Origin of the sequence: Haliscomenobacter sp. (genome assembly GCF_965225875.1) — a bacterium.
In the GTDB taxonomy this organism is placed as follows: Bacteria; Bacteroidota; Bacteroidia; order Chitinophagales; family Saprospiraceae; genus Haliscomenobacter.
This window is the reverse complement of sequence record NZ_CBDDBS010000001.1, coordinates 576,714-692,056: the sequence shown is the minus strand read 5'-3', so window position 1 is coordinate 692,056 and position 115,343 is coordinate 576,714. Positions and strand designations below refer to the sequence as shown.

The 115,343-nt window shown below is 46.4% G+C and carries 89 protein-coding genes and 1 riboswitch (2 of these 90 cut by a window edge); of the genes, 53 read left to right on the top strand and 36 right to left on the bottom strand.

Annotated features, from left to right (window positions below):
• Positions 1 to 111: the start of a hypothetical protein gene (locus tag ACO08K_RS02705; RefSeq protein ID WP_421794852.1), read on the bottom strand. It extends 1,404 nt beyond the left edge of the window; only the first 111 of its 1,515 coding nucleotides appear in the window; its start codon is at positions 109 to 111; the stop codon falls past the left edge of the window.
• 519 nt (positions 112 to 630) lie between these two features.
• Positions 631 to 1,530, bottom strand: a complete 900-nt coding sequence (locus ACO08K_RS02700) for a DMT family transporter (RefSeq protein ID WP_421794851.1) — start codon at positions 1,528 to 1,530, stop codon at positions 631 to 633.
• A gap of 117 nt (positions 1,531 to 1,647) precedes the next feature.
• Here ACO08K_RS02700 and ACO08K_RS02695 point away from each other — a divergent pair, with 117 nt between their 5' ends.
• The 5 genes from ACO08K_RS02695 to ACO08K_RS02675 all read left to right on the top strand — a co-directional run bounded on the left by ACO08K_RS02695 (position 1,648) and on the right by ACO08K_RS02675 (position 9,761).
• Positions 1,648 to 2,115 (top strand): redoxin domain-containing protein, encoded by a 468-nt coding sequence (locus tag ACO08K_RS02695; RefSeq protein WP_421794850.1) that lies wholly within the window; start codon positions 1,648 to 1,650, stop codon positions 2,113 to 2,115.
• Positions 2,116 to 2,197: 82 nt separating this feature from the next.
• Positions 2,198 to 2,500 (top strand): ATP-dependent Clp protease adaptor ClpS, encoded by a 303-nt coding sequence (locus tag ACO08K_RS02690; RefSeq protein WP_320031138.1) that lies wholly within the window; start codon positions 2,198 to 2,200, stop codon positions 2,498 to 2,500.
• Positions 2,501 to 2,675: 175 nt separating this feature from the next.
• Positions 2,676 to 3,458, top strand: a complete 783-nt coding sequence (locus ACO08K_RS02685) for an alpha/beta fold hydrolase (protein WP_421794849.1) — start codon at positions 2,676 to 2,678, stop codon at positions 3,456 to 3,458.
• 170 nt (positions 3,459 to 3,628) lie between these two features.
• A complete protein-coding gene (locus tag ACO08K_RS02680) occupies positions 3,629 to 6,280 on the top strand; it encodes a M1 family aminopeptidase (RefSeq protein WP_421794848.1) in 2,652 nt (883 codons plus the stop codon).
• A 133-nt stretch (positions 6,281 to 6,413) separates the two neighbouring features.
• The gene (locus tag ACO08K_RS02675) at positions 6,414 to 9,761 is read left to right on the top strand and encodes a DUF4175 domain-containing protein (protein ID WP_421794847.1); all 3,348 of its coding nucleotides are present in this window, start codon (positions 6,414 to 6,416) and stop codon (positions 9,759 to 9,761) included.
• A gap of 74 nt (positions 9,762 to 9,835) precedes the next feature.
• Here the strand turns inward: ACO08K_RS02675 and ACO08K_RS02670 are convergent, their stop codons facing one another.
• From ACO08K_RS02670 to ACO08K_RS02620, 11 genes are all read right to left on the bottom strand, one after another.
• On the bottom strand, positions 9,836 to 10,708 hold the full coding sequence (locus ACO08K_RS02670) for a helix-turn-helix domain-containing protein (protein ID WP_421794846.1): 873 nt from the start codon (positions 10,706 to 10,708) through the stop codon (positions 9,836 to 9,838).
• Positions 10,709 to 10,723: 15 nt separating this feature from the next.
• On the bottom strand, positions 10,724 to 11,365 hold the full coding sequence (locus ACO08K_RS02665) for a pyridoxamine 5'-phosphate oxidase family protein (protein ID WP_421794845.1): 642 nt from the start codon (positions 11,363 to 11,365) through the stop codon (positions 10,724 to 10,726).
• 70 nt (positions 11,366 to 11,435) lie between these two features.
• Positions 11,436 to 11,987, bottom strand: coding sequence for a carboxymuconolactone decarboxylase family protein (locus ACO08K_RS02660; protein ID WP_421794844.1), 552 nt, complete (start codon positions 11,985 to 11,987; stop codon positions 11,436 to 11,438).
• Positions 11,988 to 12,435: 448 nt separating this feature from the next.
• A complete protein-coding gene (locus ACO08K_RS02655; RefSeq protein WP_421794843.1) occupies positions 12,436 to 13,026 on the bottom strand; it encodes a YceI family protein in 591 nt (196 codons plus the stop codon).
• A gap of 112 nt (positions 13,027 to 13,138) precedes the next feature.
• Entirely contained in the window at positions 13,139 to 13,720 is a 582-nt protein-coding gene (locus tag ACO08K_RS02650; protein WP_421794842.1) for a Crp/Fnr family transcriptional regulator, read from the bottom strand.
• Positions 13,721 to 13,723: 3 nt separating this feature from the next.
• Entirely contained in the window at positions 13,724 to 14,656 is a 933-nt protein-coding gene (locus ACO08K_RS02645; protein ID WP_421794841.1) for a sugar phosphate isomerase/epimerase family protein, read from the bottom strand.
• 171 nt (positions 14,657 to 14,827) lie between these two features.
• On the bottom strand, positions 14,828 to 15,655 hold the full coding sequence (locus tag ACO08K_RS02640; protein ID WP_421794840.1) for a hypothetical protein: 828 nt from the start codon (positions 15,653 to 15,655) through the stop codon (positions 14,828 to 14,830).
• A 137-nt stretch (positions 15,656 to 15,792) separates the two neighbouring features.
• Positions 15,793 to 16,119 carry a DUF3817 domain-containing protein gene (locus ACO08K_RS02635; protein WP_421794839.1) on the bottom strand — a complete coding sequence of 109 codons (327 nt, stop codon included), beginning with the start codon at positions 16,117 to 16,119 and terminating at the stop codon, positions 15,793 to 15,795.
• A 12-nt stretch (positions 16,120 to 16,131) separates the two neighbouring features.
• Positions 16,132 to 16,587, bottom strand: coding sequence for a hypothetical protein (locus ACO08K_RS02630; RefSeq protein ID WP_421794838.1), 456 nt, complete (start codon positions 16,585 to 16,587; stop codon positions 16,132 to 16,134).
• Positions 16,588 to 16,652: 65 nt separating this feature from the next.
• Entirely contained in the window at positions 16,653 to 17,576 is a 924-nt protein-coding gene (locus ACO08K_RS02625) for a helix-turn-helix domain-containing protein (RefSeq protein ID WP_421794837.1), read from the bottom strand.
• 62 nt (positions 17,577 to 17,638) lie between these two features.
• The gene (locus tag ACO08K_RS02620; RefSeq protein ID WP_421794836.1) at positions 17,639 to 18,553 is read right to left on the bottom strand and encodes a sugar phosphate isomerase/epimerase family protein; all 915 of its coding nucleotides are present in this window, start codon (positions 18,551 to 18,553) and stop codon (positions 17,639 to 17,641) included.
• 201 nt (positions 18,554 to 18,754) lie between these two features.
• Between ACO08K_RS02620 and ACO08K_RS02615 the strand changes: the two genes are divergently transcribed.
• The 8 genes from ACO08K_RS02615 to ACO08K_RS02580 all read left to right on the top strand — a co-directional run bounded on the left by ACO08K_RS02615 (position 18,755) and on the right by ACO08K_RS02580 (position 27,854).
• The gene (locus tag ACO08K_RS02615; RefSeq protein ID WP_421794835.1) at positions 18,755 to 20,029 is read left to right on the top strand and encodes a M16 family metallopeptidase; all 1,275 of its coding nucleotides are present in this window, start codon (positions 18,755 to 18,757) and stop codon (positions 20,027 to 20,029) included.
• 187 nt (positions 20,030 to 20,216) lie between these two features.
• Positions 20,217 to 21,254, top strand: a complete 1,038-nt coding sequence (locus ACO08K_RS02610) for a rod shape-determining protein (RefSeq protein ID WP_421794834.1) — start codon at positions 20,217 to 20,219, stop codon at positions 21,252 to 21,254.
• Between the two features lie 85 nt (positions 21,255 to 21,339).
• Complete coding sequence (mreC, locus tag ACO08K_RS02605; RefSeq protein WP_421794833.1) at positions 21,340 to 22,191, top strand: rod shape-determining protein MreC; 852 nt, start codon at positions 21,340 to 21,342, stop codon at positions 22,189 to 22,191.
• Complete coding sequence (locus tag ACO08K_RS02600) at positions 22,181 to 22,702, top strand: hypothetical protein (protein WP_421794832.1); 522 nt, start codon at positions 22,181 to 22,183, stop codon at positions 22,700 to 22,702. Before mreC ends, ACO08K_RS02600 begins: the two co-directional genes overlap by 11 nt.
• A gap of 146 nt (positions 22,703 to 22,848) precedes the next feature.
• The gene (gene mrdA / locus ACO08K_RS02595) at positions 22,849 to 24,735 is read left to right on the top strand and encodes a penicillin-binding protein 2 (protein ID WP_421794831.1); all 1,887 of its coding nucleotides are present in this window, start codon (positions 22,849 to 22,851) and stop codon (positions 24,733 to 24,735) included.
• Positions 24,736 to 24,789: 54 nt separating this feature from the next.
• Positions 24,790 to 25,953, top strand: coding sequence for a CapA family protein (locus ACO08K_RS02590; RefSeq protein ID WP_421794830.1), 1,164 nt, complete (start codon positions 24,790 to 24,792; stop codon positions 25,951 to 25,953).
• A 6-nt stretch (positions 25,954 to 25,959) separates the two neighbouring features.
• Entirely contained in the window at positions 25,960 to 26,469 is a 510-nt protein-coding gene (gene folA / locus ACO08K_RS02585) for a type 3 dihydrofolate reductase (protein WP_421794829.1), read from the top strand.
• A gap of 116 nt (positions 26,470 to 26,585) precedes the next feature.
• Complete coding sequence (locus tag ACO08K_RS02580; protein ID WP_421794828.1) at positions 26,586 to 27,854, top strand: DUF2851 family protein; 1,269 nt, start codon at positions 26,586 to 26,588, stop codon at positions 27,852 to 27,854.
• Between the two features lie 146 nt (positions 27,855 to 28,000).
• Here ACO08K_RS02580 and ACO08K_RS02575 read toward each other — a convergent pair whose 3' ends face one another.
• Positions 28,001 to 29,629 carry an NADP-dependent glyceraldehyde-3-phosphate dehydrogenase gene (locus ACO08K_RS02575; protein ID WP_421794827.1) on the bottom strand — a complete coding sequence of 543 codons (1,629 nt, stop codon included), beginning with the start codon at positions 29,627 to 29,629 and terminating at the stop codon, positions 28,001 to 28,003.
• A 146-nt stretch (positions 29,630 to 29,775) separates the two neighbouring features.
• Complete coding sequence (locus ACO08K_RS02570) at positions 29,776 to 30,708, bottom strand: NAD-dependent epimerase/dehydratase family protein (protein ID WP_421794826.1); 933 nt, start codon at positions 30,706 to 30,708, stop codon at positions 29,776 to 29,778.
• A 167-nt stretch (positions 30,709 to 30,875) separates the two neighbouring features.
• Between ACO08K_RS02570 and ACO08K_RS02565 the strand changes: the two genes are divergently transcribed.
• Together ACO08K_RS02565 and ACO08K_RS02560 are read left to right on the top strand one after the other, a co-directional pair.
• Positions 30,876 to 31,451 carry an RNA polymerase sigma factor gene (locus ACO08K_RS02565; RefSeq protein WP_421794825.1) on the top strand — a complete coding sequence of 192 codons (576 nt, stop codon included), beginning with the start codon at positions 30,876 to 30,878 and terminating at the stop codon, positions 31,449 to 31,451.
• An 11-nt stretch (positions 31,452 to 31,462) separates the two neighbouring features.
• Positions 31,463 to 32,701, top strand: a complete 1,239-nt coding sequence (locus ACO08K_RS02560) for an energy transducer TonB (RefSeq protein ID WP_421794824.1) — start codon at positions 31,463 to 31,465, stop codon at positions 32,699 to 32,701.
• A gap of 86 nt (positions 32,702 to 32,787) precedes the next feature.
• Here ACO08K_RS02560 and ACO08K_RS02555 read toward each other — a convergent pair whose 3' ends face one another.
• The 3 genes from ACO08K_RS02555 to ACO08K_RS02545 form a co-directional block, all read right to left on the bottom strand.
• Positions 32,788 to 33,429, bottom strand: a complete 642-nt coding sequence (locus ACO08K_RS02555) for a peroxiredoxin (protein ID WP_421794823.1) — start codon at positions 33,427 to 33,429, stop codon at positions 32,788 to 32,790.
• A 261-nt stretch (positions 33,430 to 33,690) separates the two neighbouring features.
• Entirely contained in the window at positions 33,691 to 36,555 is a 2,865-nt protein-coding gene (locus ACO08K_RS02550; protein ID WP_421794822.1) for a TonB-dependent receptor, read from the bottom strand.
• A gap of 123 nt (positions 36,556 to 36,678) precedes the next feature.
• Positions 36,679 to 37,542, bottom strand: coding sequence for a sulfite exporter TauE/SafE family protein (locus ACO08K_RS02545; protein ID WP_421794821.1), 864 nt, complete (start codon positions 37,540 to 37,542; stop codon positions 36,679 to 36,681).
• Between the two features lie 428 nt (positions 37,543 to 37,970).
• Between ACO08K_RS02545 and ACO08K_RS02540 the strand changes: the two genes are divergently transcribed.
• Positions 37,971 to 38,987 carry a TolB family protein gene (locus tag ACO08K_RS02540; protein ID WP_421794820.1) on the top strand — a complete coding sequence of 339 codons (1,017 nt, stop codon included), beginning with the start codon at positions 37,971 to 37,973 and terminating at the stop codon, positions 38,985 to 38,987.
• A 94-nt stretch (positions 38,988 to 39,081) separates the two neighbouring features.
• Here the strand turns inward: ACO08K_RS02540 and ACO08K_RS02535 are convergent, their stop codons facing one another.
• The gene (locus tag ACO08K_RS02535; RefSeq protein WP_421794819.1) at positions 39,082 to 39,786 is read right to left on the bottom strand and encodes a phosphoadenosine phosphosulfate reductase family protein; all 705 of its coding nucleotides are present in this window, start codon (positions 39,784 to 39,786) and stop codon (positions 39,082 to 39,084) included.
• A gap of 190 nt (positions 39,787 to 39,976) precedes the next feature.
• On the opposite strand from ACO08K_RS02535, the gene ACO08K_RS02530 reads away from it, so the two are divergent.
• From ACO08K_RS02530 to ACO08K_RS02500, 7 genes are all read left to right on the top strand, one after another.
• Positions 39,977 to 40,348 carry a winged helix-turn-helix domain-containing protein gene (locus tag ACO08K_RS02530; protein ID WP_421794818.1) on the top strand — a complete coding sequence of 124 codons (372 nt, stop codon included), beginning with the start codon at positions 39,977 to 39,979 and terminating at the stop codon, positions 40,346 to 40,348.
• Positions 40,349 to 40,710: 362 nt separating this feature from the next.
• Positions 40,711 to 41,223, top strand: a complete 513-nt coding sequence (locus ACO08K_RS02525; protein ID WP_421794817.1) for a molybdopterin-binding protein — start codon at positions 40,711 to 40,713, stop codon at positions 41,221 to 41,223.
• 25 nt (positions 41,224 to 41,248) lie between these two features.
• Positions 41,249 to 42,001, top strand: a complete 753-nt coding sequence (gene modA / locus ACO08K_RS02520) for a molybdate ABC transporter substrate-binding protein (protein WP_421794816.1) — start codon at positions 41,249 to 41,251, stop codon at positions 41,999 to 42,001.
• Between the two features lie 163 nt (positions 42,002 to 42,164).
• Positions 42,165 to 43,691: a hypothetical protein gene (locus tag ACO08K_RS02515; RefSeq protein WP_421794815.1), complete on the top strand. Its 1,527-nt coding sequence runs from the start codon at positions 42,165 to 42,167 to the stop codon at positions 43,689 to 43,691.
• 768 nt (positions 43,692 to 44,459) lie between these two features.
• Entirely contained in the window at positions 44,460 to 48,749 is a 4,290-nt protein-coding gene (locus ACO08K_RS02510) for a cadherin domain-containing protein (RefSeq protein WP_421794814.1), read from the top strand.
• A gap of 77 nt (positions 48,750 to 48,826) precedes the next feature.
• On the top strand, positions 48,827 to 53,077 hold the full coding sequence (locus ACO08K_RS02505) for a cadherin domain-containing protein (RefSeq protein ID WP_421794813.1): 4,251 nt from the start codon (positions 48,827 to 48,829) through the stop codon (positions 53,075 to 53,077).
• 84 nt (positions 53,078 to 53,161) lie between these two features.
• Positions 53,162 to 58,264, top strand: coding sequence for a cohesin domain-containing protein (locus ACO08K_RS02500; protein WP_421794812.1), 5,103 nt, complete (start codon positions 53,162 to 53,164; stop codon positions 58,262 to 58,264).
• Between the two features lie 121 nt (positions 58,265 to 58,385).
• Here the strand turns inward: ACO08K_RS02500 and ACO08K_RS02495 are convergent, their stop codons facing one another.
• Positions 58,386 to 59,309 carry an Rpn family recombination-promoting nuclease/putative transposase gene (locus tag ACO08K_RS02495; protein WP_421794811.1) on the bottom strand — a complete coding sequence of 308 codons (924 nt, stop codon included), beginning with the start codon at positions 59,307 to 59,309 and terminating at the stop codon, positions 58,386 to 58,388.
• A 166-nt stretch (positions 59,310 to 59,475) separates the two neighbouring features.
• Positions 59,476 to 59,702: riboswitch (cobalamin riboswitch) on the top strand.
• Between the two features lie 108 nt (positions 59,703 to 59,810).
• Here ACO08K_RS02495 and ACO08K_RS02490 point away from each other — a divergent pair.
• Entirely contained in the window at positions 59,811 to 61,793 is a 1,983-nt protein-coding gene (locus tag ACO08K_RS02490) for a TonB-dependent receptor plug domain-containing protein (protein WP_421794810.1), read from the top strand.
• 83 nt (positions 61,794 to 61,876) lie between these two features.
• Here the strand turns inward: ACO08K_RS02490 and ACO08K_RS02485 are convergent, their stop codons facing one another.
• The 3 genes from ACO08K_RS02485 to ACO08K_RS02475 all read right to left on the bottom strand — a co-directional run bounded on the left by ACO08K_RS02485 (position 61,877) and on the right by ACO08K_RS02475 (position 65,806).
• The gene (locus tag ACO08K_RS02485; RefSeq protein ID WP_421794809.1) at positions 61,877 to 63,322 is read right to left on the bottom strand and encodes a hypothetical protein; all 1,446 of its coding nucleotides are present in this window, start codon (positions 63,320 to 63,322) and stop codon (positions 61,877 to 61,879) included.
• A 560-nt stretch (positions 63,323 to 63,882) separates the two neighbouring features.
• The gene (locus ACO08K_RS02480) at positions 63,883 to 65,283 is read right to left on the bottom strand and encodes a phosphatase PAP2 family protein (RefSeq protein ID WP_421794808.1); all 1,401 of its coding nucleotides are present in this window, start codon (positions 65,281 to 65,283) and stop codon (positions 63,883 to 63,885) included.
• Positions 65,284 to 65,320: 37 nt separating this feature from the next.
• Positions 65,321 to 65,806 carry a hypothetical protein gene (locus tag ACO08K_RS02475; protein WP_421794807.1) on the bottom strand — a complete coding sequence of 162 codons (486 nt, stop codon included), beginning with the start codon at positions 65,804 to 65,806 and terminating at the stop codon, positions 65,321 to 65,323.
• A gap of 785 nt (positions 65,807 to 66,591) precedes the next feature.
• Here ACO08K_RS02475 and rpe point away from each other — a divergent pair.
• The 7 genes from rpe (at position 66,592) to nifJ (ending at position 78,411) form a co-directional block, all read left to right on the top strand.
• Positions 66,592 to 67,266 carry a ribulose-phosphate 3-epimerase gene (gene rpe, locus ACO08K_RS02470; protein ID WP_421794806.1) on the top strand — a complete coding sequence of 225 codons (675 nt, stop codon included), beginning with the start codon at positions 66,592 to 66,594 and terminating at the stop codon, positions 67,264 to 67,266.
• A 58-nt stretch (positions 67,267 to 67,324) separates the two neighbouring features.
• Positions 67,325 to 69,862 (top strand): TonB-dependent receptor, encoded by a 2,538-nt coding sequence (locus ACO08K_RS02465; protein ID WP_421794805.1) that lies wholly within the window; start codon positions 67,325 to 67,327, stop codon positions 69,860 to 69,862.
• Positions 69,863 to 69,942: 80 nt separating this feature from the next.
• Positions 69,943 to 70,119, top strand: a complete 177-nt coding sequence (locus ACO08K_RS02460; protein WP_421794804.1) for a hypothetical protein — start codon at positions 69,943 to 69,945, stop codon at positions 70,117 to 70,119.
• 158 nt (positions 70,120 to 70,277) lie between these two features.
• Positions 70,278 to 71,939, top strand: a complete 1,662-nt coding sequence (locus tag ACO08K_RS02455) for a WG repeat-containing protein (RefSeq protein ID WP_421794803.1) — start codon at positions 70,278 to 70,280, stop codon at positions 71,937 to 71,939.
• A gap of 114 nt (positions 71,940 to 72,053) precedes the next feature.
• Positions 72,054 to 73,010 carry a metallophosphoesterase family protein gene (locus ACO08K_RS02450; RefSeq protein WP_421794802.1) on the top strand — a complete coding sequence of 319 codons (957 nt, stop codon included), beginning with the start codon at positions 72,054 to 72,056 and terminating at the stop codon, positions 73,008 to 73,010.
• Between the two features lie 178 nt (positions 73,011 to 73,188).
• The gene (locus tag ACO08K_RS02445) at positions 73,189 to 74,814 is read left to right on the top strand and encodes an NAD(P)-binding protein (protein ID WP_421794935.1); all 1,626 of its coding nucleotides are present in this window, start codon (positions 73,189 to 73,191) and stop codon (positions 74,812 to 74,814) included.
• Between the two features lie 27 nt (positions 74,815 to 74,841).
• Positions 74,842 to 78,411, top strand: coding sequence for a pyruvate:ferredoxin (flavodoxin) oxidoreductase (nifJ, locus tag ACO08K_RS02440; RefSeq protein WP_421794801.1), 3,570 nt, complete (start codon positions 74,842 to 74,844; stop codon positions 78,409 to 78,411).
• Between the two features lie 310 nt (positions 78,412 to 78,721).
• Here the strand turns inward: nifJ and ACO08K_RS02435 are convergent, their stop codons facing one another.
• The 3 genes from ACO08K_RS02435 to ACO08K_RS02425 all read right to left on the bottom strand — a co-directional run bounded on the left by ACO08K_RS02435 (position 78,722) and on the right by ACO08K_RS02425 (position 81,336).
• Positions 78,722 to 79,573 (bottom strand): hypothetical protein, encoded by an 852-nt coding sequence (locus ACO08K_RS02435; RefSeq protein WP_421794800.1) that lies wholly within the window; start codon positions 79,571 to 79,573, stop codon positions 78,722 to 78,724.
• A gap of 98 nt (positions 79,574 to 79,671) precedes the next feature.
• On the bottom strand, positions 79,672 to 80,922 hold the full coding sequence (locus tag ACO08K_RS02430) for a type II toxin-antitoxin system HipA family toxin (protein ID WP_421794799.1): 1,251 nt from the start codon (positions 80,920 to 80,922) through the stop codon (positions 79,672 to 79,674).
• A gap of 111 nt (positions 80,923 to 81,033) precedes the next feature.
• Positions 81,034 to 81,336 (bottom strand): helix-turn-helix domain-containing protein, encoded by a 303-nt coding sequence (locus ACO08K_RS02425; RefSeq protein ID WP_421794798.1) that lies wholly within the window; start codon positions 81,334 to 81,336, stop codon positions 81,034 to 81,036.
• 179 nt (positions 81,337 to 81,515) lie between these two features.
• On the opposite strand from ACO08K_RS02425, the gene ACO08K_RS02420 reads away from it, so the two are divergent.
• Positions 81,516 to 81,740, top strand: coding sequence for a hypothetical protein (locus ACO08K_RS02420; protein WP_421794797.1), 225 nt, complete (start codon positions 81,516 to 81,518; stop codon positions 81,738 to 81,740).
• Positions 81,741 to 81,787: 47 nt separating this feature from the next.
• Here ACO08K_RS02420 and ACO08K_RS02415 read toward each other — a convergent pair whose 3' ends face one another.
• Together ACO08K_RS02415 and ACO08K_RS02410 are read right to left on the bottom strand one after the other, a co-directional pair.
• Entirely contained in the window at positions 81,788 to 82,159 is a 372-nt protein-coding gene (locus ACO08K_RS02415) for a hypothetical protein (RefSeq protein ID WP_421794796.1), read from the bottom strand.
• A gap of 91 nt (positions 82,160 to 82,250) precedes the next feature.
• Positions 82,251 to 82,616, bottom strand: coding sequence for a winged helix-turn-helix transcriptional regulator (locus ACO08K_RS02410; protein WP_421794795.1), 366 nt, complete (start codon positions 82,614 to 82,616; stop codon positions 82,251 to 82,253).
• A 119-nt stretch (positions 82,617 to 82,735) separates the two neighbouring features.
• On the opposite strand from ACO08K_RS02410, the gene ACO08K_RS02405 reads away from it, so the two are divergent.
• The 4 genes from ACO08K_RS02405 to ACO08K_RS02390 all read left to right on the top strand — a co-directional run bounded on the left by ACO08K_RS02405 (position 82,736) and on the right by ACO08K_RS02390 (position 88,319).
• Positions 82,736 to 83,476, top strand: a complete 741-nt coding sequence (locus ACO08K_RS02405; protein ID WP_421794794.1) for an SDR family oxidoreductase — start codon at positions 82,736 to 82,738, stop codon at positions 83,474 to 83,476.
• Between the two features lie 338 nt (positions 83,477 to 83,814).
• Positions 83,815 to 84,339: a 30S ribosomal protein S16 gene (gene rpsP, locus ACO08K_RS02400; RefSeq protein WP_421794793.1), complete on the top strand. Its 525-nt coding sequence runs from the start codon at positions 83,815 to 83,817 to the stop codon at positions 84,337 to 84,339.
• A gap of 214 nt (positions 84,340 to 84,553) precedes the next feature.
• Entirely contained in the window at positions 84,554 to 85,942 is a 1,389-nt protein-coding gene (locus ACO08K_RS02395; protein ID WP_421794792.1) for a hypothetical protein, read from the top strand.
• 187 nt (positions 85,943 to 86,129) lie between these two features.
• The gene (locus ACO08K_RS02390) at positions 86,130 to 88,319 is read left to right on the top strand and encodes a bifunctional alpha,alpha-trehalose-phosphate synthase (UDP-forming)/trehalose-phosphatase (RefSeq protein ID WP_421794791.1); all 2,190 of its coding nucleotides are present in this window, start codon (positions 86,130 to 86,132) and stop codon (positions 88,317 to 88,319) included.
• 5 nt (positions 88,320 to 88,324) lie between these two features.
• Here the strand turns inward: ACO08K_RS02390 and ACO08K_RS02385 are convergent, their stop codons facing one another.
• The 3 genes from ACO08K_RS02385 to ACO08K_RS02375 form a co-directional block, all read right to left on the bottom strand.
• Positions 88,325 to 89,230, bottom strand: coding sequence for a DUF4249 domain-containing protein (locus tag ACO08K_RS02385; RefSeq protein WP_421794790.1), 906 nt, complete (start codon positions 89,228 to 89,230; stop codon positions 88,325 to 88,327).
• 4 nt (positions 89,231 to 89,234) lie between these two features.
• Positions 89,235 to 91,583, bottom strand: coding sequence for a TonB-dependent receptor (locus tag ACO08K_RS02380; RefSeq protein ID WP_421794789.1), 2,349 nt, complete (start codon positions 91,581 to 91,583; stop codon positions 89,235 to 89,237).
• A 100-nt stretch (positions 91,584 to 91,683) separates the two neighbouring features.
• A complete protein-coding gene (locus tag ACO08K_RS02375; RefSeq protein ID WP_421794788.1) occupies positions 91,684 to 92,619 on the bottom strand; it encodes a hypothetical protein in 936 nt (311 codons plus the stop codon).
• A 959-nt stretch (positions 92,620 to 93,578) separates the two neighbouring features.
• Between ACO08K_RS02375 and ACO08K_RS02370 the strand changes: the two genes are divergently transcribed.
• The 5 genes from ACO08K_RS02370 (at position 93,579) to ACO08K_RS02350 (ending at position 99,343) form a co-directional block, all read left to right on the top strand.
• Positions 93,579 to 93,872 (top strand): nucleotidyltransferase family protein, encoded by a 294-nt coding sequence (locus ACO08K_RS02370; RefSeq protein ID WP_421794787.1) that lies wholly within the window; start codon positions 93,579 to 93,581, stop codon positions 93,870 to 93,872.
• Positions 93,862 to 94,212, top strand: coding sequence for a DUF86 domain-containing protein (locus tag ACO08K_RS02365; protein ID WP_421794786.1), 351 nt, complete (start codon positions 93,862 to 93,864; stop codon positions 94,210 to 94,212). Before ACO08K_RS02370 ends, ACO08K_RS02365 begins: the two co-directional genes overlap by 11 nt.
• Before the next feature lie 115 nt (positions 94,213 to 94,327).
• Positions 94,328 to 94,687 carry a hypothetical protein gene (locus ACO08K_RS02360; RefSeq protein ID WP_421794785.1) on the top strand — a complete coding sequence of 120 codons (360 nt, stop codon included), beginning with the start codon at positions 94,328 to 94,330 and terminating at the stop codon, positions 94,685 to 94,687.
• Between the two features lie 183 nt (positions 94,688 to 94,870).
• Entirely contained in the window at positions 94,871 to 97,381 is a 2,511-nt protein-coding gene (locus tag ACO08K_RS02355; protein ID WP_421794784.1) for a PIG-L family deacetylase, read from the top strand.
• A 216-nt stretch (positions 97,382 to 97,597) separates the two neighbouring features.
• Positions 97,598 to 99,343 carry a sodium:solute symporter gene (locus ACO08K_RS02350; protein ID WP_421794783.1) on the top strand — a complete coding sequence of 582 codons (1,746 nt, stop codon included), beginning with the start codon at positions 97,598 to 97,600 and terminating at the stop codon, positions 99,341 to 99,343.
• A gap of 30 nt (positions 99,344 to 99,373) precedes the next feature.
• On the opposite strand, the gene ACO08K_RS02345 is transcribed toward ACO08K_RS02350, so the two are convergent.
• On the bottom strand, positions 99,374 to 99,733 hold the full coding sequence (locus ACO08K_RS02345; RefSeq protein ID WP_421794782.1) for a response regulator: 360 nt from the start codon (positions 99,731 to 99,733) through the stop codon (positions 99,374 to 99,376).
• Between the two features lie 292 nt (positions 99,734 to 100,025).
• Here ACO08K_RS02345 and ACO08K_RS02340 point away from each other — a divergent pair, with 292 nt between their 5' ends.
• The 3 genes from ACO08K_RS02340 (at position 100,026) to ACO08K_RS02330 (ending at position 101,289) form a co-directional block, all read left to right on the top strand.
• On the top strand, positions 100,026 to 100,445 hold the full coding sequence (locus ACO08K_RS02340) for a YtxH domain-containing protein (protein ID WP_421794781.1): 420 nt from the start codon (positions 100,026 to 100,028) through the stop codon (positions 100,443 to 100,445).
• Between the two features lie 93 nt (positions 100,446 to 100,538).
• Positions 100,539 to 100,916, top strand: a complete 378-nt coding sequence (locus ACO08K_RS02335) for a phage holin family protein (protein WP_421794780.1) — start codon at positions 100,539 to 100,541, stop codon at positions 100,914 to 100,916.
• Positions 100,900 to 101,289 carry a hypothetical protein gene (locus tag ACO08K_RS02330; RefSeq protein WP_421794779.1) on the top strand — a complete coding sequence of 130 codons (390 nt, stop codon included), beginning with the start codon at positions 100,900 to 100,902 and terminating at the stop codon, positions 101,287 to 101,289. Before ACO08K_RS02335 ends, ACO08K_RS02330 begins: the two co-directional genes overlap by 17 nt.
• On the opposite strand, the gene ACO08K_RS02325 is transcribed toward ACO08K_RS02330, so the two are convergent.
• Both ACO08K_RS02325 and ACO08K_RS02320 read right to left on the bottom strand, forming a co-directional pair.
• Positions 101,276 to 101,710: a response regulator gene (locus ACO08K_RS02325; protein ID WP_421794778.1), complete on the bottom strand. Its 435-nt coding sequence runs from the start codon at positions 101,708 to 101,710 to the stop codon at positions 101,276 to 101,278. The two genes, ACO08K_RS02330 and ACO08K_RS02325, sit on opposite strands and share 14 nt — an antisense overlap.
• 18 nt (positions 101,711 to 101,728) lie before the next feature.
• On the bottom strand, positions 101,729 to 103,132 hold the full coding sequence (locus tag ACO08K_RS02320; RefSeq protein WP_421794777.1) for a sensor histidine kinase: 1,404 nt from the start codon (positions 103,130 to 103,132) through the stop codon (positions 101,729 to 101,731).
• A gap of 262 nt (positions 103,133 to 103,394) precedes the next feature.
• On the opposite strand from ACO08K_RS02320, the gene rpoN reads away from it, so the two are divergent.
• From rpoN to ACO08K_RS02285, 7 genes are all read left to right on the top strand, one after another.
• Positions 103,395 to 104,849 (top strand): RNA polymerase factor sigma-54, encoded by a 1,455-nt coding sequence (gene rpoN / locus ACO08K_RS02315; RefSeq protein WP_421794776.1) that lies wholly within the window; start codon positions 103,395 to 103,397, stop codon positions 104,847 to 104,849.
• A 27-nt stretch (positions 104,850 to 104,876) separates the two neighbouring features.
• Positions 104,877 to 106,379, top strand: a complete 1,503-nt coding sequence (locus ACO08K_RS02310; protein ID WP_421794775.1) for a sigma-54-dependent transcriptional regulator — start codon at positions 104,877 to 104,879, stop codon at positions 106,377 to 106,379.
• 6 nt (positions 106,380 to 106,385) lie between these two features.
• Positions 106,386 to 107,540, top strand: a complete 1,155-nt coding sequence (locus tag ACO08K_RS02305) for a sensor histidine kinase (protein ID WP_421794774.1) — start codon at positions 106,386 to 106,388, stop codon at positions 107,538 to 107,540.
• 11 nt (positions 107,541 to 107,551) lie between these two features.
• Complete coding sequence (locus tag ACO08K_RS02300) at positions 107,552 to 108,613, top strand: ATP-binding protein (protein ID WP_421794773.1); 1,062 nt, start codon at positions 107,552 to 107,554, stop codon at positions 108,611 to 108,613.
• 144 nt (positions 108,614 to 108,757) lie between these two features.
• Positions 108,758 to 108,925 carry a DUF1328 domain-containing protein gene (locus tag ACO08K_RS02295; protein WP_421794772.1) on the top strand — a complete coding sequence of 56 codons (168 nt, stop codon included), beginning with the start codon at positions 108,758 to 108,760 and terminating at the stop codon, positions 108,923 to 108,925.
• Positions 108,926 to 109,000: 75 nt separating this feature from the next.
• Positions 109,001 to 109,447 (top strand): hypothetical protein, encoded by a 447-nt coding sequence (locus ACO08K_RS02290; RefSeq protein WP_421794771.1) that lies wholly within the window; start codon positions 109,001 to 109,003, stop codon positions 109,445 to 109,447.
• Positions 109,448 to 109,589: 142 nt separating this feature from the next.
• Positions 109,590 to 110,735, top strand: a complete 1,146-nt coding sequence (locus ACO08K_RS02285) for an AI-2E family transporter (RefSeq protein ID WP_421794770.1) — start codon at positions 109,590 to 109,592, stop codon at positions 110,733 to 110,735.
• Between the two features lie 141 nt (positions 110,736 to 110,876).
• Here ACO08K_RS02285 and ACO08K_RS02280 read toward each other — a convergent pair whose 3' ends face one another.
• Both ACO08K_RS02280 and ACO08K_RS02275 read right to left on the bottom strand, forming a co-directional pair.
• On the bottom strand, positions 110,877 to 111,545 hold the full coding sequence (locus ACO08K_RS02280) for a sterol desaturase family protein (protein WP_421794769.1): 669 nt from the start codon (positions 111,543 to 111,545) through the stop codon (positions 110,877 to 110,879).
• 152 nt (positions 111,546 to 111,697) lie between these two features.
• Positions 111,698 to 112,879, bottom strand: coding sequence for a PLP-dependent cysteine synthase family protein (locus ACO08K_RS02275; RefSeq protein ID WP_421794768.1), 1,182 nt, complete (start codon positions 112,877 to 112,879; stop codon positions 111,698 to 111,700).
• Positions 112,880 to 113,219: 340 nt separating this feature from the next.
• Between ACO08K_RS02275 and ACO08K_RS02270 the strand changes: the two genes are divergently transcribed.
• Entirely contained in the window at positions 113,220 to 113,648 is a 429-nt protein-coding gene (locus tag ACO08K_RS02270) for an NUDIX domain-containing protein (protein ID WP_421794767.1), read from the top strand.
• Positions 113,649 to 113,758: 110 nt separating this feature from the next.
• A protein-coding gene (locus tag ACO08K_RS02265; protein ID WP_421794766.1) for a VPS10 domain-containing protein crosses the window boundary here: on the top strand, positions 113,759 to 115,343 show its beginning. 1,589 nt of this gene lie beyond the right edge of the window; 1,585 of the gene's 3,174 nt are visible here — the first part of the coding sequence; it begins with the start codon at positions 113,759 to 113,761; its stop codon lies beyond the right edge, outside the window.

Sequence of the window (115,343 nt, the reverse complement as noted above, 5' to 3'; positions counted from 1 at the left end):
ATAAAGACTGTTGACCATTGAAACCCTGCCTTGCTCGGCTTGCCCAAGCAATTCAATGGATTTGAGTTTGTTGCGGCTGACCAGATCAACCAAATCCTGAATGATTTCCATAATACCCTCAATGTTGAACGAACGAAGAAATGCCTGTTTGCAAACAGGTTGAGTGCAAATGGAAATTGTTTGAAAGGTTGCAGTTGGAGATAGTAAGAAAGGCAAGCAAATAATGCTTCAAATATGCTGCCCTTTTTTGAAAGAAGCAAGACCTAGGGCAATAAAAAAAGCCCATCAAAGAAACTCAAACAGCTTCAAGGATGAGCCTGTACTTGCCTTACATAGAAACTATTATTTACACGACCTTTCCTAATTGATGGATTTTCAATAAAATAAGCCGCTGGTTAAAGCAGGGGAGAGGGCTTCTCTGATTTCCCTCCCCCGGTCTTGCTAATCACCCTTTGTTAACAATGATCCTCTTTTATCAAAAATCATAGGTCAAAGATAGCGGGACCAGGAGTGCCACACAGTACCAGAAAGGCCTTGTAAGTTCCCACGCAGAATTGCGCGGAAATTCAATCGGAAGGTTTGTAAGTTTTTGACAAACAATGTTTAATGAAAAAAGTCGAGCAAGAGAAATCAAGTTGTACTTTTGCTTTTCTCTAACTTGTTTAAAAACGGATAGGAGAAAACCACGGCCATAATCACCGCCGCGCCCCAATAAAAAGTAGAACTGACTTCTTTGTCTTCATTCAGCAAAAGCCAGGCAAGCACGATGGCGTAAACCGGCTCCAAGTTCATCGTCAGGTTGGAGGTAAAAGCGGTAAGATGTTTCAAGGCGTTCAAAGACAGGACGTAAGCAAAAGTTGTACACAATAGAGCCAATACCAACAAATAAGCCCAATCACTCCAGTGGGGAGGCAGCATGACAGGAAAACCCGCACTACTCGCTCCCGAGCCGATAATCACCAATCCCAAAAACAAACAGGCGCTGCTCAATTCTACAAAAGTGATGCTCATGGCATCGAGGTTTGCCACCTGGGATTTGTTCAAAATGGCAAATAGTGCCGCCAACAATGCCGCGATGACGCCCACCACGAGGCCATCCACCATCGAAAAATCGATGCCATTGACCACCAGCGCCATCCCAGGAATGATCAAGAAACCCAAGCCTAGTTCCAGGGTGTTGAATTTTTTCTTTAAAATCAAGGGCTCCAGAATAGCTGAAAACAGGGAAGTAGAGCCCATTGCCAGCACCCCAACCGAGGAATTGGACAATTTGATCGCGCCATAAAAAGCCAACCAATGCAAACCCACGATGGTCCCGATGCCGACCAAAACCAGCAATTGTCGCTTTGGGAGGGTTTTCAGCAGTTTGAACACATTGATCAATAACATCAAACTCAGAGATGTAATCAATACCCGCCACCATACCAGCACCAGGGCGCTCAATTGAATCATTTTACCCAAAATGGCGGTAAGACCAAAGAGCAAAACTGCCAAATGCAGTTGGAGATACGCTTTTTGTGCTGCTGTCATTGAACTATTCTCCTGGTTTGTTTATTTAGGTAGGCAAGATAAAATCATTTTTTACCAATAAGTGCTAGACCACATTGATTAATTGTAATCTGGCACTAACCATTAATTCAGATAATCATGTTAAAAGTTGGTGATCAGGCTCCAGCCTTTACGCTATTTTCTAGCGACAAAAAAGAAGTGAAGTTGGAAGACTTTCAAGGACAAAATGTCGTTCTGTTGTTTTTCCCTCTGGCGTTTACCAGTGTATGTACCACAGAATTGTGCAACATGCGTGACGACATTGCCTTTTATCAGGGGCTGAATGCCCAGATTCTGGGCCTTTCGGTGGATTCTTTATTCACTTTGGCAAAATTCAAAGAAGAACAACATTTGAATTTTCCACTGTTGTCTGATTTTAACAAAACGATTTCGACCGCTTATGGTGCCTTGTATCCTAAATTTGGTTTTGGGATGGAAGGTGTTTCCAAACGTGCCGCTTTTGTAATTGATGGCAATGGAACAATCCAGTACGCCGAAGTGTTGGAAAATGCGGGAGAAATGCCGAATTTTGCCAATGTAAAAGCAGCTCTGGCTGCCCTTAACTAATTGCTAGTGCCAACGGGTTGTTTTAACCAGATCAAATGAAGATAAAAACAACCCGTTGGCCCTTGTGTTTACTCAAAAAACAATGATCACCGCGTACAATCCTGAGGTAGAAGAATTAGAAGAAGTATTGGTAGAAGACGAGATCGATGAGCTATTGGGCCACCATTCGCGTCTGATTGTGTACAACGATGACCACAACACTTTCGAATGGGTCATCCAGTGTTTTGTAGAAGTATTGGAACATGCCCAGGATCAAGCCGAACAATTGGCCCTAATTATCCACTTTAAAGGAAAAGCAACCGTAAAAACAGCTCCCAAAAAAGAATTGAAGCCCAAAAAAGACGCTTTGATTGACCGAGGGCTTTCCGCAGTCATTGAAGATTAAATTTCTGAATCTATTTTTGAACAAACCATTCAAATCTTGAGGCAAGCGCGCTCCATCGTTTTGCCAAACAAATTTAAAAGCCTATTTTTGCGTTTAAGCAAAAAAAGCTTAGTTTAAACCCCTTGAACTAATGGTTTGCAGAAATTTTATTTTGTCACCTAGCGCATAAGTATAAATGGAATACCCTACCATTAAGGACGGTAAATACACATATATTGAAACCAAGGGCGGAGAAGAAACCCTCATTCTGCTGCATGGCCTCTTTGGCGCTTTGAGCAATTTTGAAGGGATTATTGCCGCCTTCGGCCAGTCTTACAATGTGGTGATCCCCATTCTACCCATGTTTGAACTGCCTATCCGGGAAGTATCCGTGATGGGGCTGGTAGATCACCTTGCCGATTTTATCAAAGACAAAGGCTACAACAAAGTGCACCTGTTGGGCAATTCTTTGGGTGGGCACATTGCGCTGTTGTACACATTAGGGCATCAGGAAAAAATCGCTTCCTTGATTTTGACGGGTAGTTCAGGTTTGTTTGAAAGCGCCATGGGCAATAGTTTCCCCAAACGTGGTGACTACGAATACATCAAGAAAAAAACCCAGGATACCTTCTACGATCCGACCATTGCCTCCAATGAACTGATCGACGAAGTATACAGCATCGTCAACGACCGCAACCGGGCCATTCGAGTCATTGCTACCTCTAAATCGGCAGTGCGGCACAATCTCGGTGATAAGTTACACAACATCAAAGTACCGACTCTGCTCATTTGGGGCCGCCAGGATCAGGTGACACCAGCCTTTGTAGGTGAGAAGTTTCACGAAATGATCCCCCATTCACGCCTGCACCTGATCGAATTTTGTGGTCACGCACCCATGATGGAGAAAAAAGAAGAATTCAATCGTCACTTGTCGGCATTCCTCCAGGAGGTGTCCGGCTTGGTAACGGTAAGCAAATAGACACCTGTTGAGGAGTTGAGGGGTTGAGAAGTTTAGGCTACCGCAGCGATTTAGACGCTACCGTTCTAAACTCCTCAACTTCTAAACTCCTCAACTGTTTTATCCCCCACAGCGGGTGATTTTGTTACAAACTATCATTCTTATTTTTCGCGGTAAAAATTGAACATAGCATGAAAAAAATCTTGTGGTTGTTGTGCATCACCTTGTTTGTGGGTGCGTGCTCAACCCAAAAACCTGTCACAACTAAAACCGAACCTGCCCAGGAATTGATTGCCGAGGTGGATCTGGATACCCTGGATATTGAGTCCAGTGTGGATGAAGGAGAAGGAGAAGGAGAAGGAGAAGAAGAAGTTGAAGTAGAAACAACTTTATCCCCCTATAGCCCTACTGCCAAGCGGGTAAATGATTTGCTGCACACCAAAATTGACGTGCGTTTTGATTGGGCTAAAGAAGAAGTATACGGCAAGGTAACCCTGCGCCTCAAACCCTTCTTTAATCCCACTTCAACCTTGACCCTGGACGCCAAGGGTATGGAGTTCAAAAAAGTGCAATTCGCTGGCAAAGACCAGCAGTTGAAATACACCTACGAAGACAATCAACAGATTGTAATCCAGTTGGGTCGTTCCTTCAACCGCAATGAAGAATACAGCATCTACATTGAATACACCGCCCGCCCCAAAGCCGACGGTGGTAGCGATGCCATCACTTCCAATCAAGGCTTGTTTTTCATCAACCCTCGCAACGAAGAATTGGGCAAACCCCAACAAATTTGGACCCAAGGCGAAACCGAATGGAATTCCCGTTGGTTTCCAACGATTGACCGCCCCAACGAGCGTTGCACCCAGGAGCTTTATGTTACCGTAGAGCAAAAGTTCAAAACCCTTTCCAACGGTATTTTGACTACCTCTACCAACAACGCCGACGGTACCCGTACCGATTACTGGAAAATGGATCTGCCTCATGCGCCCTACTTATTTATGCTGGCCGTAGGCGATTTTGCAGTGGTGAAAGACAAGTGGCGCAACATCGAAGTAGCCTACTACGTGGAGCCGGAATACGAAGCCGATGCCCGCGATATTTTTGCCCACACCCCGGAGATGTTGGAGTTTTTCTCGAACAAACTGGGTGTGAACTACCCCTGGCCCAAGTTTTCCCAAATCATTGTGCGCGACTACGTGTCGGGCGCAATGGAAAACACCACGGCGGTTGTTTTTGGTGACTTTATCCAAAAACACAAATGGGAACTCATCGACGATTCCAATGATAAAATCGTTGCCCACGAAATGTTCCACCACTGGTTTGGTGACTACGTGACCAGCGAAAGCTGGCCCAACCTGACCATGAATGAAGGTTTCGCCAACTACTCTGAATACCTCTGGTTCGAACACAAATACGGCTCCGATTATGCCGATCACCACCTGCTTACCGAGCAAGGCGGCTACCTCGGTTCTGCGGCGGGTGGCGTTCACCCCTTGATTCATTTTGGGGTTCGAGACAAAGACGACATGTTCGATGCGCACAGCTACAATAAAGGTGGTGCGACCTTGCACATGCTGCGCAGTTATTTGGGTGATGAGGTGTTTTTTACCGCACTGAAAAACTACCTGACCCAAAATGCCTTCAAAGCCGTAGAAGCACACAACCTGCGCCTGGCCATGGAGGAAGTGAGTGGCGAAGACCTCAACTGGTTTTTTAACCAATGGTATTTCGCCGCAGGCCATCCCAAATTGAACATCGAATACAGCTACGATGCAGCAGCTAAAGAAGCGGTAGTGCAAGTGAGCCAAACCCAGAGTGAAAAAGGCGTTCCGGGTGTATTTGTAATTCCTGTTGGGGTGGACGTATACGCCAATGGTCGCAGCACCCGCCACGACATTCGGGTAGACCAGCGGGAACAAACCTTCCGCTTCCCAGCCAGCAGTAAACCTGACCTAATCAATTTTGATGCAGACCGGGCACTTTTGGCGGAAATTGAAGACAATAAAACCGAGGAGGAACTGGTCTTTCAATTCAAAAACGCTCCCAAGTTCATGGACCGCAACGAGGCCATCGAACGCCTGATCGGCCTGGAAAGCGACCAGGTGGCTGGCCTTTTGAACACAGCATTGAACGATCGTTTTTACTACATTCGCTCCATTGCATTGGACAATTTGCCTGAGGAAATCAGCCCAGAGCTGATGACCAAATTGCGCGATCTGGCTCAGAATGACAAACACTCTGAGGTTCGCTCCAAGGCCTTGTCTGCATTGGCTGATACTGGCGATCCACAAACTTTGGCAGTAGCCAAAGCTGCCTTTGAAAAAGAACAGGCTCCTAGTGTACGCGCCAGCGCCTTGGGGATCATTTATCAGGAAAACGAAGAAGAAGGTTTGGCCTTGGCCGAAAAACTGGGTGAAACGGCGAAAGGCCCGCTCCTGGAAGCCATTGCTGGAATTTATACCGACAAAGGCGATGCCAAATACCTGCCATTTTTTGAAAAGCGTTTGAAAGATGTGGACGGCTTCACGGCTATTTCTTTCTTCGAAAGTTATCAGATTCTGGCTTCAGCTGGGGATCAGGCAACCATTGACAAAACCATCGAGACCTTGAAGAATTTTGGTACGAGCAGTGATCCATCACTGTGGCGCAAATTTGGTGCAGTTAAAGCCCTGAATGACTTGCGCAACGATTTTCGGGTCAAAGCGCGTAGCGCCTCGGGTACGGAGAAAACCACCTTATCGAGCACAGCTGATCGCATCACCAAAATAATCGAGGACATCAAAAGCAAAGAAACCAACGCTGAATTGAAATCTGTTTATGACCAATTGCCAGTGATTAAATAATTTTCAACCAGCTTTGAGATTTTTTTGTTGTCTATTAGGTAAGTTAGCCGTCAGGAACGTGTGGAAATTTGGTTTTCACACGTTCCTTTCGTTATATTGTAGCGTTAATTAGTTGACTTTAAGTGAGGGATTTATGGCAATGCAAGACAATTACCGACTGTTGATTGAAAAGCTCGATGCTTTCATTCGCAAATATTATGTCAACAAGCTGATCCGCGGCGCTTTGTACAGCGTTGGCACGATCCTGGGCTTGTTCCTGATCGCAGCAGTGTTGGAGTACTTTTATTACTTCGATACCACCGGGCGAAAAATCCTGTTTTATTCCTTTTTAGGCATCAGCGGCCTTGCCTTGGGCAATTGGGTCATTGATCCCCTCTTGCGCTATTTTCACCTGGGGCGGGTCATCAGCCACGAAAAAGCAGCCTCCATCATTGGGGAACATTTCACCAATGTCAAGGACAAACTGCTCAATATCCTCCAACTCAATCAACAAGCGAGTCAGGCAGATCACAAAGAGTTGATTCTGGCGAGTATCAATCAAAAATCGGAGGAAATCAAACCTGTTCCCTTCCAGGCTGCCATCAATCTGGCTCAAAACCGCAAGTACCTGCGTTATGCATTGCCCCCCCTCTTGGTGCTTTTGGTGTTGTTGTTTGCCGCTCCTTCAGTCATTCGCGATAGTACCCAACGTTTGATTCAAAATGGTAAAGAGTTTTTGCGCCCGGCCCCATTTGCATTCAAGCTGGATGAAAAAAAACTGACCGTAGTTCAATACGAAGACTACGATTTGGAAATCAAAGTAGATGGTGCAATCCTGCCCAATGACGTGTTCATTGTTGTTGACGACTATGAATACCGCATGAGCAAAACCAGTCCCAATGAGTTCAGCTACCGCTTCAATAAAGTGGAAAAAGATGTACGCTTTACCTTGCGGGGTGGAGGTGTTGATTCACGCAATTATTTGCTTGAGGTGATCAAAAAGCCGAACATCCGCGATTTCCAGGTCAAACTCAATTACCCGGATTACATCGGCCGTACGGATGAGGTATTGCAAAGCATCGGCGATCTGGTGCTGCCGGTAGGTACCCAGGTGCAGTGGATTTTCAACACAGAATCAACTGAGGCCATCAAAATGCGTTTTTCGCGCAGCAACAAGTCTCAATTGGCTACTCGCCAGGGTGATGACCTGTTTTTGTTTGGCAAAAAAGCGATGTTGGATGAGACTTACAAACTGATCGTTTCCAATGCGGCCCTGCCCAAAGGAGACTCAGTGACTTATTCCATGACCATCATCCCTGATCAATACCCCGAAATCCGGGCCCAAGCTTTTGAAGATAGCACCAATGCCAATGCCAAATATTTTGCAGGCGAAGCCAGCGACGACTACGGTTTGCGCGTGCTCACCTTCAACTACCGCATCCGCAAAGCCAAAAGTGACCCGGGCCAGCTGCAGTCCATCACCATCCAACGCCCCGAAGGCAAAAGCACCACTTTTGACTATTCCTTCGACGCCATGGAACTGGGCCTGAAACCTGGTGACGAACTGAGTTATTACTTTGAAATCAAAGACAACGACGCCGTCAATGGCAGCAAAGCTGCACGTACCGGCGTAATGGTGTTCTCCATGCCTACCTTGGAGGAAATGGAAAAACGCGCCGAGCAAAACGACGATAAAATCAAGGACAACCTGAAAGATGCTTTGGCCGAAGCCAAAAAATTGCAGGAGGAAATCCGTCGCTTGCAAGAAAAACTCTTGCAGGAAAAAGACATCAATTGGCAAACCCGCAAGCAATTAGAAAAACTGCTGGAGCGCCAAAAAGAACTGGAAAAACAAATCAAGGAAGCCCAAAAAGCTTTTGAGGAAAACAAGAAAAACCAGGATCAGCTAGGCGAAACGCCGGAAGAAACCAAGGAAAAGCAGGAAATGCTGGAACAACTCATGGAATCGCTGGAAGACCCAGAGATGAAAGAGCTCATGGAAAAAATCGAAAAACTCATGCAGGAAATGGAGAAAGACCAGGCCCTGGAAATGATGGAGGAGATGAAAGACCGCAATGAGCAGCGTGAGAATGAGTTGGAACGCATGGAAGAGCTGTTCAAACAACTGGAACTGGAACAGGAAATCAATAAGGCCGCCGACAAGCTGGACGAAATGGCCAAAAAACAGGAAGAACTGAGTGAAAAAACCGAGGATAAAAAAGAATCCAACGAACAACTCGAAAAACAGCAGGAAGAGCTGACGAAGGAGTTGGAAGACCTGGAGAAAAAAATGGAGGACATCGAGAAGAAAAACGAAGAACTCGAAAATCCTCAAAAAATGGATGACCCCAAAGAAGGGATGGAGGACATCAAAGAAGACATGAAGGACAGTGAAAAACAACTGGAGCAAAACCAGAACAGCAAGTCCTCCAAGTCACAAAAGAGCGCGGCCCAGAAGATGAAAAACAAGGCCAACAAAATGCGCTCCCAAATGCAGTCGAACCAAATGGAGCAAATGCAGGAGGACATGAAAATGTTGCGCCAATTGCTCGAAAACCTGGTAGGCTTGTCCTTTGACGAGGAAGACTTGATCAATGGCTTGAAAAAAACCGAGATCAATACGCCACGCTACGTTCAGCAGGTGCAGCGCCAATTCAAAATCAAGGACGACTTCCGCGTAGCCGAAGATACCCTCAATGCCCTGAGTAAAAGGGTGTACCAAATCGAGTCTTTCGTGACCGAAAAAGTAGGCGAAATCAAAACCAACATGCGCGAAAGCATCGAACTGCTGGAAGAGCGTGAAAAAGGAATGGCCGCCGATCGCCAGCAGCGCACCATGAAGGGCCTCAACGACCTGGCACTGATGCTCAGTGAGGTGCTCAACAACATGCAACAACAAATGTCGGGCATGATGTCGGGCAGCCAATCTTGCCCCAATCCAGGCAAACAAAATCAAGGACAAGGTAAGGAGGGCAATACTCCCAAGGATAAAATGTCGCCCGGGCAGCAAGGACTCAACAAGGAGATGCAAAATGCCCGTGAAAAAATGAACCAAAAAGATGGCGAGGGAGGCCCCAATGCCAAGGATTTTGCCCAAATGGCCGCCAAACAAGCAGCCATTCGCAAAGCCTTAGAGAAGCAACAGCGCAAATTGCAGCAGCAAGGCAAAGGCAGCAAAGAGCTCCAAGACATCCTGGATCAGATGGACAAAACCGAAACCGAACTGGTCAATAAAAAACTGAGCAACGAAACCCTCAAGCGCCAGCAAGACATCCTAACGCGCCTGCTCGAACACGAAAAAGCCGAGCGCGAACGCGAATTGGATGAAAAGCGCAAATCGGATTCCGCCCAGGATTATCAACGTAAATCACCACCTGCTCTTGAGGAATACCTGAAAAAACGTCGCTCGGAGGTAGAGACGTATAAAACAGTTTCTCCCGCATTGAAGCCTTATTACAAGTCTTTGGTGGAAGAGTATTTCAAGACCTTGAAAGGGGAGTAAGCCATCCTTTCTAAAAAAAGCGCATAAGCAGTTGACCTGATCTTATGCGCTTTTTTTTTGCCCTACAAGCTCCCTCAAACCGCAGCCGCAAAACCTACCGTATCCCGATAATACTGAGGCGAAATATCTGCCCGTTTTTTGAAGAACCGACTGAAATAAAACTCGTCGTCAAAGCCCAACTCGTAAGCAATTTCCTTGATGGATTTGGCGCTGAGGTAGAGCTCTCTTTTCGCCTCAATGACGATTCGGTCGCTGATTAAATCGGTCAAGGTCTTTTGAAAATGAGTTTTGGTGATCTTGCCCAAGGCTTTGGGGGTAATGTTGAGCATTTCCGCGTAATCACTTGCCGAATGTTTGGTCCGGTAATGGGCTTCAATGGCATCTTTTAACTTTTGGAGCACAAAAGGTTCTTTCAAATTGGACATAGCCTCTTTAACCTCAGGTTGTTGATTGATCTTTAAACGTACCGCGTTGATCAACACAATTTTCAGGTAAGCGATCAACAATTCATACTGAGCGAGTTCAGCCTTTTGGGTTTCAGCCACCATTTGTTCGATCAAGCCTTCAAAATGCACCACGTCCGATGCTTCCAAATCGAGGTAAGGAACTTGATAAATGTTGTTGAATAAAAGCCCATTGCAGGCAATCTCTTGATGGTGTTTGAAGATGCAGAAAAACTCGGGATGAAAATTGATGGCCCAACCGTGCAGGGCTCCTTCTGCTTGTAAACGGTATGGCTGATAAGGCGAAAAAGCCATTAAAGACGGTGCACATAGGTCATACTCCGTAAAATCAGCCGTCAAATGTGCCTGACCGGATTTAATCAGGATGATGCTGAAATAGCTGAGTCGTTGCAATTCCTCAAACGGGTTGGCATCTTCAAACGGGAATATTCGAAAGGCCAGGTTTCCCTTCTGGGGGTTGTGCAAGGTAAAGTGTGTGTGCATGTACATTATAAATTCTTACACTCCCTCCGGAGCAATAACTTGATTTTTTGGGGCAGCCCTCAATTTCAGTACTTCTTTTTCCAATGCCTCAAGATACGCTTGTTGGGGTGCAAATGCCGCCTGAATTTCACTCAGGGTATAGCGGGGCGTAATGTGTTGGGGACAATTCCAGTCGTATGCCTGGATCTCGAACAAGATCATTCGCTCGGGCCGGTGTGGATAGTCCGCAGGGTCCAGTTGCTGAAACAACGCGGGGTCATCTTTCAGTTCAACAATTCTGGCATCGGCATATAATTTTAACCTGGCCTGCCGTGGGTAGTCCACCATGATCATAGAAACCTGGGGATGGGTTTGCAGATTACCCACCGAGATGTATTGTTTGTTGCCTTCAAAATCGACTATGCCCAGCGTGTTGGCGTCCAGCACTTTGATAAACCCGGCGGGCCCTCCCCGGTGCTGGATGTATGGATAGCCATTCTCACCAATGCTGGACAGGTAAAAACTATCCCGTTCGGTGATGAACACAATTTCCTGCTCGGATAGTCCATCGGTGTGGCGGAACTGCTCCATGCGAGCATAAGTTTTCCGGCTACCGTGTATTTCTTGCAGCGCCTTTACCGCATCGGTAAAAGCCAGCTTTGCATAATTTTGTGCCATTATTTTAATTTTCGGTCTTTTTCGGCATTTGCTCCCTAACCAAACCATCAGTTAGGGAGCCTGGATTCGTTTACACTTCAACCGTCGCCAGAGTTGGTGCTGCGGGGAAATCAACCGGAATTTTAGTCAGGTTATGCAGATAATTCATCACAATTTTGTCGGCGATCACCATGATCAGGTCTACCAGAGATTCCTGGGTATAACCTGCTGCGAAAAAGGCATCCAACGGAGCTTCTTCACTCAAACGGCCTTTGTTTGCTGCGATCACTTTGGTCAATTGCGCCAGAGCATCCAGTTTGGGATTGAAGGAGGCATACCCACTGCGCAGTTCCAGCACTTGCTCGTCGGTAAAGCCATTCATTTTTCCAATTACCGTATGGGCAGCCAAACAATATTCACAGGTATTGACCTGGCTGACCACCAGATTAATGACTTCTTTTTCTTTTTTGCTTAAAGAGGTTTTGGCATTCTGGAGTTGCAAATAATTACCAAGGGAATTTCTGGAGTAGGCAATGGTAGCGTACAAATTGGGTACGAACCCAAGTGCTGCTTTTAATTGATCAAAAATCACCTGGTTGTTTTCACTGACTTGATCACGGGTTGGAACATTGAACTGTGTCATTTTTTTTCTTTGAGTGGTTAAAGATTAAAAATCAAAGGCTAAAGAGACTTGCCGCTTCGCCGCTGAATGATGACACAAAATTCAGGCTAAATGCCCGTGGAAGGAATGCAGGATTGACGCCAGAGCATGGACGATTTTCCCTGGGAGGGATTTGGGGGCTGGAGAAAAGATGGACATCAAGGGGCAGTTTGTGGATTGTAGCAGTTAGAATCACGGAGTGATTCAATCTTGAATAGCCGCGGTCGTCCGCAGTAAAATTCTAAGCGGAATGTTTCACAACCGCGGTAGTGGTTGAATTGCGCCTCAGTTTGTTCAACCGCTGCCGCGGTTGCGACACACCACAAAACGGCTAAATCCGCGGACGACCGCGGCTATTCAAGATTCAACCGCTGCCGCGGTTTGGGGTTTCAGAATTCGGGATGATTCATGTTAAGCATCTGCTGAGTTTCTACTGCCGGATCAATTCCACATTACAAGTTATCCTCACCATTTGGCCAATGGCCAGCCCACCAGCCTCCAGGGCTGTATTGTATTTTAAATCAAAAACATAACGATCCAAATCGCCCCACACTTTGAGCCCGGCACGCGTGCCGCCCCAGGGGTCTTTGACAATGCCCCCAAATTTGGCGTTCAACACAATTGGCTTGGTGATGCCATGCATGGTCAGATCGCCGTATACTTTGTATTCATTGCCTTTGACCTTGCCCAGTTTTTTCCCTTTGAACACCAGATTAGGGTATTTGCCTGCATCAAAAAAATCAGGACTTCGGAGGTGTTCATCCCGCTTGGCGTCTTGCGTGTTGATGCTTTTTACCTGGGCGCTGAAATCAAAAATGGCATCAGTGAAATCTGGCTTGTCGGCTTGGACATGAATGGTATAATCGTCAAATTTCCCCGTTGTTTCAGAGATGATCAAATGATCAACGGCAAACTGGATGGAAGAATGAGATTTGTCCAACTGCCAGGTGGTTTGTTGGGCTTTGGCCGCTGTGCCAACCAAAGATAAGGCCATCAGGCCAATTAACATTGCTTTTTTCATGGTTGTTTTGTTTAAAAAGCCTGCAAGGTTTTGGTATAAGTTTGTGCAGACCCTTTTGATGCCACAAAACAACGGGTAACGCAGTTGAAAAAAATTAAAGTAGTTTAAGGCTTTATTTCCGGGCCAATTTTCGGCGAATCATGCTCAAAAATTCGGGGGTAATTCCGAGGTAAGCCGCAATTTGACGTTGGGGAATGCGCTGCTCGAGGGTTGGAAATTTGTCAATGAAATGTAGATAACGCTGTTCGGCACTGAAAGATAAATTTTGATTGATGCGTTGTTGCTGGGCTACGAAGGCATTTTGGAGAATGATTCTGAAAAAACGTTCAAATTTTGGGATTTCAACGTAGAGCTTTTCAAGATTATGTTTGGAAATGACCAAAAGCTCAGTGTCCTCCAGTGCGTCGATAAAAAGGCTGGCTGGAGTTTGGGTCAAAAAACTGTACAAATCGCCCGTCCACCAATCTTCGATGGCGAACATCAAAATGTGTTCGAACCCGTTCTCATCAATGGTATAAGTTCTAAGGCAACCTTTGGTAATGAAATGTTCATATCGGCACAGTTCTCCGGGTTGGATCAAAAACCCTTTGCGCTTCAGGGACTTGAACTCCAGCAAAGACAAAAAATAATTGCACTCAGCCTCATTTAGGGAAATGTGTCGGCTGATGTTTTGGATGATCAACGCTTCTCGCATGACTTAACCCAAGATGGATTGAAACACGTCCCGAATTGCTGCCAAGTCTTTTACATGCGCCTTCACCGCATCCATGGTATGCGGCGACTTATCCTCCACACATTGCTCAATGACCAGATGTGGCTGCAATTTCAGCTTCTTCAACTCCCCCGCGAAGCGCCGATAATCAATGTCCCCATCGCCAAACGTTTCGGACCATACCCCATTAACCGACTGTCGGATGTGCAGTTCCACCACCCGTTTGCCATACAATTTCAACACATCGAACACCGCCAGTTGCGAGTTTTGAGAACCCCGGTACACCCAGTGTACATCAAAGCAGAAGGACATGTTCAGGGGTGAGGTATTCAGCAGCATGTGGTGGAATTCGCGGGCACCCGCTTTCATTTCCACATCGTGGGTATGGTAGGCGAGGGTGATGCCTTTTTGCCGTAAGGCTGCCCCCAGTTTGTCCAGGCTAGCCGCTTGCAATTTTAATTCTTCATCGGTTTTGACCTCATCTCCTCCCCAGCGTATAGGTGTAGGATTGGTCACCATTATTTTCGTGCCCAGTTTTTTGACCTCATCGGCAATGGCCAACACAGCGGAGATAGACTTGGCCGCTTCATCCGCCTTGTGCAAAACACTGTTGACATACACCGAGGGCATGGCGATTTGGTATTTTTTGAGCACCGGGCCGAGTTTAATTACCTCTTCGGGCGCATTAAAACTAGGCTCGTAAGCCTTCAGTCCGGTTTTGGCAAAATCGGCCAGGCAAGCATCCAGGTCTTCGCCCCAATTTTTATTGTCGCGGCCATAAAAAGTATACCAGTTGTAGGAATTGGCCGCAATGGGCGTGGGGTAGGGGGCAAATACCTCGGATTGGGTAGAACTCAATACCGTAGCAGCAGATGCTCCGGCAACCAGATTGAGAAATTGGCGGCGATTGGGTGTCATGGCAGAGTAATTATTTTGAACCACCCAAAGTATAAAAAAAAGGAGAGACCCAAAACATTGAATTACACTGATCATTGGAGGAAACGCAAAATTGTAGAGACGCACGGCTGTGCGTCTCACACTGCCCAAGAAGCAAGAGACGCACAGCCGTGCGTCTCTACCCGCCGAGCATTACAGTTTTATCGTAAACGTCTTTCCATTCAGGGTCAACACCGCGACATTGTCACAAGTCCCATTGCCGTAATCCACCTGAATGTCCTTGCCATTCAGCTTCAACAAGCCCAAGCCCTTGCTTACCCAGTAGCAGTTGTTGGCCTTCACCAGCGGTTGATCGATGTTCCAGGTAACCACCTCGTTGTTGGGGAAAAGTACGTCTATATTGCCCGTTACATCGTACACGTCATCACTCCAGTCCCACCAGGTCGCGTGGCCCCGGGTTTGGGTGAAATCGTGAACACCACTCCAGGTCCAGGTTTCGTTTTTGGCGTCGGTGATTTTCACCTTATCGGCTTTGATCTGGTAAACGCCGGCAGTGTTCGTACTGCTGTTGCTGAAGCTGAATTTGCCGTCCAGTTTTACCCCATCTTCGCTGTAATTCTCGTACTGCAAGGTCACCAGCGAGTTGGGTTGCCAAAGTTTACCCACCACCATTGTCACCTTGCCGCTTTTGGTTTTGCCATCTACGTCGGTGCAACCTGTGCCAAAGTCTATCACCACGGTTTTGGGGAAGGTCTTTAAATCGGCGGGAGTAACGGTAATCGTGCCACAGTCCGTACGGATTTCCGGCGTGTTGTTGATCAGGCCATCCACCTCAGCTGCACCCCGAGTGGCAATGCCAAATGAGGTGCCAATCAATTGTTGACTTTTGAGCGCACGGCTGGCCATTTCCACGCTCTCGTCTTCGCTCAGGTCTACATTTTCGTCTTTGGTACAAGCATTAAAAGTAAGGAGGAATAAGCCCATCAGGCCTAAAACGGAAAACCATGTTTGCTTAACCATTGGAAAGTTTTTTGAATTATGAATCGGTTTTTAAATAGGAGGACAAATGCAAAGACGATTTCCGTTGGCGATTGTTACTGGGATTTAATGCTTTAACGTTTTTTTAGGGCTTCTTTAACGTACCAAATCAAAAATAATCAACCCTCTTTTGGCGAATTCAATGGATCATCCGTGCGCAAATAATGTTTATCCGCATAAAAGTTTCCAAACGGAATCACCGAAATTAACAGCAGGATTCCAATCTTCCAGAACTTCCAGCGGTACTCGATGCTACACAGAATCACGAGCAGGATATACAGCACAAACAGCAGTCCGTGCAAAGAGCCGAAATTGCGAACTGCCTGTGGGTACTGCCAGATGTACTTCAGCGGCATGGCGACGAACAACAAAATCAAAAAGGACATGCCTTCGGCGAAAGCAATGACACGCAATCGCCCCAGTGGCGTTTTAAGTAAGGATAACATAGCGGGTGATTTTTAAAATGATCGAAACCAGGGACGTTGTGCCAAAGGCGAAAACGGCCAGGGAATTGCGACCAAAATAATGAATAAAGCGAGGACAAAATAATTGAATAAAATCCGAAACCTGCGGCGCTCGTCCACCTCACGCTTGGCCAAAGCCGCTCCAACTGTAAGAATCACTATGGCCGCGCTCATTAATCCAAAATGCACCAGTGCAAAAAACAGCCCATCACTCCAGCGCATGGACTTATTTTGCCAAAACGATTGAGCAGTAGGGCTGAAAAAGTACACTACAAACCCTACCACCAATTGTAAATGGCTAATGCCTGAAGCACTGGATGTTGCCATGCGGTGTAGGCGAGTGTACGGTTTTTTAAAAACTAAAGCTTCCCAGGCCAGGTAAATGACCAGGAGGATGCTCAATAAAACGAGGTAACGCAGAATCGAGTGGGTAAGGATCAGGTGATACATAGGCAATACTATTTAAGGCAAAAATCGGATTCTAATCAAGCAAACCATTAGTACAAACCCGGCATTTATTCAGCAAAATCAATCACCTTGCGGAAATCTGAAGGATTGTAGCCCGTTTTTTGACGAAAAAAACGGCCAAAATGAGTCAAATCGGCAAAACCCAATTGTTCGGCGATACTCCCCAAGGAGGCAGCAGTTTGCCGCAACAACATTTTAGCCTCTAACAGCCTTTGCTCGGCAATACATTCTGAACAGGTTTTCCCAAACACCCGCCGTACACATTTGTTGAGGTGATTGGGTGAAACATGGAAAAGCGCGGCATAGTCGGCTACCGATTTTTGAGGATCAAATTGTTCACTAAGCACCTTGTTGAAACGTTCGGCGAGTTGGGCTGCACTGCCCGCAGAGCTGCCTGCTTGGACATTGGGTTGTATATAAGGTTTGATGTCGTAAAAGAAGGTCAGCAACAGGTGAACGACCAGGTGTTCCCGATCGGGGTGATTGCTGCGGGAAAGATCAAGCATACGTTGAAGGGCATTGGTCCAATCCTCTATTTTTTCCAGGGGCATTGTCCACATGGCCGGGGCTTGGGCTTGCCAAAAAGGGAAAGGAGCCAGCGGTTGTTTTTGCTGCAATTTTTCAGCCAAAAAATGCGCACTGAAATTGACAAAAAAACCAGTAATGTCCCTACTCATCGACATGACCCGCGAAACCTGGTAAGCGGGCATGAACAGGATTTTGCCCCGATCAAGGTCATAAGTATCCATCCCTCGCATACGGGTAGTGGCACCTCCGGTGATAAAAATAAAATCATGATTGGTGGAACGAACCGCAGGCATGGGGAAAGGATGCTGGAGTGCAGACCAGGAGTTTTCCAGCGGAACGATGGTAAAACGGCTGAAGTCGATGGTGGAAAAAAAGGCACTTGCCTCCCCGAAACGATTTAAAAAAGCCTGATTGTCCAGTACCGGTATGAATGACTCCCTCATGCTGCAAAGCTAAGGGAGTCATTTGTTTATGTTGGTGTTGCTGCCGTAAAATCAATGTCATTTTACACCAGGGACCGCATTTTTTGCAGCCCGGTTTTTGCCACCAATAGGGGATCCTGCTTCCAATAATCCCGATTAAATAGCTCAAGTGAAATGATCTTGGTGCCTCCCATTTCTTTAAGCAATTGCACTATCTTTTCAGTTGGCGCATCACCGTCGCCGGGATAAATGCGGTCCGCGTCGGTTTGCTCTGAAACGGGTTTGTTGTTCACAAAATCATTAAAATGGAAAATCTCTACGGTTTCCCCTTTCAACAAATTCAGGCTATCAAAACCAGATCCGCCCCTGAACAAATGGTAAATATCGGGCAACAAGCGGGCATCAGGATCGTTGGCGGCTGCAGCTACAGCTAATGCCTGCCCCAGGTGAAACAAGGTACCCGACGCACCCCAAAATTCCAGTTGGGGCATTACTCCGGTTTTTCGACCCAAATCCAGGGCTTTTTTGTAACGTTCACCCGCTTTGAACAAATCCAGCGGAGGATCTTTTTTTACTCCGGAAGGTGGAGCAGCAATACGTTTGCAGCCCAATTGCGCCAGCAGGTTCATTTCCTCTTCCAGCTGTTTGAAACCCGCTGCGCGCTGTGCATCATCTTCCACCATCCATGGCGCAAAGGCAATCGCATCTTCCACGGTAATCCCAGCATCTTTTACTTTTTGAGCCAAGGCCGTCATGGTGCCACCTTCCTTGAGGTAGGCATTGAGGTCGGGAAGCCAAATCTCGATGGCATCGTAACCTGCCGCGGCAGCAATTTCAATGTACTTCACAATACCCAGTTTTTGGCCACTGATGGTACTGGTATTCAGGCAAAAGCGAAACTTGGTTTTTTTAGGCGCCACCCCTGCCAACAGGTCAACTGGAAGAATGGCCGCCGCACTGGCAGCCCCTAATGTTTTAAATATGTCACGTCTGTTCATAGCGAAAAAAATGGATTGATGAATGTTCTAGTTTATGAATCATAAAGCTAAGCTAGATTTTTTATATGGGCTTTATGAAATGCTATTAACCCAAGTGCGGTGTATTTTTTCTTTCTATGCAGCTTTTTCACCAAGCAGTTGTTTTACAAACCCTAAGCCCCTATATTTGCCCCCTATTTCAAAAATCACCGCAGCACACTTATGCCAAACCGTTCGAGAGCGCCCAAAATCAAAACCATCACCGACATTCCAATGCCGGAAGTTCAGGAGTTGCGCTTGGATAACGGAATCCCTGTTTATGTTGTGGCCATGGGCACCCAGGAAGTACTCAAGGTAGAGGTCATTTTTAAAGGTGGCCGCCCTTATGAGCACAAAAAACTGGCCTCACGCGCAACGAGTGCGCTCCTGCGTGAAGGGACCCAAAACTACAATTCGGCTGAGTTGGCCGAAAAACTGGACTATTTCGGGAGCAGTCTGGCTATTCCATACCATACCGATACGGCCAGCCTGACCTTGTTGTCTTTGAACAAACACTTCAATCAGGTATTGCCCTTGTTGGGTGAAGTGATCAAAACCCCCAGTTTCCCGGAGCAGGAGTTACAGGCCTTCATCCAACGCAGTGTACAACACCTGCAAGTAGACCTGAGCAAAAACGATGTAGTGGCTTACCGCCAAATCACCGAGATGTTTTTTGGTCCTGAACATCCTTATGGCTACAACAGCACCGCTGAAACCTATAACCAACTCACCCGGGAGGATTTGTTGCAGCACCACCGGAGCTTGTTCACCAAAGACAATTGTGTAATCATCATTAGTGGGAAAGTAACCCCCGAGGTGCTTGAGCAATTGAATGAACAATTGGGGCATGGGATTCCTGCTGGAGTCATTCCCGAGCCCAAACTGATCCTACAGGAAGCCCCACCACAACAAGTGTTGATTTCCAAGCCTGACAGCTTGCAATCGGCCATTCGGATTGGTTTCCGGACCTTCAATCGGCATCATCCCGACTTTTTTGACCTTTCCATCCTCAATGTGATTCTGGGGGGCTACTTTGGCTCCCGTTTGATGACCAATATCCGGGAAGAAAAAGGCTATACCTACAACATTTATTCCACCCTCGATGCCATGCAATTCGATGGTTGCTTTTACATTGGTACCGAGGTGGGTAATGAGTTTGTGGCTGATACACGCACCCAGATTTACCTGGAAATGGATCGCCTGCGGGAAGAACTTGTGGACGAAGACGAACTGGAAATGATGCGCAACTACATCCTGGGCAATTACTTGACCATGATTGATGGACCATTCAACGTAGCCGAGCTAGTGCGCCTGCTGGTTACTGAAAATTTGCCTTTTACAGAGCTGCAAGACTCGGTTGATCTTACCCTGGCCGTTACGCCTGAATCTATTCAAGCCATGGCGCAAAAGTATTTGATCCCCGAGAAAATGAGCGAAGTTATCGTGGGCAAAGCTTAAAAATTGGATTCAAACCATTTTTTAAGCCTTTGATCAAAAAAATTTGGTTAAGCAGGGCCGAACATGCTTAAATGTCGCTAAATTTTCTTTCTTTTGCGAGCATGAAACGCCAGCGGTCAACCAACAGTTTGATCAGATTAGAGCGCGTTTGACATAATTTACAAAAACTCTTAGGTAAGGAAAATTAATGAAGCTGTTCAGTTTTTTTAGACAAGAACTCGCCATTGACCTTGGCACTGCCAATACCCTGATCATGCAAAATGATCAGATTGTTGTGGACGAACCTTCAATCGTAGCCATCAATCGCAAAACCAACCAAACCATTGCGGTTGGTCGCCGTGCGATGCAAATGTTTGAAAAAACCCACGAGGAAATCAAAACTGTTCGCCCGCTGAAAGATGGTGTAATTGCCGATTTTCAGGCGGCTGAAAATATGATCGAGGGCTTCATCAACATGATTGATGGCCGTCGTCGCTTTTTTTCCCACATGAAAATGGTCATCTGTATTCCTTCTGGGATTACTGAAGTGGAAAAACGCGCTGTTTTTGATTCAGCCGATCACGTCGACTCCAAAGAAACCTACCTGATTCATGAGCCAATGGCTGCTGCGTTGGGGATTGGTTTGGATGTAGAAGAACCTGAAGGTAACATGATCATCGACATCGGTGGTGGTACTACCGAAATTGCAGTGATTGCCCTTTCCGGGATCGTGTGTGACCAATCCATCCGCATTGCGGGCGACGAATTCACCAACGACATTGTGAGCTACATGAAGCGCCAGCACAATATCCTGATTGGCGAGCGTACTGCTGAACAAATCAAGATCAGTGTGGGCTCAGCCTTGCATGAGCTTGATGAAGATCAGGCTCCCGAAGATTTTGCAGCTCATGGCCGGGATTTGATGACGGGTATTCCCAAACAAATCAAGGTTGGTTACCGCGAAATCGCCCATTCACTGGATAAATCCATCTCCAAAATTGAAGATGCGGTGCTTAAGGCCCTGGAATCTACTCCACCCGAGTTGGCCGCCGATATTTTCAGAAGGGGCTTGTACCTGACTGGTGGCGGTGCGCTGTTGCGGGGCTTAGACAAACGTATTTCCTTAAAAACCAAACTTCCCGTGCAGGTTGCCGATGATCCATTGCGTGCGGTGGTTCGGGGAACAGGCATAGCATTGAAAAATACTGATCGTTTCACCTTTTTGATCGATCGTAAGAGTGTGTGATTTATAGTGTATAAGGTCGGTTTGAATCATTAGAAATAGTGCTTCAAACCGACCTTATTCCTCACCCGCGAGTTCCAATCACCACATGAATACTTTCCTGCAACTACTCAATCGGGTCAATCACCGAATCTTGTTCCTGGTGCTGTTGGTCGTTTCGCTTTTTCTGATTGTTCAGAACAACGAGGCGCAGGGTAAAATTTTTTGGAATTCGGCAGGGAGAATAACCGGCTTCTTTGGAAGTGGTGCCAACGCCATTCGGAGTTATTTTAACCTGCGACGGGAAAACGAAAAACTGCAACACGAGATCAGTGTACTGCGTGGACAATTGGCTAAAGATCAATACAACAACCAGGTTAGTACAGATACCCTACAACGGGTGATTGACAGTACCCGCATTCAAGTTTACCGATACATCGAAGCGACAGTCGTCAACAACTCCGTGGATAGACCCAAAAACTACCTCACCCTGAATCGAGGCAGCAGACATGGGGTAAAACTAAACATGGGGGTGATTACCACTGACGGGGTATTGGGGGTAGTGCGCTACGTATCGGAGCATTATTGCGTGGTGATGTCCATTTTGCATACCGATTCGCGGGTAAGTGCCCAAATCCGTGGGGTAGACAAAGGTTTTTATGGTTCTCTGGTGTGGAATGGCAAAGACCCTCGTTTTATGCAACTCGTTGATATCCCCAAGCACAATAAAATAAGCTCCAAGGATGACGTGGTTGAAACCACTGGCTTTTCTACTTATTACCCTCCTGGGGTGGCAATCGGGAAAGTGTTTTACCACAGCATTCCTCCAGGGTCCAGCAACCACTTGATTCAGGTCAAACTGTACACCAATATGACCAACGTCCGCTACGCACAAATCGTAGTGAACGAACATGCCGATGAAATCAATCAACTAGAAGCACGCGCCAAAGATGAACAGTAGCTCGACATTGCGCATTTCGCTGAAATTCATCATTATTTGGATTCTCCAAATCGTTGTGCTGAAGCAGATACAGTTTTTGCCACTCGGGCCATACTATTACGAAGCATTCGTGTATCCTTTGTTTATTTTACTGCTCCCTTTTGGCATGCACATCAATATGCTGATGCTTGTCGCTTTTTTTTCGGGGCTTCTGATCGATGCTTCTTACAATACCCTGGGTGTACACACGATGAGTGCAGTCGTTTTGGCTTATTGGCGCCCCTCTATTTTGGAGTTGGTTCTACCCCGTGGAATGGACGAAACTTTGACTCCCTCCCTGGCCCGACTCAAATTTTGGCCATTTCTGCGCTATGTGGCCTATTCCTTATTGCTGTATTTGCCTTTTTATTATTCGATGGCGTTTTTCTCTCACGTATTTTTACTGTCTATTGTAGTTAAAAGCCTGCTTAGTTTTATTGTTTCCGTATTTTTTACACTAATTTTAGCAGGCATACTAAACGGCTTAGATTAATTCAATTTTCCCCAAGGGCGATAAAAAAATAAATGTTCATTTTGCTATAGGATTAGATAAGTAAACGGTTCAATTTAAGTGTCTTATCTAATCCTATAGCTTAAGAAAAATGAAAATTTATTTTTACCCCACTACCAAGATAGGCTATGGATATTGGCAGCAATCGTCAACAGGTTATTCAAGTTGTGTTTATCGTTGCAGCAGCGTTGCTATTGACGAGGGCATTTTTTTTACAAGTCATCAATGGAGAATTCAAAACTGCCGACAAGATTACGGGTGCAGTAGCGCGTTTTCCCATTTATCCGGCACGCGGCTTGATTTATGACCGCAATGGAAAATTACTGGTGGTCAATAATCCCATGTATGACCTGATGGTCACTGTGGATGCAATGGATAAGAACATCAATGTAGGGCGCTTTTGCAAACTGGTGGGTATGACCCGCGAAGAGTACAACAAAGCACTGGATAAAGACTTTAAAAGTGGTCGTTTTTCCCGATCGGTTCCTTATGTGTTTAAAAGTAAAATTTCCGCCGAGGCTTTTGCTCGTTTTCAAGAAGCTTTACCTGAATTTCCTGGCTTCGAAATCGTTTTGCGCAACGCCCGTCAGTACCCGGCGCCAGTCGCTGCTCACTTGTTGGGCTATATCCGAGAAGTAGACCAAACCGAGGTGGAAACCCAATCAGACATCTATGCTCCTGGCGACTACATTGGCGCAAGTGGCCTGGAAAAGACCTATGAAAATGAACTAAGGGGCAAAAAGGGAATTGCTTTTGTATTGCGTGACAAATTGGGGCGCTATGCTGGTTCTTATCGCAATGGCAAAGACGATATCCCTGTAGTTCCTGGGCTTGATCTGAGAACCACGGTGGATTTGGAACTCCAGCAATACGCCGAGCACCTGCTTAGCAACAAACGGGCTGGTCTGGTTGCCATTGAACCCAAAACCGGAGAAATTCTGGCCATGGTAACCACCCCGAATTATGACCCCAATCAACTGACAATCACCAACAACGCCCGTGGCGATGTCTATAAAAAATTAGCCGCTGACCCGAATATTCCCTTATTCAATCGGGCGGTAATGGCTCAGTACCCTCCCGGTTCTATCCACAAAACGATTTTGGCCCTCATTGGTCAGCAAATCGGGGTTTGGAACGTGGATCGGGGAGTGAGTTGTGCAGGGGGCTATTTTGCTCCGGGGGTACGGTTGGGTTGTCACCGTCACGCCTATTGTAGTGATGTGCGTTCAGGTATTCAACATTCCTGTAACGCCTATTTCGTAACGCTGTTCCGTACCATTGTCGACATGAATGGTTATCGGCACCCCAATAAAGGCCTGGATACCATCAATCATTACCTGGATAAATTTGGCTATGGCCGCAAACTTGGGGTTGACTACCCGGGAGAACAAGCCGGCCGTTTTCCTACTTCCGCTTTTTTTGATCGTTGGTATGCACGCGATGGCCAGTGGAAATCGATTTGGATTCGTTCGCTGGGCATTGGGCAGGGTGAGTTGTTGTGTACCAATATCCAGTTGGCCAACCTCGCCGCTACGATTGCCAATCGGGGCTATTATTACACCCCCCATTTCCTCAAGGCTTTTGGGGATTCCTCGTTAACCACCCGGAGTACTTTCCGCATTAAGCACGAGGTTGGCATTGAGCGCAGGCACTTCGAGCCCGTAGTAGATGGAATGGAACGGGTTACCATTGCGGGTACCGCCCGACGGGCCTTTATCCCTGATATTGCAATTTGTGGTAAAACGGGTACAGCTGAAAACAGCTCAGGGGAAGACCATTCGATCTTTTTCTGTTTTGCGCCTAAGGATAATCCTCGCATTGCCATTGCGGTATATGCCGAAAATGCTGGTTTTGGGGGCTCTGTCGCAGCGCCCGTGGCCAGTTTGATGATTGAAAAATACCTCAAAGGAGAAATTCGGACGCCCGCTCGCCGGGAAATGGAAAAACAAGTCTTGAAAAAAGACTACATCATTCGGGAAGTTCCAGGGAAAAAAGGCAAATCGAGCCGACCTTGACAAGGGGCGACAAAAAAATAAACACTTATTTTGCCCCACCACTAATTTATTTCTATGAAAAAAGTACTGCCGTTTTTTGTGCTTTTGTTTGTATTGAGCCAGCTTTCTGCTCAGGACAAGCTCAAGATGATTTTTGTAGGTGACATTATGGGGCATGGACCCCAAATTGAGTCCGCCGCCATCGAACCCAATAAACTCTACGATTATTCTCCTTGTTTTCGCTTCATTGCGCCACTTTTGGAACAGTCCGACCTGGCCATCGGCAACCTGGAACTGACTTTGCCGGGTAAGCCTCCTTATACGGGTTATCCTACCTTCAAGAGCCCGGATGAATTGCCCCTGGCTTTGCGCGCTGCTGGCTTTGATTTGTTGGTGACCGCCAACAACCACTCCAATGATGGTGGACTGATCGGGGTGCAAAACACCATCAAGACCCTCGAAAAGAATGGATTTTACCAAACGGGTACCTTTATAGACTCTTCTCACCGGGCGGCCCTATACCCATTGATTGTGTACAAAGGCAATTTTAAACTGGCCTTCCTCAACTATACTTATGGCACCAACGGCATCCCTAACCACAAACCCAGCGTAGTAAACCTCATTGATGAGAAGGCCATCAAAGCCGATATCGATGCGGCCAAAGCCCACAAACCCGATGCCATCATTACCGTAGTGCATTGGGGCGACGAATACCAACTGGCTGAAAACGAACGCCAACGTGCGCTGGCCCAAAAAATGCTGAATTGGGGCTCCACTATGGTGATCGGTGCCCATCCCCACGTGGTGCAGCCCATCAAAAACTATCCCTTGCAGGAAACCAATGGAGCTACCCGCAATGGCCTGGTTGTGTATTCAATGGGGAACTTCATTTCTGCACAAACCAAAACCTATACGGACATTGGTTTGATGGTGGAAATAGAGTTGGAAAAGAAGGGTAGCATACAGGAATCAGCGGTCAGCAATCCGCAAACAATGATTAGTAAAGTAGAGTACATTCCGGTATACCGCTACATTTATCGCCCCGCTGCGGGCAAACCTGTTTACATGACCGTGCCTGTGGCCGCTTTTGAAAATGGAGAAATGCAAGCCCAGCTACCGATGCCGGAAGCTACCCGTGTTGCCATGAAACAAAGTGCGGACGTGATTCGCAAAAACCTGACCCAACACGGTGCCGTAGAACGCAAAGTGAGTGCCAAGGAGATTTCCACTGAAAAATAATTTGCCGTGATCGTATCAGCCATTGTCGCCGCCGCTAAAAATCGCGTCATCGGGATGCACAACCAAATTCCCTGGTATTTGCCTGCCGATTTAAAATACTTCAAAAGGACTACCCTGAATCACCATGTGATTATGGGGCGCAATACTTTTAATTCGATTGGTCGGCCACTGCCCCAACGGACGAACATTGTAGTGACCCGCGACATCTTTTTTGTGGCTACCGATTGTATGGTGGTTCATTCCGTGGATGAAGCCCTGGAGTTGGCTTACGACAATGGTGAAACCGAGGCTTTTATCATTGGTGGAGGCCAGATTTATGAACAAAGCCAGGACTATTGGGATAAAATTTACCTCACCGAAGTTGATCTGGAACCGGAAGGAGAAGTGTTTTTTCCAAAAATTGAACCAAAGGAATGGCGCCTGACTTTTAAAGAAGCCCATAAAGCCGACGACAAAAACGAAATGGACTACATTTTTAAAGTCTACAGCCGAATTGAAAGCAAAGAAGAAGGGTGAGGATTTGCTTTTTAAAAAATAAGTTTTAAATTTGTAGGCAATACGGCACTTTTGTGCATTTGATCAACCCTTAGCAACAATGATTCTCAGGTTATTCATCTTTTAACCTTGAGAACATGACGGAAGATTTTCTCCATTACGCCTGGCGTTACCAGCATTTCAATTCCAATCATTTACAAACCACCCAGGGTCAAAACCTGACCATCCTGGCCATTGGCGAACACAATCGCCACGCTGGCCCCGATTTTCTCAATGCACGCCTGTGGATTGAGGATACCTATTGGGCGGGCAATGTAGAGGTACACCTGAAAGCCTCGGATTGGTTGTTGCACCGACACGAAAAGGACCCCGCTTATGCCAATGTCATTTTACATGTGGTGTTGGATGAGGATCAGGTCATCTACGACCCCAACGGTGAGCGGATTCCATGCCTGGAATTGCGCCGATTGCTCGATCCGCAGCTTTGTAGTGCGTATTACCGCATGCTCAACAACAACTTGTGGATTCCTTGCCAGAATCATTGGCGGGAGGTAAAAACGCTGAGTGTTAAGTTGTGGCTGGAACGGGTAATGGTCGAACGTTTGGAGGGCAAAACCGAGATTGTCAAACGTTTTCTGGAATTCAACCAAGGAGATTGGGAGGAAGTATGTTATCAACTTTTGTTGCGCAATTTTGGCCTCAGCGTCAACCTGGACCCTTGTGAGCAGCTGGCCCGGAGTTTGCCCCTCAAACTCATTGGCCGCCACCGGGATAATTTGTTGCAAATTGAAGCACTACTTTTTGGACAGGCTGGTTTGTTGGAACCGGATTTTGTGGAAAAATACCCGCAACAATTGCAAAGCGAATACCGCTTTTTGCGCCAGAAGTACGGCCTTGAGCCAATGGCAGCCAGCAATTGGAAGTTTTTGCGCATGCGCCCGGCCAATTTTCCGACCATGCGTTTGGCGCAATTTGCAGTGCTCTTGTACCAGGGCAGCAATCTTTTTAGCAAAATTTTAGCAGCACAGGATATCGAAGAACTGGCGCATCTTTTCAGGGTAACCCTGCATGGGTATTGGTCGGAGCACTACACCTTTGATAAGCCTTCAACGCGCAAATTGAAACACCTGGGCACTAGCTTTATCGAATTGCTCATTCTGAATGCCTGTATCCCCCTGGTTTTTTATTACGGCATGTATACCCAGGATACCAAGTATTGCGACAAGGCACTGCGCTTTTTACAAGAGCTTCCTCCCGAGGCCAACCACATCATTGATGGTTGGAAAAAATTAGGCTTTGAGCCCGAAGATGCCGGGCAAAGCCAGGCTTTGATCCACTTGAAGCGGATGTATTGTGATCAGCGGCAGTGTTTGCATTGTGCGGTGGGGGCGGCGATTTTGAAGTGAGGAATCACCAGTGAAACCACAATAAGTAAGTCGTGAGTAAAGGCTAAAGCGACATTTTTTAGCACAAAGAACACAAAGGCAGCACAAAGGGCACAAAGTTAGGCGTTGACGACGCTTTGCTTTGTGAAGCCTTTGTGCTTACCTCCCTAAAAAATAAACTTCGTCGACAAAAACTGCGACTTATGCCCCTCCACGATACCATTCAGAATCTCCTTGTTCTTATCGGTCTCCTTGGTGGCAACGATGGTACGGATGGAAAAAGCCCGCATGGCGTCCTCCACCGAAAGTGTACCCTCCGCGGAGTCCTTGCGCCCGGTGAAGGGGAAGGTATCCGGCCCGCGCTGGCATTGTGCGTTGATGTTGACGCGGCTCACCAGATTCACCAGTTGATCCACCAGATGGGCAATCTCATCAGGGTCATTGCCAAAAATGCTGACTTGTTGACCGTGGGGTGAATCGATTAGATATTGGATCGGTTCTTCCATACTGGCAAAAGAGGCAACGGGTACCACCGGGCCAAACTGTTCCTCCCGGTAAATCTTCATTTTGTCATTTACTGGATAAACCACCGCCGGGTAAAAAAAGGATTCGTGGATGGTCGCGCCACCTTCATTCATGACCTGGGCACCATGTGCCTTCGCATCTTCGACCAAATCCAGCAGATAGGCGGGTTTGTTGGGCTCGGGTAGGGGGGTAATCGCAACCCCTTTTTGCCAAGGCATGCCAAAAGGCAATTGATTCACTGCTGCTGAAAAACGCTTCAGGAATTTGTCGGCAATGTTCTGGTGTACCAGGATGATTTTTATGGCGGTACAACGCTGACCGTTGAAGGACAAAGAGCCTAGGATACATTCGCGGACTGCCAAATCAATGTCGGCATCCTCCAGAATGATGGCCGCGTTTTTGGCATCTAGCCCTAGAACAGCCCGCAGTCGGTTGACCTTCGGGTGCATTTTTTTTAGGTCATTTGCTACCCGACTGGAACCAATCAAGGTCAGGACATTGATTTTGCCCGATTGCATCAAGGCAGGCACTACCGTTCCTCCGCGCCCATATAAGGTATTCATCACGCCCTTGGGGAAGCAGTCGCGGAAGGCTTCCAACATGGGGTAATGCAAGAGGGTACCGTGTTTTGGTGGTTTGAACAAAATGGTATTCCCCATCAACAGGGCAGGAATCAACATGGTATAGGTCTCGTTCAAGGGGTAGTTGAATGGCCCCATACAGAGGACCACTCCGAGCGGTGAGCGGCGAATCTGACCAATGATACCTTGCTCGATGCGGAAACGGGAAGAATTGCGATCGAGCTCTTTAAGCATGTCGATGGTATCGTAGATGTATTCCACGGTACGGTCAAACTCCTTGGTGGAATCGGCAATGGATTTGCCAATTTCGTACATCAACAAATTGACGATCAAGTCTTTTTGCTCAATCATCCGACCGATGAATTTTTCCATACACACGATTCGCTCCCCAATCGGCATGGTTGGCCACTCGCCCCGCCCATTGTCGAAGGCGTGTACCGCAGCTTCGAGTGCGGCATCGGCTTCCGCTTGACCTGCTAATGGATAACTGCCAATGTGGAGGCGTTTCAGGCCATCAGGAGTGTGTACATGTACTGGTGAATACACATCCTGCACGGTGCCTGTCCAGGGAATCATTTGCCCATCGATCAGCATTTCGCGCTGGTGGATGGGGGCGCTAAGCCGGTTTCCCTCAGGAATGCCATTTTCTTCCGGGAACAGTTGGGAAATCTGGTGCTCTAAGGTGTTCATTGTTTGAGTATTGATTCAAAGTAAATAACGCAGAAAAATTAACTTCCCGATTTGGCTTTTGAATAGGAAGTCGAACGCTTCATTTTAAGTGAGCGTCCTATTCAAAAGCCTCAAAAAAAATCGGGAAGTAATTTTTTGCGTCATGCTTAAGTCTTTTGTTGTTGCAAATGGGCTACAGTTTCCTGGATGCCTTGGCGGTAGGTCGTCGCAGCATGTTTAAAATGCCGGACATACTTACTGCTGTCAAACAAGTAATTATATTGGTTTTGGTAGAGCATTTCTACGGCTTCGCCCATTTCGGGAATGAATAAACCCAGCATGCGGGTCATCCATTTGGGCACAATGGTGTATTTGAATTTGGCCCCAAAGGCTTGGGCAACGAGTTCAGCAAAATCCTTTCCGCTTAAGGCGTTTGGATCTGTTGGTAAATTCCAGATCTGATTGTAGGCATCCATGGTGTTGCCTAAGGCAGCAGTAGCTCGGGCTGCATCGGGTGTAAAGGTATAGGAATGTTTGGTATTTGCGTTGACCAAAATTTGAGGGGTTTTACCTTTTGCCAGATTTTGAAAAACCATGTAGTCGACAAAACCAAGGGCGGCACCAGGGCCATAAAAGTCGGCAGCACGTGCAATCATGGCCTGGATGTTGCCATTTTGGACCTCATCCAGGAGCATTTGTTCTATTTTGGCCCTTACTTCTCCTTTTTTGCTACAGGGATTCATAGGGCTTTCTTCCGACATCCAACCCTCTACTTTGCCCAGAGCGTAAACATTGCTGAAAAAAAGAAGCTTGCAGTTGTTTTCCTTACAGGCATCGATCACATTGCGCATGAGCAAGGGCCATTTTTCTTGCCAGACTTTGGTAGAATAAGGCAAACCTGCCGTGAGGTAAGCAATACTTGATCCTTTCAGCGCGGCTTGTACCGCACGGGGATCGAGCAAGTCCGCTGCAAACAATTCGTCGTTGTGGTTGATGGCTTTTGGATTACGGCTGACGAGGCGGATTTGGTCGGTATAAATCATGAGGCTTTTGGCTAAATCATTGCCAATGACGCCCCCGGCTCCGAGGATGGTTTGCATGTTATCAGGTTTTGGTATGGATAAGCTTTAGTTGATGCTCCTTACTTGCGTTTTTAAGATCGGGATTTTTAGGCGTAAATCCAGATTATGGAAGAATTTTTTTTAATGAGTACGGTTTCCACGTTCCCTTTTTCTATTTTTACCCGTACAATGATAATTTGATCCATTTGAAACTGCGTCTGTTTACACCCAAAGCGGAAACGTCCTCGGACGAAAACTTGCTGGCCCACTACCAAAAGAGTGGCGACTTGCAACTTCTGGGTGCCTTGTACAGTCGCTACACGGAACTGGTCTATGGGGTTTGTTTGAAGTACCTGAAGCAAGAAGAAACAGCAGCCGATGCCGTCATGGATATTTTTGAAGAATTGGTTCAAAAGGCAAAAAAGCACGACATCGGCCAGTTTCGGCCCTGGTTGTACGTTTTGGCTAAAAACCATTGCCTGATGCGTTTGCGCAAGGCAGGCCAAAATTTTACAGTAAGTTTTGACCCCGGGCTTATGTATTCCCTCGAATTGTTGCATCCTGATGCAGAAGACCTTCCAGATCGGGAACTGATGCTGAAAAAACTGGAGAACTGCATCGAAAAACTCTCTGATCAACAAAAGGACTGTGTTCGATTGTTTTATTTTGAAGACCGTAGTTACAAGGATATTGCCGATGGCATGCAAGTTGATTTGAACATCGTGCGATCTCATATCCAGAATGGACGGCGGAATTTGAAAAATTGCATCGGGGGCACCTAAAAATAAATGATATGCAAAACCAGGCATTGATCGATCTTTTACGACGCTGGCTGCGCGGTGAAACCCGAGGCAGTGAGGAAAGTCGTTTGGAGCGAGCAGCACAGGAAGATCCTTTCCTGGCAGATGCCTGGGAGGGTTATACCCAAAATGCTGAGGCTGATCACCTGTCAAAAATCAAACAACTCAATACCAAAATTGCGGTAAGAACCCAAACCAATCAACGCAAAACCGGGCCAATCCTGATTTGGTTGCCCCGCCTTGCTGCTGCCGCTGCGGTATTGTTGCTCCTCACTTTTGGCTGGAAATGGCTGTTTGACCCTGCTCCCAAAGCAGACCTCGTAGTTGATGTTCCCAGCGTTGAATCGAAGGCTGAGGCAGAATCTCAACCAACTCCTTCCACACCAGAAGTAGCCGATGTAAGCATTGAAAAAGCAGATAAAACAATCCCATCAAAACGTAATGCCAGTGAGGGCCCTGCGCCAGCCACCCTAAGTACGGAGGAATTGGCAGATGATGGCGCGATAAAAGAAGACGCCAATGGCCTTGCTGCTGCTGAAATCGCAGAGGAGAAGCCCAAAGTTGAATCCAGTAGGGATGATGCACCGGGTAATGCCGCAAGTTCTCGTGCGGCAGGCAATGCCACGGACAAAGACCTGGCAAAAATCAGTCCTGCCCCTGCAACGCGGGATTTGAACGCGCTACAAATGAAACCTACTGTAGGTGGCATAGTTGTAGATGAACGTGGGCAACGGGCGGCGGGCATCCCCGTACAACACAATGCCAATACCTTTGCCATAACCAATGGGGAGGGAGCTTTTGAGTTGCCTTCAGCTACGCCAACCCAAGTGAAGGTCATTGATCCTGGATTTGAAACCCAGTCGCTGCGCCTGGACGACAACGAGGAAAAGGTCGTGTTGCAACGCAAAACCAAAGCACTAAAAAAATCCTTCGATGCCAGCGACCGCCGGGAAGGGGTAGGTTACCCAAGCCCGGAAGGTGGGTTTGAACAATTCGAACAATACATTCAGAAAAACATCGAAATGCCCTTTGAAGCTAAATTGAACGCGGTCAGTGGAGATGTTACCCTGGAATTTACATTTGAAAAAGATGGTAAGCCTGCCCGAATCAGAATACTACGTCCGCTTGGATTTGGGTGTGATCAGATTGCTGAACGGCTCATTGAGGATGGGCCAAAGTGGCGGAATGGAAAACCCGGGACCTGGGTGATTTACAAGGTGGCGTTTAAATAGCCCATGAATTTATTCGTGGGAAAAGTAGCGCCCTGTTTTGCAACAGAGCGCTCCGAAAAATATACTCGATTATTAAAAACTTGTTTCTAGTCTTCCAAATCCGGCTGTGGTGTATAGCGCAGATAAGGCTTCACAATGGTCACCCCTTTCGGGAATTTTTCGATTGCCGCTTCTGTAGATACGGCAGGCACTACGATTACATCTTCACCATGTTTCCAGTCAGCAGGAGTTGCCACGCTGTAATTGGCGGTCAATTGCAGAGAATCCAACACCCGGAGCACTTCATTGAAATTACGCCCCGTAGATGCAGGGTACGTAATCATCAGTTTTACCTTCTTGTCCGGCCCAATGATGAACAATGAACGAACGGTGAAGGTCTCCGAAGCATTCGGGTGGATCATATCGTACAAGCCAGCTACTACTCGGTTTTCATCCGCAATAATGGGAAATTGTACATCCACATGTTGTGTTTCGTTGATGTCATTGACCCAGCCTTTGTGCTTATCCAGCGGATCTACACTTACGGCCAGCACTTTGGTGTTGCGTTTCGCAAATTCGGTACTCAGTGCAGCAGTACGGCCTAGCTCAGTGGTACATACCGGGGTGTAATCAGCAGGGTGTGAAAAAAGGATACCCCAGCCGGTGCCCAGGTACTCGTAAAAATCAATGTCGCCCGCAGTTGTTTGGGCTTGGAAGTTGGGCGCAATGTCGCCGAGACGCAGACTCATATTCTCTGTTTTTAGGTATATGTATGGATTAAGAACATACTTGGATTGAATGCGGTTTAGGGGCGATAAAAAATAAGTGCTCATTTTGCCAGAGGATTAGATAAGTAAACGTTTTACTTCAAGTGTCTTATCTAATCCTCTGGCTCAGGAAAAATGAGCACATATTTTGCCCCACTACTTTGTTGTTTGTGTCATTAATTGGCCCCATCGCATTCAATCCTTAAAGATAAAAACAATCCTGCTGATCAGCTTTGATTTTAATCACTTCTTCCAGATATCCCAGGTTGCACTCAGGTAGTACAGGGCACCAATGGTAGGTCCCGCAGCATACTGTATGTAACGTTGGTTCGCCAGATTGGTGCCCCCCAATTTAAAGGAAGCATTCCATTTTGGCACTTGTAGCGATACCTGTGCATCCACGGTAGAGAAAGAAGAAACTACCCCTTCCGCCAAAGGTGTTTGCCACAGGAAAGTATCCTGCCATTTCCACACCACGTTGAATCCAAAATTGGGCAAGACTTCGCGGTTGCCAAACTGGATATTGCCCGACCAGGTGGGGGTATTGAAACCAGTGATGAAAATGTCGTTGTCATTTTTGGTTTGCAGGTCATTGTAGTTCAGGTTGCCGGAGAGCGAATACTTCTTGTAAAAGTTGTAGCTCAAGCGCAGGGCTGAACCATAATTGTAGTAGGTATTTGTAGCGTTGGTGAATACCCGGTAGCGCACTTGTTTGTTGCGGTCCAGCATATCCAACACTGAGGCATCGGTACCGACCTGTCCATCTCGGGGTACGGCCACTTCTACCTGCCCCAGAAAACCACCATAAACATTGTAGTAAAAATCCCAGTCGAGTACTACTTTGTTGTCAAACAAGACACTTTTTACCCCAGCATCCCAGGCCTGAACCTCTTCAGGCGCCAACTGTGGCAAATTAGCAACCACCAGCAAGTTGCGGTTTTTGAGGCCGGCATCGTTGCGGGTACTTCCTGCCGCTACATCTTTGTTGACCGCTGCAGTGAAAAGATCCAACGAGTTGAGGGTATAGGAGTTTTCCAGGAAGCCCAAGCCCTCATTCACTTTGGCCAAACCACCTACCCGGCGTACGTTGCCATTGTTTACGTAAGAAAGGGCCTCAAACAAAGCCGGGAAACGTACGCCCGACTGGTAGGAGATGCGGTAGTTCCACTTTTCGTTGGGTGAAAAAACGGCGGCCACCCGTGGGTTCCAACGCCCAGGGAAATCGTAGTTGTGGTCATAACGGATCGAGGCAACCAGTTTTAATTTTTCCTCAAACAACAACTTGGTGGCCTGGGCAAAAGCACCCAGCTTGGAATAACGCACCTTGTCGCCACCTGGCAGTGCCCGCTCTTCAATCGGACGGCTAAAATCAACAAAGTTGTTGCCATCGGGAATCACCTCATTGACCCGCAAATCCGTACCCAGCAGTAAACTTACTTTCTCCTTAAGCCAATGCGAAGCATCGTATTGCAGTTCGCCGTGGTACAAGTGGCTGCGTTGCCAAAGCGCGGCTCCACCGGTAGCTGGGGCACCCGTGATCAGAGATGCGTGATCCCAGTTGTTGATGCTGATGATCTTGTTTTTCAAATCCTGGAATGCCTGAGTACCTGGTTCGGGGCGACCTTGGTCGGCACGAGCCCGGGCCGCCAGGTGAGCCTCTGTCAGGGATTTGCCCTGGTCGATGCCACTTTGTAAGGTAGTTTGATACAGGGCGCTCCAATCTTTATTGGTTTTGGTGGTCAATTCAAGATTGTCTACCAGGGGTTTGAGATTATATGAATCGCCCGTGTTTTCATCGGTGAAATACACCCGGGCAGTGAGCCGCTTGTTCTTGAGTTCAAGTGAATGGTTTTGCACCACCGCATCGTTGAGTCTGATTTTGTTGCCGCGCTGGAAAGTTCCGTCCATACTCCCGTAGCGGTAGTTGTAGCTCAACTCCCAATCTTTGAAGGGGCGATAAAACAGGCCACCCGAAAACTTCAGGTTGCTTACCTGGGGTTCGGTCAGGTCTTTTTCCCAATAACCTGTGCGGCGCACGTTGAAAGTTTGGCGTTTGCCGAGGTAGTTGACGGCCACGGCGACGTTGTTGTTGCGCTCATCACCATATCGGTTCCATGCGTCGTAGGCGGGGTTGGTTTCGCCGCTGCCCAGTTCCGGGAAAGCTGGATTGGCTGAGGCTCTGTTGCTGGCGTTTTGATCTACTGCAGCGGAGGATACCCAGTCGATGCCCTGGAAGTAGCTGACGTTTAGCTTTACTGCCAGTTTTTCATTTTTATCTAGAACCTTGGCAAAGCGCAAGGCGGTTTCAGTCATTAATGCAGCGTCGTGGTCAATGTTGTCAACATGATTCACCCCGACACGCTGGTAAAAACTCAGGCCCTGGGTTAAAAATGGATTTTTGCTGCGCAAATGGGCTAGACCATTGATGGAGTTGATCCCGTACAATGCCGAAGCCGAGCCAGGAGTGATTTCAACCGAAGCAATATCCAGTTCTGATGGGCCAATCGTATTGCCAAGAGGCACCCCGAGGGTAGCAGCCTGCACATCCACCCCGTCCACCAATTGCATGAAGCGGAAGTTGTTGGGGTTATTGAATCCCCGGGTATTGGGCACTTTAAAGGTCAAGCTCGAAGTAGTGAGTTGCACCCCCTTCACATTTTCCAAGGCATCATAATAGGATGCGGCGGGCGTTTCCCGAATGGCGCGAATATCCAGTTTTTCAATGGCCACGGGCGATTTAAACAGGCGCTCTTCCACCCGTGAGGCAGTAACCACCATCTCGTCCGACATCATCACCAGGGGCTGCAATTGGAATTGGAGCTTGGCGCGTTCGTTTTCAACCGTAAAAACCTGTTTCTCGTAGCCGATAAAACTGATCTCCAGGGTAAAGGGAAAACGTAGGTAACTTTTGATTACAAACTGTCCATTGTCATCAGTAGTTGCACCCGCCTCATGCTCACGAATGTATACCGTGGCGTTGGCCAAAGGCGTTTTTGCAGCTGCGTCTTTGACTTGGCCACTGATTTCAACCAGGGTGTTTTGGGCGTTGGCCCAGTTGAACCATATGCTGATTCCCCAAAAAATTAAAAAGTAGAAGAACTTGTTCATAAGTCTTGTTTGGTTTGGATATGGGAAAATATGTAGAAGTTAATTGATAAATTACATCGAAAAAATAGAGTTTTATGCCCAAAAAAACCAACCTTTTTAGGATGGTTTTTTTGAGTTTACGGGTCAAAATAACCAGCTGTACAAATTGTAACTTTGGGACAAAATAATGGTGATCCCCACCAGAAACATCAAGGTTTTGGGGCGAATTTGACGAACCAACATAGCTCCTAGGGGTGCCGCCAGTAAGCCTCCGGCAATAAGCCCCAGCACAACTTGCCAACTTTCAACTACAACAAATACCAGAAATACCATCGTACTGAAAAAAGCTACAAAAAACTCAGCAGTGTTAACCGTACCTACTGCTTCACGAGGGTCATTGCCCTGATTGACGATGTTAGAGGTGACAATTGGACCCCATCCACCTCCACCAATGGAGTCAAAAAAACCGCCAAATGCGCCCAACAAGGAGACAAACTTCACTTCGGTTTTGGGTCGCTGGGTACGGAAACTCTTCAATAGAATCAATACCCCCAGAAATAGCAAATACATGGTGATGTAAGGCTTGATCCATTTGCCGTCCAATATCTCCGAGATCATGTAAGCGCCAATAACTGCGCCCAAAATGCCAGGTAAAATGAGGCGGAGCAACAGCTTTCGATCCACATTGCCCAAGTACAAATGGGACAAGCCAGAGGCCCCAGCAGTAAAAACCTTCGTCGTGTGGACACTGGCCGTGGCTACCGCAGGTGAAACCCCAAAATAGAACAACAAAGAAGTACAAGTAACCCCATGCGCCATACCTAATGCACCATCGATTAACTGGGCAATAAACCCAGTCAACAAATAGCCCAAAAATGACCAGTCAAAAGCAAAGGCGGTTTCCGTGCCACCTCGGTTGATAATGCCCCAAAATAGATACAGGGCCATGGCCACTTTCATGGCTATTATCAGCACTGTTATGTGCTTTAGTGAAATTCTTTCGAGCATGTTTGGTGATTGAGTATAAAGTATGGTGGTGTCTATTGATGTTTGGGCACACAAATTTATTAAAACTTCATCAACTTTGTAGGGTTTATGATAAAAAAAATAAGCACCCTTGCGAATATTAGGATTTAGTGCCTCATTAAGAATGAGTTAGCGCATGAATTTTTTTCAATTACGGTGAAGGTTATTGATTGTGGAGGTTAACGCTATTCGCTAGTTCTCAAAATTTTGGGCGGCTTCTTTTTAATGTTTATATTTCTGAACAGTAACCACTTAGTATGACGCAAAAAATTACTTCCCGATTTTTTTAGAGGCTTTTGAATAGGAAGCTCACTTGAAATGAAACGTTCGATTCCCTATTCAAAACCCAAAATCGGGAAGTTAATTTTTCTGCGTTACTTATTAGATTAGTTACCTCCAAATCAAACCGTATGAAAAAGAAACTGCTATGGCTACCCTGCTTATTATGGGCAGCTGTGACTACCCAGTCAGTCCATATCCACGCTCAGCCAGCTAGCGCCGCCCCCGCAACGGAAAAATTCAAGTCCTGGAAAATTCCCAACGTGAGCAATGGGGCGGAGTGCTATTTTTCACCTAATGGGAAAACGCTGATTTACAACGGGAAAGATGCTGGAGATTCCACATTCATGGTGTACACTATAAATGTGGACGGCACAAATCGCAAAAGAATCAACGACAAAGGAGCAGATGCCTGTTCCTACTTTCATCCCAATGGGAAAAGAATCATCTGGACCTCTACCCGGGATCATCTGGACATGCACCCCGGCAACTACTCCGAGGTCAAAGATTATCCGCAAGGCGCAGAATTGTACACCTCGGATTTGAATGGTAAAAAAGTGAAACGCCTGACCAATAACCAGGTTTACGATGCGGAAGTGACTTATGCGCCCGATGGGCATAAAATTCTGTTTGGCCGCCAAATTGATGGCAAAATGGATTTGTGGACCATGAACCCCGATGGTAGCGATCAAAAACAGATCACTTTTACCCCTGATTGGCAGGAGGGCGGGGCATTGTATTTGCCTGACAACAAAACCATCATCACCCGGGCCTGGAAAAAATCGGAAGAAGACAACCGGAGCCGCTCCATGCACCTCTTCACCCTCCAGGAGGATGGTAGCGATTTTAAACAAATCACTTTTGAAGAAGGTACGCATTGGGCACCGAGTCCGGCACCCGACGGGGTTCATGTCTTTTATGTAAAGGTGCTGCCGCCGCACAATTATGACATTTTCTTCCTGAATCTTCAAACCATGCAGGAGCAACAGATTACCAGCAGTCCTTCTTTTGATGGGTTTCCCAGCATATCACCGGATGGGAAGACGCTGGCCTTTTCGTCGAGTAGGGGGAATAAGCCTGGGGACCGATCGTTGTCGCTTTTTCTGATGGATGTGAGTGAGTTGGGTTTGGGGAAAAAGGGGAAGTGAAAAAGTAGGTAAAAAAGAAAAACGGCTTGATGGAATACCCGTCAAGCCGTTTTTGATGACTAGCTATTTTTTTCTACAAGGAAAATAAAAATTGCTATACCGCTTTCTTACGTACGCCAGGAGTATAAGGGTGGATAAAAATACGTTGTGCGTGATCCCACCACCAACGACCATCCCAGTATTCAGAACTGTGTGCCGCTTCGGTATCTTGAGCGTGGCCTACCCGCAGGTAACCCTGGTTGTGCAGTGGGTTGAAAGGAACTCCTTCACGCAGCACTTCCATAAATACCTTGTGGAAGGAACGGTGGAAGAGGGGATGGAATTCGAAGATTTTAAGGGATTTGTTCCAGGAGAAGTCGGCAGTGAGCTGACGACCTTGCCAACTTTGGCCTGCACGAGTGCCCGTGATCAGCAGCATTTCACCTTGCAGGATGGGCAGAATGTTTTCTTCAGTAGAAGCAACAGCTGTTGCCTGATCTTGGGTTTGATTTTCCAATACGCTACCATCGGCAGCGTACACGGCAATCGGCAGCTGATAACGTTCCTGGGTTTTTGCCCAGGTACTGTAAGTTTCTTTGAAGGGGTAGTTGGGGTTGCTGACCACGACTTTGATGGGCAAGTTGTGTGTGGCAATCCAGTGGGTAATGAGTTGATCTTCGAGGGTAAAATTGGTTAAAAAAACCGCCTTACCTGCAAATTGCTCGGCGATGAGGCGGAGGTTTTCTAGAGGGTTAGCTTCGCCCTGGGCGTCCAGTTGGTTGGCGATTTGTGCGACTAAAGCTTGGGTCAGCGTATTCATCTCCTTGTAGTTTTTGATGATTTGTTAGTTGAACGCTACAAAGATAGTGAATGTTTTTAAAAGTCTAGTTTTTCGATAGGATTTTTGAAAAATAAATCACAACTATTATTTTTTGCGCAAATTGAGGTGATATAGCAGTGATGTATGGACTTTAATGGTATTTTTCATTCGAATAAAAACCCACCCAACCTTGAACATCAAAACCCATCTCAAAAACAGCACCTCTTACCGCGTCAGCGGCATGCTGCGCATTGTTGGCCCTGATGAACCCTTTCTTGGCCCGGGCCGGATTGAACTCATGGAACGCATTGCCGCCACTGGCTCGATCAACAAAGCCGCCAAAGAAATGGGGATGTCCTATAAAAAAGCCTGGCTGATGGTGCAATCGCTCAATCGGCAAGCTGAGACGCCCCTGATTGTGACCCAAACGGGCGGTGAGCAGGGTGGGGGAGCCCAACTTAGTGAGACCGCTCAGGCACTCATTCAAACTTACCGCGAGCTCCAGCAACGCTTTGAAGCTTTTTTACAACAAGAAACCCAAAACCTATTGAGAGGCGAATAACCCTGGATCAAGCTGACCAAATAGCATTTGATTGAACTTTTTTTGCCTTTCGTTATTTCTTTAAAAATATAACGCTATTTTAGCTGCGGTTTCCTCATAAACGCCAAGGGCGTATCAGTACTAAGGTGCTCTTAGGTGCCTAAGGTGGTTCAAATTAAAAATTCTACAATTTTTAGAACCAACTAGGTTCATTTTGAACCACCTTAGACACCTAAGGACACCTAAGGGAGTAAGCCAGACCCAAATTTGTCTATTGATATTAGGTTATATACGGCAACCGAGGCTTCTTTTCACAATTGGAAAGGAGCCTGCGGTTCTTTTCAAAAACAATATCTCTATTGCCAAATACCAAACATCAAGTGATGAAATACTTCTTTTTTTTGTTCCTCCTTTTGCCACTGACCTTATCGGCTCAAAAGAAAATAGATCCGAGTGGTTCTATTTCGATTGTTGGCGCGGTAAAACAGGAACTCAAATTCAGCATCGAAGATTTGAAAAAATACCCCAGCCAAAAGGCCGGTCAGGGAAAGCTCAACATCTACAGCCACGACGGTACTCTGCGCAGCACTTTGAAAAGCCTGGAGGGCATTCCGATCAAGGCATTGTTTGAAAAAGTAGAATTTGCCGTAGATTCCCCCAAAGACCTAAGTCAGTTTTACCTGGTTTTTGAAGCGACGGATGGCTATCAGGTGGTGTATTCCTGGAATGAAATTTTCAATACCCCGGTGGGGGATAAAGTGTATGTCCTCACCAAAGCTAATGGGTTGGAGTTGGATGCTATGGAACAGCGGATTGCGGTAGTTTCGATGAGTGATGCCCGAACGGGTCGCCGCTATTTGAAAGGGTTTACTACAATAACGGTCAAACGCTTGTAAGCGCTATTTTATGAAAAAAACAAAGATGAGAATCTGGCTTTTGGCCATTTTTGTTATTATTCAACTTTGGTCTCAACCCCTTGATGCCCAAGACCTCGCCGTAGCCGCCGCTGCCAACGTCCGTTTTGCGCTCGAAGACATTGAAAAAGCCTTTGAAGCCAAAACCAAACTCAAGGTGGAAATCAACTACAGTTCCTCCGGTAAATTGAGCACCCAAATCACCCAGGGTGCCCCTTTTGACGTATTTGTATCCGCCGATGAAGAATATCCGCAGGGTTTGCAAAAAGCCGGGATGACGGCCAATGCACCCAAGGTTTATGCTCAAGGCACTCTGGTATTGTGGAGCACCCAGCCCGGACTGATCCTCAAGCCCGATGGTAAAATACTGTTGGACGCTCGGGTGAAAAAAATTGCAGTCGCCAATGCCAGAACGGCCCCCTATGGGCGAGCGGCGGTTGAATGGCTCAAAAAAAAGGGCCTGTACACCAAGGTAGAAAACCGACTGGTGTACGGCGAAAGTATAGCCCAAACCACCCAATACATCCTGGCTGGTGCCTGTGAAGTGGGCCTGACCGCCAAATCGATGGTCATGGCCGAAGAGATGCGCGGCAAAGGCAAATGGGTAGACATTGACCCAAAACACCATGAGCCGATTCGCCAGGCGGCGGTGATTACCAGTTATGGGCAAAAGCAGCACCCGGAGGCCAGCCGTAAATTTTTTGATTTTTTGTTTTCAGCGGAAGCCAAGAAGATTTGGAAGAAATATGGATACTATTGATTATTTTGATAGGTATTAAAAAATCTGAATAGCGCAATTTTGTCTGAATCCAGGAATCCTTCCACACAGCATCTCCAACTTATGCTTACTTTTAGCGTTCTCATTTTGAGGCTCTTGCTTCAAAAGAACACAAATACTTATACTTGACGAAAAACAAGCAGCCATGAATCTGGTAAAAGGCCTGGCAGAGCTGATTCGAAATACTAAATTGTACCTACCAGAATTATTGCAAAGTATCGAGCACCACCCCAAATTATCGGTATTGTACGAAGGTTTCATCAGCGATAAATTTAAAGATGATGACGATGCTGCCCTGCAGCTTTATCAGTCCAATAAGCGCCATTCGGCTTACCTTAAACTAAAGGGAAACCTGCGTCGGCGTTTGGTGGATGCGGTTTTTTTTATTGACATTCTCAAAGAAAAATTTTCGGATCGGCAACGCGCCTATTTTGAATGTTACAAAGAGTGGGCTGCTGCTAAAATCATTCTGAGCCGCAATACCCAGCCCGCCGCGATGATGCTCTTGGAGCACATTTTGAAAAAAGCCGAAACCTACGAGTTCACTGATCTGGTTGCGGACATTGCTCGGGCGCTTCGCTTGCATTACGGCACCCGCGAAGGGCGTTTGGATAAATTTGGCCATTATAACGAGTTGTACCATAAATATTGGAAAATCCTGAGTGCTGAAGACCTGGCGGAGGAATTGTACGCCAATTTGAGTGCGAACTACGTACAAGAAAAGTCGGTCAAAGCGGAAACACAAGAAGCTGCTCTCCAATTTTATGCCGAACTCCAACCTGCTGTAGAAGAATACGGGACTTATCGACTCTTGTTGTACAGTGGCCTGATTCGACTCATCATTCACTCCAGCGTCAATGATTATGAACAATTGCTAGGTGTATGCGATGATATGTTGGATAAATTCAGCCAAAAGCCCTATACGGCTGGAGTACCCATTCAAATTTTTAACTATCAACAACTGATCTGTTTTATTCAACTCGGTGATTACCCTCGGGGGCAACAGGCAGCACCGCGGGCACTTGAATACATTGAAAGAGGTTCCTACAATTGGTTTAAGTACAACGAACTTTTGCTTCAGCTTTCTTTTCATACCGACAATTTTCAAGGCGGCTGCGAAGTTTTGGAAACGGTATTCAATGAAAAAGCCTTTGATAATTTACCTGCGGCTACCAAAGAAATTTGGCACATCAACCTGGCTTTTGCGGTATTCCTGCAGCGCGAGGGAAAAATCGTTCTCCCTCCTGATGATTCCGTCTTCCATCATTTCCGATTGGGTAAATTCCTCAATACCATTCCCATTTTTTCCAAAGACAAAAGAGGTATGAATGTACCGATATTGATTGTACAAATGTTGTTGCTACTGCAAGAGCAAAAAGATGACGCAGTAATTGATCGCATCGAGGCAATGAAAAAATATTGTAGCCGCTACTTAAAGGAAAATGAACTATTCAGGAGTAACTGCTTCATCAATATGTTGCTAGAAATTCCACTACAGAATTTTCACCCGGTAGCCATTCGGAGACATACCGAAAAATACTGGCAACGATTGATTAAAGTGCCTTTGGAAATGGCGCATCAATCCCGTGAAATTGAAATCATTCCTTACGAAAAGCTTTGGGGCATTATTTTAGGGCATTTGGAAAATAGAGACACCCGAAAAGGGGGGTAAAAATCAAATTGGCCGTAAAAAGGGAGGGGCGGTGCCTAGTTATTCAATTAGACAGCTTAAAAAGAAGCTGGGTAGTTTTCCGTAAAAGTGCTAAATCTCATTGGTTTAATAAATTGATAGTAAGGCTATTAAAATAATTATCTTTACTATTTGGCTTAACTGGTAAAGAAGCAAAACTACAGCTAGTGTCCTTACATCTTAATGCAGTCCTACCGATATTTGTAATCGTAAAGTTTTTTTGAACACTGTAAACATCTGTTTCATGAATGTTATCACCTCAATCACTATGATTGTTGAGCTTGCTATGCTTAACAAAGTGATTACAATCGACACCATTGGCGCTTAGACATTGATGGTATGTAATGCCGTGCGCTAAAAGTGCGCATAACAATGAGCTAGCCAAAACTAAAGCCCCCCAATTGAACACTGTATCAATTGTTTTGGCTGGCTCAACTGTTGAATTACCTCGATTTTCAAGATAACATTTGACTCGTTTTATTTGTCTCTCAAATTGCTGATTATCTATTTATTAGGTTGTATTTGCACCTAATGAACCTTAAAATACGCTGTCAATGCTGATCCCATGTGCAGCATTTACGCATATATCTCTTAACGTTTTTTTTAAGACGACCACACATGCAAACATTTTACAAATACTTGAATCTTCTCAAGTCTTTGAACGGGAGAGGTTTGTTGCCATTTTTGGTAAGCCAACCCTGTGCTCTTCAAAGACCTCGCGCATATCTCTTCACCATTCAAGGTTCGCTGATGCAGTCCAAGCACTTCTACACATTGATGTTGATGCTTTGTTCAATCATCGGGCTCAAAGCCTATGATCGAGTGCCTGTGGCCAATTTTGGTGCGAGCAACTACCCATGCAATACAAAAATGCCTTGGGTTGATTCGTCATTTACCGGACTGAATTCTTCAGTGATCGACCCTGCTTCGGATGGTTTAGCTTGTGTAGGTAGCAATACCAACCTTGCGAATTTGCGCAATAACAACCTGAGCGACTTTGCTTCAATCAATTTTGTAAGTGGACTGGGGGGCTGTAGTTCTACACTGAGTGTGGTAGATACGGATGTATCCGACACTTACCCGGTAGGTACTTTTGCGGGTTATCGGATCGGAACAGCAGGTTTAGTGGGGGTAAGCATAGGTCTGAACATTGTCATATCTACATACAACAACGGCTCTTTTGTGGAGTCGCAAACAGTAGTAAGCTCTGGACTGGGGCTGAACTCTAGTCTGGTCAATGGGGACGGAACTGCTACCCTTGGTTTTATAACTACGGTTGGAGCATTTGATGAAATTCGCATTACTTACACAGCTGCGGTTGCATTGCTGTTTACCGGGACTGTTTACCACGCGGTAGTGCAACGCTATTGTGCAGGCCCTTCGCTGGCTTGTAATGTGCAAACCCGGATGAACAACCCTACTTACCCGACTATCATTGGGACAAGCAATACTGGCCTTACCGGAGGCGTATGTATCGGCTGTTCAGTCAACAATGTTGAAAACGCCGTTAGCAATAGCAGCAGCGATTTTGCCACTATCGTATTGACTGCAGCTTTAGGTACCACGGGTTCTATTGCCGTAAAAGATCAAATTACCGACTATGCCGCAGGAACCTTTGCGGGCTTCGATATATCAAATCCTAATTTGATCAATGCCAATTTGTTGTCAGGAATAACGATCAGGACTTACAAAAATGGTTCGCCAAGGGAAACCTCAAATTCAGGTACCCTTGTCTCAGTGGGATCTTCCTTGCTGACCGGGGCTGGCAAACAAACCGTGGGGTTTGTCACCACCCTCGATTTTGATGAAGTAAAAATAGAAGTTACCAATTTGTTGGGGGTTGCCAGTACAACCAATGTATACGGTGCCGTTTTTCAAAGTTTTTGTGCAGGGCCCGCTTTGCCTTGTAACACCCTTACCGCATTGGCTACGCCTACGTACCCAGTGTTGGTCTCCGGCCCCAGAACGGGCACCTCAGGGGTAGCTTGTGTACTGTGCAGTGTGGATAGTACGAATAACCTCATTGATAATATTCCAAACAATTCGGCCCGAATTAACCTTACCGCAGGAGTTGGATCTATTGGTAGTATCTCCGTTAAAGAACAACTTACGGATTATCCAGCGGGTACTTTTGTTGCTTTTGACATTGAAAATACCGCTTTGGTGGATGTCAGTTTGCTGGCAGGAATCACCATTTCTACTTATTTGAACGGGAACCCTGTTGCCGTGGAATCACAAACGGGCCAGGCCGCTTTACTTTCGGTGAGTACCGGGTTGTTGACCAATTCTGGCCGCCGAACGGTAGGTTTTGTCACTACTGCTCCATTTGATGAGGTGCGCCTGAGTGTGTCCAATACTCTTTTGGTCAATGTGGGCATAACGAGGGTATACAATGTATTCTTTGAAAAATTCTGCCCGGTTGTTTTGGCGTGTAACACAACCAATTACCTCAATAGTCCAGATTTTCCAGTGATCATTGATGATGCACGTACAGGGGTAGATGGGTTGGCTTGTGTGGCATGTTCGGTTCAAAATGCACCTAACGTGATCACCGCTGACAATACCGATTTTGCCACCATTACCACGGTGGTTGGTGCTGCATCTCCTGCCTCTATTGCCGTAAAAGACGTGCTCAGTACCTTCCCGGCAGGAAGTACTGCCGGATTTGTAATTCGGGATGTCAACACCATTTTACAACTTGAATTGTTCAACAGCATTACGATTTCGACCTATAACAATGGGGTGTTTCAAGAAAGCGCTTCTGGTAGTGGCCTGTTGGATCTGGCGGTATTGAACTTACTAAATGCGAGTTTAACCGGATCTAATGATTTTAATATTGGTTTCCGCACAACTTTGCCTTACGATGAAATTCAAATCAGTGTGGGCTCCTTGGCCAGCGTAATCAACATCATTCAGGTTTATGGCGCTTTTGTGGATACCCGTGGAGCCAATGATGCCAACCTTGATTGTTGTCCCCAGACCGCTCCGAATCTTAGTGCAAATACCCTTAGCAATACCTGTCCGACCGTAACGGCGAACTTGAACAGCCTGGTGACCAATATTCCACCAATGAATGCCGACTCCACGGTAAGGTGGTTTACCAATAATGGTGCAACAGGCACTCCTTATGCTACGCCCACAATGGCTACCGCTGGAACTTATTATGCCTTCTTTTATGATACTGTAGATAGTTGTTATGGCCCCGCTTCTGGTGCAGTTACGGTGACCATCAATGCTTGCCCGCCGGTCATTACTTCCAATGGAGGTGGCCCGACAGCCAGTATTTCTGTGCCTGAAAATACCACTCCTGTAACTACCGTAACGGCAACTGACCCGGAAAATGGTACAGTAACTTACAGCATTACGGGTGGGCCAGATGCTGCCAAATTCAGCATAGACCCGATGACAGGTGCCTTGACTTTCATTACACCGCCTGATTTTGAAAACCCTACCGATGTAGGTGGCAATAATGTATACGATGTACAGGTCACCGCAACTGATCCAAGCAATGCTACCGATGTGCAGAATATCGCAGTGACAGTGACGGATGTTAATGAAGCGCCTACAATCACCTCCAATGGTGGTGGCGCAAGTGCAAACATTCCTGTACCTGAAAACACAACTGCGGTAACTACCGTAACAGCAACCGATCCTGAGAATCTTTATGGTACGCCTAAGTTCAGTATTACCGGAGGAGCGGATGCGGCTAAGTTCACGATTGATCCCAATACCGGTGCCTTGAGTTTCGTGTCGGCACCAGATTTTGAAACGCCCACGGACGCAAACCTGGATAACAACTACGAAGTTCAGGTAACCGTAACCGATGCCGGGAATTTAACTGATGTGCAGAACATCACGGTGCCAGTCACCAATGTCAATGAGCCTCCAGTCATTACCTCCAATGGTGGCGGGCCTACCGCCAGCGTTTCTGTACCGGAAAATACTACGCCGGTTACCACCGCTACTTCTACCGATCCTGAGAACGGTACTGTAACCTATAGCATCACGGGTGGACCCGATGGGGCCATGTTCAGCATCGATCCAATGACGGGAGCATTGAGCTTCACCGTGCCGAAAGACTTTGAAAACCCCACCGACGTAGGTACCGATAATGTTTACAATGTTCAAATTACCGCAACTGATCCCAATGGCGGAACCGATGTTCAGGACATCGCAGTAACGGTTACAGATGTCAACGAAAATGGCCAGCTTTCAGTAAAGGTATTGCTACAAGGTGCCTTGTTTAATAGCCCTACTCCAGGCGTCATGCGTGACAACCTGCGCTCAGGAAGCTACATTCCGCTCAATGATCCTTACACGGGATCAGGCAATCCACGCTTTGCACATGCTGGGGCTGGTGGCGCTGCTTCTACCACCTCCGGTGTATTATCGGCCAATGCAGGTACAAATGATGCCATTGTAGATTGGGTTTTTGTGGAGCTGCGTAGTGCGCTGGATTCAACTGTAGTGGTAGAAACCCGTGCAGCACTGGTACAAAGAGACGGTGACGTAGTCAGTCCTGCCGATGGAGCTTCTCCATTGGTCTTGCCAGGCACTGCTGGTAACAGTTATTTCGTAGCGATTAAACACCGCAACCACCTTGGGGTTATGACCGCCACCGAACGAACCATTACGCTGGCTGGAATCACTGTGGATTTCCGCACCATGAGTGACGCAGATGTATACAACTTTTCATCGCCCTTCAGCTACGATGGCAGTGAAATGGTTACCGTAAATGGTTTCAAAGCGCTATGGGCAGGAAATGCCAATGCGGATAAAAAGGTCAAATATCAAGGCCCAACCAACGACAATGCAACGGTGCTGAGTCAAGTCCTGACTTTTCCCGGCAACACCTTGGGTGTTTTTAACTACGATCTTGCTTTAGGCTATTTCTTTGGGGACCTCAATATGGACGGTAAGGTGAAATACCAGGGCACGACCAATGATCCTGGCTTCATGTTCCTCAACCTGATTACCAACTTTACATTGAACGCGCTGGATCTATACAATTACGATTTATTCACTGAGCAAATTCCATAACCAAGTCTGCTATTGGCTTCCCTCTCTTGCTTGCGGGAAAGGGAAGTTTCTCCTTTTGACCACTCAAATTGTATTTCATGAAAAGATTATTACAACTTCTAACCACACTAGGGTTGGTATTACTGGGAGGAGTCCTGTATGGACAAAACCTCGAGTTTACCCTCCGCTACAATATTCCCCTGGCCCGCTATGAGGTTTATGCCCGACCCTCAGCTACCAATGCAACTTTTGCTTGGGGGCCCTCTCAAATTTCGATTGTTGCACCAGCCATCGTGCCCGATGCTGCTTTTACCATTACCAGTGTAAGTGCTGGTGCCTGGCAGGATAACTCCCTCATTTTTGCACCTGCGGTTACACCCGGGTTTGATTACCACGGGGTTGGTTCTTTGGGTGCGCCCACGAACTTGGTAATGAATGTCGAAAAACTCATTTTCCACTTTACCATTACAGGTGGTTGTTATGATGGGCTGCGTTTGTTCATCAATGGTAGCGACCCCAACTCGGCTGCGGCTGGTATGGGCGGTGGCGACTTTTCCAATACCGTTTCCGATGGTTTGGCCAATGAGCGTTACATCGGAAACTACAACAATACCGGAACTTTGTGTAACAACCCTCCGGTGATTAGCTCCAATGGTGGAGGGCCTACTGCCAGTGTATCTGTGCCAGAAAATACCACCGCGGTGACCACCGTAGTTGCTTCTGATCCTGAGAACGACGTAATGACTTACAGCATTTCCGGAGGAGCGGATGCCGCCAAATTTACCATCAATCCAACGACCGGGGTGTTGACCTTTCTGACACCACCTGATTTTGAAAATCCTACCGATGTTGGCTTGAATAACGTCTACGATGTACAAGTAAAAGCCACCGACCCTGGAGGCCTGATGGATATTCAGGACATTGCAGTGACTGTAACCAACGCCAATGAAAACCCAGTGATTACTTCCAATGGGGGAGGTAACGATGCTGCGGTTTCCATTCCAGAAAACACCACTGCAGTCACAACAGTAACTTCTACCGATCCTGAAAATGGGACAGTAACCTATAGCATTACGGGGGGCGCGGATGCTGCCAAATTCAGCGTTGACCCAATGACCGGTGCCTTGGTATTCAATACAGCACCTGACTTTGAAATTCCAACCGACGTAGGTCTGAATAATGTATATGATGTACAGGTAACTGCAACCGATCCTATGGGTGGTACTGATGTGCAAAACATTGCAGTTACAGTAACCAATGTCAACGAACCACCTACCATCACTTCCGATGGTGGAGGCCCAACTGCGACGATTCCCGTAGCTGAAAATACGACCGCAGTAACCACGGTGACGGCTACTGATCCTGAAAACTTGTATGGTACGCCTAAATTCAGCATCACCGGTGGAGCAGACGCTGCTAAATTCAGCATCAATGCAACAACTGGTGCATTGAGCTTTCTGATAGCTCCTGACTTTGAAGTACCCACAGATGCCAATTTGGACAACCAGTACATTGTAACCGTACGGGTAACCGATGCAGGTGGGCTTTTCGACGAACAAATTATTACCGTACCTGTAACCAATGCCAATGAAAACCCGATGATTACTTCCAATGGTGGAGGCAACAACGCCAGTATTTCAGTACCTGAAAACACCACCGCAGTAACTACGGTGACTTCTTTAGATCCTGAAAATGGAACAGTTACCTATAGTATTACTGGTGGAGCAGATGCTGCCAAATTTAGCATTGACCCAATGACAGGTGCTTTGGTTTTTATCACAGCTCCTGACTTTGAAAATCCAACAGATGTAGGTTTGAATAACATATATGATGTGCAGGTTACGGCAACTGACCCACTGGGTGGCACGGATGTACAATCCATTGCAGTAACAGTTACAAATGTAAACGAACCTCCTACCATTACTTCCGACGGCGGTGGCCCAACGGCTACGATTCCCGTAGCTGAAAATACTACAGCGGTAACAACGGTAACGGCTACCGATCCTGAGAATGCATTTGGCGTACCTAAATTTACCATCACTGGTGGAGCGGATGCTGCGAAATTTACGATCAATGCCGCTACAGGCGCTTTAAGCTTCATCACTGCACCCGACTTTGAGGTTCCCGCGGATGCGAACGCTGATAACATGTACCTTGTGCAGGTAACCGTGACCGATGCAGGTGGCTTGACCGACGTGCAAGACATCACTGTACCTGTAACCAACGCCAACGAAAATCCCGTGATTACCTCAAATGGCGGCGGCAATAGTGCTTCAGTTTCAGTACCTGAAAACACCACTGCAGTTACCACCGTAACTTCTACGGATCCTGAAAATGGAACGGTTACTTACAGCATTACTGGTGGAGCGGATGCTGCGAAATTCAGCATTGATCCAATGACGGGTGTGTTGGTGTTCAACGTGGCACCTGATTTTGAAAATCCAACCGACGTAGGCCTGAATAATGTTTATGATGTACAGGTAACCGCAACCGACCCACTGGGTGGCACTGATGTACAAAGCATTGCAGTAACCGTTACGAATGTCAACGAAGCACCTGCCATTACTTCCAACGGCGCTGGGCCAAGTGCAACCATTCCTGTTGCTGAAAATACTACCGCAGTGACAACTGTAACGGCTACGGATCCTGAAAACGCCTACGGTACGCCCAAATTCAGCATTACCGGTGGCGCAGACGCCGCCAAATTCAGCATTGATCCGCTGACGGGTGCTTTGAGCTTCCTGGTGGCACCCGACTTTGAAGTGCCAACGGATGCCAATTTGGACAACAATTATCTTGTACAGGTAACTGTAACGGATGCCGGTGGTTTGACGGATGTACAGGACATTACTGTTCCAGTTACCAACGCCAACGATGCGCCAATCATTACTTCAAATGGAGGAGGTAACAGTGCTGCTGTTTCAGTACCTGAAAACACCACTGCTGTCACTACTGTAACTTCTACTGATCCTGACGGGAATCCTGTTACCTACAGCATTACCGGCGGCGCAGATGCAGGGAAGTTTAGCATTGATCCAAATACAGGTGCGTTGACCTTTAATACGCCACCAGATTTTGAAAACCCAACCGACGTAGGTACAAACAATGTTTATGACGTACAGGTTACCGCTTCTGATGGCAATGGTGGTACAGATGTACAAAGTATTGCTGTAACCGTTACCAACGTCAACGAAGCACCAACCATTACATCCAATGGTGCTGGGGTAAATGCTAGCATCTCTATACCCGAGAATACTACGCCAGTAACTACTGTCACTGCTACTGACCCAGAAAACGCCTACGGTACGCCCAAGTTTAGCATTACTGGTGGTGCAGATGCAGCGCTCTTCACGATCGATGCCAATACAGGTGCTCTTGCTTTCATTTCTGGACGCGATTTTGAAAACCCAACTGATGCTGGCTTAAACAACGTATACGACGTACAAGTAACGGTTACTGACGCTGGTGCATTGACTGATGTACAGAACATTGCAGTTACCGTAACGAATGTGGACGAAAACGGTCGCCTCCGCGCTAAAGTACTTCTCCAGGGTGCCTTGTTGGGTACTTTGACCCCGGGTGTAATGCGTGATGATTTGCGGGCGAACGGCTACGTTCCACTTAACGATCCTTATACCTTGTCTGGTAACCCACGGTTTGCCCATGCAGGTAGTGGTGCTGCTGCCAGCACAACGAACCTGGTGTTAAATACTGACGCAGGCACTCCTGATGCAATTGTTGACTGGGTGTTTGTTGAATTGCGCAGTTCTTCTAACTCAAGTGTAGTGCTTGAAACACGTGCAGCATTGTTACAAAGAGATGGTGATGTAGTAAGTCCAACGGATGGTGATTCACCACTTGAGTTTACCAATATGGCGGGTACCAGCTTCTTTGTTTCCATCAAACACCGCAATCACCTTGGCGTGATGACGGCTTCTGCTCAAACCTTGACGGTTGGTGGCACAGTAGTTGATTTTACGACGATGAGTAATGCCAATGTGTTCAACAATGCAGGCTATGATGGCGCAGAAATGATTACCATCGGCGCGGTAAAAGCACTCTGGGCAGGTAATGCCAATGCTGATGTGAAAGTGAAATACCAAGGACCAAGCAATGACAATGCCACTATACTGTCTCAGGTATTGACCCACCCAAGTAACGTGAGCGGTACTTACAACTTCGATTTGGCGTTGGGCTATTTCTCTGGCGACATCAACATGGATGGCAAAGTGAAATACCAAGGTAGTGGTAACGACCCCGCCTTCATTTTTGCCAACATCATCACGAACTACACGCTGAACTTGATGGACTTGTATAACTACGATTTATTTGTTGAACAACTTCCTTAAGATCATTCATATCGATTAACCATGGCCGGCAGCGCGAGCTGTCGGCCCTCTTTGAATCAAAACGACATTTCAAAATCTCTGGGCATGAAAAAGACGATACTCTTTTTTATTTATTCACTTTTCTTGAGCAGCATTCCCATGTTGGCTCAAAACCTTCAACTCACGGTCAGGTATAACCTGGCCTTATCGCGTTATGAGGTATACGCATTACCGTCTTCGAGCAATGCAACTTTTTTCTGGGGGCCTTCCCAAATTTCTCTGGTCGTTCCAGCCTCAGTACCCAATGCTGATCTGGTCATTACCAGTGTGGAGGCAGGTGCCTGGGATGATAACTCCAATGCTTTTGCTCCGGGCGCAGCGCCCGGTAGCGATTTTCATGGAGTAGGTTCCCTGGGTGCCCCAGTCAACTTTACTTCAGGTGTGGAAAAGTTGATTTTTCACTTTACCCTGCCAGGAGGAGGTTGTGTTGAAGGAATTCGTTTGTTTAACAATGGGACTGATCCCAATTCCGCTGCACCAGGTATGGGTGGTGGAGATTACCGCAATACCGTTGTTGATGGTACGGCAACAGAGCGGTATGTCAATAACTTTGCCAACAACGGTACCGTTTGTACTGAAGTACCCATTAGCTGCGGTTGTTACAATGTGAGCGTCTCATTGGATGCCAATTGCCAGTTCACACTTACCCGCAACCTGGTATCCGATGGAAATACTTGTGCGGGAGCATATGTGCGGGTGATGGACAACAATCCGAGTAACAACGATGTCATTGATTGTGCTGGAGTTTGGACCTATGGATTGTTCAACCCTGATGGCACCATCATTTGCTGGGGTAAAGTAACTGCAGAAGACAAGACTGCACCAGCTCTGGTGTGTGCTCCTGCAGATTTCACTTTGGATTGCTACGATGTAAACTACGTGTTGAACAATCGTTTGACGATTGGTAACGTAGGTGCAACCAGCTCTCCACGTCCTGCTGCTACCAGTAGCCAAACCATCAACAACGCTGAAGGCGTTGCTGGAACTGGTGACAATTGCCAATTGGGCTTGATTCCTCCAGGTTTGGTTTCTGACAACATCAAAAACCTGGGTTATGCTTACTTCCGCGACAACTGCTACGCTTGCGGTTGCCGGGTAACCCTGAAGTGGACGGATAAAGTAGTGTTCTATTCCTGTGATCAAATGAGAACCAACGGCGGCATCTATGCGACCATCTCTCGCGAGTGGGTAGCTACTGATTGCAACGGCATGCGTTCTGACTATACTCAGAAGATTCACTTTACTCGTCCAGACATTGATGATTTTGTATTCAATGGTCCTGGCGAAGGCAAGTACGATCGGGTAAAAGAGTACAACTCCTGTACTCCCGACAAGAGCCTGATCAAGAAGGAAGATGTAACGCCATATGTATGCAGCTACTTCAACACGAGTGCCAACCCACGTTGTTTGTTCATCGACCAGGTTGAGTGCAACTATTCTGTAACGATCAAAGACACTGAGTTCCCAATCTGTGGGGGTAAGGGGGTGAAAATTGATCGAGAAATGTATGTATTTGACTGGTGTGCAGGTGGTATCGTAGATACTTTCCACATCCTGATCAAAATCGGTGATTTCACTGCTCCAACTTGTGAGTATGCACATGGTGCTCCTTACGACATCTCTACTGGCCCAATGGATTGCACCGCAGCCATTCCAGTAACTGTTGCTGGCATCAAAACTGCCTTTGGTGTAACCATCAAGGACAACTGTGCGCTGGGTAATGTAAGTGTAAGTGTTTACACCAAAGATCGTTATGTAAAAGGTATCCTTGTTTACGAAGGACCCGAAAACCCGTTCTGTCCTACGCCTCAAACTCAAGGAGCTGAACTGCGTGGTGACCATGATGCTTACCAATTGGGTGACTGTAGCAACAAGGCTATCTGCTGGGATAAGGTAGAATATGCTGTAATGAACGGCATGATGATCGGTCTTCCTGTTGGCCGTCACCTGATGGTGATTGACGCTTTCGATGGTTGCTACAATGCTTCCAAGTGCTGCTTTATCTTCGACGTGAAGGACAAGATTGCACCTGTAATGAAGTGTGACGATGACCTGCACATCACTTTGAGCAATGCCAATGGTTACACCAATGGTTATGCTCAGGTAAGTGCTGACGACATTGACGAAGGCAGCTGGGATAACTGCAAACTGGCTTGGATTGCAGTACGTCGCAACGTACCAACTGCTTGTGCAGCTAGCTTCATTGCTAAAGGATACGATACCAACAACAACGGCAAATTGGATCCTCTGCCAGCTGATGGCGACTGGACCAAAGCGGACGGTTTTGACCGCAACGGCGACGGCGACTTGGCGGACTTCGGTGAAACTTTCATCCTGAAGGGTGGCAAGTTGATGACTCCAATACAAGACATCGTTGAGTTCTTCTGCTGCGATTTGGCAGAGCGCGTAACGATCGAATTGTGGGGTGCTGACGTATATGGCAACACCAACTACTGCTGGGATGACGTGTTGATCGAAGACAAAGTGGCTCCAACTTGTTTGGCTCCATGGGATGTTACCGTTTATTGTGATGACAAAAACCTGGCTTCTATCGACAGCAAAGAAGGATCTGCTGCTGCATTCGGTGATGTAATCATTCCTTCCGGCAACGATTGTGCTGCTCTGGATACGGTTTACACCACTGAGAAGAAATTGAAGTGTGGCGCAGGCTATATCGACCGGATCTGGACTTTGACCAAAGAAACAGTTAAAGGCCCAATCAGCGTAACTTGTAAGCAGCGTGTCAACATTCTGCCAGTACACGAATACAACATTTGCTTCCCTAAAGACGTAGCTACTGATTGTAAGACTCCAATCATTGATACGGTTATCACCGACGAATTGGCTTGTGACATCTTGGCTGTAAACGTAAGCGACAAGCGTTACGATGCATCTGACGATGAGTGCTACAAGTTGTTCCGTACTTACTCTGTAATCAACTGGTGTACTTACGACGACCGTTGTGGTGACCCACTGCTCCAAACCAATATCTCGATCATCGATCGGGCAGTGTTTGGCAACTATGGCAAAGCTCCAATCTATCTGTTGGTTCGTGACCGTGAGCGTAACGTGCGTGATGGCATCGAAGAGTTCTACATCTCTAAGGACTTGATCCACAACAACGCTGATGATATCCGCGTCACCCCGCCTTATTGCGAAGTAGCAGGTGAATTCTACCACAGCTTCATCTATACCCAGATCATCAAGGTATACGATGACACTCGTCCAGTTGTAACTGCTGACCCAGCCAAATTCTGCATCCGCGAGGGTGGCGATTGTTTGGCCAACCTGAAAATGGTGATCACTGGTAAGGACAACTGTTCTGACAAAGTGACCCTGGAAACTCAGTACCTGATGATTGCTCCTGGTCAGACTTTGGATGCCAGCAAGATGATCCTGTACTCTACTCCACGCTGGAGCACCAAAGATTTGGGCAACGGCCAGTTCGAGATCAACGTTGCTAACTTGCCACAAGGCAAGCACGACCTGATCGTAGTTGTACGTGACGAGTGTGGTAACTTGAGTGTTGCAACTCGCATTCCATTCACAGTTGAAGACTGCAAAGGTCCGGCACCAATCTGTATCAACGGCTTGAGCACTGAACTGATGTCTGACGGCAACGGTGGTGGTATGATGGCAGTATGGGCATCTGACTTCGTTGCTTCGAAGATTTACGATTGCAACGGCCAAGGCCCAGAAACCAAGGATGGTTTGAAACTGGTTACCAAGTACTCGATCAACCGCGTAGGTAGCCCAGTAGTTTCTACTCAAACTGGTTTGAACCTGACTTGTGCTGACAAAGGCAAAGTAATTCTGGTTGAATTGCACGCATGGGATGAAGCCGGTAAGGATGACTTCTGCGTAACTTATGTGGAAGTTCAGGACAACCGCAGTGTTTGCCCAACTACCAATCCAATTAATGTAGGGTCAATCGCAGGTACGATTGCCACGGAATCCAGTGCCAAACTTCAGGCTGCCAGCATCACCTTGAGCGGTTCTGCTTCTCAAGCTGCTACAACTACTGCTGCCGGTGCTTACTCTTTTGGCAACCTGACAAAAGGAGCTGACTTCACGGTAACTCCACAATTGGACAAAGACCACGTCAACGGCGTAACCACCTTCGACCTGGTGTTGATCCAAAAGCACATTTTGAATGCACAGCTTTTGAACAGCCCATACAAATTGATCGCGGCAGATGCGAACAATTCCAAGTCGATTTCAACTTTGGACATGATCCAGATTCGGAAATTGATCTTGAACATTGATACACACTTTGCCAATAATACTTCCTGGAGATTCGTAGACGGAACCTATCAATTCCCTGATGCAAGTAATCCTTGGAGCGCTGCATTCCCTGAGGTAGTCAACGTAAATGACCTGGCTGGTGATGTAAGAGCCAATTTTGTAGCGATCAAGATTGGTGATGTCAATGGCAGTGCGAGCACGATAAGCGGAGCAACTTCCAGCGAATTGCGGAGCGGCAAAACCTTGCTGTTCAATACCGAAGAGCAAAGCCTGCAGGCCGGTCAACTCATTCAAGTGCCGATCAAGTTGAAAGCAGAAGAGGCCATTCAAGGCTGGCAGTTTACCCTCAATTGGGACGAATCTGCCTTGAGTCTGGAAGGCGTTGACTACGGTTTGGTGAAAGCAGACCAGACAGGTGTCTTCGCCGAGCGGGGTATGCTGACGACTTCCTGGAACGACCGGAATGCCAAACTGAAAGCGGAAGAAGTACTCTACACCTTGACTTTGCGGGCAAAACAAGCTGGGCAACTCAGCAAGTTGTTGCGTTTGAACAGCAGCTTGACTACTGCCGAAGCCTACAATGCACAGGATGAAGTAATCGGAGTACAACTCAACTTTAGCCAGGCACAAGTACAGGATCTTTACGTTTTGGAGCAAAACAATCCGAACCCATTTGTGGATGAAACCTCGATTGGTTTCTATTTGCCCAAAGCGAGTAGTGCAGTTCTTACGATTCGGGATGTAAAAGGAAGTTTGATCTACCGCAGCGAAGGTGACTATGCCAAAGGACGTAACCAAGTTACCCTGAGCAAGGCACAGTTGAACACAAGTGGCGTATTCTACTACACCTTACAAACCGACGCGTTTACGGAAACCCGTAAGATGGTTTTAACCAACAAATAAACTTGTTATATTAAAGGGTATGCGTACTCGTGTACCCTTTATTTACTGGATCGTATTTTGTTATTAGCAAACTTTCAGGCGTGTCTCTCCCAAAAGAGACACGCTTTTTTTGTTGCCCTCGCTAATCCAAGCCTTCCATCACTTTTTGAACAGCTTCTATATCCAAATCCAAAATCGCTGCAATTTTCTCCGCTTCCAGACCCAATTGTGCAAGCTCAGGTACCGCATGTTTGAGCAACTCTTCTTTGAGTTTGATTTCACCCAATTCAATTCCCTGCTCAATTCCTTGCTCAATTCCTTGTTTTTTAATTTCTTCCAAAATTGCTTCCTCGATTCCCATTGGTTTATCGGCTTTGATGAATTGATTTAAATCCTGTTCAAATTTAAACAGGTTTTCTGAATTTGTAAAGGGCACGAAGTACTTTATGAAGTTGATAATACTGACGATCTTTTCGCGGCTGACTTTACGTTTCAACAAACGTTTGACCAAATTCAACTTTGTGGAATACAACTGATCATCCGTTTTTTTCTTACCAAAATGCTGCCAGGCAGCCTCCATGACCGCCGCAAAAGGATTGGCATCTTTAGCCAAGGTTTCAGGATGGTGGTCACGTAAAACATAGGAATTAAATCGATAGATCACCTCCGTTCCCAGAAAGTTTTCTGCAAACTGCGAGTAGTGATACCTGCGATTCCAATCAGTGTAAATCGCCAAACCAGTCACTGGCTGCTGGTATTTGTCGCGAATGCGGTACATGTACTCAAACATCCTGGCCGCGAACTGGATATCTTGATAGCCTTGGACTTCTACGTGGATCAAAAACCAGGCTTCCAAGCCATCCTTCAACCACACCCGAATGAGTTTGTCTGCATGTCGGTTTTGCCCAGGGTTGTCAGGAATGAGTTTTTGTAGCTCGGTATCCAGAAATTCAAAGCCACGCTCAAAATCAATCTTCTTCACATAGTTTGGAAAGAAATACCGGATGAAATCATCTACCAGATTTTCAATGATTCCCTTCCATAAAATGTCTTTTGAAATGGACATAAACTCTTGATTGAAGCAGCAAGGTAAGGAAGCACTGAGCTGGGATCAAGCCACTTTTGACAGGTTTTGACCAGGGCAAATTGAGCGGATTAAAAGTCGATTGGAACAAAGAGAATGGCTAAATAAATCACCACTTTTTATTTGGCACATTCTACCCCATTCCCTACCTTCGCCCCCGATCTACGGTGCCATACCACCCGGCGGGTGGTGCATGGCTTAATAGGGAATCCGGTGCAAAACCGGAGCTGTCCCCGCAACTGTAAGTTTCAATTAGGCTGTGCGCACAGTCTTTTTAGTTGCTGCCCTTTTCTGGCCACTGGAGCAAATCTCAACTCCGGGAAGGCTGGCCGCAATGAAACGAGCCAGGAGACCTGCCGCTGATAATCCTTAGTCGACACCCGCGGACGGACGGGTTTGGGCCGAGTGCTTGTCACCTTATTACTTATGGCTAAACGGGCTTCCACTGCGGAACAGCTTCGGGGTATGCCACAATTTTTAACCATGTTTAAAGCATTCAACGTGCTGGCGCTGACACTAAGTCTATGTGCAGTTCCAGGATTCCTTTTTTCCCAAAACAATGCAGTAGCAGATTCTGTAAAACAACTCGATCAGGTAGTCATCACCGCCACCAAACACGAGCGCAAGCAAAGCCAAACCGGTAAAGTACTCACTGTGATCAGCGCCGAAGTTTTGGGGCGCTCTTCCGGTCAAACCCTGGCTGAGCTGCTCAATCGCCAGGTCGGTATCATCATCAACGGCGCTCAAAACAACCTGGGGACCAACCAGAATGTCTACATTCGGGGTGCCGGAATTGGTTATTCGCTGATTTTACTGGATGGAATTCCCCTCAACGATCCTTCCAATTTGGCCAACAATTTTGACTTGAACCTCATCCCCATCGATCAAATCGAACGCATCGAAATCCTGAAAGGTGGACAATCCACCCTGTATGGTTCTGATGCCCTGGCAGGAGTCATCAATATCATCAGCAAAAAAAGTTTTCAAAAGCCTCTGGAGCTTCAAGCTATGCTGGGAGCGGGCAGTTACGGCACCTGGAAGGGAAATCTTAGTCTGGGAGGGCAAACTGAAAAAACCAGCTACAGCGCTCAGTTCAGTCGTTTGAACAGCCAGGGTTTTTCCTCGGCTTTTGATGAAAAGGGGGTGGGCAATTTTGACAAGGATGGTTTTGTGGAAAACAATTTTAGCGCTCAGCTTAAACAACGTATTGTACCTGGCCTTTTGCTAAAAGGTTTACTCAACTACAATACCTATACTGCGGACATTGACGCAGGTGCATTCGTAGATGACCAGGATTATACCACCTCCAGCAGCAACCTCCAGGGAGGAGCAGGACTGATTCTTGACAAACAAAACCTGCGCCTGACTGCAAACTTTGTCCTCAACATCACGGAGCGAAATTTTGAGGACGATTCCATTTCAGTACCCGCTTCTGCATTCGACAAATATTCCCGTACTGACTACGTGGGCAGCTCCAATTTTTTGGAAACCTATGGCAATTTTAAGTTTGGACAAAAAATGGACTTACTGCTTGGTGTCGAATACCGCAACCAAAACATGAATCAGCTGTACCACTCGGTCAGTGATTTTGGAGCGTATTTTGACGATTTACGAGCCTATTTGACCCAATCCAGCCTTTTTAGCACTTACGCCTCATTAAATGTGTCGAAGCTTGGTGTTTTTGGTTTTGAGCTTGGAGGAAGGTTTAATCAACATTCAGAATTTGGGACTTACACAACTTACAATGTAAATCCCTATATTTTTCTTGACCAACAATTTAAAGCCTTTGTTAACCTGTCGAGTAGTTTCAAAGCCCCTACACAGTATCAGCTTTTCTCCGACTATGGCAACCTGAAACTGAGGCCAGAAACAGGCACCAACTTTGAAGCAGGAGCACAATGGTTCCGCAAGGATCAATCCGCACAATTTCGGGCAGTTTATTTCCAACGTTCCATGAAGGATGTGATAGCTTTCCTCTCTACTGTATTTCCTCCTTTTGGTCAATACCTCAATTTTAACCAACAGGACGACGCGGGCTTGGAACTGGAAGGGCAAATGCAATGGAGCAAATTCAAGCTGGGTTTTAACTACACCTATGTGGACGGTCAGGTGACCACAAAATTAAACTCAGGCCGGGACACCACTTATTTTAACCTGCTTCGCCGCCCAAAACACGCTGTGAACCTGAACGTGGGCTACAGTTTGAGCAAAAAATGGGAGGCCAGTCTTTCTGTACGCAGTGTTAGCAGACGCATCGACAGTTATTTTAACAGCAGTACTTTCGAATCTTCCGAAGTAGAGTTGGATCCCTACCTGACCCTTGATTTGTACCAGGAATACCGCATCAAACCGAACCTGAAAGTCTTTTTGGATTTGCGCAACCTGAGCAATCAAAAGTTGCTTGACCTTTACGGGTACAATTCCCGGAGGTTTAATTTTATGCTGGGTTTGCAGGGGAAGTTTTAATGAGGAACAGCACTTATTTTTGCCCCACTACTAAAATTCCGCCCCGAAAGTTTAAAACTTTCGGGGCGGTCGAGTAAAGCGAATCATCCCCCCACTTCCTCCAACAACCAACTCCGGTTGATCACACTATCCGTTGCCTCTATTTTTGCCCGTAAAGCTTTTAATTTCTCTTCCAGGACACTGCGGGTATACATTCCATGGTGTTTTAATTCCACCAGCTTTTTGGCAAAGCGCAAAAAATTGGTGTATTCCTTGCGCTGGCTTGGCGACATTTTTTTATTCCGCATCACAAAAATACGGAAGGTCTCGATGAGGGACATCAATGCTTCGGTATCCTTGAGGGCGTAATAAGTACGCAACATCAAGAAGTTGGAGTTCAAATAATACATCACATCCGTGAACTGTACGTGCAACAGATTGGACAGAACCTGCTTGTATTGTTTTTTATTGTAGAACAAATAGGCCAGGTTGTAATTGTAAACATTGTCCCGCTTTGAAACCGGGAGCAACATTTTGTATTCCTGTAAGAAATTTTCCGTCCAGTCAAACTCGCGCAAGTTTCCGCCCAAAGTGGCGATGTTTTTGTAGTTGTACTCGGTGATCATTCCGTTGCTCAACAAGAGTTTGGTTTCCAGACCCCGTTTGTACAAATCAAACAACTCGCGTTTGTAGTCTTCATCGCCCATCATACTGCGCCGAATACAATAATTACTGGCAAAGCCATACAAATCCTGCTTTGCTTCGGGGCTAAAATGATCAAAGGATTCGTTGAGCATCTTTTTGAGCTCCAGGTAATGGACTGGATTCCCCTCATCCCGCATGGTTTGTAAGATGGTCCAGTAGAGTCGGATCGACCAATCCTGGTCACTTGCAGGGGTATCGATGTAATGAGATTGAATGTGCTCCAACAAAGGCGTGAGCAGCCCAAAATCATAATGGGTATTGACCTGCATGGAGTTGGCGGTCAGGTGGCAGCAGTTGCGAAGCTTCTCAATCAAAAAAGAGCGATCGAGGTGGTCCAGCATGGCCTGGAAAGTTTCCGTTTTGGTTCTATCCACATAATGGCCACCGTAATACCCCAGGTTGTAATCCATCCGGTAGTGTGCGTGATGGAAAAAATAATCTTCATATTTTTGATCGGCCAGGTGCTTTTCCAGCAATTTGGCACGATTATTCATGAGTTCGAACTGGTTGCGCTCAAAAGTGGCCTCCAAGGTGTACAAGTCTTCCAACAAAGGTTGTTTTTCGATGTAGTCTATTGCCAAAAACCGATGGAACAGTTTTTTAAGATTCGACATCACATTGTGCAACTTCTGTTCGTCAAAAGTACTTTTCGGGAAGATTTTTTGGTAGACCTTCTCCCGATTTAAAGGGGCATCACCTTTGGCAACTGACTTTAGGACCAACTCCAGCAAGTCTATGGTGGGTTTGTGCTGGTTAAAAAAAGGCGATTGCACCAACTGGCGAAGGCGTTCACGGTCGCGTGGACCCAATTCTGCGATATATTTTACAAGTTTACTGTCCTTCATAAAAAGCTAAAAAATTATTTTTTGGGCTAAAAAATGGGTTTAAAAAAATGATTTACAGCATATTAGCTTGTTGTGTGTGCTGAGAATAAGTCCAGTAAGATAGTTAATTGTACTTAATTTCACAATATCCTCCTCCTACATTTGTATCATGAAGAAGGACAAACAACATCCTTTGGAATAAAAAACGGCTCACGCTGGCAAATTGTAATTCCGACGACGACGACCTAATTTTTTTTTTAGACGACAAGGACCAACACTGACAAATTGTTTTTTCCCATTGAATGTAAAAATTTTCGGCGCCCCCAACGCCTTTCTTTTTGGGGAGTTATAATCTCATGAGTGCGTTGGAAGGGTTCCGTAAATACTATTGCGGAACCCTTTTTTTTTACTTTAAGCATTCACCAGCTTCAATGGTGAGTGACATCTACCCTTTTTATACCTTCAAATCCAGGGCAATGCCTACATCCACGGGGCAATGCCCTTTTTTATGTGCACCAAATATAGAAAGAGGCTGCTTCGCATTTTTGTACGAAGCAGCCTCTTTTGTTATCAGCACATAATTATTTGCGCCAAGGCAAACTATTCACCTTTTTGCCAATGCCATAACCCAAAGCAACCCCGGATGTCGCATCCATACGGAAGTGAACCCCGATTGGTAAGCGGGAATAAGCATTTTCTTCAGCCATTTGGCGGAAGCTGTTAAAGGAACGAGGCTTGCCGATGAATTCGGTACGACCTTCATGGCAACGGTCGGTAAATTGGTAATTTTCCCCAAACAGGCCTGAGAAAATTTCGGCAGCAACCGCCCCAAAAGTAGCATGACCCGAAGGATACGCTGGGAACGGTGGGGTGAAATAACGGCCAGAACCATCGGGGCACATCACCGAATTCCAGGTGCTTGCACCAGGCATTACCTCGCGAATATAATCGATTGGACGTTCGTAATTGTAAGTGAATTTTTGATGCCAGGCACGGATACCCGCATCACAAAGCCCTAGGCCGACCCGGGCGTATACTTCTACCGCTTCACCCAGGCTCAATTTTTCTTTTTCGATCAATTGATTGGCCACTGCAATAAAGCGGCCCGCAGGAGTAAAGGTCAGCGTTGCACAATCATCGCTCCAGAAATCGGCAATCCAATGTTCACTTGGTGCACCTCCTGCTTTGATTTGATTGACCAATTTGAAAGGCTCCAGAGCTTGCTTGTAAATATCAGAGTTGGGATCAGTGCTGTAAGCCAGTGGCTCTGGGCACTTATCCGAAGCATCCGCTACAAAAGTCCGCACCTTGCCCCAATAAGGCAACAAAGCCGGAGAATAGTCAGGAAAAGTAGGTTGCCATTTGCCAGGGCCAGTTGGTGGAACATAGCTAGGGTCGGTAGTGCGCAAAAATGCCCCATCTCCGTCCTTATCCGTTCTGGACCAGTTGAATACCGCATCGGCTACCTGCCGGCCATAGTCCAGCGAACGCACATACACATCGTTGGGCACGGCGAAGCGAAACTTTTCATTGTTGTCCTGCTCAAGAGAGTATACCGCGAACAGCTGTGCTGCCGGTGCAGTAGGGTAAAAATGAGTGATCGAACGCGCATACGTGGCATTCAACACTGCCGGCCAGTAGTAGTCTTCATTGGCATTTGGTTCTGGAATGTCAAGGCCCTTAAAATAGGCGTCGAAAGAATTGTATTTGCTTGACATGCCGTTGACGATGGCCTCATAAGCCGCCAAACCGGTATAGCCTAATGTACGGGCAGCAATAGGAGGGCGGTACCCCGGAGTAAAACGTTCAACGTTCAATTGGATGTTGTTCCAGGCCAGGGCCAGTTCGTAGGTTTCCTTCAGGGGGTCACCTGTTGGATTTTCAATTACATCGGTAGGGTCATCTTTTTGGCAAGTAAACACTGCCACTGCGAGTAGGGCCACCATGGCCGCGTTACGAAGAGTGAGTAGCCAATTTCTCATAGGATTATTATTAACTTGTTAGAATGGATTAATCAGGTTATTGACAAGCCTCTTTGGCCGCATGCAAGAATTTTTTGTTCCATTGCAGGGCTGCCTGAGGGTTTTGTTGTTCCACTTTTATCAAAAAATCCAACACCCGTTTTTCATGTGTCTCTCGCTGCACTTTTAGTTCCATTACCTGTAGTGCGATTAAAGAATCAATTTGCCCACTGCGGGTAATCAAATTCAGGGAAACCGTATCAAGCGTGGTGTAAAAAATTTTGAATTGCTTCAAAAGACCAGCATTGCGGATTTGGATCATGTTCTCCCTGCGACCAGGAGGCATGGTATCCGGTAATACTTGATCGAGGCGAGTAGAAACTACATCCCAAAGCGAATCGATGGTACGTTCATAACGTTGATTGGTGCAATTGAGCTGCTTGCTTTCAGCCAAAAGGGGATTGCCTTCATCTTCGAACGGCAACTCTTTGGAACTACAAGCGCTGCATACCAGGCACATTACCAAAAAACGATACATATTCATACAAGCACTGATCAAAATCGGTTTTGAGAAAGCTCAACGTATTTCAGTGAGCAGGTAAATAGCCAGTAAGGGAGGAAACGATAACTAGATCAATCAGGAGAACCCAAAAGAATGATCAATACTGTAGGACGATTTTTTCTCGAATCAAAAGAATTACAAACAATTAGCTACAAATGTAAAAACTATGTCGTCAACTTGTCAAGTTTTGGCCTTTTTTTTTTCAAGGCACCTGATCTCTGGACTCAAGCCGAGGCTCTATATATTAAGGCGTAAGTTGCACACTTGTGTTTTTATAATCCCATTTGCTGGGCAAAAACTAAAAAACGGGAAAAAATCACTTTTTTAAAAGAAAAAAAGAGGAGTGAACTTCCTTAAAAAAGGAGATTTTAAATTGGTTTAATGAATTGATAATTAAATAGATGGATTAGATTCAATGAGGATAAAAAAACCAGTAATTTGAAAAGATGTACTTAGCAGTGGAGAAAAAAGATAAGACATTTGTATTGTCAGAAGGAAATAAGCGATCAACTACTAACAATCAGGACGACAAAACAGAACCTCAGTTAAAAACGCATTTATAATCCCGTGAACAAAACAATTTTTGTTTCTCAAAGATTTTTTTAGGATGTCAAACGAGATGTCCTTGGTATGTAGATAGCCTCTCAAAGCTCTTTTTGGAAAGCCGGTTGGGTTACCCGACCGGTTTTTTTATTTTTGTCTCAAAGCAAGTGCAAAATAAAGCTTTTCTTTACAACATTCAAGTATTATATAAAATTTTTTCTTAAATGAGCCAACACCTCGTTGCGCCTTCGCTTCTCGCCGCTGATTTTACTCAATTGGCCGCCGAAATGGACTTGGTCAATCGCAGTCAAGCCGATTGGTTACACTTCGATGTCATGGATGGGCGTTTTGTACCGAATATTTCATTCGGATTCCCACTATTGGAAGCAGTGCGAAAACTGTGCCAAAAACCCATTGATGTCCATTTAATGATCGTAGAACCCGAAAAATACATTTCTGAGTTTCGCGACCGGGGTGCCGATGTGATAACAGTGCACTACGAAGCCTGTACGCACCTTCACCGCACAATCCAGCAAATCAAAGCCAGTGGGGCCAAAGCTGGAGTAGCGTTGAATCCACATACCCCGGTGGAACTCCTGGACGATATCCTGGAAGATGTGGATTTGATTTTGATCATGTCAGTCAATCCGGGTTTTGGCGGACAAAAATTCATTTATCGCACCCTTCCTAAAATCCGCCGCTTAAAAGATCGTTTGATAGAGCGAAACCTCAATCCGCTGATCGAAATTGATGGTGGAGTTGGCTTACAGAACGCGGAAGAATTGCTCAAAGCTGGTGCCAATGTACTGGTGGCGGGCAATAGTGTTTTTGCAGCCAAAGATCCTGAAGCCACCATCGCCCAACTGAAGGCGATCGGAGAGGAGGTGTATAAATTTTAGGGCGGCTGCCCCTGTAGAGACGTAGCACGCTACGTCTCTACATTAGAACATCATTGACATGAAAAGAATCCTACTTTTTGCTTTTTCGATACTTCTGACATTGTCTGCCACCGCTCAGGAAGACAACCTGGCCCGCATCACTGGAACGGTTAAAGACGGCTCCAACAACCAGATGGTTGAATTGGTCACCATCTATGTTCGGGGTACCCAGATCAATACTTCCAGTGCTGAAAATGGCCGCTACAGTCTTGATGTACCCGCTAACCGCGATCTGGAATTGGTTTTTTCCAGGGTAGGCTACAAGGAATCTGTCGTAAATGTCAAAGCCATGCCGCCCCGCAGTGCCAAACAAATCGACTTAGAATTGGCGCCCATCGACTCTGACATTGAGTTTGTTGTGCGGGAAAGCCGCCTCGAAACGGCGGGTATGGTGCGTGAAGGGGTTGATCAATTTAAAGTACTACCTACCACTACAGGCAACCTGGAAAGTATCTTGCCAAGTATTGCCTTGGGCACCAGTAGCGGTACGGGAGGTGAACTCAGCTCTCAATACAATGTACGTGGGGGGAACTACGATGAAAACCTCGTGTACGTCAATGACTTTGAAATTTACCGCCCCCAATTGATCCGGGCTGGGCAACAGGAAGGTTTGAGTTTTCCCAACATCGACCTCATGCGCGACCTGTCCTTTTCTTCAGGAGGTTTCGAGGCGCGTTATGGTGACAAACAATCTTCGGTACTCGACATCAAGTACAAACGGCCGGATAGTTTGCGGGCTTCTGCGGCGGCCAGTTTTTTGGGCGGTTCTACCCATATTGAAGGCAGTTTTAAAACCGGGAAGGACAATTTCCGGCGTTTTCGCTACCTCGCGGGGGCACGCTACAAAACCAACCGTTATTTGTTGAGTTCTCTTGATGTCAAAGGGGAGTACGTCCCCAATTTTGCAGACATTCAAACTTACCTTACCTACGACATTACCCGCGACTTGCAGGTAGGTTTCCTGGGCAATTACAACCGTTCAAAATACAGTTTTATCCCGGAGGAAGGCTCAAGCGCTTTTGGTTTGATCAACTACGCTCTGCAATTGTACACCGTATTTGAAGGCCGGGAAGTTGACGATTTTACCACTTCCATGGGCGGATTATCGCTTACCTACCTACCCGATCGCAAACGCAATCCCCTGTTTTTAAAACTCCTGGGCTCTCGTTTCCGCTCGGATGAGAACGAACGCTTTGACATCATCGGGGATTACAGCTTGCGGGAAATTGAGGCCAATTTTGGCAGCGGCAATTTTGGGGATGTCATTGCCGAATTGGGCACCGGAACCCAACACCTCTATGTACGCAACTTCCTCAACATTGATGTGACCAACCTGGAGCACCGGGGTGGCATCGAATTTCAAACTACCCATACCAATTCCGAAGTCACCAGCAGTCACTTCTTGCAATGGGCGCTCAAATACCAGCAGGAAAACATCAACGACCGCATCAACGAATGGGAGCGCCTGGATTCAGCTGGGTATTCCATCCCTTACGATACGGCGAATATTTACCTCTTCAACGTCCTCAAAACCAGCAACCAGCTCAGTTCCAATCGGGTCAACGGATTTTTTCAGGATACTTACACCTTCCGCAACAACGGCAAGGGAGAATGGCGCATCTCGGCGGGAGTTCGGGCCACCTATTGGGATTTGAACCAGGAAATGTTGGTTTCGCCACGGGCGCAGTTGTTGTACAAACCTCTGAAGGGTGAAAAGGACATCTCCTATCGCCTGGCCGCAGGCTTGTACGTGCAACCACCCTTTTACCGCGAAATGCGGGCACCCGATGGCTCGGTCAACACCGATCTCAAAGCACAAAAATCGCTGCACCTGGTGGCCGGTTTGACCTATGATTTTTACATGGGCCAAAACCCCAAAAAATTCCGCCTAATCGGGGAGGCTTATTACAAGTCGCTCTGGGATATGGTCTCGTATGAAATTGAAAACGTGCGCATCCGTTACTCCGGGCTCAACGATTCGGAAGGATACATCACGGGCCTGGATTTGCGGATGAACGGTGAATTTGTACCCGGCGCCGAATCCTACATCAACCTCTCTTTCCTGCGTGCTCGCGAGCGCATCCTGGGCGTACAACACCTGGTGCGGGAAATAGGCCAGGAGGAAGCGACCCCGGTCAAGGACGTACCCCGCCCCACCGACCGCTTTTTCAACCTCTCCATGTTTTTCCAGGATTACCTGCCGAAAAACGAAAACTTCAAAATGCACTTGAACCTCACCGTAGGTGGTGGGCTTCCCTACGGTTTGCGTGGCAACAACATCGTATATCGCAACACCTATCGCTTCAACCCCTACCACCGGGTCGACATTGGTTTTTCCATCCAAATGTGGGATCGCCTCAAAATGGCGGCCAAAAAACCCAACCACTACCTGGGCTTTACCCGCAACTCCTGGCTCAGCCTCGAAGTGTTCAACCTCCTCGACGTACAAAACCAAGCGGGCAACAACTGGATCAAAACTATTTTTCAACAACAATATGCCATTCCCACTTATTTGACCTCCCGGAGGATCAACTTGAGATTGAGGATGGACTTTTAATTAGTGATGAATGATAAATGATGAGTTCTGAATGTTTGGCTCTGATTCATCATTTATCATTCATCGTTCATCACTCAATTATGGCCAAATCACACACTCCACCGCCACCTCCTTCTGCCCCCAAGATGAGCTTTGGGCGCAAGGTGCTGATTTTTTTTATCCTGCTGATCATCATCTCCTTTTTGCTGGATGCGTTGGGGGTGCCGATTGTGCATCGGTCGGAGCAGGAGGAGATATTGGAGCATCCGCATCGGTAGGGGCCTTCAGGAGTAAAAAACAGGATTGAACCTTAACTTTTAGCAGAATGAAACATTTTTATTGTCTCAGAAGCGGAATCCTAACAATGATCTGCTTGTTTTTCTTTACACAAATCAGTTGTCAAATTGATACGCTCGGGATTAAACAGAGTATAATTATGGAGGCGAATAAATTCGTAAATGCCTCCATTAATAACGACATTGAGACAATGTTGCCTTACATGCACCCTGAAGTTGTAAAAATGATCGGTGGAGTGGAGGCTTTGAAGAAGGTGCTTAAAGGTAAAGGCAAAAAAACAACTCCAAGCGAATTCAAGTTTACCCTTAGTTCTCCTGGTGAAATCATCATTGAAGATCAAATTGCCCAATGTGCATTGTACTATGATCTCCTGGTTAAATCAGCAGATTCAAGTGCCACATACCACTCTAACATAATTGCATTATCTGCACCAAATACTGCTAAGAAATGGTATTTTATTGATGCTGTGACGATTTCTTTAGAGTCTATCCGATTTCTTTACCCATTCATTAGCAAAAAATTAGAGTATCAGGACATCACTACCAATAAATCCAACAGAGATGGATTATTGTGGAAAATTCAACCTTTTCTTAAGGCAAAGCACATTGAAGAGTATGATTCACTAGTTGGACAGGTTGTTTTCCAAGATTATGGGAAAAGTGGCAAGGAACTAATGTTTGGAATAGCAGATGTTCAAGGAAATATATTGGTCTCCCCTGAGTATGAGAACATTAAGGGCTTGCGCAATAAATGGCAACTTTCTTTGGATTTGGACAATAGTGTTTGGGCATATAAAAAGGAGCCAAAGGAGACATTTGAAAATCCATACAAGAATTACAATTTATGGATGGATTCAATCAAGTTAAAGTCAGGGCTGATGCTGATTGGGAAATCCAGAGATTCATTTGAGGTAATCGCTCGGAATAAGGTCCTGGGATACGTTACACCCGCAATTATTCCATTTGATGTTGATGCCAAATTCATCGAGCTGTATAAAAATGGATCGTACTACTTAATGAACCAACGAGGTGAGATTGTCATCCCTGCAAATAAGTTCTCAACCGTTTATGAATTTAAAAACGGGTATTCTTCTTTTGCCAAATTAAAACAATCGGAAACTCCAGTATTGATAGATACACTTGGAAATATTTTAAAAAAATTGGACGGATTAGAATTTGGAGATGCTTCAAAACACTTTTTTAGTGTTGGAAAAAAAGGAGAATACCCTTCAAAAATGGGAATCATTGATAGGGATGGTAAAGAACTTATTGCGCCCCAATTTGAAAGAATCGAATTTTTTGGGGATCGTTTTTTTATAGGTAAGAAAAACGATAAATGGATGTTTTTCAACCTGAAGGGAGAGCGAATACTGGATGAAGAATTTGAATGGGTTAACCTGGATGGTGATTATTTGGTGAGTTCTAACCCAAAAAAGCAAAAAATGTATCTTTTCGATAAAGACCTCAAACTGGTTCAAAGTTATGCCTCTGACGGTATTCAATATGTTGTCCAATTATTTATTGACCCTAAAACAAAAGAACCATTTGTCTCTTTTGTTAATGGTTTTGGCAATTTTGTAATGTACAATAAAGAAGGCAAAGCACTTACTGACCCACAATCTGATTGTGATGGCGGATTTATTCCAGGCGGGGTTTTGTATAAAAAAGCTGGGAAGATTGGCCTCGCCTCTAATGGGTATAAAAAAGAGTTGCCGCCGATCTTTAGCGGCTTGGAGTTTTTGGCAAGCAGCAACACTTTATGGGGCAAAATCGACGGAAAATGGGGGCTTCTGGATTGGTAGAAGGGCCAGTTTTTTGCCGGGCGCTCAGTCAAACTTAACAATTGTTTCATTTGAAAACCCAAGCCCTTAGGCCTTCAATGCTTATTTTTGAATGAAAATGTTATCGCCCTTACCATGCAAAGACGCACCTTCCTCAAAAACACCGCTCTAATCAGCATCCCTTTCCTGCTGGATCTCCCACTGGGGAAACCCCAAAAAATCCGCATCGGCCTCATCGCCGACATCCACAAAGACCTCATGTACGATGCCGATGCCCGGCTGGCCAACTTTCTTAAAGCGGCCCAAAAACGCAAACCCGATTTCATCCTGCAAATGGGCGATTTTTGCCAGCCCATACCCAAAAATCAAAACTTCCTCAATCTTTGGAATGCCTACCCTGGCCCCAAGTACCACCTATTGGGCAATCACGATATGGATGGAGGTTTTACCCGGCAGCAAACCATGAATTTTTATGGTATGCAAAGCCCTTACTACTCCTTTGACCTCAAGGGATTCCATTTTGTTTTTCTAGACGGAAATGATCCTAATCCCAAACCTTGGTCCGGTTACAACCGTTACATCGGTGGGGAGCAACTGGAATGGTTAAAGGCGGATTTGGAAAAAGCCAAAGCACCAACACTGGTTTTTTCGCATCAGACCCTGGAAGATCCTTCCGCCGGGGTACACAATGCCAAAGCAATTCAAGCGGTACTGGAAGCGGAGAATCAAAAAGCAGGTTTCCAAAAAATCATCGCCTGCCTTAGCGGCCACAACCATACGAACTACCTCACCCAAATCAATGGCATCCATTATTGCCAAATCAACAGCGCTTCTTATCGTTGGGTGGGGGAACAATACCAGCGGGTTCGTTTGAGCGAAGCCATCGACAAGCAATATCCCATTCTGCGGAGCACCATTCCGTACAAAGACCCCCTGTTTACATTTTTGGAAATTGATCCGGCCAAAGGGCTCATCCACCTGGAAAAAAAGGAAAGCGAATTCATTGGCCCTGGCCCAGCCGAAATGGGTATTGTACAAAAAGTGAATGATCCTATCGCTGCTCAGATTTCAGGCTTTGAGATGGAGTATTAATAGGAAGAAAAAATATGCTCAAATTTTAATTCGGCTAAAATCACCCCCACCCACTGACCTTCCTCATTTGCCGCCCTTCCAATAAGCAAGACCTTAGGCATGAAAAGTGCCAGATCATTCATTGTGAGCGGGTACTTAAGCTTCAAGCATTCACCCTTTGAATGAGTATGTCATGCCGATGCTAGATAAAGACCTGGTGCAACCCTCCGACCTCCAATCGCATAGCGAAGGAACCGGGGCCTTGCGTTCTCAAATTCCTCAATACATCGATTATTTGCCGCCTTGCAACAATGCCTGCCCCGCTGGTGAAAACATCCAGGCCTGGCTCGGGCTTGCGCAGGAAAGCCGCTACGCCGAAGCTTGGCAAAAACTCGTAGAAGAAAACCCCCTGCCCGCAGTACATGGCCGGGTTTGCTACCACCCCTGTGAAGACCACTGCAACCGCAGCTTTATCGACACCCCCGTCAGCATCCACGCCATCGAGCGTTTTTTGGGAGATAAAGCACTGGAGGAAGGGTGGCAGATTGAACTAAATGTACCCTTGTCGGGTAAAAAAGTCCTGATCGTAGGCGGCGGCCCAAGTGGCATTTCCGCTGCGTATCACCTGCGGCGGGCGGGTCACGAGGTGGAAATCCGCGAAGCTGGACCGGTGCTGGGTGGCATGATGCACTTTGGTATTCCACCGTATCGGCTACCGCGCAACATCCTCGATGCAGAAATCCAACGCATCGTCAATCTGGGCATCAAAGTGACCCTCAACCATAAAGTGGAAGATCTCCTAGAGGAAAAAGAAGCCGGAGCTTTTGATGCGGTATTTGTAGCAGTTGGCGCCCATTTGTCCAAAAAAGTGGACATCCCCTCTCGCGATGCTGGCCAAATCCTCGATGCCCTCACCTTTTTAAAAGATACCGAAACGGGCAATGCGCCCAAACTAGGCCGCAAGGTAGCCATCTACGGCGGGGGCAATACCGCCATGGACGCCGCTCGGGTCGCTAAACGCCTGGGCTATGAACCCCTAATCATTTACCGCCGCGACCGCGAACACATGCCTGCCCACTCCTTTGAAGCGGACGAGGCCCTTGCCGAAGGTGTAAAAATCAATTGGCTGCGGACCATCAAGGAAATCAATGAGCAGGAAATCAAGGTGGAAGTGATGGAAGTCAATGCCGAGGGCAAACCCGTCGGTACAGGGCAATTTGAAACCCTGGAAGCCGACGCCCTGATCCTGGCCCTGGGACAAGACAGCGACATTTCCTTTTTAAAAAACATCCCTGACATCAGCTTTGACAACGATGGTAGGGTAGTGGTAGGCCCCGACATGATGACCGGGGCGAAAGGTGTTTTTGCCGGCGGCGACATGGTTCCCAGCGAACGAACTGTAACCGTAGCGGTAGGTCATGGCAAAAAGGCTGCCCGCTACATCGATGCTTTTTTGCGAAATACTACGTATCAAAAAGCGCCAAAACACCCAGTGGTCGGTTTTGAACGCCTTCACATTTGGTACAAAACTTTTGCACCTCAAAGTCCTCAACCCCAAGTGGCAGAGGCAGTACGCGTGCAGGATTTTCGGGAAGTACTAGGTGGTTTGTCCGAAGCAGCGGCCCGTTTTGAAGCTCAACGTTGCCTGTCTTGCGGCAACTGCTTTGAATGTGACGGCTGCTACGGTGCTTGTCCGGAAGATGCGGTCATCAAATTGGGCAAAGGCAATCGCTACCGCTTTGACCTGAACAAGTGTACCGGCTGTGCGGTCTGCTTTGAGCAATGCCCTTGTCACGCCATCGAAATGGTCGCCGATTTTGCCTGATTATTCACCCGAATCAACCACAAAACCATGTCAAAGTCCAATAAACAAGTGACCATCGATGGCAATGAAGCAACCGCCTACATTGCTTATCGCGTCAATGAGGTTTGTGCCATTTATCCCATTACTCCTTCCTCCACCATGGCCGAACTGGCTGATGAATGGTCGGCTCAAAAAGTAAAAAATATTTGGGGGCATGTACCCGAAGTCATCGAAATGCAAAGTGAGGGGGGGGCGGCAGGTGCAGTGCACGGTGCGCTGCAAACAGGTGCCTTGACCACCACCTTTACTGCCTCCCAGGGTTTAATGCTCATGTTGCCCAACATGTACAAAATTGCCGGCGAGTTGACCAGTGCGGTATTTCATGTAGCCGCCCGGTCCTTGGCCGCCCAGGCCTTGTCCATCTTTGGCGACCACAGCGACGTGATGGCGGCTCGGAGCACGGGTTTTTCCATGCTTTGTTCGGCCTCGGTACAAGAAGCGCACGACCTGGCTTTGATCGCTCAGACATCCACCCTAAAAGCCCGCTTGCCCTTCATCCATTTTTTTGATGGGTTTAGAACTTCGCACGAAGTCAATAAAATTAGCCTGATTCCTGACGAGGTCATTTTAAAAATGATTGATGAAAAAGACATCATCGCCCACCGCCAACGGGGGCTCAGCCCGGAACGGCCGATGGTACGGGGTACCGCTCAAAACCCCGATGTCTATTTCCAGGGGCGCGAAACGGTCAACCCCTTTTACGCCCGTACCCCTGAGATTGTCCAACGCGCAATGGACCACTTCGCCGCTTTAACGGGCCGCCAGTATCGACTTTTTGACTACTTCGGGGCTGAAGATGCCGAAAGGGTGATCATCCTGATGGGCTCTGGCGCTCAAACGGCCATCGAAACTTGTAAACATTTGCAATCCAAGGGTGAAAAAATTGGAGTGATTCAAATCCGTTTGTTCCGACCTTTTTCCATGCAGCACTTGCTGGCCGCCATACCCGCATCGGTGAAAAAAATTGCGGTACTGGATCGTTGCAAAGAACCTGGCGCAGCGGGTGAGCCCCTGTACCAAGACGTGATTACGGCGCTGGTAGAAGGCCAATCCCAAGGGCTTTGGGCTCAGTTGCCACAAGTGATTGGAGGGCGTTATGGCTTGTCCAGCAAAGAATTCACCCCGGGGATGGTCAAAGGTATTTTTGATGAATTGAAAAAAGACCAGCCCAAAAACCACTTCACCATCGGGATCAACGATGACGTTTCAGGCAGTAGTTTGTCCTACGATGCATTAGATCTGGAGGATCGGGATTTGACCCAGGCCCTGTTTTTTGCCCTCGGTGCAGATGGTACGGTAGGTGCCAATAAAAACAGCATCAAAATCATTGGGGAAAATACCCAGTTGCATGCCCAGGGTTATTTTGTGTACGATTCCAAAAAATCCGGCTCCCAGACGGTTTCCCACCTGCGTTTTGGCAAAAATCCCATCCGGGCACCTTACCTGATCCGGGAAGCTGATTTTATCGCCTGCCACAAGTTCAATTTTGTGCAAAAAGTGGACATGTTGCAGTACGCCAAACCCGGCGGTACTTTTTTGCTCAACAGCCCTTATGGCCCAGATGAGATTTGGGAAAATTTACCCCATCCCGTTCAGGCGGCCATTTTGGACAAAAAGCTGCGTTTTTATGTGATCGACGCCTCCAAAGTGGCCGAAGAAGTGGACATGGGCAATCGCATCAACACCATCATGCAGGTGTGTTTCTTCGCCTTGTCGGGGGTACTACCGCGTGAGGACGCCATTGCCGAGATCAAACACGCGATCAAAAAAACCTACAGCAAAAAAGGTGAGGCAGTTGTCCAGCAAAACTTCAAAGCGGTGGACGCAACCCTGCTCCATTTGTACGAGGTGGCCGAGATGCCAGAGGCGGGCAGCCAAAGTGAGTTCCCGGAAATTGTTTCGTCAGCGGCACCACAATTTGTACGCGAAGTGACCGCCATGATGATGGATGGTCGGGGCGATGATTTGCCCGTGAGCGCCATGCCAATCGATGGCACGTACCCCAGTGGCACCACCAAATGGGAAAAACGCAACATCTCCGACCTGATCCCGATCTGGGAACCCGATCTGTGCATTCAGTGCGGTAACTGTAGTTTTGTTTGCCCCCACAGCGTGATTCGATCCAAATTTTACCACGAACAAAACTTACAACAAGCACCGGAAGGATTTGCTTCTGCACCCATCAACGCCCGCGGTTTTCCTGAAACGCGCTATACTTTGCAGGTTTACCTGGAAGACTGCACCGGCTGCAACCTCTGCGTAGAAGCTTGTCCAGTAGTGGATACCCAATCCTCTGAGCGCAAAGCCATCAACCTGGCACCCAAAGCCCCGGTGCTGGAAAAAGAACGGGAAAATATCCGCTTTTTTGAAAGCATGCCTTACAACGAGCGGGGCAAAATTGACTACTCGCTGGTGCGGGGGGTGCAATTTTTGGAGCCCTTGTTTGAGTTTTCAGGTGCTTGTGCAGGTTGCGGTGAAACGCCCTATTTGCGCACTGTTTCCCAATTGTTTGGCGACCGTCTGATTGTGGCCAATGCTACGGGTTGCTCCTCCATTTTTGGTGGGAACTTGCCTACCACACCCTGGACAAAGAACTCCGATGGCCGTGGCCCCGCCTGGTCGAACTCACTCTTTGAAGACAATGCCGAATTTGGTCTGGGCATGCGCATTTCGGTGGACAAACACGTGGAAATGGCCAAGGATTTGCTTCAACGGATGCAGGGGCAAATCGACCCCAGTCTGATTAAGGATATCCTGAATGCCAGTCAAAAAACGGAATCCGAAATTGCCCTGCAACGCCACCGGGTAGAACATTTGAATGCCCTCCTAGCCAACTTGCAGCATCCGGACGCGGATCACCTCCGCTCCATCAGCGAGTATTTTGTACGCCGCAGCGTATGGCTGGTAGGTGGTGATGGGTGGGCGTATGACATTGGTTCCTCTGGCCTGGATCATGCCCTGGCCAGCGGTAAGGACATCAACGTATTGGTGATGGACACCGAGGTGTATTCCAACACTGGCGGCCAAATGTCCAAAGCAACCCCCACGGCGGCTACCGCAAAATTTGCTGCTGCCGGGAAACGGGTGGGCAAAAAAGACCTGGCCATGCAAGCCATTTCGTACGGCAACGTTTACGTGGCGCAAATTGCTATGGGCGCCAATCCGCAACAAACTTTGCTGGCCCTGCGCGAAGCAGAAGCCTACCCCGGCCCATCTTTGATCCTGGCCTACAGCCACTGTATCGCCCATGGAATTGACATGGAAAAAGGAATGGATCAGCAAAACCTGGCCGTAGCCTCGGGGTATTGGCCGCTGATTCGCTACAATCCGATGTTGCGCAAGGCGATGAAAAATCCTTTTGTGCTGGATTCTCCACGACCAGTTATTCCATTGACTGAATACGCGTACCGGGAATTGCGCTATAAAGATTTGCAGCGTACCAACCCCACCGAGGCCGAATATTTGATGCAATTGGCGCAGGAAATTGTGGACTTGCGTTGGCAGAATTATGAGAATATGGCAGGGTGGAAGGCGGAGGCGTTTCAGCCGATGGCGTAGGGGAGGAATATTTATTTGTCACCCAAGTCATGAGTGATCCCGAATTTTTGAAAAGTCAAAATCGGTCATAATCCTAATCGCGGAGCGATTGAATTTAGAATAGCCCCGGTCGTCCGGGGTAAATAGTTGGGTCAAATTGGCGGCAACCACGGCAGTGGTTGAACATAATTGGGCAAAAAATTCAACCGCATCCGCGGTTGCGAAACTTTTTGCTACCAAAATGACCCCGGACGACCGGGGCTATTATAAATTTAACCGCATTCGCGGTTTGTCACCCCCCAATTCTGGATGACGAATGTTAGACGTTACCTCATGAATAAAGACTAAAATCTGTGGATTTATCTTTTTCATAAAAGCATCCTGAAGAATTTTGGAAGCCAAAATTCGAACCTGAGGTTGCGGTGTATACATTATTAGGTGATTCTGGAGTATAATTATTGGATTCTGGAGGAGTTATTTCCAAATTCCTCGATTCGATGAAGTCTAATACAAAGGTCAGTAATTTATAAAGCAAATCATTTACCAGATGCTTTAACTCATCAATAGACGTTTTTAATGCATCTTCCAGATAAATAAAGTCGTCTGGGCTATTCATCGAATTCCAAGACATTTCAAGTCCAAACCCTTGATTCGAGTCTGTATCTCTTTTAATATGAGCAATTTTGAAAAGTTTGTCGTCAGTAGTAATTGAAAACGGAACCTTTCGACCATGAATAAAAACATGGCGTTGATGATAGAAAGTATTTAGCTTATTACATGCTTTTTTTGCTTCATTTTCCTGGCCTATTAAATAAAAACATTTTTCGATATTATCTCTTAATCGGCCAGAATAAGCATGATAAGCCATTATCTGATTGCTTGCTTTTCTGTAATCTTCAAACGAATTAATCTGCTTGGTTTTAGATTCTTCATCTACAATTAGTTGCATGAAATATAAAGACTCCAGAACTGTGTAATGATGTTGAGCAAAGTTCTGTCTTATTGCCCCATCAGCTGGAGTGATTTTTTTCATCGTAGCCATTTGTCCATTCCCTTGGTGGCCTATGAATTTTTGCCAAATGGATTCATAAGCAGGGATATTAACTGAGATGAAATCTGCCGCTTGCAGTTCCAGCCCATCGCCGTGGTCTTTAATTTTGTATTCCATAATAGCCTCTAACATCTTGTCGGAGTGGGAAAGTTCCGGGAGGTTAAAATTTGTTTACCTGCTTACCTAAGTATTCATCCGATCAATCGAACAGAAAAACAACATGAACTCCTTCACCAGCGAAAAGCAGCTTCCATCAAATTTTGTTCCTGTTTAGCAATCCCGATTTGAGTGGCTACTTTTCGCCAGTTGCTGACCACACTTTTCACTTGCTCCAGAATAACTTTCATTTCAGGTAGCGTCAATTGGAAGTATTGCCCAACACTTATTGCCAGTTCAAAATCCAGAGCATTGTTGTCCATATCAATGTTCAAGGCCAGTCCATCCTTATCGGTGGAGGGGTTGAGGTCGTAGGCCGGGCTAAGGCTCCAGCCACTTGAGGACAATAAAAAACCGTGATTCCGCAAGTGGTCATCGGCATTTGAAACTGCAATATGAAAAACAATGCGTCGCCACAACTGGTGCAGATCAGCCGTGATGTTTGCTCCAGAAAAACGGATGAACTCAGCCAAATCCAGGTAACTTGGGGTGTATGTTTTGAGCGTTTCTTCATTGTTTCCAGTCATGGTCATTGCTGAAGCAAAGTGGATGCGTTCACCTTGCATTCGGTCAAAACGTTTGGTCAAAAAAGTATGGTATTTGCCATTTACTTTCATCATTCTGGATTCTGCCATGACTATTCCCGCCCCCAAAGCGAGTTTGTAGAGCAGAAACTCCCAGGCTCCTTTATCAACTTCGTCGTGTTGTGAAGGAAATTTTGCAATCCAGGCGTGCCCTTGTTCATCGCGTACATTGGCCTTAGGGCGTGCACCACCCAATGATGACCCCGGGGCAACCAGAATGGCCAGCCACTTTTTGATTTCTTTGTTTTCTGTATCCGACTCGATGATCTGGGCTGCCTGCTGCAATTCCCGGATGGAAGAAATGGGGGGAATGGGATATTGAGCCGCATCGCTCAAAAACGGACCATCAGGATCAGTTTTGAAGCGTAAGGCTCCCATGCGGCTTTCGTCCTGGACACCGAGTAAAAAATCAATGTCATAAAGCGTTGGGGTGGGTTTCCCTGCTTCTTTGGCCAATTGTGCCGCCCTGCGCTTCATGAGGGTACGCCCCCAACGGTCGGGCATGGAGTCGAGAAAAACGCCGAAGTTTTCTTTGCTATTAGGAAATTGTGGACCGCTAAACCAGCCGATGTCGGGATCCAGCAACAACTGTTCCTTTGATTGTACCCAGTCCCGGGCGTATTCGAAGCTAAAAGCTTTTTTACCTTTCGCCTGATGTGCCGAAAGAATACCTACCATTTTGGGTGTTTTCATCCCCTGCCAGTGGGCGTAAACCCAAATATCCGTCTTGTTTGTGCTCATTTCTCTTGGCCTAAGTAGTGGGGCAAAAATAAATGTTCATTTTTCCCGAGGATTAGATAAGACACTTAAATTGAACCGTTTACTTATCTAATCCTCGGGAAAAATGAACATTTATTTTTTTATCGCCCCTAAAAGTTCCAAATCCTGAAGTTTCCTGCCCAGTTCATCGTCTGCAGCCAATTTTAAAAAATCATCCTGTAGTCCCAGAACGCGCAGTACATTGAAATAAGCACCCATTGACACCCCTGGGTTCCCATTTTCGATTTGATAAAGTGTGGCTCGGTTGATATCCGCTCTTTCGGCAACTTGTATGGTAGTCAGCTTTCGTCTTTTTCGGGCTAATTTGATGTTTTGGCCAACTTGCTCGAAGATTTTTAAATGCTTTGGGAAGAGTATTTGTTTTTTGCTTTTCATAGAATGTTGTTTATTATTAGCAAATTTATCAATTTTGCATAAAATAAACAACATAATATTCAATGCTTTTGGTCTACAATCCTTTTTTCCAAAGATAAATGTGCACGTTCACACTACTGGACATTTTTGAAAAAAGCGAGGAAAGCGCGAACTTAGAGTTTACCAAGATCCATACCCAGATGGATTTGACCAAAGCGATCATCGAAATTACCCACACTCAAGGAGTTAGAAAGGATGCCCAAAAACTTCAGGAACTGATGCAAGTAAACGATATCCCCGAAGGCTTCATTTACGATTATAAACTGGGGATTTGGTACAAGTACGACCTTCAAAAGGGCGAACAAAAAGAAAATTCCTCTTGGTGCAGTGCCGTTGGAGTCGATTTGGCTAAGCTGTTGTTTTAAGTTTCCATCAGCCCAAGCATGCCCTGAGGAGCGCCTTTCTTCAAATCCTACCTCACCCACTCCGCCCAGGGAATGACAAAAGGTAAAACCAGTACCCAAACCAAAAAAAACGCTGCCATTCCTGATGGATAGGATTGATTGTTTTTGATTGCCGGAATGGCCACTACGAGCAGCCAGGAACCCTTGTAAATCAGTTGCAGCAAAAGCACTGGAGAAAAAACAAAAGGGCGCCAAAGTCCAAACAGTGATAAAACAGCAATAGCTAACCACAAACAACCTACCAGTCGAATGATGTCGGAGCTAGGATAAGCATTTTGGAAAACCGTAGCAGCAGACAATTTTGGGAAAAACAAAGAGGTAATTCCTATGTAGCCAGCAACGATGATGTTGGCGGCATAAACCAGTTGGAGTGCAGTCATTTTTTAGATTTAATTCAGAACGTCCTCTTTTTGAGAGGGGAAATCATAATGCAAAGATCCTGCTTTTCTGTTTCAACCCACTGCACCTAGGTTAACTTAAACAAGTTTTTCGTTCAGCAGTTAGGGGCTTTTCGCTTCTGCTGGCCAGATGGTATTCGCCCCATTTGTTGATTTCTAAAATTAAGTTGTTCAATGACAATCCGAGTGGGGTAATTGAATATTCAACACGGGGAGGAACTTCGGCAAATACGGTACGGACAATTAACTTTTCCTCTTCCAATTCTTTCAGCACCTTGACCAGCATTTTGGGGGTTACCTCGGGAATAGCACGTTCCAACTCTTTGTAACGGAGTGTACCCTTGTTTACCAGATTGCTGATCACCACAATTTTCCATTTACCACCGATAATGGACATTGCATGGGTGACAGCGCAAATATTTTTTTCATTTTTTTTCATGGCTAAGCTATTGGTTTTAAGCATTACTTTCTAAAAGCATAATAGTATACTTTGTAGTAACCACTATCAAATGTATAGCTACTCCTTTATTTTTGCAACTCACCAAAAAAATATTTTACATGACAAAGCGATTGGATGGTAAAAAAGTAATCGTAGCTGGTGGCAGCCGTGGAATTGGTAAAGAAATTGTACTTGAGTTGGCAAGGCAGGGAGCCCATATTTTGTTTACTTATTCAAGCAAAGAACAGGAAGCAAAAAACACTGAAGCGGAAGCAAAAAAAATCAATCCCTTTGTACTGGCTATGAAAGCGGACATCACCAATAAAGAAGAAATGGCCGGGGCGTTTGATTTTATTTCAAACAACTTTGGGGGTAAACCTGACATTTACATCGGGGTAGCATTTCCTCCTGCTGCTTTTATGCCTACAGCCTTCATGGGTGAAGCAGCTTTTGACAGCATGTTTAATGCGGTCCGCGGGCACTATTTTGCCATGCAAAAAGCCGCATTAAGCCTGAATGAAGGCGGTAAAATCATTGTATTCAGTAGTGGTGCAGCGGCCATGCCACAACCCGCCAGTGGTGCCTATGCAGGTGCAAAAGCAGCTATAGAAAAATTCGCCCTGTCATTGTCGAAAGAAACAGGAAATCAACAGATTACGGTGAATGTTGTTTCTCCGGGAGTTACCCAAACAGAAGGTTTAGTCGCTCCAAAAGAAATGGTCGATATGTTGGTGGCTCAAACACCATTGGGTCGTTTAGGTTCGGTGGCCGATGTGGCTCATGCTACCGTTCAATTGTGTATGCCTGAGATGAGTTGGATAAACGGTCAGGTTATTCAAATAAATGGAGGCATCCTGTAAACCATCAAAATTTCAGAACAACTATGTCAGCCCATACTCAACCAAGTTTATTTGTTTCCCACGGAACCATTTATGAAGCCTTTCAATGGAAAAACTTGTCCATGAGTGCCTTCAAGTTTGATTAGGGGTTATATTCGTCATTCCGAATTTTCGCATATGGACCACCAAGCAGATATAAGTATGCTGCGCAAAAACAGGGAGCTTACCAGCCAATTTATTATTTTTTAAAACTTCTTGCAAAATCCCCAAACTCCTTGTACATTTGCCGCGCTCAAGACCTACCGCTTGTTCGTCAAGGTAAGTAGGTTATGGTTTAACCTTGTAATTGTTAACCAACAATGGCTGTTAAAATTAGATTGCAGCGCATGGGCCGCAAAAAGCGCCCATTCTACCAAATTGTGGTAGCCGATTCTCGCTCTCCTCGTGATGGACGTTTCATCGACAACCTGGGATCTTACAACCCAATGACCAAGCCTGCCACCATCGAAATCGATCGTGACCGCGCTTATGATTGGGTAACCAAAGGTGCTCAGCCTACCGATACCGTTCGTGCGATCTTGCGTTTCAAAGGAGTATATTACCGCAAGCACCTCATGCGTGGGGTTGCCAAAGGTTCTATGACCATTGAAGAAGCAACGGAGAAATTCCAAGCTTGGGTTGACGCCAAGGAGTCGAAAACCGCTGCTCGTGTACAAAAAACTGCTGAGGAGAAAGAAGCTTTCCGCCTGGCAGTATCTGGTGTAGCCAAGGCTAAACCCGTACCCGTAGTAGAAGAGCCAGTAGCTGAAGCAGAAGAAGAAGTGACCGAGGCAACTGCTGACGAAACTGCTGCTGAAGAAACCAGCGAAGAAACTGCTGAATAAGCAGTGTCATTCAGGGTTCGGATTCAGACTCCGAACCCTGAATAAAACTCTTGAATCTTTCATTTGGAGATTCGCCCCAAAGGATTTATCTTTGTTCCAATACCGGACAAATTTTGTCCTACCCAACAAGGCTATACTTTAATCATTAATATATCGCGAACCTGGTAGTGCTTTAAGTTGCACTATCAGGTTTGCCTTTAAAAAGAGCAGGCATATGTACGAACTCGATCAGCAATACTTGGAAGAACTGGAAACCATTGCCTCCGAAATTCAAGAGTCTGACGAACTGGCCCGGTACCTGGATAGCGAAGAGGAAGAAGACTTCACGCGCCTGAAAGAGTTATACGAACCACGCATCGCCCATATTTACGAAGCGGTTGCAAAAGACAATCCATTGCAACTCATCTCCTTTGAATTGGTACTGCTCGACCCGATTTTCGAGGGACTGTTTTTACCCAAAATCCTGGGTTATTCAGTGCTGCGCGGGGAGGTGAATGACCAAGTCAAATACGTGCGCCCACAGGAGCACTTTAAGGACATTCTGTTGGCCATTTGCAGCTCTACCAACTTCGAAATCCTCAAAAAGCGGATTGGACAAACCATCCAGATTGGTTTTGCCTTGAGCAGCGACATCTGGATCACCAACCTGATCAACAGCATCACCAACAAACGCATCCGCTATTACCTGCAAGGGCAAAAGCTGGATCGTTACCGTCGGGACAGCGATCGTAAGGTGGGCTTGGATCGTTACCACAACCAATTCCGCAACGATCATTTTCATACTGCGGACTTCCCAACCACTGCCGCAGACCTTCCAGTGTTGTTCAACCCATTGAAAAACTTTTTGATTCACCGGGCCTCGGTCAAGGTGAACAATACCAGTTTGTTGGAGCCGCTGGACAAGTTCGTAACCAATGAATCGTTGCAAGGCACTACCGAACACATGCAGGTGATGGCCATCTACGCGATGTTCTACGAACTGAGTGATGCCAGCCGCAAGCAACTGAGCAACATTTTTAATAAAGTTCGGGAAAAATCAACAGGATTCAGCGAGCGTTTCCTGCATTTTTTGATGGAATTGCACCATCACCCAATACTCAAAATTTTGCCCGAAGCTGATAAAAAAATGTCGGCGATTGTGGACAAAACCTTCAACGACAAGTTGAGCGAATACTACCAATTGCTCGACATCGTTCACGATAAAGGCTACATCAACGAAGAAGCTCATGAAGCGGTAAAAGTGTTTTACAACAAACACGAAGGGATGTCAACCATCAACGAATGTGTGCGGCAAACCGTTTTCCAATACTTCAACCGTTTCATCAGCAACCTGGAAGAGCGCCATTATCCCGATTTGTTCGACATTTCGAAACAATTCTCGGTCTACATGCGCATTTTTGTGAACGAACAGTTCAACCAGGGCTTGAAAGATTTGTCGATGAACTTCGTTACCCGTGCCCTGACCAAATTCGTCGACAAGCGGGGTAAGGACTATCAGGACATCAAGAAATTTGTCGCTTCTGCTTTCGTTGACTTCGGCTTCCTCAAGGAAAAAGAAGTCGTTGAAATGTTCAAAACCCGGCGGAAGAAAAAGGCTGAATAAGCCAGACGCTTTGAATAAAATAGCTAAAGATATTACTAGGCGGGCCGGATTACAGGTTCGCCTTTTTTGTTGGTTGAGGAGTTGAGAAGCTGAGAAGTTGAGGCTGCCGCAGCGTCATTGTCAAAGTCGCTTGCGGAGCGTCAACTCCTCAACTTCTCAACTCCTCAACCCCTCAACTTCCCAATCAATGAGCCGCATCGTCATCATCTCCAACCGACTTCCCGTCACCATTCAGCAAAATGGTGAGGGTTTAAGTTATTCGCCTAGTGCGGGAGGCCTGGCTACCGGACTCAACTCTCTGGATGACTCCCTCGAACGGGTATGGGTGGGCTGGCCCGGCGAAGAAATTGTCGATCCTCTTGCTCAAGATCAGGTTCGCGAAGACCTCCTCAAAAATGGCTTGGTTCCCGTTTTTTTGAGCAAAAAAGAAATTGAACTCTACTACGAGGGGTTTAGCAACAAAACCATCTGGCCGCACTTTCACTATTTTACGCAGTACACCACTTATCAGGATGAGTATTGGGAGGCTTACAGTTTGGTCAATCAAAAATTTGCGGAAGCCCTCAAACCCATCATCCAGCCAGATGACCTCATTTGGGTACACGATTACCAATTGATGTTGTTGCCCGCGATGATTCGTGCGTTTGCGCCCCAAAATTCGATTGGTTTTTTCCTCCACATTCCTTTTCCTTCTTACGAGATTTTCCGGGTCTTGCCCTGGCGCGAAGCCTTGTTGAAAGGTTTATTGGGCGCCGATCAAATTGGCTTTCACACCTTCGGCTACATGCGGCACTTCCTCAGTGCGGCTTACCGCCTAGGCGGGCACGAGCACTTGTATGGTAAACTGCGGGTAGGCAATCGCCTGATCAATGTGGACGTTTTTCCCATGGGGATCGATTATGAAAAATACGCTCACCCCGGTATCGATTTGTTTGCCAACGATGATTCGTTCAAAATCAAACAACTGGCCCGGAATCGGCGCATTATCATCTCCATCGATCGACTGGATTACACCAAAGGTATCCCCCAACGCATCAAGGCTTTTGAACAGTTCATTGAGCGCTATCCCCAATACATTGGTAAGGTCTCGCTGGTGTTGATTGCGGTACCTTCCCGTTCCAATGTGGACAATTACCGCAAGCTCAAGCAGAGCATCGATACCCTGGTCGGCAAAGTCAACAGTGCTTATGGTACTTTTGACTGGATGCCCATCCAATACCTGTACCGCTCCCTCAATTTTAACGAGTTGAGTACCTTATACCAGGTAGCAGACATTGCGATGATCACCCCCCTGCGGGATGGCATGAACCTGGTGGCTAAAGAGTACATCGCCGCCAAGGATGAACACAAACATGGCGTGCTCATCCTCAGCGAAATGGCTGGTGCTGCCAACGAGCTGAGCTCCGCCTTGCTGGTCAACCCGCACGACATCAACAAGATGGCGGAAGTGATCAAACAGGCCCTGGAAATGAATGAAAATGAGCAGGTGTGGCGCATGGAAACCATGCAACAACACATCAAACGTTACAATGTCAAACATTGGGCGAATACTTTTGTGCAGGAACAAAAACGACTCATGGAACAGCAACAAGCCTTCAACAACATGGTACTTTTGCATGGTCCCCACCGCAATACCTTACTGGAAAAATACCGGACTGCCCAAAACCGCTTGATCATTCTGGATTACGACGGCACCCTGATGTCCTTTCATCCCGATCCACAAGCAGTAGCACCCGACGCGGATTTGATGCGCCTGTTGAGCCAATTGAGCAGTATTGTGGGCAACAAATTGATCATCAATAGTGGCCGCGACCACCAAACCTTACAGACCTGGCTCGGGCCACTTGGCATCGATATGGCTGGCGAACACGGCGTTTGGATCAAACGCAACGGGCAGTGGAAAATCAATCCCGGTTTGTCCAATACCTGGAAAACGGACATTCGCCCCGTGCTGGAGCATCTGGTAGAACGCACTCCCGGCTCATTTGTAGAAGAAAAAGATTACTCTCTGGCCTGGCATTACCGCCGCATCGATCGTGACCTGGGCGAAAAACGCGTGCGTGAAATCCGCGACGGACTCCTCTACATCACTGCCAACCTCGACCTGCAAGTCCTGGAAGGCAACAAGGTAGTGGAAGTCAAACACGCCAGTGTGAGCAAGGGTAAAGCCACTCTGAGCTGGCTCAACGAGCAGGACTGGGATTTTGTGCTGGCCATCGGCGACGACCGCACCGATGAGGATGTGTTTCGGGTACTGCCGGAGGATAGCTCCTTTACGGTGAAAGTGGGGTTGGAGCAAAGTGCTGCGCGCTATACACTGGCGAATGTGGAAGAGGTACGGGGGCTGTTGGCGGAGTTGGTGACGGCGGGGTTTTAGGAACCCTATTTTGGAATAGGAAAACTAAATTCTGCATAGTTAAAAGCCAGGAACACCCCATATCCACCCTTCATATTGGTAAATAATGGTTCAGGATCGGAAAATGCCAGTTCAAAATCTTCTGGGCGATTTTGGGTTCGATAGTATTCGTAAAAGTCTTTGGACACAGTATAAATTTTGCATTCAATGAGATCGGGAGTAAAATTTTGACCAATACCTCCAATCCTGTTTGGTACATCAAATTCAAAAATCAGGTCTACTTCTTGCCCGCGAATACACTCATTCTTAAAGAGAAGGTTATTGCCATAGGTATAAACCAAATCACAAAATTGACCAATTTTAATATTAAGCAGTGTAATATTTGGCGGAGATTCACTATATGCATTTCGACTATCTTTTAAATTGATCACTGTTAAATAAGCACCTTCTTCTGTAGAACTATCTTTCAACCTGAAGGCCCAACGTAACTGAGGATCACCATTGATGCTTAAGTTAGGAGAAGGTTCTAATGTAGAAGAAAGAACAATTGGCCCTAAAGGAATGAGAATAGCTTCAGAACTAACATTCCCAAAATCAGGATGTTCTACTACAATATGGTACTTATTCGATTGATTTGGATTCAAGTCTTCAATAGGTGATTTATAGATACCATTTTTTTGAAAAGGCACTTGCATGATAAACTGCTCATTTAAGTAAAGACTTACTTTGGCGTTATTTATCCAAATTTTTGTCTTTAAAACATCTTGATTAGGAGGAATCGACCTCGAGACTTGGACTTGAATTCCTTCTTGAGGCGAGATAAACGCATTGACTACCATTTGAGCTTGGAAGTCTTCAAATTTGTATTCAATATTCTTCTCACAGGATGAAGCGATTATCAGCAAAAAGAAAATATAAATAGGTTTGATCATGATGTTAATATTTGATAGACCAGGTCAAATAAGGCAAAAATCTGAAAAGTGTACGTTGGAAAAAATACCCTCCAGTTACATCTCCATTGGAAGAGGTGTTTTTAACCTTGTAGTCGATGTAAAAGGGATTTTGACGCCCATAAGCATTGTACATCCCTAATGAAACAATGCTTTCGTGCCCTCTCTTTGTCGTTGTTGAATGAGAAAATCCTAAATCCAAGCGGTGATAATCAGGCATTCGAGCATTATTGCGGCCACTAAAAATAAAACTTGGATAAGAAGATTGATCTACTTGTAAAGTTTGCTGAATGCCTATTGGCATGGTGATAGCAAAACCAGTTTGATATTCAAACGTAGTAGAAAACTTCCATGCAGGATTAATTTGGTAGTTCATCACAATCGCTAAGTCATGTCGACGATCGTATCTAAAAGGGTACCAATTACCATCGTTCACACCTGGTGTTTGGCGATTCGATTTAGACCAAGTGTAAGATACCCAGCCATTCATTCGTCCTGAATTTTTACGAATGAAGCATTCTACGCCATAGGCAACCCCTTTGCCTTGCCCAATAACTAATGTCTGCCATGGGCGACCGCTAACCTCATAATAGTCTAATCCTCGTCGATAGTCGACTAGATTCGACATGTGCTTGTAATAAGTTTCAATTCCGCCTTCCCATACCGCATCCCAAGCTTTCCATAGATAACCCAATCCAAATTGTTGACTAAGCTCTGGTGAATAACCATCAGATGGAGGCGTCCAGATGTCATTTGGAAGCCCAGCGCCATTGGTTGAAAGCAAGTGTAAGGGTTGACTCATTCTACTCCATGAAGCTTGAATAGATTGTGCATTATCTTGCCAATTAAAACTCATCTTGAGCCGGGGTTCTAAGTAGGAATAATGTGTATCCTTGGTAAGAAAATAGTTGCTCAAGCGCAAGCCTGTTTCAATTACGAGGCCTGGAAATGGTCGAAATTGTTGGCTAAGGTAAACACCCAGATTGTTTAAAAAAGTGTTAGGGATATTAAACGTATCGACTAGCCCCAACTCTTCAAAAGGACCGCTGAATTGATTGAAATTAGGCCGAAGCCTTTGATTGGCTAAATCAACCCCTGTTTGAATTGAAAATGCCTCATTTATTTTCCAACTAAGGGTAGAGTGCCAAGCCCAATCACGGATATTCGAAGCGTTCAAAAATCTGGTTTCACTCTGTTGCTCTTGGACACGAGCCGAAAAATTGTATCGGTATTGATTGAAATTAAATACACTCTGTAAAAATGTATTACTACCCATTGCTTTGGTATATCGTAGAGCTGCAGTTGAGTTACCCCAGTTTAATCGGGTTTGACTCTGATCATCAGCAATTCTTGAAGTCAAAGCCCATGTGTCGTATCCATTAAAAAAACTAAAGGAAAGCTTTTCTCTTTCGCTCAGCTCAGTTGTAATCTTTACGTTTACATCATACATCCAATAGGAGAGAAACTCATTAATTTGACCACTTTTAAACTGTAAATACAAGGGTAGGGTTAACAAACTCAAATAAGAAGTACGGGCTGAGGCCATGTATGATGTCTTATTGCCTTTTAGAGGCCCTTCCATCAAATAGCGTGAACTGATTAATCCTACTGAAAGCTCCCGCTTATGTTCTTCACGATTTCCATCTTTCATCGTTACATCTACCACAGAAGACAACCTGCCCCCATAACGAGCTGGAAAACCATCTCTGATTAAACTCACGTTTTTTACTGCGTCAGGATTAAAAACGGATAAAAAGCCAAATAAATGAGCAGTGTTGTAAACGGTAGTCCCGTCCAATAAAATCAAATTCTGGCCTGGAGATCCTCCACGTACAAATAATCCAGCAGTCCCTTCCGCCCCCCCTTGTACACCTGGTGTAAGTTGAAGTGCGCGCATCACGTCCGTTTCACCCAAAAGGGCAGGAATTTGTTTAATCTGTTGAGCGCTCAGCGTAGTTATTCCAAATTGTTCTCGGGCATTTTGAGTATTTTCACCATAAATGGTCACTTCATCTAGTGTTACAGATTCTTGAAGAAAAAAGACTATAAATGTATCCTTTTTGGGAGATGGAATAATCATGCTTTGATAACCAATATAACTTATCACGATCGTATCTGGAAAGTTTCTATCTGAAGTTAAATTGAAATAACCATCTGTATTCGTGGCTACACCATGTGATTGCTGACTAAGCCATAGGTTTGCTCCGATGAGTGGCTCACCACTCTTTAAATCTTTAACATATCCTGAAGTATGAGTGGTATTTTGGGCAAGGCCAGCGTGGCTGAGTACGCTTTGAAAAAATATCAGTAAAGTGAAAATTTTCATTTTCCTCATAAAGTTCTCCTTAGTTTGAAAGGGATAGCTCAAACCTTAGCTGAACTATCCCTTGCTTAATGTAACGAAGTTTTGTTTAGACGAAATATCGGATTTCGTATTAATCTCCATTTAAAATACTACAACTGGCGACACCAGAAGTTCCCACCCTTGTGGATTCATGGCTTGAAGACATCTCAAAAGACACGTTGTTGCTACTTGCATACCCTGAGCATAAGACTGCTCCAACCTGGCTTTCATTTTCTAAATAGTTAGAGTTAGAAGTTGGAGGACAATCATCAGTCCAACCTCCGCAAGAAACGGAGATTGCAGCAACATCTTCTTGAGACCAAATTCCTAAAAAGCCTCTTTTATAATGAGTACTACTGGCTGAAAAAACAAAGAAATTTCCAGGCGCATATTCAATTCCATTTCTCCCTTTCAATTTCCTTTTATTATTGTCGTAATAACTCTCACAGTCTTCAACATTGTTTCTTAATTCAGGTGAACCAGCATTGTGACTTGTTGAGATGACATGATCTCTAATCTTTACACCGGGTATGTCAAGTATTTGATCTACCATGTTTATGTGGCGGCTATGAAAAGAAAAAAGCTTCTCTCTTGTAACCTTATAAAGACTGTCTCCAATTTGGAATATCCCATTTGCATTACAAATATGGGGATAGAAAACACCATATGAATTTTTATCTAAATAAGTATCACTGCCTTCTCTCCACATTGTAAGAATATTCTTATGTTCGTCAAGTAGCTTATTCAAAGAAGCTTTGTCACTGAAATTGAGATCAATAGACTCGAATGCTTCTTGAAAGGATGTGAAACCCTCTAAATTTGCCAATTGCTTCGCTTCATTCTTGCTTGTTGAAAATTTCTGTACCCATTGATGTAAATCTTCCATTTTCTTAAAAACCAGACGTCCATCCTGTACATTAATCGAAGATGAAGTTTTTACTCCATTTGAAAGATTGCTTTCTTTCTCACAAGCTAGCCCAATAAAGAATAAGGCCAACAAAAGAGCGGTTGTTAACTTTTTCATCATACATTTGTTTTTTTAAATTCACATTTGGTGCTTGCTGTGAGTTTTGCAAAACAGTAAGCACTTTTTCTATCATGCTACTTTTTTGGAAGAAGCATGATCAACAATTCAAAGTTACTGTGCCCACTTGCAAAAATTTTGCAAGTGAAATTTTTTCTGAAAAAAAACTTTAATCATCACGCCTCACTATTTTCAACAAGCCACTGAAATCCAGACTAGTCTCATTCATATAGTAATAACTTTGTCTGGATTTACAATACTCGATCTCTGCACCTAATTCTTTTAGGGCATCCAATAAATAGTAAACATGGCGAGGGCATATTCCCAAACGCCGAGCCAAAGCCTGATAATTTCCAGTACCCTTGCGTTGAATCAGATTGTTTAGACGATCCAATAATTGTAACTGATCAATGAACTTCATAACTATTAGGTGTGATTTGTTTAATCTAAAATCTGAACAATCAATGATTTGTATTTAGCAAATAATAAAAGCGCAGAAAGAATAAGTCTAGCTGACTTTCCTTTCTAAAGATAATAGTTCCCTCTTTCGTTTTTGATTTTGTCACAATACAACGTAAAAGTAATGAAAAAAAAAATGCGACTCCAAATATTAACAATGAAATTTCGGTCAAAAAAAACTTTTGGCTTTTACCACATTGCTTTGACCTCACCGCAATGCCTTGCTGTGAGCAGAGTGTGCTGCCCGCTATAGGCTGGCGAATGTGGAAGAGGTAAGAGGGCTGTTGGCGGAGTTGGTGACGGCGGGGTTTTAGGGCGTTCGTACTGCTCCGTAAAGAGGCAATTGTTTAGATTTCAGACAAAAAAATCATTTTTTCTGTCTGAAACCTGGTTTCAAAAACATGTTTCAGACAAAATTATTCATTTTTTTGTCTGAGTTGGGTCAAAGGAATACTTGTATAAGCCCCTAAAAAAGCCTAATTTTATCCAGTCAAACGCTAAAAATGTACCTCAACGACCAACAAGTGCAAACCATTCGCCACTATTTTAAAGACAAGCCTGTCTTGAAGGCTTATCTATTTGGTTCGTTTGTACGAGGGGAAGCGGAAGAAAAAAGTGACGTGGATATTTTAGTTGAACTCGATTACACACAACCTGTGGGTCTTGAGTTTGTAGGCATGAAATTAGACCTTGAAGACCTATTGGGTCGTGAAGTGGATTTGGTGTCGTCGAGAGGGCTTTCAGAGTTTATTGGCCCGGCAATTCATCAAGAAAAAAAGTTGATTTATGCCCGATAGGTTTGGAGATAAAGGGCGGATGGAGCACATGCTTAAAGCCATAAAAACCATAGAGTCCTACACTCAAAAAATCACCTTTGAACAGTTTCAACAAGATAACATGCGCTTAGATGCCTGCATTAGGCAGCTAGGTATTGTGGGAGAAGCCGCAAATCGGATTTCTCCAGATTTAATAACTGAGTATCCCAATGTACCCTGGCGTCAAATTATTGGTCTGCGAAATGTTCTGATTCATGAGTATTTCGGAGTTGATGACAAAAGCATTTGGGATATTATTACAGTGAACCTTCCTCCTTTGAAAGAGAATTTGCAAGAAATTTTGTCGGAGCTTCGTGCTTAATGGCGGCATTTTAGATTTTAGCCCTTGGTCCACATTATTATTGAATCAATTTTTTACATTTGGAAATACAATCACCTGGCTGCTTGGCACCCTTGTCACCTTAAAACCACATCATATGAGCAAAGCAGCAAAAACCATTTTTTACTTTGGCATTTACCTGGCCGGTCTGGGACTTACCCTCCTTATTGTTCCCAATATGTTATTAAACGTTTTTAAAGTACCAACAACCTCCGAAGTATGGATTCGGGTGGTGGGCATGTTGGTGCTTTTCCTGGCTTATTATTATTTGCAGTCGGCCAAGTCTGATTTGATTACCTTTTTTCGCATGACGGTCGTTTCTCGCCTGACTGTGATCCTGTTTTTTGGCGCTTTTGTACTCTTAAAAATGGCTTCGCCAAATATTATCCTTTTTGGGATTGTGGATTTGTTGGGTGCCTTATGGACCCGCCAGTCTTTGCCAAAAAGGAAAAAATAAACGGCATCTGAATGAAAGGGAGCCTGTTATTCCCTCGGTTTCCTTTCCCAAATCATGCCTTTACATCCCATTTTCCCCTCATACGCACTCAAAACGACTCAATACCCATCTTTCGCAAACTTTCTGCGCTGCAAAATGTATATTTGTCGCACTCGATTTTACCGCAACAAAACCGAATCACCTATGCAGCGTTGGAGTATACTTTTTTTTCTTTTGGTATTGACCCTTCCATTCACTTCCACTCGTGCCCAGGCACCCAAACGTTACAGCTCCGGGGAAATTTACGAAGCCATCAAGAAGCTGAATTTTTTAGGTTCAGCGCTTTACATTGCGGCACACCCCGATGATGAAAATACCCTGTTCATTTCATATCTGGCCAATGAGCGCAAAGCCAATGTGGCGTACCTGTCACTTACCAGAGGAGATGGGGGGCAAAACCTGATTGGCCCTGAAATTCGCGAGTTATTGGGCTTATTGCGTACTCAGGAGTTATTGGCTGCCCGCCGAATTGATGGGGGCAAGCAGCTATTCACCCGCGCCAACGATTTTGGGTTTTCCAAAAATCCTGCCGAAACTTTCCAAACCTGGGACCGCAACGATGTTTTGGGCGACGTTGTATGGGCTATTCGCCAATGGCAACCCGACGTGATCATCAATCGGTTTGACCACCGCACGGCAGGCACCACCCACGGCCACCACACGGCTTCCGCAGTCCTTTCGGTAGAGGCTTTTGACTTGGCCAACAACCCCCAGGCTTACCCTGAGCAATTGGCTTACGTTAAGCCCTGGCAACCCCGCCGTACCTTTTTCAACATCTCCTGGTTTTTCTTTGGTAGCCGCGCTGCTTTTGACAAAGCCGATAAATCCAAACTATTCAGTGTAGAAGCTGGAGGATATTTCCCCAATCTGGGCAAATCCAATACCGAAATTGCTGCTGAAAGCCGTAGTTCGCACCGTTGCCAGGGCTTTGGCTCCATGGGCACCCGGGGTACCAGTTTGGAGTACTTCGAATTCATCAAAGGCGACGAACCCAAAAGTAAAACCGACCTCTTTGAAGGCATCAATACCACTTGGACTCGCGTACCAGGTGGGGCGCCCATCGGAGCCATCCTGGCGGCAGTACAAGCCAAATTCCGCTTCGACAATCCAGCGGCGAGTGTAACAGAACTAATCAAAGCGTATCAATTGATTGAAAAACTGCCCGACGGCTATTGGAAAAGGGTGAAATTGGTGGAAATCAAAGACGTGATCAAAGCCTGTTTGGGCCTTTACCACGAAACAGCTACTGCCGATTATTCCGCTGCACCTGGCGACGAAATGACCATTCGTACCGAGGTCATCAACCGCAGTCCGGCCATTGTAGTGTTGGACAAAGTGAGCATCGATCCGATCGGGTTGGATACCGTATTCAACAAGCCACTGACCAACAACCAGGGACTGATCTGGCCGCGTAAAGTGCGCCTTAACAAAGACATGGCTTATACCAGTGCCTATTGGCTGACTGAGCCCGGTACAACGGGCATGTACGCAGTGAAAGATCAACAAATGCGGGGCAAACCCGAAACGCAACGCGCTTTCAAGGCCCGTTACCACTATAAAATCGCGGGGGTTCCCATCGTCTACGAAACGGACATTGTGTACAAAGATGCAGATCCGGCCAAAGGAGAAATTTACCGGCCTTTCGAAATTATTCCTCCCGTGTTTACCAAAGTGACTGAAAAAGTATTGGTCTTCGCCGACAACGCTGCCAAACCAGTTGGTATACAAGTAAAAGCCGGGAAAGGAAACATCAGCGGAACCCTCAAATTGGGTGTGCCGAGTGGCTGGAAAGTGGAACCGGCTGAGGCCAGTTTCAGCATTGCCAAAAAAGGAGACGAAAAGAGCATCAAATTTATGGTCACGCCTCCATCAGGGGCCAGCGAAGGTAAAATTTTCCCGGTAGCGACCATTGATGGGCAGAATTACAGCAAGGAAATGCTCGAAATCAAATACGACCATATTCCGGCCCAAACCGTGTTGCTTAATGCCGAAGCCAAAGTAGCCCATATCGAGTTGAAAAAAGCGGGGCAATTATTGGGTTATGTAGCTGGGGCAGGAGATGACATTCCCGCCAGCTTGCAGCAGATCGGCTACAAAGTAGACATGCTGGGTGAAAAAGACCTCACTCCGGAAAACCTCGCCAAGTACGACGCAGTGATCATGGGAGTTCGGGCCTACAACACCATCGATGCCCTTGCTTACCGGCAAAGCAATTTGATGGAGTACGTCCGCAAAGGGGGAACCATGATTGTACAGTACAACACCAATTTTGAATACAAAGTGGAAGCCAATGAACTGGCGCCCTACAAGTTGAGTGTATCCCGCGACAGGGTAACCGATGAAAATGCCGAGGTTCGGTTCCTCAAGCCTGAGCACAAGATTTTGAATCAACCCAATAAGATTACTGCTCAGGACTTCAGCGGTTGGGTACAAGAACGTGGCTTGTATTTCCCGAACGATTGGGACAAAACGAATTTTGATGCCATCCTCTCCTCCAATGACCCCGGTGAACCCGCCCGCGATGGTGGTTTGTTGGTGGCTAAATATGGATCGGGGTATTACATCTATACGGGGTATTCCTGGTTCCGGCAGTTGCCTGCGGGAGTGCCCGGGGCGTTCCGGCTTTTTGCGAATATGATTTCGATTGGGAAATAAAGGAATGAGGAACATTTGAATCCAATCCGGCACTTCGGCTCCGCTCAGTGACCGGATTGGACTCAAATGTTCCTCATTCCTTTAAACCTTACAAATATGCTCGATAGACCACCTTTTTTCAAGTCCTGGAATCAAGTTTATTTCCTGGTCTTTGTATTCAATGCAGTATTGATTGTGTTGTTTTATTGTATTACTCGATTATTTGCCTGACAACCTATGAATTGGATCGATTGGCTAGTCATGCTGGCCACCCTCATTGGAATCGCAGCTTACGGAATTTGGAGAACCCGTCACATCCGTTCTTCGGAAACCCACATGCGCGGCAGCGATGACCTGAATTGGATGGTCATTGGCTTCAACATCATGGCTACCCAGGCCAGTGCGGTTACTTTTCTCTCCTTGCCTGGCCAGGCTTACGAAGATGGCATGCGCTTTGTGCAGTTTTATTTTGGTCTGCCCCTGGCGATGATCTTTTTGAGCATTTTTGTCATTCCATACTACTATAAGCTCAAAATATACACCGCTTATGAATACCTGGAAAATCGTTTTGGCGTAAATACCCGGGTGTTTACCGCGCTTTTGTTTTTGTTGCAACGGGGCTTTTCCACGGGTTTGTCCTTTTTTGCCCCTTCCATTGTAATGTCGCAGCTACTGGGTTGGTCGCTGAATTTCACCATCCTGTTTATTGCAGGCTTGATTCTGGCCTATACCTACGTCGGTGGTTACAAAGCAGTGAGTTACACCCAAACCTTGCAGTTTTCGGTGATTTGGCTGGGGCTGTTTTTGGCAGCCGGGATCGTCTTTTTCCAATTGCCTCCCGATGTGCATTTCACTGATGCCTTGAGCATTGCCGGTAAAATGGGCAAAGTCAATCTGGTGGATTTTGAATTTGATTTATCCAATCGATATAATTTTTGGTCGGGCATCATTGGGGGGGCCTTCCTGGCCATTTCCTATTTTGGCACCGACCAGTCACAGGTTGCCCGCTATTTGGGCGGTAAATCCCTGGCTGAGGGGCGTTTGGGGCTGATGCTCAACGCCATGATCAAAGTGCCCATGCAATTCCTGATCCTCGGGGTAGGGGTGTTGGTCTTCGTGTTTTACTTGTTTAATCAAGCTCCCTTGCACTTCAACGCGAATAACGTGAATCGCCTGAGTGGCAGCGCAGCGGAGCAGTATCAGGGCTTGGAAACCCAGCAGAAATTAGTCTTTGAACAACGGCGTACTGCAGTTGAGCAAATGATGCAAGCCATGCGGAGTGGAGATGATGAAGGCACTGCTACGGCAAAGGCGGAAGTAGAAACCTTACACGCCACGGAATTGCAGTTGCGGGAAGATGCCAAAGCCTTGATTAAAGACCATGTGCCCGATGCGGCTACCAAAGATACCGACTACGTTTTTATCTCTTATGTGTTGAAGTACATGCCCATCGGGATGATTGGTTTGTTGCTGGCCATGATTTTGGCTGCTGCCTGCTCCTCGGGTGCCTCGGCCATCAATGCCCTGGCCACCACTACGGTGATCGACATCTACCAGCGCTTGTACAAACCGGAGGCGAGTGATCGCCATTATTTGCGCATGTCCAAGTTTTTTGTGGCAGGCTGGTGTTTGATTTCCCTGGCTTTTGCCTTTTCCGCTCAGTTGTTCGACAATCTGATCCAGGCGGTCAACATCATTGGTTCTATCTTTTACGGCGTCATCCTCGGGGTGTTCCTGGCTGCCTTTTTCCAGCCTAAAGTAAAAGGGCGGGCCGTGTTCATTGCCGCTATTTTGACCCAAATCATCGTCATCGTGGTGTACGTGCTCAGTGAGTACAAAATTGACTTGAACCTGTTTGGGCTGGTTATTCCAGTGCGCGTGGCGTATTTGTGGTTGAACTTGATCGGGTGTTTGTTGGTGATGGGGATTGCGGGGTTGTTGCAGGGGGTATTTCCGGAAAAAGACAAGCCAATTGTTGAATAAACTTATAGTGGAGGTAGGGGAATATTGCTTCTACCTCCGCATCACTTCCCGCATCACCCCCAAGTCCAACGGCTTTCCCAAAAAAACATCCGCCCCCGCCACTATGGCCTCCTGGTACAAATCCATTGCACTGAACAAAATGACGTACATCTTCGGGTTGATGGATTTGAATTTTTTGACAAATTCCAGCCCCAGGCCATCCGGCAGATTGTTGTCCAGCAATAGGATATCCGGCCTCAGGCGTTCAGCTACCTGTAGGGCGTCCTTGAGTAAATAGGCAGTCTCTACCGTTTTAAATTCCCGCCGAAAACTGCGCTTTAAAAGCAGACATACATCTTCTTCGTCATCAACAATGAGTAAACTTCTCTGGTCTTCCATGGGTACTTGCATCTAATAGACCTTGTGTGTTCAGGCAGTCTAATCATCCTTTATTATCAAAAGTCATTCCAGCGTTGATTTGATGAAAATACAACAATGAGGGCAAAATCAAGCCCATTTTTGGGACTATTCTTCCCAATGAGGTCGATTTTCCACACTTTTCTACATAACGCCCAAGCTTTACCACACTTTATACCTGGCATGATATTCTTGGTAGATTAGTCGTAAGCAAGCTAAACGAGCAGGTCATTTTAATGACTTTGTACAAACCTTGCCCTTATTGTTCACACAAAATCTCCATATCATGTCCAACAAAAATCTGTTAATGTCCTTTATCACTGGTGCTGCAACCGGTGCGGTTTTGGGAATTCTTTTTGCGCCAGCTTCCGGCGAAGTAACCCGCAAAAAAATCGTGAAAGCAAAACAAGATTCGGCAGAATACCTGGAAGAATTGGTTGAGGAAGGCAAAAAGAGCTGGTACAAAACCAAAGGTAAGGTAGAATCAGGTGCCGGAGTTGCCGCACATGAACTGAACGATTTCATCAGTCACATCCTTAAAACAGGAGAAAGCTGGTGGACGAAATCCAAAAACAGAACATCAAACCTGGTAGACGAAGCCGAAAACACCCTGGAAGAAATTGCCAAAGACGGCAAAAAAGGTGCAAACCAGGTGGTCAAAGAAGGCCGCTCCACTGTCAATGAGATTCAAAATCATTTTTCCTAATTGATACGCGAGGATATTTCATCATTTTGAGTGCGTTGTTGCCAGGGGCTGTGCCCCCGGCAATTTTTTTATAGCCCATAAAAACAATTCTCTATGGAAGCTGCTACGGAAGAAAAAAAAGCCCACCTCGAAATGTTGTCCCATCACGTATTGGACTACCTGGACACCCGGAGGGACTTGTTCATCCTGTCTTTGATCGAAAAGGGATTGTCGGTCTCCTCCAGCATCATCTCGACTGCAGTTTGGGGATTTTTTGGCATCATGATCCTCCTGTTTTTAGGGCTGGGAAGCGCGATTTACCTGGGTAATTTGCTGAACCATCCGGCAATCGGGTACTTTTTGGTGGCGGGTGTTTTTTTGATTATTGCGGGTTTGACCATAGCCTTGGTCCGCAGTTATGTTCGCCAATTGTTGACCCAATCAGTATTAAAGTTAATCCAAGAAAACCAGCTCGATGAAAGTGATTCCTGAATTACAAGCCGAACGCCAGCGCTTGTTGAATCGCCTGGATGATCAAACCCTGGCCATTAAACAAGAGATAGAAGGCATCAAAAACCAGTTGCAACCACTAGAATTGCTCGAAACAGCCATAGAACAGGTTACTGAATCTGTGCAAGACAGTCAACTAACCGCACAATTGACCAAACTGGCGATCAGCGCATTGCCGATTCAGTGGTCGAAGCACCCAGCCGTGGCTACAGGGGTTCGCTTGGCTATGCCCTGGATGCTGGAAAAATTGAGCGATGTAAAGGATGCATTGGGACAGGTGATTTCCTGGGATGGGGTCCAGGAAACGCTGATGGATACTGTAGCGGGTGTACAGCGCGCTTTTAAACAAACGTAACTACGTCAAACCAGTACTTTCCCAGAATCCTGGTCACCTCCACCAAATTACTGAAAGAAGAAGGTTTGGAAATAAAGGAACTTGCCCCCAAACTATAGGATTTGCGTACATGTTCCGGCGATTTTGAAGTCGTCAGAATCACGACTGGGATGTGTTTGAACGCCGGCGATTGTTTAAGTTCGTTCAACACTTGCCAGCCATTTTTCTTTGGCATGTTTAAATCCAGCAAAATCAGGTCGGGCAATTGTTCGGTGCTGGCATCCGGCTGCCCCTGTTTGTCCAGGTAACTGAAGATTTCATCTCCATCGGAGACATAATCCAGGCGGCAAGGGGTTTCACTTTCCTCAAATGCTGTTTGCAGCAGGTAACGATCATCGGGATCGTCATCGACGAGCAGGATGCAGAAGGTTTTTTTGGGCATGCGCTTTGGTTTATTGGGTTACAGCGGGAAAAAAAGAGAAAAAGTACTTCCGCGGTTGAGTTCACTTTTTACAGCAATATAACCATTGTGGTTCAGCATGATTTTTCTACAAATAGCCAATCCAATTCCAGTTCCAGGCATTTCTTTGTCCTTATGTAAACGTTGGAAAAGCTCAAAGATTACGCCCATATGTTTTTTGTCTATGCCAATGCCGTTGTCTGTAAAATTGATCCGATAGAAAGTATAATCGTGATCGCTATCTTCTACTCCAGGAATTTCAAAACCTGCCACCTGAGATGAACTTAGCTGGATGCGTAGAGGTTCATCCGCTCGTGCAAACTTGAGGCTATTGCTCATCAGATGGGTAAACAGCAAATGCAACTGAATGGGGTTGCCCTCGACATTGGGGAGATCTTCGGCTAATTCAACCTGGGCAGATAGTTGAGCAATTTCATCGGCATGTTCCTGCTGAACTTTTTGCAAAATATGGGCAACTGAAATTTCGCTGAAGGTTTGTTGTTCTTCAGCTTTGCCAAGTGTGGTATAAGCAGTTAAATCCTGAATTAAATCACTGATTTCAACTGCAGCCGCACTGAGTTTTTGGACTATAAATTGCACCTCTTCCGGTAATTCATCCCGGTGTTTTTGTTGCAATCGATCGCTGAAAATATTGAGCTTGCGCAATGGTTCTTGAAGATGATGGACGCTGACAAAGTTGAAGTCATCAAGTTGAGCGTGGCTGCGTTGTAACTCACTCAGGTTGCGCAAGAGCAGTTTTTCTGTTTTTAGCCTTCGAAACAGTTCTTGCACCATCTTGAAAAAAGTCCCTGCAAACAAAGCCAGACTCAAGCCAAAGGAAAGCACCAGTGCAATGGTGGAGCGCAGCGCAAATTTGACTTTGTACAAATTCAAACGTGGCATTTCGCTCGATTCCCGGTCTTTCATTTTGCCAATCAATACCCGTACGGTGTCCATGGTCGCTTTCCCCCGACGCATGTAAATGGTTTTTAAATGAGGATTGACCTGAGGTGGAGCCAAGGCTGCACTGAGCGCTTTGCGGGCGTAATAAATGCGTTTTTGTACCAATAAATGCAATTTACCCGCCCTTTGCTGTTGGGCTTTCGTGTCTGGAAGTAAGGAATCGAGGCAGTACAATTCCAGTGGCAATGCCACAACTGCATTTTCAAAAGGGGTAAAAAAAGAAGAATCGCGGGTAAGGATGAAACCTCGTTGGCCTACTTCAATGTCCTTAAGCAAAGAGAGTACGTTTCCGGTACTTTGTAAAATTTGGTAATTGTGCTCCAGGATTTGGGTCGCCTTGTTCCAGTTCTGAAAGGTACGGTACCAATAAGCCCCAACTCCTGCCAGAAGCAGGATGGAAGCAAAAAATCCAATAAAAAGGTAAACCAGCGAAGGCCTCATTCAATCAGGGAATAAGATCTGCGAAACCAAACTTGTACATCGCTTCTAAAACTACGACGGGAGTATGAGAAATATTGGAAATAGGTCGTTTTATTTCTAAAAAAATAAAAGTGCTACTATCAATTGAGACAAGTAAAGCTCAAAATCAAGAGCGACCCACTTTTATTTTTGCAAAATTCCCCAGAATGTAGAATTTATTGCACAAAAATACTCAACTTGGGGTGTGCACTAACCTTGGCATGCTTTTTTTATTTGTGTAAGTATGCTACGTCAAAACCAACACTTCAGCCAAAAGCAGTTGCTCAAACTGTCGCCACAGCAAATTCAGCTGCTGAATTTTATCCAATTCAATGCCCTCGAATTGGAACAGAAAATTCATGACGAATTGGAAGACAACCCGGTGTTGGAAGGCAATACCACCAATGCAAGCCTCAATGCCGAAACTGGAGGCGCTGCGGAAACGGATACCCGCATCGATGACGAGCGCGGCGGATTCCTGGAAGGGTATCAACAGGAGGATTTTATCCCTGATTACCGGGCCAGAGCTGAAGAAAAATCGACTCCGGAATTCCCTTTTTTGGGCAACCTGGTAGAACAAAACGATTTTCGCGAAGCATTGCGCCAGCAATTGACAATGCTCTCCTTATCCGAACGAGCCTTACTCTTGGCTCATTATCTGATCGACAATCTGGAAGACGACGGTTACCTACGCATTTCGCTGGAAGACATTCAGGACAACCTTGCTTTTTCCCAACAACTGTACGCAACGGAAGATGAATTGCTGGAACAATTGGAAACCCTGCAATCACTCGAACCCATCGGAGTAGGAGCCCGGGATTTGCGCGAATGCCTTTTGTTGCAGATTGAAAACAAACCTAGTCAAACCCCTTACATCCATTGCGCCTGGAAAATTGTCAATGCCCATTTGGAAGATTTGGCTGTACACAATTACGACCACATTAAATCGACCTTGCGCATCAGCGGTGATGAACTCCAGCACGCCATAGACCTGATCACCAAACTAAATCCCAAACCCGTAGGTGACAGCGGTGCGCAGCTGTACAAAAACCAGAACATCATCCCGGAGTTTTTGGTCGAACAAAATGAAGCAGGGCTGTTTAGCATCTCTTTGATGAAGGGGAATACTGAACTCCGCTTGAGCAGTGCCATGATGGATAAGTTGGAACAATTGCGCAAGGCCAGGCGCCAGGGGGCTGAAAAAGATAACCACAGTTTCCTGAAATCAAAGATGGATGCGGCGGTATGGTTTATCGAAATGATCAAAATGCGGGAAAACTCTATGCTTCGTTCCATGCAAAGCATTGTACAACTCCAGCCCGAATATTTTCAAAGTGGAGACCCCAAACAGTTGCGACCAATGGGTTTAAAGGACATCGCAGCCATAACCGGTTTTGATGTATCGACCATTTCCCGCGTAACCAGCACCAAATATGCCCAAACGGATTTTGGCGTTGTACACCTCAAATCCCTGTTCAACCAGGGAATCGCCAATGCCGATGGAGACCTGGTGACCAACAAAGAAATCATGGATGCCCTCTCCTCTATTGTTGCCCAAGAAGACAAAAGTAACCCCGTTTCAGACCAGGAGATTGTAGCAAAACTGGCCACCAAGGGGTATGTGCTGGCCCGTAGAACGGTGGCCAAGTACCGCGAAATTTTACATTTACCCGCTGCTAAAATGCGCAAGAGGCAATAAAAAATTTGCCCGACTAATCAAAAGAGTATGAGCCAAGCAAAAATATTGACCATCGACGACGATTTGGATTTGTGTCTGCTCTTGCAGCGCTTCCTGACGCGTAAAGGCTATGAAGTAGTCACGGCCCACAGCGGCGCGGCGGGTATAGCAGCCGCTAAAGCCCAGGTATTCGATCTGGCCATTACTGATTTTCGTTTGGGCGATATGGAAGGCAGCCAAATTCTGGCACATTTTCGCGAGCATCACTCGAATCTGCCTGTATTGGTGATGACGGGGTATTCCGATATCCGCACTGCCGTCAATGTTATGAAACTAGGCGCCCTGGATTACATCACCAAACCCATTGTGCCGGATGAAATCCTGCTGAGCATTCAACGCGCCTTGGATTCGCCCAAAGCACAAGCACAGCCAGAATCGGAAACCCCAGTAGAGGACACCGTAGCCATAAAAACGACCAAAAGTCGCCCCACTCCACAGGGCTACATCATTGGGCAAAGCCCCATGGCGCAAGGCCTGTACAAACAAATTGACCTGGTTGCACCAACCAATTACAGCGTGATCATTTATGGCGAAAGTGGCTCAGGCAAAGAATCTGCAGCCCGGATGATCCACGACCGCAGCCCCCGCAAAAACCAGCCCTTTGTCGCCATGGATTGTGGGGCCATTTCCAGAGATTTGGCCAATAGCGAATTGTTCGGGCATGAAAAAGGGGCTTTTACTGGGGCACTTCAAACCAAAATCGGGCATTTTGAAATGGCCAATGGAGGCACCTTATTTTTAGATGAAGTAGCAAACCTGCCTTACGATGTACAGGTTTCCTTGTTGCGGGTAGTGCAGGAACGGAAGGTGAAACGCATTGGTGGAACCAAGGAAATTAGCCTGGATGTTCGCATCATCGTAGCCAGCAACGAGCGTTTGTTGGAAGCGAGTAAAAATGGAAAATTCCGCGAAGACCTTTTCCACCGCTTCAATGAATTCAGCATTGAGATGCCCTCTTTGCGCGAACGGCGGGAAGACGTCATTGTGTTTGCGCAACAGTTCTTGCAACAAACCTCAGCAGAACTTCAGCGCAACATTACTGGATTTACCCCCGAAGTGGAGCAACTTTTTTTGAACTACCCCTGGTATGGCAACATTCGGGAACTTAAAAATGTGATCAAACGGGCCACCTTGTTGAGTGATGGCCCCTGGGTGGAAGCCAAATGCCTGCCTTTTGAAATTACCCACTATGCGCGCCTGGGCCTGGAGGACAAAGTAGAAACTGGCGCTTCCTTGACAGAACGCCAGGCGGGCAACCAAAAGGATGAAGCACTTCCCCTCGAAGCCCCAAATTTGAGTGCTTTACCGCTTCCAGAAGCGACGTCGATTCCTGCACATACTGACCTGAAATCCATTGCCCAAGGCGCCGAATACCAAATGATCATGCAGGTGCTTTATCAAACCCGTTTCAATAAAAGCAAAGCAGCCCAGTTGTTGGGGGTCGATCGAAAGACCTTATACAACAAGCTGAAAATGTACAACATCAAATAGTACAACATGAAAAATTTTACCCAGCCTGAAACAAGTGTAGACGATAGTGCGAGAATGCTTAAGCTGTATCAACTTTTAGCCAATTCGCTGGCGGACAATGAAATTTTCCTGTTTGATGAAGATTATAAAATCATCATGACGGAGGGCAGCCCGCGCTATTTACGTTTGCAAGCTGAGGAAAATTTTGTAGGTAAAAACCTCAATGAACTGATTGAAACGGGCAAGTTCTCTTTTTTGAAAGACCCGGTTACCCAACTTTTTCAGACCAATAGCCGCTACGATTTAGAGCACGAAATTGAGGGCAGCTTTTACACGACAGCTCTTTACGCGGCAGAACATGAACCAGCGGAGGAAAAAAAATGGATTGGGGTTTTACTCATCAAAGACATTACTGCCCTCACCCGCAAACAGCGCGAGCTCGAACTGCTCAACAAGCGCATCGATCGCTCGAATCAGGAACTGGAAAATTTTGCTTACGTAGCTTCCCATGACCTGCACGCTCCACTGCGCAAAATTCAGTCTTTCGGCAAATTATTATCGGACCGTTACTCAGAAGCTTTGACTGGAAATGGACAGCTCTACCTTGAACGTATCCTGGAGTCAACCAAACGGATGGAGCGCCTCCTGGATGATTTGTTGTCTTTCTCAAGGTCGACCCGCAGCGATGGTGGAATGGTTCCAACCGACCTAGGCCAAGTTTTGCAGGAGGTTTTATCCGACAACAACCTGCTGGATCAACCCGAAATTACCATAAATACCCCCACGGCGCTTCCTGTGATCCGGGCGGTACCTTCTCAAATGCAACAACTTTTCCAAAACCTGCTGGACAATGCCTGCAAGTTTAAACGCCTGGATGTTCCCACGGTGATCGACATTCGTTACCGTCAGGCCACTACGGCCGAACTGCCAGAATTTGAGTTGTGGGTGGAAGGCAATTATTGTGTGCTGGAATTTGCCGACAATGGAATCGGGTTTGATCAGGAAAATGCGGAACGGATTTTTAACATTTTTCAACGATTGCACGGTGTTTCGGAATTTCAGGGATCGGGCATCGGCCTGGCTATTTGTAAAAAAGTAGTAGACAACCACCGCGGCGCCATCAAAGCCACTGGAGTACCTGGAGCCGGGGCAATATTTACCATCGTTTTACCCTTTGAATAAAAAAGCTGAATATGGCTCAAACACTGGAGGTACTCATTGTAGATGATGACGAGGACGATTTTTTCCTGACCTCTGAATATTTGAAACGCATTACCGGACATAATTTCATTATTTCCTGGGCCTCCACCTACGATCAGGCTTTGCAGTTGTTTTCTACTCACCATTTCGACCTCTGTTTTTTTGATTACTTGTTGGGTTTCCGCACGGGATTGGATCTGCTTGTGGTGGCCAAGGAACTGGACTTGCGGGTACCCATTATTTTGCTGACCGGAAAAGGCGATACCCAGGTTGACGTGCAAGCCATTCGCTCCGGTGTCGCTGATTATTTGGAAAAACACGAGCTGGATTCCAAAAAACTGGAGCGCAGCATCCGCTATACCCTGGAACGTACCAAAGCAGCCGAAGAGTTGATGCGGGCGGAAAAACTGGCTGCAACCGGGCGTTTTATGCGCACCCTTGGCCACGAGATCCGCAACCCACTCACCAATATCGACCTGGCAGTAGGCCAATTGTTTCTGGAAAACAAAGACCCCGAATTGGCAGACTACCTGGAAATCATTGAACGCAACAGCAAACGCATCGGCCAGTTGGTTACGGCCTTGTTACAAACCAGCAACCCCGGCCAGCTCACTTTACAAGCCGTTACTTTGTTCGAAATACTGGAGCAAACCCTGGAAATGGCCAAGGACCGCATCGCCTTAAAAAACATCAAATTGGTCAAAGCCTACCAACTGGAGCAGGAAACCATCCAGGTGGACCTTGAAAAATTAAAAATAGCGCTGCTCAACATCATCATCAATGGAGTTGAAATCATGGAGGCAGGGCAGGGCGAGCTGATCATTCGCATCATCAATTTTCCCAAACAGGTCGGGATCGTAATTCAGGACAATGGCCCGGGCATTCCCCGGGAAGTACAAAACCGCATTTTTGAACCCTATTTCTCCAATAAAGTCAATGGGGTAGGGTTGGGGCTAGCCGGTGCCCTGAGCATTGTACAATTGCACGGCGGCAACATCGAGGTGCGCTCCATTGAAGGCCAGGGTGCCACTTTCACCGTTTGGTTAAAACGGTAAATGTGGGCAATACCTCCAATGAGGTGTATCAACACCCCAAAATTCCACACAATTCTACACTTTGTCGCTTCTTTTCACCAGTCAAACCGTGGTATAGCTTTTTTACCTGAGAAGGTATCTAATCACCTTCAAAACCGAAAAGCTATGTTACGCTGGTCAATCACCTTTCTCATCATCGCCCTTGTTGCGGCAGTATTTGGATTTGGTGGCATTGCCGCCGGAGCGGCTACTTTTGCCAAGATCCTCTTCTTCATTGCCATTGCAGTGTTCCTCATTACCTTGATCACTGGCCGCAAACGCATTGACATTTAAATAGCGTCATCGCAATCCCACAAACTATTTCAATTCCTATAAACTATTCCATTATTAACCCCTTAATCATTTACCATGAAAAAGAGAACCTTTGCCTTTGCCCTTTTGATCGCTCTGGGCACCATGTGGGTGTTTTCAAGCACCACTTCTTGCCAAAATAACCAAGCAGCTAAGGAAGCTCAGGAAGACCTGGATCGCGCTGGCGAAAACCTTAAAGATGCCGCTGAGGATGTTGGCGAGGCCATGCGCACCGAGCGCGATGAATTGGCTGAAAACATGCGCCAACAAGGCCGTGAACTAGACCAGGCCATTGCCGAACTGGACAAAAAAATAGAACGAGCCTCCGAAAAAGAAAAGGTACGGTGGATTGAACGCCGCAATGCCCTGGAACAAGATCGTCAGGAACTGAACAAAGACCTGGATCGGATCGGTGAAAACATCGGAGAAGGTTGGGCAGAGTTCAAAAACAGCGTTGCTTCCCGGATGGAACGCATCGCCGACGACCTCAAGACCAAGAATTAATGGAGGTTTTTAGGTTTACTAAACTTTCAAAGTTTAGTAAACCTAAAAACCTAAAGAAAGATTTTAGTCAGCAGCACACAGTACAGTTTGAGAGGCCGCCTCGGAGCTGGGCGGCTTTTTTTTTCATCCTAAAGCACTCGTCATGACTGGATCATCTGCCGAAACTTCGCCATTTTATCTGCGTGTAACCTGCTTCCTGCTTTCCATCGCCCTGTTGTTGTGCGGATTGTACTGGGCACAAGCCATCTTGATTCCCGTTTTAGCAGCTATGTTATTGGCTTTTTTGGTTTTGCCGTTGGTGGGAAAACTCCAACGGTGGCGACTGCCGAACTGGTTGGCAGCACTGTTGGGCGTGCTGGCCGTGCTGGCAGTAGGGATAGCCTTATTTGGTTTTTTATCCTGGCAAATCCTGTCGTTTTCTGGCGATATGCCCATGATGCAAAGTGCCCTGGAACAAAAAGGATCCCATATCTCAACATATATTGAACAACAGTTTAACGTGAGCCGTGAAACACAGTCTGAATGGCTGCGCAAAAAAAGGGACACGTTCATTGACGAAGGCGCAAATAGTGCCATGAACATATTCACAGCAACGGGAGCGGCGGTAGCTGGTCTGGCGCTAATCCCGTTTTTTATGTTTTTTATGTTGTTGTACCGGGAAAAATTCAAAAAGTCAATTGAGTTCCTAGCCCCCGAAAGCCACGAAAAAGTACTGGAAGTCATTCGTAAAATTGCACAGGTTTCTCAGCAGTACCTCCAAGGGATGTTGTTGGTGATCCTGATCCTCAGTGTATTGAACTCAATTGGCTTTTTGTTCCTGGGCTTGAAATACGCCGTTTTGCTGGCCTTTATTGCCGGAGTGCTCAACATCATTCCCTACGTTGGGGTCATGATCGGGAGTTTGATTCCGGTGGCCATTGCCCTGGTGACCAAAGAATCACCCATGTACGCAGTGGGCGCTTTTGGGGTCTGTATGTTTGTACAGTTTTTGGAGAACAACTTCATTACTCCAAAAATCGTCGGATCCAGTGTCAACCTTAACCCGCTTAGTTCTTTGCTGGCCTTACTCATGGGCGGCTTGATCTGGGGGCTGCCGGGGATGGTTTTTGCCATTCCGATGGCGGGCATTTTTAAGGTAATCTGTGACAACGTGGAGAAATTGCGCCTCTACGGGTTCCTGCTGGGTGAGGAAGCCCCTGCGCAGATTCGGAAGTTGAAGTATGCGAGAGGGACGTTTGGGAAGAAGGTGAAGGTGCAACAAGCAGCGGAAACATACCCAAAAAATTAGCACAAAGAAAAAAAGAGAGGGCACAAAGAACACAAAGCGAAGCGTTGTCAACGTCTAACTTTGTGTTCTTTGTGCCCTCTCTTTTTCTTTGTGCTTAAAAAGTGTCGCTTTTAGCAAGCACGATTCATTTCAAAAGGACACTCAGAGATTATCCTTCACCACAATCTCCGCCGTCTTGATCCCTTTCTTCTTGGGCGTAGTGCCAAACACATAATCCCACAATGGTGAAGAAACGCCAAACATGGCATCCTCCGGGCTATAGTGGTGGATCGAGTGGTTGACCCACAAGGCTTTCATGAAATTATTGGGCATACGGAAAATGTGCACCGAATAATGCACCAACAAATACATGGCATATCCCACCAAGAATCCCGCCAGGAACGAAAAGGAATACTTGTCCAGGATCAATTCAAAGAGCAACAACAGGACAGTAGCAATGGTGATGCTTACAAAGGGAGGCATCGCCAAACGTTGTTTGTCTTTTGGATAATCGTGGTGTACCCCATGCATTTTGTATTGCATATCCTTTTTGGTTGGAGTATCTCCTTCCATATGGTACACATAGCGATGTACCAGATACTCCACAAAAGTGAAAACCAATAAGCCCGTAAAGAACAAACCCGTCACCACTGGCCAGCTGAGGTCGGTTTTAACCGAGGTGTAGTACAATAAACAGGCTGAGTACACAAAGAATATCGATACCGGAATGGCAACATGCGTGCGGGTAAAACGATCAATCCACTTGTTTTTGAACAAGGGTATCGAAATGTCTTCATTCGACAGGTACGCTTGTTTTTTTTCAGTCTTCATATGTTTGGTCGGAATTTTATAAATCCGGCGCAAAAATAAACGTCGGAAATGGAATTGTCAAGGTAATAAAAATCACCACCTGTAGAGACGCACGATCGTGCGTCTCATCTTGGGATCAGATGCCGCCAGACAAGACGCACGATCGTGCGTCTCTACAAGCCCAGGGTTTGCCTAGTCAAGCGAATGTATTTCTTGTACTTCAAACGATAGGTCCGATAGTATTTGATGTAGCGATCCCGCATGGCTTCGTAGCTGTAAAAATAGGCGCTCGAACTACTGGTACCTTCTGCAGGCTCAGGATGTTCATGAATGGTAGGTGGCATGCTGCCCACTGAACCGGCGGCTTCAGAAGGAACACATTCCATCCAGCCTTGTTCCACCATCCAGTCGTCGTTGAACACCTTACCCAGGTAACGGGAGCCGTGGTCTGAAAACAGGGTAACCACCACGTCGTTTTCGGTAAGGGTATCTGCAATTTCAAACACGGCCTGCATTGCTGAGCCGCTGGAATAGCCCACCATCAACCCTTCGTACTTGGCCAGATCCCGCACCTGGAAAGCGCTATCCTTGTCCGTAACTTTTATAAAATCATCCACCAACTCAAAGTTCATGTTGTGCGGGATGATGTTTTTACCCAAACCTTCCACCTTGTAAGGTTTGATTTCGTTGGGGTCGTATTCGTGGGTTTCCCAGAATTTTTTCAAAACGGAGCCATAGGCATCCACCCCAATGATTTTGATGTTGGGGTTTTTTTCTTTCAAATAGCGGGCCGTTCCCGAGAGGGTGCCACCCGTGCCTGCACAACAGACGTAATGGGTGATTTTCCCTTGGGTTTGTGCCCATATCTCTGGTCCGGTGGAGCGATAATGCGCTTCCGCGTTGTCCAGGTTGAAGTTTTGAGCCAGGTAAAAAGAGTTTGGCGTTTCGTGCGCGATGCGCTCGGCGGCTGAATAATAAGAGCGAGGGTCGGCTGGTTCTACGTCTACCGGGCAAATGACTACCTCGGCACCCATTGATTTGAGGAGGGAAATTTTTTCCTGGGAGGCTTTGCTCGTCAAGGTAAGGATACAACGGTACCCCTTGATGGCACTCACCATTGCGATACTGAAACCCGTGTTGCCAGAAGTTGCTTCTACAATTGTACCACCCGGTTTGAGTTTGCCGCTGCGCTCCGCTTCTTCAATCATGAATAAGGCGATGCGATCTTTGGCGCTTTGACCTGGGTTATAGGATTCCACCTTTGCGAATACTTTGGCTGGAATTCCCTGCGCAATACGATTCATGCGAATCAATGGGGTATTGCCTATGGTCGCCAGAACATTTTCGTAATGCATAAGCGCTCTTTTGTTTAATTAGTTAAGGTTAAGGGGCGATAAAAAATAAGGGCTCATTTTGCCAAAGAATTAGATAAGAAAACGTTTCACTTTAAGTGTCTTGTCTAATTCTTTGGCTCAGGAAAAATGAGCACTTATTTTTGCCCCACTACAAAAGCACATTATCAGGCAAGTTCACGGGAAATCAAACACAAAAATAGTAAAAAATGCTTAGTTGAACATCATCCCCATGTTTTAGCCTGTACTTTAATGAGGTGATTCCCTAAGTGTTGCTATATTTGGCCCTGATGTAGACGTTGATTGTCATCAGCAGATACATTGCTCACTCAAACCCGGACGAATGAATACAGGCAACATCAATGTAAAGGCGCGCTTAATTTTGTACCATAAAGGTCAAATTTTGCTCTTGAAGCAAACCAAACCAAATGGGGGAAACTACACACTTGTCGGTGGAAATGTAGAATTGCGCGAATCGGCCCGACAATCAATCATCCGTGAAAGCTTTGAAGAAGCCGGTATTTTACTCAAGCCCGAAGACCTTCATTTGGTACATGTATTGCACAAAATCAAGAAGCAGCAGCAACGCATTGTCATGTACTTCAAAGCCTATTACTGGGAAGGAGAACTCAAAGCCAAAGAAACCCACAAGTTCAAAGAAGCAGAATGGTTTTACCTGGATAAACTCCCCAACAACCTCACCCAAACCGTACGTCACGTATTGGACGAGTACCGCGAAGGCAATTTTTACTCGGAGGTATTGACAAAATAAACAAGCAGTTTAGCTCAGGAACGGAAATCAAAAAGAGTCCTGCCGAAATGTACCTCTATTTGATTTCCCTTACCTATATTTGGTCAGGCTCTACACAACTGACCGAAAAGATGAAAAAACTGTACCATTTCTCCTTGCTGGGTTTACTTTTACTCAGCATCAACCTTTGGGGGCAAAAAAAGAAAACTACGCCCCCAGCCGCAGCTCCTGCACCAGTCGTTACCAATACTTTTGATGCCAAAAACTTCGCCGGACTGCGCTGGCGCAACATTGGCCCATTCCGGGGCGGTCGCTCCAACGCGGTGAGTGGGGTGATCGGCAACGACAACCTTTATTATTGTGGTTACACCGGCGGCGGAATCTGGAAAACCGAAGACGGCGGACTGAACTGGGCCAATATCTCGGACGGCCAATTCAAATCCAGCACCGTAGGCGATATCGCCGTTGCAGAATCTGATCCCAATGTGATTTACGTCGGGATGGGCGAGCACGCCGTGCGTGGGGTGATGACTACCTACGGCGACGGGGTATACAAATCCGTCGATGCAGGTAAAACCTGGAAAAACATCGGTTTGGAAAAAACGCGCCACATCTCCGACGTCGTCATCCACCCGCAAAACCCGGATGTAGTGTACGTGGCTGCTCAAGGCGCTTTGCACGGCCCCAGCCCCGATCGTGGCATTTATAAATCTACTGATGGTGGCACTACCTGGAAAAAAGTCCTCTTCGTTGACGACAACTCCGGTGCCTCCAGCCTGAGTATGGATCATACCAACCCCCGCATTTTGTACGCAGCCACCTGGCAACACCGCCGCACGCCCTGGAAGGTTGAAAGTGGTGGCCCGGGCTCCAGCCTCTGGAAGTCGACCGATGGGGGCGAAAGCTGGAAAAAAATCAACGAAGGTTTGCCCAAAGACCTGGGTAAAATGGGCATCTCTGTTTCCCCCGTCAACCCCAATCGGGTTTTCGCCATTGTGGAAGCGGAAAAAACCAAGTCGGGGCTATACCGCTCCGACAATGGCGGTGAATCCTGGACCTTGCTGAGCTCCGACCAAAACATCAACTCCCGTTCCTGGTATTACATGGAGGTATTCGCTGACCCTGTCAACGCAGATGTGGTTTACGTGCTCAACGCGCCCATGACCCGTTCAATTGATGGTGGCCGCACCTTCAGTACCCTCCGGGTCGGCCACGGCGATACCCACGACCTGTGGATCAACCCGAGGAACAACCAAAACATGATTCTGGGTGACGATGGCGGAGGAGAAATTTCCTTCAATGCTGGCCGCACCTGGTCCACCCAGGGCAATCAGCCCACTGCCCAGTTTTACCGCGTCAACACCGACAATCTTTTCCCTTACCGGGTGTATGGCGGGCAACAAGACAACACTTCGGTAGTCATTTCCAGCCGCAACAATGGCTCGGATATCGGCGTCACCGATTGGTTCATCGGCCCGGGTTGTGAAAGCGCTTTTGTCGCTTTTGACCAAAACAACCCACAAGTCTTATTGGGTGGCTGCTATCAAGGCATCATCGAGGCCCTGGATACCCGCACCAACGAGAGCAAGGACGTCATGGCCTATTCCGCGCTCAACCTGGCCAATCCGCCCAAGAAGATGAAGTACCGCTTCAACTGGAATGCTCCGATTGTCAGCTCGCCACACGACCCCAAAGTGATTTACCACACTGGCAACG

Excerpts from the sequence above, each read along its gene's own strand:
- ACO08K_RS02700 (WP_421794851.1), bottom strand. The coding sequence starts at position 1,530 with ATGACAGCAGCACAAAAAGCGTATCTCCAACTGCATTTGGCAGTTTTG.
- ACO08K_RS02695 (WP_421794850.1), top strand. The coding sequence starts at position 1,648 with ATGTTAAAAGTTGGTGATCAGGCTCCAGCCTTTACGCTATTTTCTAGC.
- ACO08K_RS02690 (WP_320031138.1), top strand. The coding sequence starts at position 2,198 with ATGATCACCGCGTACAATCCTGAGGTAGAAGAATTAGAAGAAGTATTG.
- ACO08K_RS02685 (WP_421794849.1), top strand. The coding sequence starts at position 2,676 with ATGGAATACCCTACCATTAAGGACGGTAAATACACATATATTGAAACC.
- ACO08K_RS02680 (WP_421794848.1), top strand. The coding sequence starts at position 3,629 with ATGAAAAAAATCTTGTGGTTGTTGTGCATCACCTTGTTTGTGGGTGCG.
- ACO08K_RS02675 (WP_421794847.1), top strand. The coding sequence starts at position 6,414 with ATGGCAATGCAAGACAATTACCGACTGTTGATTGAAAAGCTCGATGCT.
- ACO08K_RS02670 (WP_421794846.1), bottom strand. The coding sequence starts at position 10,708 with ATGCACACACACTTTACCTTGCACAACCCCCAGAAGGGAAACCTGGCC.
- ACO08K_RS02665 (WP_421794845.1), bottom strand. The coding sequence starts at position 11,365 with ATGGCACAAAATTATGCAAAGCTGGCTTTTACCGATGCGGTAAAGGCG.
- ACO08K_RS02660 (WP_421794844.1), bottom strand. The coding sequence starts at position 11,987 with ATGACACAGTTCAATGTTCCAACCCGTGATCAAGTCAGTGAAAACAAC.
- ACO08K_RS02655 (WP_421794843.1), bottom strand. The coding sequence starts at position 13,026 with ATGAAAAAAGCAATGTTAATTGGCCTGATGGCCTTATCTTTGGTTGGC.
- ACO08K_RS02650 (WP_421794842.1), bottom strand. The coding sequence starts at position 13,720 with ATGCGAGAAGCGTTGATCATCCAAAACATCAGCCGACACATTTCCCTA.
- ACO08K_RS02645 (WP_421794841.1), bottom strand. The coding sequence starts at position 14,656 with ATGACACCCAATCGCCGCCAATTTCTCAATCTGGTTGCCGGAGCATCT.
- ACO08K_RS02640 (WP_421794840.1), bottom strand. The coding sequence starts at position 15,655 with ATGGTTAAGCAAACATGGTTTTCCGTTTTAGGCCTGATGGGCTTATTC.
- ACO08K_RS02635 (WP_421794839.1), bottom strand. The coding sequence starts at position 16,119 with ATGTTATCCTTACTTAAAACGCCACTGGGGCGATTGCGTGTCATTGCT.
- ACO08K_RS02630 (WP_421794838.1), bottom strand. The coding sequence starts at position 16,587 with ATGTATCACCTGATCCTTACCCACTCGATTCTGCGTTACCTCGTTTTA.
- ACO08K_RS02625 (WP_421794837.1), bottom strand. The coding sequence starts at position 17,576 with ATGAGGGAGTCATTCATACCGGTACTGGACAATCAGGCTTTTTTAAAT.
- ACO08K_RS02620 (WP_421794836.1), bottom strand. The coding sequence starts at position 18,553 with ATGAACAGACGTGACATATTTAAAACATTAGGGGCTGCCAGTGCGGCG.
- ACO08K_RS02615 (WP_421794835.1), top strand. The coding sequence starts at position 18,755 with ATGCCAAACCGTTCGAGAGCGCCCAAAATCAAAACCATCACCGACATT.
- ACO08K_RS02610 (WP_421794834.1), top strand. The coding sequence starts at position 20,217 with ATGAAGCTGTTCAGTTTTTTTAGACAAGAACTCGCCATTGACCTTGGC.
- mreC (WP_421794833.1), top strand. The coding sequence starts at position 21,340 with ATGAATACTTTCCTGCAACTACTCAATCGGGTCAATCACCGAATCTTG.
- ACO08K_RS02600 (WP_421794832.1), top strand. The coding sequence starts at position 22,181 with ATGAACAGTAGCTCGACATTGCGCATTTCGCTGAAATTCATCATTATT.
- mrdA (WP_421794831.1), top strand. The coding sequence starts at position 22,849 with ATGGATATTGGCAGCAATCGTCAACAGGTTATTCAAGTTGTGTTTATC.
- ACO08K_RS02590 (WP_421794830.1), top strand. The coding sequence starts at position 24,790 with ATGAAAAAAGTACTGCCGTTTTTTGTGCTTTTGTTTGTATTGAGCCAG.
- ACO08K_RS02580 (WP_421794828.1), top strand. The coding sequence starts at position 26,586 with ATGACGGAAGATTTTCTCCATTACGCCTGGCGTTACCAGCATTTCAAT.
- ACO08K_RS02575 (WP_421794827.1), bottom strand. The coding sequence starts at position 29,629 with ATGAACACCTTAGAGCACCAGATTTCCCAACTGTTCCCGGAAGAAAAT.
- ACO08K_RS02570 (WP_421794826.1), bottom strand. The coding sequence starts at position 30,708 with ATGCAAACCATCCTCGGAGCCGGGGGCGTCATTGGCAATGATTTAGCC.
- ACO08K_RS02560 (WP_421794824.1), top strand. The coding sequence starts at position 31,463 with ATGCAAAACCAGGCATTGATCGATCTTTTACGACGCTGGCTGCGCGGT.
- ACO08K_RS02555 (WP_421794823.1), bottom strand. The coding sequence starts at position 33,429 with ATGAGTCTGCGTCTCGGCGACATTGCGCCCAACTTCCAAGCCCAAACA.
- ACO08K_RS02550 (WP_421794822.1), bottom strand. The coding sequence starts at position 36,555 with ATGAACAAGTTCTTCTACTTTTTAATTTTTTGGGGAATCAGCATATGG.
- ACO08K_RS02545 (WP_421794821.1), bottom strand. The coding sequence starts at position 37,542 with ATGCTCGAAAGAATTTCACTAAAGCACATAACAGTGCTGATAATAGCC.
- ACO08K_RS02540 (WP_421794820.1), top strand. The coding sequence starts at position 37,971 with ATGAAAAAGAAACTGCTATGGCTACCCTGCTTATTATGGGCAGCTGTG.
- ACO08K_RS02535 (WP_421794819.1), bottom strand. The coding sequence starts at position 39,786 with ATGAATACGCTGACCCAAGCTTTAGTCGCACAAATCGCCAACCAACTG.
- ACO08K_RS02525 (WP_421794817.1), top strand. The coding sequence starts at position 40,711 with ATGAAATACTTCTTTTTTTTGTTCCTCCTTTTGCCACTGACCTTATCG.
- modA (WP_421794816.1), top strand. The coding sequence starts at position 41,249 with ATGAGAATCTGGCTTTTGGCCATTTTTGTTATTATTCAACTTTGGTCT.
- ACO08K_RS02515 (WP_421794815.1), top strand. The coding sequence starts at position 42,165 with ATGAATCTGGTAAAAGGCCTGGCAGAGCTGATTCGAAATACTAAATTG.
- ACO08K_RS02510 (WP_421794814.1), top strand. The coding sequence starts at position 44,460 with ATGCAGTCCAAGCACTTCTACACATTGATGTTGATGCTTTGTTCAATC.
- ACO08K_RS02505 (WP_421794813.1), top strand. The coding sequence starts at position 48,827 with ATGAAAAGATTATTACAACTTCTAACCACACTAGGGTTGGTATTACTG.
- ACO08K_RS02500 (WP_421794812.1), top strand. The coding sequence starts at position 53,162 with ATGAAAAAGACGATACTCTTTTTTATTTATTCACTTTTCTTGAGCAGC.
- ACO08K_RS02495 (WP_421794811.1), bottom strand. The coding sequence starts at position 59,309 with ATGTCCATTTCAAAAGACATTTTATGGAAGGGAATCATTGAAAATCTG.
- ACO08K_RS02490 (WP_421794810.1), top strand. The coding sequence starts at position 59,811 with ATGTTTAAAGCATTCAACGTGCTGGCGCTGACACTAAGTCTATGTGCA.
- ACO08K_RS02485 (WP_421794809.1), bottom strand. The coding sequence starts at position 63,322 with ATGAAGGACAGTAAACTTGTAAAATATATCGCAGAATTGGGTCCACGC.
- ACO08K_RS02480 (WP_421794808.1), bottom strand. The coding sequence starts at position 65,283 with ATGAGAAATTGGCTACTCACTCTTCGTAACGCGGCCATGGTGGCCCTA.
- ACO08K_RS02475 (WP_421794807.1), bottom strand. The coding sequence starts at position 65,806 with ATGAATATGTATCGTTTTTTGGTAATGTGCCTGGTATGCAGCGCTTGT.
- rpe (WP_421794806.1), top strand. The coding sequence starts at position 66,592 with ATGAGCCAACACCTCGTTGCGCCTTCGCTTCTCGCCGCTGATTTTACT.
- ACO08K_RS02465 (WP_421794805.1), top strand. The coding sequence starts at position 67,325 with ATGAAAAGAATCCTACTTTTTGCTTTTTCGATACTTCTGACATTGTCT.
- ACO08K_RS02460 (WP_421794804.1), top strand. The coding sequence starts at position 69,943 with ATGGCCAAATCACACACTCCACCGCCACCTCCTTCTGCCCCCAAGATG.
- ACO08K_RS02455 (WP_421794803.1), top strand. The coding sequence starts at position 70,278 with ATGGAGGCGAATAAATTCGTAAATGCCTCCATTAATAACGACATTGAG.
- ACO08K_RS02450 (WP_421794802.1), top strand. The coding sequence starts at position 72,054 with ATGCAAAGACGCACCTTCCTCAAAAACACCGCTCTAATCAGCATCCCT.
- ACO08K_RS02445 (WP_421794935.1), top strand. The coding sequence starts at position 73,189 with ATGCTAGATAAAGACCTGGTGCAACCCTCCGACCTCCAATCGCATAGC.
- nifJ (WP_421794801.1), top strand. The coding sequence starts at position 74,842 with ATGTCAAAGTCCAATAAACAAGTGACCATCGATGGCAATGAAGCAACC.
- ACO08K_RS02435 (WP_421794800.1), bottom strand. The coding sequence starts at position 79,573 with ATGTTAGAGGCTATTATGGAATACAAAATTAAAGACCACGGCGATGGG.
- ACO08K_RS02430 (WP_421794799.1), bottom strand. The coding sequence starts at position 80,922 with ATGAGCACAAACAAGACGGATATTTGGGTTTACGCCCACTGGCAGGGG.
- ACO08K_RS02425 (WP_421794798.1), bottom strand. The coding sequence starts at position 81,336 with ATGAAAAGCAAAAAACAAATACTCTTCCCAAAGCATTTAAAAATCTTC.
- ACO08K_RS02420 (WP_421794797.1), top strand. The coding sequence starts at position 81,516 with ATGGATTTGACCAAAGCGATCATCGAAATTACCCACACTCAAGGAGTT.
- ACO08K_RS02415 (WP_421794796.1), bottom strand. The coding sequence starts at position 82,159 with ATGACTGCACTCCAACTGGTTTATGCCGCCAACATCATCGTTGCTGGC.
- ACO08K_RS02410 (WP_421794795.1), bottom strand. The coding sequence starts at position 82,616 with ATGAAAAAAAATGAAAAAAATATTTGCGCTGTCACCCATGCAATGTCC.
- ACO08K_RS02405 (WP_421794794.1), top strand. The coding sequence starts at position 82,736 with ATGACAAAGCGATTGGATGGTAAAAAAGTAATCGTAGCTGGTGGCAGC.
- rpsP (WP_421794793.1), top strand. The coding sequence starts at position 83,815 with ATGGCTGTTAAAATTAGATTGCAGCGCATGGGCCGCAAAAAGCGCCCA.
- ACO08K_RS02395 (WP_421794792.1), top strand. The coding sequence starts at position 84,554 with ATGTACGAACTCGATCAGCAATACTTGGAAGAACTGGAAACCATTGCC.
- ACO08K_RS02390 (WP_421794791.1), top strand. The coding sequence starts at position 86,130 with ATGAGCCGCATCGTCATCATCTCCAACCGACTTCCCGTCACCATTCAG.
- ACO08K_RS02385 (WP_421794790.1), bottom strand. The coding sequence starts at position 89,230 with ATGATCAAACCTATTTATATTTTCTTTTTGCTGATAATCGCTTCATCC.
- ACO08K_RS02380 (WP_421794789.1), bottom strand. The coding sequence starts at position 91,583 with ATGAGGAAAATGAAAATTTTCACTTTACTGATATTTTTTCAAAGCGTA.
- ACO08K_RS02375 (WP_421794788.1), bottom strand. The coding sequence starts at position 92,619 with ATGATGAAAAAGTTAACAACCGCTCTTTTGTTGGCCTTATTCTTTATT.
- ACO08K_RS02370 (WP_421794787.1), top strand. The coding sequence starts at position 93,579 with ATGTACCTCAACGACCAACAAGTGCAAACCATTCGCCACTATTTTAAA.
- ACO08K_RS02365 (WP_421794786.1), top strand. The coding sequence starts at position 93,862 with ATGCCCGATAGGTTTGGAGATAAAGGGCGGATGGAGCACATGCTTAAA.
- ACO08K_RS02360 (WP_421794785.1), top strand. The coding sequence starts at position 94,328 with ATGAGCAAAGCAGCAAAAACCATTTTTTACTTTGGCATTTACCTGGCC.
- ACO08K_RS02355 (WP_421794784.1), top strand. The coding sequence starts at position 94,871 with ATGCAGCGTTGGAGTATACTTTTTTTTCTTTTGGTATTGACCCTTCCA.
- ACO08K_RS02350 (WP_421794783.1), top strand. The coding sequence starts at position 97,598 with ATGAATTGGATCGATTGGCTAGTCATGCTGGCCACCCTCATTGGAATC.
- ACO08K_RS02345 (WP_421794782.1), bottom strand. The coding sequence starts at position 99,733 with ATGCAAGTACCCATGGAAGACCAGAGAAGTTTACTCATTGTTGATGAC.
- ACO08K_RS02340 (WP_421794781.1), top strand. The coding sequence starts at position 100,026 with ATGTCCAACAAAAATCTGTTAATGTCCTTTATCACTGGTGCTGCAACC.
- ACO08K_RS02335 (WP_421794780.1), top strand. The coding sequence starts at position 100,539 with ATGGAAGCTGCTACGGAAGAAAAAAAAGCCCACCTCGAAATGTTGTCC.
- ACO08K_RS02330 (WP_421794779.1), top strand. The coding sequence starts at position 100,900 with ATGAAAGTGATTCCTGAATTACAAGCCGAACGCCAGCGCTTGTTGAAT.
- ACO08K_RS02325 (WP_421794778.1), bottom strand. The coding sequence starts at position 101,710 with ATGCCCAAAAAAACCTTCTGCATCCTGCTCGTCGATGACGATCCCGAT.
- ACO08K_RS02320 (WP_421794777.1), bottom strand. The coding sequence starts at position 103,132 with ATGAGGCCTTCGCTGGTTTACCTTTTTATTGGATTTTTTGCTTCCATC.
- rpoN (WP_421794776.1), top strand. The coding sequence starts at position 103,395 with ATGCTACGTCAAAACCAACACTTCAGCCAAAAGCAGTTGCTCAAACTG.
- ACO08K_RS02310 (WP_421794775.1), top strand. The coding sequence starts at position 104,877 with ATGAGCCAAGCAAAAATATTGACCATCGACGACGATTTGGATTTGTGT.
- ACO08K_RS02305 (WP_421794774.1), top strand. The coding sequence starts at position 106,386 with ATGAAAAATTTTACCCAGCCTGAAACAAGTGTAGACGATAGTGCGAGA.
- ACO08K_RS02300 (WP_421794773.1), top strand. The coding sequence starts at position 107,552 with ATGGCTCAAACACTGGAGGTACTCATTGTAGATGATGACGAGGACGAT.
- ACO08K_RS02295 (WP_421794772.1), top strand. The coding sequence starts at position 108,758 with ATGTTACGCTGGTCAATCACCTTTCTCATCATCGCCCTTGTTGCGGCA.
- ACO08K_RS02290 (WP_421794771.1), top strand. The coding sequence starts at position 109,001 with ATGAAAAAGAGAACCTTTGCCTTTGCCCTTTTGATCGCTCTGGGCACC.
- ACO08K_RS02285 (WP_421794770.1), top strand. The coding sequence starts at position 109,590 with ATGACTGGATCATCTGCCGAAACTTCGCCATTTTATCTGCGTGTAACC.
- ACO08K_RS02280 (WP_421794769.1), bottom strand. The coding sequence starts at position 111,545 with ATGAAGACTGAAAAAAAACAAGCGTACCTGTCGAATGAAGACATTTCG.
- ACO08K_RS02275 (WP_421794768.1), bottom strand. The coding sequence starts at position 112,879 with ATGCATTACGAAAATGTTCTGGCGACCATAGGCAATACCCCATTGATT.
- ACO08K_RS02270 (WP_421794767.1), top strand. The coding sequence starts at position 113,220 with ATGAATACAGGCAACATCAATGTAAAGGCGCGCTTAATTTTGTACCAT.